Annotated in this window: 99 protein-coding genes, 2 pseudogenes and 1 riboswitch; of the genes and pseudogenes, 39 read left to right on the top strand and 62 right to left on the bottom strand. The window is 66.4% G+C overall.

Translation table 11 applies throughout. The features are described 5' to 3' along the window. Together A5678_RS07630 and A5678_RS07625 are read left to right on the top strand one after the other, a co-directional pair. On the top strand, positions 1-227 hold a 227-nt coding region (locus A5678_RS07630), incomplete at its 5' end, for a hypothetical protein (protein ID WP_231983601.1). Positions 228-284: 57 nt separating this feature from the next. After that, on the top strand, positions 285-1,430 hold the full coding sequence (locus tag A5678_RS07625; protein ID WP_156746802.1) for an Mrp/NBP35 family ATP-binding protein: 1,146 nt from the start codon (positions 285-287) through the stop codon (positions 1,428-1,430). 97 nt (positions 1,431-1,527) lie between these two features. Here A5678_RS07625 and tatB read toward each other — a convergent pair whose 3' ends face one another. The 4 genes from tatB to sigE form a co-directional block, all read right to left on the bottom strand. After that, positions 1,528-1,923, bottom strand: a complete 396-nt coding sequence (gene tatB / locus A5678_RS07620; RefSeq protein ID WP_068040463.1) for a Sec-independent protein translocase protein TatB — start codon at positions 1,921-1,923, stop codon at positions 1,528-1,530. Further along, positions 1,924-3,438, bottom strand: a complete 1,515-nt coding sequence (locus A5678_RS07615; protein WP_068040461.1) for a S1C family serine protease — start codon at positions 3,436-3,438, stop codon at positions 1,924-1,926. Between the two features lie 187 nt (positions 3,439-3,625). Next, complete coding sequence (rseA, locus tag A5678_RS07610) at positions 3,626-4,024, bottom strand: anti-sigma E factor RseA (RefSeq protein ID WP_068040459.1); 399 nt, start codon at positions 4,022-4,024, stop codon at positions 3,626-3,628. 125 nt (positions 4,025-4,149) lie between these two features. After that, positions 4,150-4,911, bottom strand: coding sequence for an RNA polymerase sigma factor SigE (gene sigE, locus A5678_RS07605; protein ID WP_068040457.1), 762 nt, complete (start codon positions 4,909-4,911; stop codon positions 4,150-4,152). Positions 4,912-5,114: 203 nt separating this feature from the next. On the opposite strand from sigE, the gene A5678_RS07600 reads away from it, so the two are divergent. The 6 genes from A5678_RS07600 to A5678_RS07575 all read left to right on the top strand — a co-directional run bounded on the left by A5678_RS07600 (position 5,115) and on the right by A5678_RS07575 (position 11,489). After that, complete coding sequence (locus tag A5678_RS07600; protein ID WP_068040455.1) at positions 5,115-5,783, top strand: O-methyltransferase; 669 nt, start codon at positions 5,115-5,117, stop codon at positions 5,781-5,783. 125 nt (positions 5,784-5,908) lie between these two features. Beyond that, on the top strand, positions 5,909-6,547 hold the full coding sequence (locus A5678_RS07595) for a TetR/AcrR family transcriptional regulator (RefSeq protein ID WP_068040453.1): 639 nt from the start codon (positions 5,909-5,911) through the stop codon (positions 6,545-6,547). Continuing rightward, positions 6,537-7,451 carry an ABC transporter ATP-binding protein gene (locus A5678_RS07590; RefSeq protein ID WP_068040451.1) on the top strand — a complete coding sequence of 305 codons (915 nt, stop codon included), beginning with the start codon at positions 6,537-6,539 and terminating at the stop codon, positions 7,449-7,451. The genes A5678_RS07595 and A5678_RS07590 overlap by 11 nt, the downstream gene beginning before the upstream one ends. After that, complete coding sequence (locus A5678_RS07585) at positions 7,448-9,091, top strand: ABC transporter permease (protein WP_156746801.1); 1,644 nt, start codon at positions 7,448-7,450, stop codon at positions 9,089-9,091. The genes A5678_RS07590 and A5678_RS07585 overlap by 4 nt, the downstream gene beginning before the upstream one ends. A gap of 7 nt (positions 9,092-9,098) precedes the next feature. Then, positions 9,099-9,773, top strand: a complete 675-nt coding sequence (locus tag A5678_RS07580; protein ID WP_068040448.1) for an isoprenylcysteine carboxylmethyltransferase family protein — start codon at positions 9,099-9,101, stop codon at positions 9,771-9,773. A gap of 30 nt (positions 9,774-9,803) precedes the next feature. After that, entirely contained in the window at positions 9,804-11,489 is a 1,686-nt protein-coding gene (locus A5678_RS07575) for a CocE/NonD family hydrolase (RefSeq protein ID WP_068040446.1), read from the top strand. A gap of 6 nt (positions 11,490-11,495) precedes the next feature. Here the strand turns inward: A5678_RS07575 and glgC are convergent, their stop codons facing one another. Continuing rightward, a complete protein-coding gene (gene glgC, locus A5678_RS07570; RefSeq protein ID WP_068040444.1) occupies positions 11,496-12,710 on the bottom strand; it encodes a glucose-1-phosphate adenylyltransferase in 1,215 nt (404 codons plus the stop codon). A gap of 160 nt (positions 12,711-12,870) precedes the next feature. On the opposite strand from glgC, the gene glgA reads away from it, so the two are divergent. After that, positions 12,871-14,034, top strand: coding sequence for a glycogen synthase (glgA, locus tag A5678_RS07565; protein WP_068040442.1), 1,164 nt, complete (start codon positions 12,871-12,873; stop codon positions 14,032-14,034). Positions 14,035-14,056: 22 nt separating this feature from the next. On the opposite strand, the gene A5678_RS07560 is transcribed toward glgA, so the two are convergent. The 7 genes from A5678_RS07560 to A5678_RS07530 all read right to left on the bottom strand — a co-directional run bounded on the left by A5678_RS07560 (position 14,057) and on the right by A5678_RS07530 (position 19,791). Then, positions 14,057-14,230, bottom strand: coding sequence for a DUF3117 domain-containing protein (locus A5678_RS07560; protein ID WP_003878471.1), 174 nt, complete (start codon positions 14,228-14,230; stop codon positions 14,057-14,059). A 203-nt stretch (positions 14,231-14,433) separates the two neighbouring features. Then, on the bottom strand, positions 14,434-15,012 hold the full coding sequence (locus A5678_RS07555) for a DNA-3-methyladenine glycosylase I (RefSeq protein WP_068040440.1): 579 nt from the start codon (positions 15,010-15,012) through the stop codon (positions 14,434-14,436). A 2-nt stretch (positions 15,013-15,014) separates the two neighbouring features. Further along, positions 15,015-15,362, bottom strand: a complete 348-nt coding sequence (locus tag A5678_RS07550; RefSeq protein WP_068040437.1) for a DivIVA domain-containing protein — start codon at positions 15,360-15,362, stop codon at positions 15,015-15,017. Positions 15,363-15,412: 50 nt separating this feature from the next. Beyond that, positions 15,413-16,417, bottom strand: coding sequence for a glucosyl-3-phosphoglycerate synthase (locus tag A5678_RS07545; protein WP_068040435.1), 1,005 nt, complete (start codon positions 16,415-16,417; stop codon positions 15,413-15,415). Continuing rightward, on the bottom strand, positions 16,414-17,244 hold the full coding sequence (folP, locus tag A5678_RS07540) for a dihydropteroate synthase (RefSeq protein WP_231983606.1): 831 nt from the start codon (positions 17,242-17,244) through the stop codon (positions 16,414-16,416). The genes A5678_RS07545 and folP overlap by 4 nt, the downstream gene beginning before the upstream one ends. Positions 17,245-17,373: 129 nt before the next feature. Further along, positions 17,374-19,158, bottom strand: a complete 1,785-nt coding sequence (fadD6, locus tag A5678_RS07535) for a long-chain-acyl-CoA synthetase FadD6 (protein WP_068040433.1) — start codon at positions 19,156-19,158, stop codon at positions 17,374-17,376. Positions 19,159-19,227: 69 nt separating this feature from the next. Continuing rightward, positions 19,228-19,791 (bottom strand): TIGR00730 family Rossman fold protein, encoded by a 564-nt coding sequence (locus A5678_RS07530; protein ID WP_068040431.1) that lies wholly within the window; start codon positions 19,789-19,791, stop codon positions 19,228-19,230. Between the two features lie 60 nt (positions 19,792-19,851). Between A5678_RS07530 and A5678_RS07525 the strand changes: the two genes are divergently transcribed. Next, positions 19,852-21,960: an AAA family ATPase gene (locus tag A5678_RS07525; RefSeq protein WP_068040429.1), complete on the top strand. Its 2,109-nt coding sequence runs from the start codon at positions 19,852-19,854 to the stop codon at positions 21,958-21,960. A gap of 5 nt (positions 21,961-21,965) precedes the next feature. Here the strand turns inward: A5678_RS07525 and A5678_RS07520 are convergent, their stop codons facing one another. Together A5678_RS07520 and dapE are read right to left on the bottom strand one after the other, a co-directional pair. Then, positions 21,966-25,160 carry an adenylate/guanylate cyclase domain-containing protein gene (locus A5678_RS07520; RefSeq protein WP_231983600.1) on the bottom strand — a complete coding sequence of 1,065 codons (3,195 nt, stop codon included), beginning with the start codon at positions 25,158-25,160 and terminating at the stop codon, positions 21,966-21,968. A gap of 329 nt (positions 25,161-25,489) precedes the next feature. Next, positions 25,490-26,554, bottom strand: a complete 1,065-nt coding sequence (dapE, locus tag A5678_RS07515) for a succinyl-diaminopimelate desuccinylase (protein WP_068040427.1) — start codon at positions 26,552-26,554, stop codon at positions 25,490-25,492. Between the two features lie 36 nt (positions 26,555-26,590). On the opposite strand from dapE, the gene dapD reads away from it, so the two are divergent. After that, entirely contained in the window at positions 26,591-27,544 is a 954-nt protein-coding gene (gene dapD / locus A5678_RS07510) for a 2,3,4,5-tetrahydropyridine-2,6-dicarboxylate N-succinyltransferase (RefSeq protein ID WP_156746805.1), read from the top strand. Positions 27,545-27,550: 6 nt separating this feature from the next. Here dapD and A5678_RS07505 read toward each other — a convergent pair whose 3' ends face one another. From A5678_RS07505 to A5678_RS07430, 18 genes are all read right to left on the bottom strand, one after another. After that, the gene (locus A5678_RS07505) at positions 27,551-28,882 is read right to left on the bottom strand and encodes an MFS transporter (RefSeq protein WP_082945433.1); all 1,332 of its coding nucleotides are present in this window, start codon (positions 28,880-28,882) and stop codon (positions 27,551-27,553) included. A gap of 120 nt (positions 28,883-29,002) precedes the next feature. Continuing rightward, a complete protein-coding gene (locus tag A5678_RS07500; protein WP_068040421.1) occupies positions 29,003-30,412 on the bottom strand; it encodes an acyl-CoA synthetase in 1,410 nt (469 codons plus the stop codon). A gap of 28 nt (positions 30,413-30,440) precedes the next feature. Further along, positions 30,441-31,349 (bottom strand): alpha/beta fold hydrolase, encoded by a 909-nt coding sequence (locus tag A5678_RS07495; protein WP_068040418.1) that lies wholly within the window; start codon positions 31,347-31,349, stop codon positions 30,441-30,443. A gap of 77 nt (positions 31,350-31,426) precedes the next feature. Continuing rightward, entirely contained in the window at positions 31,427-32,170 is a 744-nt protein-coding gene (locus A5678_RS07490) for an SDR family oxidoreductase (protein WP_068040416.1), read from the bottom strand. A gap of 477 nt (positions 32,171-32,647) precedes the next feature. Further along, positions 32,648-34,114, bottom strand: coding sequence for an MFS transporter (locus tag A5678_RS07485; RefSeq protein WP_231983599.1), 1,467 nt, complete (start codon positions 34,112-34,114; stop codon positions 32,648-32,650). A 36-nt stretch (positions 34,115-34,150) separates the two neighbouring features. Beyond that, entirely contained in the window at positions 34,151-34,366 is a 216-nt protein-coding gene (locus tag A5678_RS27785; protein ID WP_231983598.1) for a hypothetical protein, read from the bottom strand. Beyond that, entirely contained in the window at positions 34,351-34,593 is a 243-nt protein-coding gene (locus A5678_RS27780) for a RidA family protein (RefSeq protein ID WP_231983597.1), read from the bottom strand. Before A5678_RS27780 ends, A5678_RS27785 begins: the two co-directional genes overlap by 16 nt. Positions 34,594-34,644: 51 nt before the next feature. Beyond that, entirely contained in the window at positions 34,645-35,574 is a 930-nt protein-coding gene (locus tag A5678_RS07475) for an NADP-dependent oxidoreductase (RefSeq protein WP_231983596.1), read from the bottom strand. 60 nt (positions 35,575-35,634) lie between these two features. Further along, positions 35,635-37,137: an NAD(P)/FAD-dependent oxidoreductase gene (locus tag A5678_RS07470; RefSeq protein WP_068040411.1), complete on the bottom strand. Its 1,503-nt coding sequence runs from the start codon at positions 37,135-37,137 to the stop codon at positions 35,635-35,637. Further along, positions 37,134-37,649: a hypothetical protein gene (locus tag A5678_RS27775; protein WP_231983605.1), complete on the bottom strand. Its 516-nt coding sequence runs from the start codon at positions 37,647-37,649 to the stop codon at positions 37,134-37,136. The genes A5678_RS07470 and A5678_RS27775 overlap by 4 nt, the downstream gene beginning before the upstream one ends. 92 nt (positions 37,650-37,741) lie before the next feature. After that, complete coding sequence (locus A5678_RS26365) at positions 37,742-38,176, bottom strand: cupin domain-containing protein (protein ID WP_082945432.1); 435 nt, start codon at positions 38,174-38,176, stop codon at positions 37,742-37,744. Positions 38,177-38,410: 234 nt separating this feature from the next. After that, complete coding sequence (locus tag A5678_RS07465; protein WP_068040409.1) at positions 38,411-39,331, bottom strand: NADP-dependent oxidoreductase; 921 nt, start codon at positions 39,329-39,331, stop codon at positions 38,411-38,413. Positions 39,332-39,775: 444 nt separating this feature from the next. Further along, positions 39,776-40,972, bottom strand: a complete 1,197-nt coding sequence (locus A5678_RS07455; RefSeq protein WP_068040407.1) for a PPE family protein — start codon at positions 40,970-40,972, stop codon at positions 39,776-39,778. A gap of 24 nt (positions 40,973-40,996) precedes the next feature. Then, entirely contained in the window at positions 40,997-42,049 is a 1,053-nt protein-coding gene (locus A5678_RS07450; protein ID WP_068040405.1) for an alpha/beta hydrolase, read from the bottom strand. Positions 42,050-42,459: 410 nt separating this feature from the next. Further along, complete coding sequence (locus A5678_RS07445; protein ID WP_231983595.1) at positions 42,460-42,816, bottom strand: phosphoenolpyruvate carboxylase; 357 nt, start codon at positions 42,814-42,816, stop codon at positions 42,460-42,462. Between the two features lie 850 nt (positions 42,817-43,666). Further along, complete coding sequence (usfY, locus tag A5678_RS07440) at positions 43,667-43,978, bottom strand: protein UsfY (protein WP_197502067.1); 312 nt, start codon at positions 43,976-43,978, stop codon at positions 43,667-43,669. Between the two features lie 39 nt (positions 43,979-44,017). Continuing rightward, on the bottom strand, positions 44,018-44,383 hold the full coding sequence (locus A5678_RS07435; protein ID WP_068040400.1) for a phage holin family protein: 366 nt from the start codon (positions 44,381-44,383) through the stop codon (positions 44,018-44,020). Positions 44,384-44,733: 350 nt separating this feature from the next. Continuing rightward, positions 44,734-46,497 (bottom strand): sigma-54-dependent Fis family transcriptional regulator, encoded by a 1,764-nt coding sequence (locus tag A5678_RS07430; RefSeq protein WP_304528360.1) that lies wholly within the window; start codon positions 46,495-46,497, stop codon positions 44,734-44,736. A 367-nt stretch (positions 46,498-46,864) separates the two neighbouring features. Here A5678_RS07430 and A5678_RS26360 point away from each other — a divergent pair, with 367 nt between their 5' ends. From A5678_RS26360 to A5678_RS07385, 10 genes are all read left to right on the top strand, one after another. Beyond that, positions 46,865-47,080, top strand: a complete 216-nt coding sequence (locus A5678_RS26360; protein ID WP_082945429.1) for a hypothetical protein — start codon at positions 46,865-46,867, stop codon at positions 47,078-47,080. Positions 47,081-47,220: 140 nt separating this feature from the next. Beyond that, positions 47,221-50,016 carry a LuxR family transcriptional regulator gene (locus tag A5678_RS07425; RefSeq protein ID WP_068040397.1) on the top strand — a complete coding sequence of 932 codons (2,796 nt, stop codon included), beginning with the start codon at positions 47,221-47,223 and terminating at the stop codon, positions 50,014-50,016. 91 nt (positions 50,017-50,107) lie between these two features. Further along, on the top strand, positions 50,108-52,921 hold the full coding sequence (locus A5678_RS07420) for a LuxR family transcriptional regulator (RefSeq protein ID WP_068040395.1): 2,814 nt from the start codon (positions 50,108-50,110) through the stop codon (positions 52,919-52,921). Positions 52,922-54,736: 1,815 nt separating this feature from the next. After that, positions 54,737-57,013 (top strand): LuxR C-terminal-related transcriptional regulator, encoded by a 2,277-nt coding sequence (locus A5678_RS07415; RefSeq protein WP_068040394.1) that lies wholly within the window; start codon positions 54,737-54,739, stop codon positions 57,011-57,013. 202 nt (positions 57,014-57,215) lie between these two features. Beyond that, positions 57,216-58,454: a thiolase family protein gene (locus tag A5678_RS07410; protein WP_068040392.1), complete on the top strand. Its 1,239-nt coding sequence runs from the start codon at positions 57,216-57,218 to the stop codon at positions 58,452-58,454. A gap of 165 nt (positions 58,455-58,619) precedes the next feature. Further along, a complete protein-coding gene (gene mtr / locus A5678_RS07405) occupies positions 58,620-60,032 on the top strand; it encodes a mycothione reductase (RefSeq protein ID WP_068040389.1) in 1,413 nt (470 codons plus the stop codon). Positions 60,033-60,456: 424 nt separating this feature from the next. Next, entirely contained in the window at positions 60,457-61,449 is a 993-nt protein-coding gene (locus tag A5678_RS07400; protein WP_156746800.1) for an SIS domain-containing protein, read from the top strand. Then, positions 61,440-61,949, top strand: coding sequence for a YkgB family protein (locus A5678_RS07395; RefSeq protein WP_068040488.1), 510 nt, complete (start codon positions 61,440-61,442; stop codon positions 61,947-61,949). The genes A5678_RS07400 and A5678_RS07395 overlap by 10 nt, the downstream gene beginning before the upstream one ends. A gap of 146 nt (positions 61,950-62,095) precedes the next feature. Then, complete coding sequence (lpdA, locus tag A5678_RS07390; protein WP_068040385.1) at positions 62,096-63,505, top strand: dihydrolipoyl dehydrogenase; 1,410 nt, start codon at positions 62,096-62,098, stop codon at positions 63,503-63,505. A gap of 80 nt (positions 63,506-63,585) precedes the next feature. Then, complete coding sequence (locus A5678_RS07385) at positions 63,586-64,530, top strand: NAD(P)/FAD-dependent oxidoreductase (protein ID WP_068040383.1); 945 nt, start codon at positions 63,586-63,588, stop codon at positions 64,528-64,530. 63 nt (positions 64,531-64,593) lie between these two features. Here the strand turns inward: A5678_RS07385 and A5678_RS07380 are convergent, their stop codons facing one another. From A5678_RS07380 to A5678_RS07335, 10 genes are all read right to left on the bottom strand, one after another. Further along, positions 64,594-64,998 (bottom strand): putative quinol monooxygenase, encoded by a 405-nt coding sequence (locus tag A5678_RS07380; protein ID WP_068040381.1) that lies wholly within the window; start codon positions 64,996-64,998, stop codon positions 64,594-64,596. 118 nt (positions 64,999-65,116) lie between these two features. Beyond that, positions 65,117-65,545 (bottom strand): Rid family hydrolase, encoded by a 429-nt coding sequence (locus A5678_RS07375; protein WP_068040379.1) that lies wholly within the window; start codon positions 65,543-65,545, stop codon positions 65,117-65,119. Positions 65,546-65,805: 260 nt separating this feature from the next. Next, positions 65,806-66,483, bottom strand: a complete 678-nt coding sequence (locus A5678_RS07370; protein WP_231983594.1) for an RraA family protein — start codon at positions 66,481-66,483, stop codon at positions 65,806-65,808. Continuing rightward, positions 66,456-66,728: a DUF6510 family protein gene (locus tag A5678_RS07365; RefSeq protein WP_068040377.1), complete on the bottom strand. Its 273-nt coding sequence runs from the start codon at positions 66,726-66,728 to the stop codon at positions 66,456-66,458. The genes A5678_RS07370 and A5678_RS07365 overlap by 28 nt, the downstream gene beginning before the upstream one ends. Then, positions 66,725-67,486, bottom strand: a complete 762-nt coding sequence (locus tag A5678_RS07360) for a ferredoxin reductase (protein WP_068040375.1) — start codon at positions 67,484-67,486, stop codon at positions 66,725-66,727. Before A5678_RS07360 ends, A5678_RS07365 begins: the two co-directional genes overlap by 4 nt. Positions 67,487-67,494: 8 nt before the next feature. Beyond that, positions 67,495-68,094, bottom strand: a complete 600-nt coding sequence (locus tag A5678_RS07355) for a sulfite oxidase-like oxidoreductase (protein ID WP_068040373.1) — start codon at positions 68,092-68,094, stop codon at positions 67,495-67,497. A 113-nt stretch (positions 68,095-68,207) separates the two neighbouring features. Then, positions 68,208-69,575, bottom strand: a complete 1,368-nt coding sequence (locus A5678_RS07350; RefSeq protein WP_068040371.1) for an NAD(P)/FAD-dependent oxidoreductase — start codon at positions 69,573-69,575, stop codon at positions 68,208-68,210. Positions 69,576-69,902: 327 nt separating this feature from the next. Next, positions 69,903-71,318, bottom strand: a complete 1,416-nt coding sequence (locus A5678_RS07345; protein WP_068040370.1) for an NAD(P)H-quinone dehydrogenase — start codon at positions 71,316-71,318, stop codon at positions 69,903-69,905. A gap of 36 nt (positions 71,319-71,354) precedes the next feature. After that, positions 71,355-71,807 (bottom strand): DUF5709 domain-containing protein, encoded by a 453-nt coding sequence (locus A5678_RS07340; RefSeq protein ID WP_068040368.1) that lies wholly within the window; start codon positions 71,805-71,807, stop codon positions 71,355-71,357. Positions 71,808-71,915: 108 nt separating this feature from the next. Then, a complete protein-coding gene (locus A5678_RS07335) occupies positions 71,916-72,323 on the bottom strand; it encodes a four-helix bundle copper-binding protein (RefSeq protein WP_068040366.1) in 408 nt (135 codons plus the stop codon). A gap of 736 nt (positions 72,324-73,059) precedes the next feature. Between A5678_RS07335 and A5678_RS07325 the strand changes: the two genes are divergently transcribed. Both A5678_RS07325 and A5678_RS27485 read left to right on the top strand, forming a co-directional pair. Next, entirely contained in the window at positions 73,060-73,737 is a 678-nt protein-coding gene (locus A5678_RS07325; protein ID WP_068040362.1) for a sigma-70 family RNA polymerase sigma factor, read from the top strand. Between the two features lie 110 nt (positions 73,738-73,847). Then, positions 73,848-74,084: a hypothetical protein gene (locus tag A5678_RS27485; RefSeq protein ID WP_197502066.1), complete on the top strand. Its 237-nt coding sequence runs from the start codon at positions 73,848-73,850 to the stop codon at positions 74,082-74,084. Between the two features lie 77 nt (positions 74,085-74,161). Here the strand turns inward: A5678_RS27485 and tal are convergent, their stop codons facing one another. From tal to A5678_RS07300, 4 genes are all read right to left on the bottom strand, one after another. After that, entirely contained in the window at positions 74,162-75,250 is a 1,089-nt protein-coding gene (tal, locus tag A5678_RS07315; protein WP_068040358.1) for a transaldolase, read from the bottom strand. A gap of 156 nt (positions 75,251-75,406) precedes the next feature. Then, positions 75,407-75,964 (bottom strand): peptide-methionine (S)-S-oxide reductase MsrA, encoded by a 558-nt coding sequence (gene msrA / locus A5678_RS07310; protein ID WP_068040357.1) that lies wholly within the window; start codon positions 75,962-75,964, stop codon positions 75,407-75,409. Next, positions 75,961-76,449, bottom strand: a complete 489-nt coding sequence (gene msrB, locus A5678_RS07305) for a peptide-methionine (R)-S-oxide reductase MsrB (RefSeq protein ID WP_068040355.1) — start codon at positions 76,447-76,449, stop codon at positions 75,961-75,963. The genes msrA and msrB overlap by 4 nt, the downstream gene beginning before the upstream one ends. Positions 76,450-76,481: 32 nt before the next feature. Beyond that, the gene (locus tag A5678_RS07300; protein WP_068040483.1) at positions 76,482-77,252 is read right to left on the bottom strand and encodes an SDR family NAD(P)-dependent oxidoreductase; all 771 of its coding nucleotides are present in this window, start codon (positions 77,250-77,252) and stop codon (positions 76,482-76,484) included. A 475-nt stretch (positions 77,253-77,727) separates the two neighbouring features. Between A5678_RS07300 and A5678_RS07295 the strand changes: the two genes are divergently transcribed. From A5678_RS07295 to A5678_RS07290, 3 genes and pseudogenes are all read left to right on the top strand, one after another. Next, a complete protein-coding gene (locus A5678_RS07295) occupies positions 77,728-78,039 on the top strand; it encodes a putative quinol monooxygenase (RefSeq protein WP_068040353.1) in 312 nt (103 codons plus the stop codon). Between the two features lie 171 nt (positions 78,040-78,210). Further along, positions 78,211-78,390, top strand: a pseudogene (locus A5678_RS27770) (TetR family transcriptional regulator); the annotation flags it as partial. A 3-nt stretch (positions 78,391-78,393) separates the two neighbouring features. Next, positions 78,394-78,876 (top strand): TetR family transcriptional regulator C-terminal domain-containing protein, encoded by a 483-nt coding sequence (locus A5678_RS07290; RefSeq protein WP_231983602.1) that lies wholly within the window; start codon positions 78,394-78,396, stop codon positions 78,874-78,876. A gap of 10 nt (positions 78,877-78,886) precedes the next feature. Here A5678_RS07290 and A5678_RS07285 read toward each other — a convergent pair whose 3' ends face one another. The 4 genes from A5678_RS07285 to A5678_RS07270 all read right to left on the bottom strand — a co-directional run bounded on the left by A5678_RS07285 (position 78,887) and on the right by A5678_RS07270 (position 84,327). Continuing rightward, entirely contained in the window at positions 78,887-79,609 is a 723-nt protein-coding gene (locus A5678_RS07285) for a TetR/AcrR family transcriptional regulator (RefSeq protein WP_068040349.1), read from the bottom strand. Positions 79,610-79,696: 87 nt separating this feature from the next. Then, positions 79,697-80,356, bottom strand: coding sequence for a GNAT family N-acetyltransferase (locus tag A5678_RS07280; protein ID WP_231983593.1), 660 nt, complete (start codon positions 80,354-80,356; stop codon positions 79,697-79,699). 198 nt (positions 80,357-80,554) lie between these two features. Next, positions 80,555-82,861, bottom strand: a complete 2,307-nt coding sequence (locus A5678_RS07275; RefSeq protein ID WP_068040347.1) for a CaiB/BaiF CoA-transferase family protein — start codon at positions 82,859-82,861, stop codon at positions 80,555-80,557. Beyond that, positions 82,858-84,327 carry an aldehyde dehydrogenase family protein gene (locus A5678_RS07270; RefSeq protein ID WP_068040479.1) on the bottom strand — a complete coding sequence of 490 codons (1,470 nt, stop codon included), beginning with the start codon at positions 84,325-84,327 and terminating at the stop codon, positions 82,858-82,860. Before A5678_RS07270 ends, A5678_RS07275 begins: the two co-directional genes overlap by 4 nt. Before the next feature lie 226 nt (positions 84,328-84,553). Between A5678_RS07270 and A5678_RS07265 the strand changes: the two genes are divergently transcribed. The 9 genes and pseudogenes from A5678_RS07265 (at position 84,554) to A5678_RS07225 (ending at position 92,301) form a co-directional block, all read left to right on the top strand. Next, positions 84,554-85,711, top strand: a complete 1,158-nt coding sequence (locus A5678_RS07265; RefSeq protein ID WP_068040477.1) for a cytochrome P450 — start codon at positions 84,554-84,556, stop codon at positions 85,709-85,711. A gap of 4 nt (positions 85,712-85,715) precedes the next feature. Continuing rightward, on the top strand, positions 85,716-86,915 hold the full coding sequence (locus A5678_RS07260; RefSeq protein ID WP_068040345.1) for an acyl-CoA dehydrogenase family protein: 1,200 nt from the start codon (positions 85,716-85,718) through the stop codon (positions 86,913-86,915). 14 nt (positions 86,916-86,929) lie between these two features. Next, positions 86,930-87,475 carry a MaoC family dehydratase N-terminal domain-containing protein gene (locus A5678_RS07255; RefSeq protein WP_068040343.1) on the top strand — a complete coding sequence of 182 codons (546 nt, stop codon included), beginning with the start codon at positions 86,930-86,932 and terminating at the stop codon, positions 87,473-87,475. Continuing rightward, positions 87,475-87,873, top strand: a complete 399-nt coding sequence (locus A5678_RS07250) for a Zn-ribbon domain-containing OB-fold protein (RefSeq protein WP_068040341.1) — start codon at positions 87,475-87,477, stop codon at positions 87,871-87,873. The genes A5678_RS07255 and A5678_RS07250 overlap by 1 nt, the downstream gene beginning before the upstream one ends. Positions 87,874-87,882: 9 nt before the next feature. Further along, positions 87,883-89,003 (top strand): annotated as a pseudogene (locus A5678_RS07245) (acyl-CoA dehydrogenase family protein). Beyond that, the gene (locus A5678_RS07240; protein WP_068040339.1) at positions 89,000-89,455 is read left to right on the top strand and encodes a MaoC family dehydratase; all 456 of its coding nucleotides are present in this window, start codon (positions 89,000-89,002) and stop codon (positions 89,453-89,455) included. The pseudogene A5678_RS07245 and the gene A5678_RS07240 overlap by 4 nt, the downstream one beginning before the upstream one ends. Then, positions 89,452-90,621 (top strand): lipid-transfer protein, encoded by a 1,170-nt coding sequence (locus A5678_RS07235; RefSeq protein WP_068040338.1) that lies wholly within the window; start codon positions 89,452-89,454, stop codon positions 90,619-90,621. The genes A5678_RS07240 and A5678_RS07235 overlap by 4 nt, the downstream gene beginning before the upstream one ends. A gap of 10 nt (positions 90,622-90,631) precedes the next feature. Continuing rightward, positions 90,632-91,702 carry a zinc-binding dehydrogenase gene (locus A5678_RS07230; RefSeq protein ID WP_068040336.1) on the top strand — a complete coding sequence of 357 codons (1,071 nt, stop codon included), beginning with the start codon at positions 90,632-90,634 and terminating at the stop codon, positions 91,700-91,702. Continuing rightward, positions 91,699-92,301 carry a TetR/AcrR family transcriptional regulator gene (locus A5678_RS07225; RefSeq protein ID WP_068040334.1) on the top strand — a complete coding sequence of 201 codons (603 nt, stop codon included), beginning with the start codon at positions 91,699-91,701 and terminating at the stop codon, positions 92,299-92,301. The genes A5678_RS07230 and A5678_RS07225 overlap by 4 nt, the downstream gene beginning before the upstream one ends. Positions 92,302-92,381: 80 nt before the next feature. On the opposite strand, the gene A5678_RS07220 is transcribed toward A5678_RS07225, so the two are convergent. From A5678_RS07220 to pruA, 3 genes are read right to left on the bottom strand one after another with little or no spacing between them, the layout of a single operon-like run. Further along, a complete protein-coding gene (locus A5678_RS07220; RefSeq protein WP_068040332.1) occupies positions 92,382-93,128 on the bottom strand; it encodes an MBL fold metallo-hydrolase in 747 nt (248 codons plus the stop codon). A gap of 19 nt (positions 93,129-93,147) precedes the next feature. Then, positions 93,148-94,110 (bottom strand): proline dehydrogenase family protein, encoded by a 963-nt coding sequence (locus tag A5678_RS07215; RefSeq protein WP_068040329.1) that lies wholly within the window; start codon positions 94,108-94,110, stop codon positions 93,148-93,150. Continuing rightward, complete coding sequence (gene pruA, locus A5678_RS07210) at positions 94,110-95,741, bottom strand: L-glutamate gamma-semialdehyde dehydrogenase (protein ID WP_068040326.1); 1,632 nt, start codon at positions 95,739-95,741, stop codon at positions 94,110-94,112. Before pruA ends, A5678_RS07215 begins: the two co-directional genes overlap by 1 nt. Positions 95,742-95,822: 81 nt before the next feature. Between pruA and A5678_RS07205 the strand changes: the two genes are divergently transcribed. The 3 genes from A5678_RS07205 to fadD21 all read left to right on the top strand — a co-directional run bounded on the left by A5678_RS07205 (position 95,823) and on the right by fadD21 (position 99,560). After that, a complete protein-coding gene (locus A5678_RS07205) occupies positions 95,823-97,418 on the top strand; it encodes a CdaR family transcriptional regulator (protein ID WP_068040324.1) in 1,596 nt (531 codons plus the stop codon). Positions 97,419-97,465: 47 nt separating this feature from the next. Next, positions 97,466-97,608: riboswitch (cobalamin riboswitch) on the top strand. Beyond that, the gene (locus tag A5678_RS28300) at positions 97,579-97,710 is read left to right on the top strand and encodes a hypothetical protein (RefSeq protein ID WP_368664889.1); all 132 of its coding nucleotides are present in this window, start codon (positions 97,579-97,581) and stop codon (positions 97,708-97,710) included. Its footprint overlaps the riboswitch before it by 30 nt. A 122-nt stretch (positions 97,711-97,832) precedes the next feature. Further along, on the top strand, positions 97,833-99,560 hold the full coding sequence (fadD21, locus tag A5678_RS07200; protein ID WP_068040475.1) for a fatty-acid--AMP ligase FAAL21/FadD21: 1,728 nt from the start codon (positions 97,833-97,835) through the stop codon (positions 99,558-99,560). 26 nt (positions 99,561-99,586) lie between these two features. On the opposite strand, the gene A5678_RS07195 is transcribed toward fadD21, so the two are convergent. From A5678_RS07195 to fdxA, 7 genes are all read right to left on the bottom strand, one after another. After that, positions 99,587-99,904 (bottom strand): hypothetical protein, encoded by a 318-nt coding sequence (locus A5678_RS07195; RefSeq protein ID WP_068040322.1) that lies wholly within the window; start codon positions 99,902-99,904, stop codon positions 99,587-99,589. Then, complete coding sequence (sat, locus tag A5678_RS07190) at positions 99,901-101,166, bottom strand: sulfate adenylyltransferase (protein WP_068040320.1); 1,266 nt, start codon at positions 101,164-101,166, stop codon at positions 99,901-99,903. The genes A5678_RS07195 and sat overlap by 4 nt, the downstream gene beginning before the upstream one ends. 1 nt (position 101,167) lies before the next feature. Next, positions 101,168-101,860 carry an adenylyl-sulfate kinase gene (cysC, locus tag A5678_RS07185; RefSeq protein ID WP_068040318.1) on the bottom strand — a complete coding sequence of 231 codons (693 nt, stop codon included), beginning with the start codon at positions 101,858-101,860 and terminating at the stop codon, positions 101,168-101,170. Between the two features lie 218 nt (positions 101,861-102,078). After that, positions 102,079-102,279 carry an acyl carrier protein gene (locus tag A5678_RS27765; protein WP_255396900.1) on the bottom strand — a complete coding sequence of 67 codons (201 nt, stop codon included), beginning with the start codon at positions 102,277-102,279 and terminating at the stop codon, positions 102,079-102,081. 181 nt (positions 102,280-102,460) lie between these two features. Continuing rightward, the gene (locus A5678_RS07175) at positions 102,461-104,833 is read right to left on the bottom strand and encodes an APC family permease (protein WP_068040473.1); all 2,373 of its coding nucleotides are present in this window, start codon (positions 104,831-104,833) and stop codon (positions 102,461-102,463) included. A 205-nt stretch (positions 104,834-105,038) separates the two neighbouring features. After that, on the bottom strand, positions 105,039-106,124 hold the full coding sequence (gene dapC, locus A5678_RS07170) for a succinyldiaminopimelate transaminase (protein ID WP_068040472.1): 1,086 nt from the start codon (positions 106,122-106,124) through the stop codon (positions 105,039-105,041). A gap of 65 nt (positions 106,125-106,189) precedes the next feature. Beyond that, positions 106,190-106,516, bottom strand: coding sequence for a ferredoxin (gene fdxA, locus A5678_RS07165; protein WP_055398945.1), 327 nt, complete (start codon positions 106,514-106,516; stop codon positions 106,190-106,192). Positions 106,517-106,893: 377 nt separating this feature from the next. Here fdxA and A5678_RS07160 point away from each other — a divergent pair, with 377 nt between their 5' ends. Then, positions 106,894-107,238 (top strand): hemophore-related protein, encoded by a 345-nt coding sequence (locus A5678_RS07160; RefSeq protein ID WP_068040469.1) that lies wholly within the window; start codon positions 106,894-106,896, stop codon positions 107,236-107,238. Here A5678_RS07160 and A5678_RS07155 read toward each other — a convergent pair. Then, positions 107,232-107,978, bottom strand: a complete 747-nt coding sequence (locus A5678_RS07155) for a maleylpyruvate isomerase N-terminal domain-containing protein (RefSeq protein WP_082945428.1) — start codon at positions 107,976-107,978, stop codon at positions 107,232-107,234. The genes A5678_RS07160 and A5678_RS07155 overlap by 7 nt on opposite strands. A gap of 48 nt (positions 107,979-108,026) precedes the next feature. Continuing rightward, positions 108,027-110,460, bottom strand: a 2,434-nt coding sequence (locus A5678_RS07150) for a bifunctional FO biosynthesis protein CofGH (RefSeq protein WP_068040313.1), incomplete at its 5' end; no start/stop codon positions are given.

Raw genomic sequence — 110,460 nt, 5'->3', positions numbered from 1 at the left:
TCGGCAAGGTGCAGACGTTGCGGCCCGGGGCCGTGGCCATGTCCGATGCCGACGTCTACCGCGCGATGGTGGCCGCGCCGCCCGCCCCGCCGCAGGGGCCACCGCCGCCGCCGGACCCGCAGGCCGCACCACCCGCCGTCGCACCACCGCCCGCACCGGCACCCAAGCCGGCCGGTCCGCCGAACGCGGCGGTGCCGAAGCAGCCGGGCCCCACTGCCGGCGGCTGACCGGCCTAGCGGGTCGCCGCCAAACGGCCCCAGCACGCGCGCCTACACTCGGCGGTGATGTCTCGTCATGACACTGCCGACTTGAGCGCAGCAATCCGCACCGCACTGGGGAAGGTGATCGACCCCGAACTACGGCGCCCGATCACCGAACTGGGGATGGTCAAGAGCATTGACACCGAGCCCGACGGTGCCGTGCACGTGGCGATCTACCTGACCACCGCCGCCTGCCCGAAGAAGACGGAAATCACCGAGCGGGTCATCCAGGCGGTCTCCGACGTTCCGGGCACCGGGGCCGTGAAGGTCACCCTGGACGTGATGAACGACGAGCAGCGCACCGAACTGCGCAAGCAGTTGCGCGGCGATGTTCGCGAACCCGTCATCCCCTTCGCCCAGCCGAACTCGCTGACGCGGGTCTATGCGGTCGCGTCCGGGAAGGGCGGGGTCGGAAAATCCACCGTCACGGTCAACCTCGCCGCCGCGATGGCCGCGCGTGGACTGTCGGTCGGCGTGCTCGACGCCGACATCCACGGCCATTCCATCCCGCGGATGATGGGTACCACCGACCGGCCGACCCAGGTCGAGTCGATGATCCTGCCGCCCATCGCCCACGAGGTGAAGGTCATCTCGATCGCCCAATTCACCGAGGGCAACACACCGGTGGTGTGGCGGGGACCCATGCTGCACCGGGCGTTGCAGCAGTTTTTGGCCGACGTCTATTGGGGCGATCTGGATGTCCTGTTGCTGGATCTGCCGCCGGGCACCGGCGACATCGCCATCTCGGTGGCTCAGCTGATCCCCAGCGCCGAGCTCATGGTCGTGACGACGCCCCAGCTGGCCGCCGCCGAGGTCGCCGAGCGCGCGGGCAGCATCGCGATGCAGACCCGGCAGCGCATCGCCGGCGTCGTGGAGAACATGTCGGGCCTCACGCTGCCGGACGGCTCGACGATGCAGGTGTTCGGCGAGGGCGGCGGCCGTCAGGTGGCGGAACGCTTGTCCCGCGCGATCGGTGCCGAAGTGCCGCTGCTGGGCCAGATCCCCCTGGACCCCGCGTTGGTGGCCGCGGGCGATTCAGGCACCCCGATCGTGCTGAGCGCCCCCGACTCCCCGGCGGGCAAGGAACTGCGCAGCGTGGCCGACAACCTGTCATCGCGACGGCGTGGATTGGCCGGTGTGTCGCTCGGCCTGGATCCGACGCGGCGCTGATCCGATGGTGGCGACCCGCTTCGCCCGGCTTCCGCCGCGCTTGCGATCGCCACGCTGATCCGATGGTGGCGACCCGCTTCGCCCGGCTTCCGCCGCGCTAGGTCGCGTCGGCGTCGAAGGGCGTCGGTCCGGGAGCATGCGTCGGGCGCGGCGTCGACGGCTCGGGCGGAGTGGCCGCGGCCGTCTTGTTGACCGGCGTGTCGAAGTTCCCGGTGAGGAAGGAATCGTCGCCGTCGAGCAGGTGCTTGGTCAGCGCGGCGCGCGGCGTCATCCCCCGCAGCCGCTGCAATTCGCTCAGCGGGACGCGCAGATCGTCGAACTCGGGCCCGAGGTCTTCGCGCAGCTGAGTTGTCACCCCACTGAGGTAGTCCCGCGCCTGCCGCAGCGCGTTCGACGTCCAGCGGATAGCACCGGGAAGCCGCTCCGGGCCGAGGACCACCAGCCCGACCACGACGAGGACCAGGATGTGCTCCCAGCTCAGGCTCCCGAACATTTAGCTGCCGTCGGGATCGGGCTTGACGGTCAGGGTGACGTGCCGGCCGTCGCGGACCACCTCGATCGGGGAGTCCTGGCCGATGGTCAGCTGGCGCACCGCGACCACGAACTCGTCGGCGTCGGCGACCGTGCGGTTGCCGACCTTGACGATCACGTCGTTCTCCAGGATCCCGCCCTTTTGCGCCGGGCTTCCCGCCTTCACGTTGGCGACCTGCGCGCCGGAGGCGATGGCGTTGCTCACCGACCGGGTGCTGATCCCGAGCGTCGGGTGCACGATCTTGCCGTCCTTGATCAGCGTCTGGGCCACCATCTTCGCCTCGTCGATCGGGATGGCGAAGCCCAGCCCACTTGCGCTGTCGGACAAGGACTTACCCGCGGTGTTGATGCCGATCACCTGCGAATCCATGTCGATCAGCGGGCCGCCGGAGTTGCCGTGGTTGATCGACGCGTCGGTCTGCAGAGCGTCGATGACGGTGTCGGTGTCCGAGCCCTCGCCCGACAACGGCACGGGTCGGTGCAGCGCACTGATGATGCCGTGGGTCACGGTGCTGCGCAGCCCCAGCGGCGCACCCGCCGCAAGGACCTCGTCGCCGACGCGCACTTTGTCCGAGTCGCCGAACCGGGCGACGCTCAGGTTGTCGACGTTGTCGACCTTGAGCACGGCCAGGTCGGTCTTGGGGTCGCGCCCAACCAGGTTGGCGGGCACTTCCTTGCCGTCGTTGAACACCACGGTCGTCTTGAACTGGCTGGGGTTGTTGGCCGCCTCGGAGATCACGTGGTTGTTGGTGACGATGTAGCCGCGACCGTCGATCACCACGCCGGAGCCCTGCATGCCCTCCTGGTCGCTCTTGGACTCGATGGTCACCACCGCGTTGGCGGTCGCGGCGGCCACCTTGGCGAACCGGCCTGCGGGCCCTTCGCCGTTGCCGTTGGTGGAAAGCGTCACCTTCGAGGTGGTGAACGCCTCGGCGACCTCGGCCGTCTTGCGGCCGACTACCCCGCCGATCACGCCGATGAGCAGCGCGATGAGCAGCAAGACTAGCAGCGCCAGGTAGGACACCTTGCCGCCGAACAGCACGTCGCGCACACCGAGCTTGCCGCCGTAGCCCTGCGGCCCCCGCGGTCCCGACGGGGCGACCGCCGGAGTGCCCAGCGCCGCGGCCGCCGACGGGTCTCGCCAGGGATCGTCGAGCTCGTCCGGCTCGGCACCGTTTTTCTCGGCCGCCAGCGCACCGGCGTCGACGGGGTGGCGCTGCAGCGAGTCGGGACTCCCGACCGGCCGGCTGAACGCCTCCTGAAGGACCGGGTCGGCCGGTTCCTCGTGCGGCCGGAACTCGGCCTGGTCCCGATACTTCTGCGGACGGACACGGTCGGCCACGAAGGATCCGCGCAGCCCGTCGGGGCGGCTGAACAGTTGACGCGATGCGGGGTCGACCGGCGGACGCGAGATGGGGCGCGGCGCTAAGCGGTTGCCGCTGTTCTTGCCGCTGTCGTTGCCTTGATCGGAGGTCACGTTACCCCTTTGGATCCTCTTCTTGAGCGCTCGAGACAGGCCCTTCACCGGGCGATATAGCCGACACCGGCGTGGTCGTGTCCACCCTAGTATCCACGGTTCGGCGCCGGTGGCCCATGAGCGCACGGGCGGGGTGCGCAAAATTCGGCGGGATCAACCACGGGGAGTTCGGCGAGAAGGTGGCGAGCTACGGGCGCTTGCGCTGCTCACGGGCATCGCGATCAGCAAAACGGTCGGAGGTCCGGCTGGTCACGTCGTCGGGCGAATCGTAGGGAATCTCAGCGAGCATCCCGAGCAGCGTGCTGGGGATCCGGATCGGATGCGAGTCGCGCAACGCCGCTCGGGCCCGGCTCTGGTCGTCGACCTCGGCCGCGCATTCCGGGCACAGCGACAGGTGGTGTGCCGCCCGCAGGTGCGCGTTCATCCGCAGCTCACCGTCAACGAACGCCGCGATGGCTTCGACGGAGAGGTGCTCGGTGGAGCCGAACTGGCGCGGCGCGCCGACGGGCGCATCGCTCTGGGAGGCGAACTGTGCGGGAAGCCAGGAGAACGCGCGGCGGAAGAGGTGTCCTCCTCGATCGGCCATCACCGGGTCCTTTCGTAGCGCCTACCCCTCGAATGTAGCGCGAGGCGGTGCGCAATAGCGCATCTCAAGACCGCAAAACCGCTGGCTCACGTCGACACGGCTGTGTCGATTCGGGCGTTCACCCGCTACGCCGGCTCGGCGTGCAGTGCGTCCCCATGGGCACCGGGATGGGCGGCCAGGTAGTCGCGCAGTGCCTGACGTCCGCGGTGGATGCGGCTACGCACGGTGCCGAGCTTCACGCCCAGCGTCGCACCGATCTCCTCGTAGGACAGGCCCTCGATGTCACACAGCACGACCGCGGCGCGGAACTCCGGCGGCAGCGAATCCAGGGCCGCCTGCAGGTCCGGCCCGAGCCGTGAATCGTGGTAGATCTGCTCGGGATTGGGCTCGTCCGCGGGCACCCGCTCGTAGTCCTCGGGCAGCGCCTCCATCCGGATGCGGGCGCGGCGACGCACCATGTCGAGGAAGAGGTTGGTGGTGATGCGGTGCAACCAGCCTTCGAACGTTCCCGGCTGATAGTTCTGCACCGACCGGAAAACCCGGATGAACGTCTCCTGGGTGAGGTCCTCGGCGTCGTGCTGATTGCCGGAGAGGCGATAGGCCAGGCGGTACACCCGGTCGGCGTGCTGACGCACCAGCTCGTCCCACGAGGGCATCGTGGACTTGTCCCCGGTCGCATCGAAAACCGCCGTGCCCTGCAACCCGTCGGACGGCTCCACCCAGTCGTCCGCGGGGCAGTCCTGCGCGTGCGACATGCTGGTCGGGCCCAAAAGCGTCGTGATGATCAGATCCTCCGAATCCGTCCTGCCGAGAAGCGACAAGTCGTTACCCGCGGCAACACGTAGCCGCCGGTCCGTATTCCCGTGCCAACGCGCCGCGCGATCCATAGGGACACCGTCGGGTATCGGCGTATGTGCGATATATGAACAGTCTGAGTTGAGGCTGAGAAACCGGATCGTTACCAGCGCTGTGCAGGAGATATCCGCCGCGGCGTGAACTTAAACGCAGCGGCTTCGCCGGGCGTGTCGTAACGGTGCAGCTTAGGCGCGCCATGCCGGGGTGCGCACCGAAGTGGAATACGCTGCGGGGCATGGACGGCACCGACGCAGAAACCCCCGGCCTGGCGGCGCCCAGTCGAGCCGAATCCCTGTCTGCACACGCTGAGGGGTCGATCTCCGAAGACGCGCTGCTGGCGGCCGCCCGCGAGCGTGCCGTGGACATCGGTGCAGGGGCGGTAACGCCGGCTGTCGGTGCGCTGTTGAGCCTGCTGACCAAGCTCAGCGGCGGGAAGGCCGTCGCGGAAGTGGGTACCGGCGCGGGCGTCAGCGGGCTCTGGTTGCTGTCCGGCATGAGCGACGACGGTGTCTTGACGACAATCGACATCGAGCCCGAGTATCTGCGGCTCGCCAAGCAAGCCTTCTCCGAAGCCGGCATCGGGCCGTCGCGCACCCGGCTGATCAGCGGCCGAGCCCAAGATGTCCTCACCCGCCTCGCCGACGAGTCCTATGACCTGGTGTTCGTCGACGCGGACCCGGTTGACCAGCCGGATTACGTCGTGCAGGGCGTCCGGCTGCTGCGACCCGGCGGCGTCATCGTGGTGCACCGCGCCGCCCTTGGCGGCCGAGCCGGCGACCCGGCCGCCCGCGACGCGGAGGTGGTCGCGGTGCGGGAAGCGGCGCGTCTTATCGCAGAGGACGAGCGGCTCACCCCGGCCCTGGTGCCACTCGGCGACGGCATTTTGGCGGCGGTGCGCGACTAGCCTTGACGGTGGCGACCCGCCGCGCCCGACCACCCGCGCTAACGACCGCAACGAACCCACCTTTATGAATTCTTCACGCGATACCTCCTTGACTCGCGACTGAACGAGCGTTTAGCGTACTGAACATGCGTTCAGCCGACCTGACCGCGGCCGCCCGGATCCGGGATGCGGCCATCGAGCAGTTCGGCGAGCACGGATTCGGCGTGGGGTTGCGCGCGATCGCCGAGGCGGCGGGGGTGAGCGCCGCGCTGGTCATTCACCACTTCGGTTCCAAGGACGGCCTACGCAAGGCGTGTGACGACTACATCGCCGAAGAGATCCGCAGCAGCAAGTCCGAGGCACTTAAATCGAACGACCCTGCCACCTGGTTTGCGCAGCTGGCCGAGATCGAGTCGTACGCGCCGATGATGGCCTACCTGGTTCGCAGCATGCAGTCGGGCGGTGAGCTGGCAAACATGTTGTGGCGCAGGATGATCGACAACGCCGAAGAGTACCTGGATGAGGGCGTGCGGGCGGGCACCATAAAACCGAGTCGGAATCCCCGCGCCCGGGCGCGGTATCTGGGCATCACGGGCGGTGGCGGCTTCTTGCTCTATCTGCAGATGCACGAAACACCAACGGACATCCGCGCCGTCCTGCGCGACTACGCCGGCGAAATGGTGCTGCCCGCGCTGGAGATCTACACCGAAGGACTGATGGTCGACCGCACCATGTACGACGCATTCCTGGCCGCAGATGACGAAGGAGAAACCAATGCCGATTGACAATGTCGCGCCCATCGAAATCCGCCATCTGACAAAGAACTTCGGAACGGTGCGCGCGCTGGACGGCCTTGATCTCACCGTGCGCGAAGCCGAAGTGCACGGCTTCCTCGGCCCCAACGGCGCCGGGAAGTCGACGACCATCCGCATCCTGCTGGGTCTGGTCAAAGCGGACGGCGGCAGCTTGCGGCTACTGGGCGGCGACCCGTGGACGGACGCTGTCGCACTGCACCGCCAGATCGCCTACGTGCCAGGCGATGTCACGCTGTGGCCGACGCTGACCGGTGGCGAGACCATCGACCTGCTGGCCCGCATGCGCGGCGGCCTCGACCGCAAGCGTCGGGCCGAGCTGATCGAGCGCTTCGACCTCGATCCGCACAAGAAGGCGCGCACCTACTCGAAGGGCAACCGACAAAAAGTCTCGCTGATCTCCGCCTTCTCCTCACGCGCCCGCCTGTTGCTGTTGGATGAGCCGAGCAGCGGCCTGGACCCCTTGATGGAGAACGTCTTTCAGCAGTGCGTTGCCGAGGCGCGCGATCGCGGCGCGACGGTGTTGTTGTCCAGTCACATTCTGGCCGAGACCGAAGCGTTGTGCGAGAGGGTGACCATCATCCGGGCGGGCAAGACCGTCGAGAGCGGCTCGCTGGACTCGATGCGGCATCTGAGCCGCACCTCGATCAAGGCCGAATTGACCGGCGACCCCGGCGACCTCACTCGCATCAAGGGGGTGGAGGACGTCAGCGTCGAGGGCACCACCCTGCGCGCTCAGGTCGACGGCGAGAGCCTCGGGGAACTCATCCGGGCGCTCGGCGACGCCGGCGTGCGCAGCCTTGTCAGCCAGCCGCCGACGCTCGAGGAGCTCTTCCTGCGCCACTACGACACGGCGGACAAGGTGTCCGCATCATGACCACCGCCACCTTGGATCGGTCACACCGTCCGGCACACCCCGCGCCGCAACGCGGCTCGAACTTCGCCGGGACGCTGGGGATGCTGCGCCTCTACTTGCGCCGCGACCGAATTTCGCTGCCGCTGTGGGTGTTCCTGCTGTCGGTGCCGCTGGCAACGGTGTACGTCGGCAGCATCGAAAAAGTTTATCCCACCCAGTCCGCCCGGGCCGGATTCGCCGCTTCCATCATGGCGAGCCCCGCGCAGCGCGCGCTCTACGGGCAGGTCTACAACGACAGCCTTGGGGCCGTTGGCATTTGGAAGGCCGGGATGTTCCACCTGCTCATCGCGGTTGCCGTCATCCTGACCGTCATCCGGCACACCCGGGCCGACGAGGAGGCGGGCCGAACAGAGCTCGTGGACTCGACCGCCGTCGGTCGCTACGCCAGCCTCACCGCCGCACTGCTGTTGTCGTTCGGGGCCTCTATCGCGATCGGGGTGATCGGCGCGGCCGGACTGCTCACAACCGACGTCCCACCCGGGGGGTCGCTCGCTTTCAGCGCGGCGCTGGCCTCCTCCGGCCTGGTGTTCACCGCCGTCGCCGCGGTGACCGCGCAACTGTCGCCGAGCGCGCGGTTCGCCCGCGGCGCCGCGTTCGCGGTCCTGGCGGCCGCCTTCACGCTCCGCGCCGTCGGCGACGCCGGTTCCGGTGCGCTGTCGTGGCTCTCGCCGTTGGGGTGGTCGCTGCAGGTCCGGCCCTACGCGGGCGATCACTGGTCGATCTTGGCGCTGCATCTGGCGACGACCGCCATGCTCACCGCGGCGGCATACCGGCTGCTCGCCGGCCGTGATGTCGGCGCCGGGTTGTTCGCCGAACGCCCCGGTCCCGGGTCCGCCGCGCCCGCCTTGGGCAACGTGTTCGGGCTGGCGTGGCGGCTGGACCGTGGAGCGCTCCTGCTCTGGACCGTGGGGCTGTGCCTCTACGGCGTCCTGATGGGCAGCGTGGTTCACGGCATCGGCGATGAGCTCGGCGGCAGCAACGCCGCGCGGGACATCATCGTCCGGATGGGCGGCACCAGCGCTTTGGAGGAAGCCTTCATCGCCGTCGCGTTCACGATGATGGGGATGGCGGCCGCCGCATTCGCCGTCTCGCTGACGTTGCGCTTGCACCAGGAGGAAGCGGGCCAACGCGCCGAAGCGACGCTGGCCGGTGCGGTGTCGAGAACCCGCTGGCTGACGAGCCACCTGCTGGCGGCGTTGGCCGGATCCTCGGCGGCGATGCTGGTCAGCGGTTTTGCCGGCGGACTCGTCTACGGCGCCGCCGCCGGCGACCTCGGCGGCAAGGTGGCGGTCGTCGTGGCAAGCGCGGCCGTGCAACTGCCCGCAGTCTGGCTGTTGTCCGCGGTGACTATCGCCCTGTTCGGCCTGGCACCACGATTCACGCCCATAGCATGGGGCGTCCTGGTCGGATTCATCGCGTTGTACCTGATCGGCTCGTTGGCCGGTTTCTCGCAGTGGCTGCTCGACTTGGAACCGTTCGCCCACATTCCCCGGGTCGGCTCGGATTTCACCGCCACGCCACTGCTGTGGCTATTAGCCATCGACGCCGGACTCGTTATCCTCGGCGTCATGGGTTTCCGACGCCGCGATCTGCGTAATTAGGAGCGCTGTGAAAACCGGTATCCGCGTGACGGTGCGATCGATCTGGGGGATCCTCTCTTTCGGCTTGATCCTCTTCCTACCGGCCGGCACGTTCCGTTATTGGCAGGCATGGCTTTTCATCGGCGTGTTCATGACGGCTACGATCGTCCCCGTCGTCTACCTGGCGCGGAACAATCCCGCGGCCCTGCAGCGCCGGATGAATGCGGGCCCGCGGGCCGAACCCCGGGCGGCCCAAAAATTCATCATCACCGGCTCGTTTCTGGTCCTGCTCGCGGCGATGGTGCTCAGCGCGTTCGATCACCGGTTCGGCTGGTCGTCCGTGCCGGCGTGGCTGTCCGTGCTCGGTGACGTCCTGGTGGCGGTGGGACTCGGAATCGCCATGTTGGTGATAGTCCAAAACGGTTATGCCGCAGCCACTATCACAGTGGAGTCGGGCCAAACGCTGGTGTCCGACGGTCTGTATCGATACGTGCGCCACCCCATGTATGTCGGCAACGTGATCATGATGGTCGGCATGCCGTTGGCGCTCGGCTCCTATTGGGGACTGATCTTCGTCATTCCGGGCTGCATCCTGCTCGTCCTCCGCATCCTCGACGAGGAGGAGTTGCTCACCCAGGAGTTGACCGGATACCGCGAATACCGGCAACGGGTGCGCTATCGGTTGTTGCCGAACGTCTGGTAGCGGCCTAGCCGACGCGCCTAGGGTATTCGCGTGGCCCCCAATCGCGCGCCCGCCCGGGATCGCCCGTGGCGCCGCCCCGGCGCGCTTCGGTATGCGATGAGCCGGATACGCGGCGTCGTCAAGCCCCCTGTCACGGTGACCGATCCACCGGCCGAGCTTGATGTCGAACGCGATGTAGGCGTGCCCACCCGCGACGGAACGGTGTTGCGGGTCAACGTTTTCCGGCAACTGGATACCGGCGCCCGCCCGGTGATTCTCAGCATTCACCCCTATGGCAAGGACAATATGCCGAAGCGGCGCGGCAACAGGTGGACGTTCTCCGTGCAGTACCGGATCCTGCGCCAGCCGCGGCCGGTGCGCTTCTCGGCGCTGACCGGTTGGGAGGCGCCCGATCCGGCGTGGTGGACCGCGCAGGGCTTCGTCGTGGTGAATGCCGACTCGCGCGGCTGCGGTCGCTCAGATGGCACCGGACGCCTGTTGTCGCGTCAGGAGGCCGAGGACACCTACGACCTGGTGGAGTGGATCGCGGGGCAGCCATGGAGCGACGGACGGGTCGTCATGCTCGGGGTGTCGTACCTGGCCATCAGCCAGTACGCCGTTGCGGCGCTGCAACCGCCGGCACTGCGGGCGATCTGCCCGTGGGAGGGCTTCACGGACGCCTATCGCGACCTGACCTTCCCGGGCGGCGTCCGCGAGACGGGGTTCACCCGGATGTGGTCGCGGAATGTGCGCCGCGACACTCGGCAGACCTACGACCTGGAACGGATGCAGGACGCCCACCCGCTGCGCGACGAGTTCTGGCGCTCGCTGGTCCCGGACCTCTCCGCGATCAAAGTGCCCATGCTGGTGTGCGGCAGCTTCTCCGACAACAACCTGCACAGCCGCGGCTCCATCCGCGCGTTCACGCACGCCGGCTCCGGCCACGCCCGCCTCTACACCCACCGGGCCGGCAAGTGGGCGACCTTCTACTCCGAGCCCGCGCTGACCGAGCAGTTGAGGTTTTTCCGCGAAGTGCTGGACGGGTCGCCCGGTTCCCGCAGTGTCCGCCTCGAGGTCCGCGAAGACCGCGACACCGTCGCGGTAGTGCGCGAAGAGGCCGAATGGCCGCTGGCCCGGACTCGTTGGCGGCCTTTGTATCTGGGCGGGAACGGCGCGCTGACCGCCCAACGGCCGCCCGGGTCGGGCAGCGTCGCGTTCGAAAACCGTTCCAACGCAGTTGCATTCAGCTGGACGGTTTCCGCGGATGTCGAACTGACCGGCCCGATGGCGGCGCGGTTGTGGGTCGAACTGGAGGACTGCGACGACGCCAACCTGTTCGTCGGCGTGGAGAAGTGGCGCGATGGACGGTTCGTCGGGTTCGAGGGGTCGTACGGCTACGCCCGCGACCGGGTGAGCACCGGCTGGCAGCGAGTCTCGCTGCGCGCGCTGGATGCCGACCTCTCGCGGCCGTGGGAACCCGTCGCGTCGTGCACCGACCCGCTGCCCGTCGCCAAGCATGAGGTCGTCGAGGTCAAGGTGGCGCTGGGCCCGTCGGCGACGCTGTTCCGCGCCGGTGAGCAGCTGCGGCTGGTGGTGGCAGGGCGCTGGTTGTGCCCCAGGAACCCGCTCACCGGCCAGCTCCCGGCGGCCTACGCCGGCTCGCCCCGCGGCCGCGTCAAGCTGCACTGGGGCCCGCACTACGACGCGCACCTGCTGATCCCGGAGATCCCCCGGTAGTGCTTACTAGATCCAGACGCCCTTGCCCACCGCGACCACACCGCCGGCGCTGATCGCGAAGCGCTCCCGGTCCTTCTCCAGATCCACGCCGACCATCTCGCCGGGCCCGACGACGACGTTCTTGTCCAGGATGGCGTGGCGTACCACCGCGCCGCGGCCGACCCGGGCGCCGGGCATGATCACGCTGCCCTCCACGATGGCGCCGTCGTCGACCACGACGTTGGACGACAGCACCGAGTTCCGCACCGAAGCCGCCGAAATGATGCTGCCGGCGCCCACGACCGACTCCTGCGCCGAGCCGCCGTTGACGAACTTGGCCGGTGCCAGGTTCTCGGACTCGCCGCGAATCGGCCAGCGCTTGTTGTAGAGGTTGAACACCGGGTGCACCGAGACCAGGTCCATGTGCGCGTCGTAGAACGCGTCCAGCGTCCCCACGTCGCGCCAGTATCCCCGGTCGCGATCGGTCGCGCCCGGCACATCGTTGTCCTTGAAGTCGTAAACCGCGGCCATTCCGTCGTCCACCAAGCGCGGAATGATGTCACCGCCCATGTCATGATCCGAGTGGTCGTCGTCGGCGTCGGCGCGAATCGCATCGATGAGCACCTTGGTGGTGAAGATGTAGTTGCCCATCGACACAAACGTCGCCTCGGGGTCGTCCGGTGTGCCGGGTGGATCCAACGGCTTCTCGATGAAACCGCGGATGCGGCCGGAATCGTCGGCGTCGATGCACCCGAACGCGCTGGCCTCGCCGCGCGGCACCCGGATGCCGGCCACCGTTGCGCCGGCCCCGCTTTCGATGTGGAACTGGACCATCTGCTCGGGGTCCATCCGATATACGTGGTCGGCGCCGAAAACGACTATGTAGTCGGGGTCTTCGTCGTAGATCAGGTTGAGCGACTGGTAGATCGCGTCGGCGGAGCCGGTGTACCAGCGGGGGCCCAGGCGCTGCTGCGCGGGCACGGGGGTGATGTACTCGCCCGCCAGACCAGACAGCCGCCAGTTCTGCGAAATGTGACGGTCCAGTGAATGCGACTTGTACTGAGTGAGAACGCAGATCCGCAAGTAGCGCGCGTTGACGAGGTTGGACAGCACGAAGTCGATCAGCCGATATGCGCCGCCGAATGGAACCGCGGGCTTGGCCCGATCCGCGGTCAGCGGATATAGCCGCTTACCCTCACCGCCGGCCAGGACAATGCCCAGCACGTGTGGCGCTTCCCTCATGGTTCAAACCTATCGGCCCCCGCGAGGCGCTGCCAGGGGGACGGCGCTATTTCGAGTGTTCTGTGCGGCTGTCTGTCAAGGTATTTGGTCCCCCGAGCCGGTCACCGATTGCCCAGGCCCCGACTCGCGCACCTCGTTGCGACCGAACTACCGTGCGGGTATGCGGGTGGCGATGATGACTCGGGAATACCCACCAGAGGTCTACGGGGGAGCCGGTGTGCATGTCACGGAACTGGTCGCCCAGCTGCGCCGATTGTGCGCGGTCGATGTGCATTGCATGGGTGCGCCGCGGCCGAACGCCATCGTGCACCAGTCCGATCCGCGCTTGCGGAGCGCCAACCCGGCGCTGTCGACGTTGTCCGCGGACCTGATGATGGCCAACGCCGCGTCGGCGGCCACCGTCGTGCACTCGCATACCTGGTACGCCGGCATGGCCGGTCATCTGGCGGCGCTGCTCTATGACATCCCCCACGTCCTGACGGCGCATTCGCTCGAGCCGCTACGGCCGTGGAAGGCCGAACAGCTCGGCGGCGGCTACCAGGTGTCGACGTGGGTGGAGCGCACCGCGGTGCAGGCAGCGGACGCCGTCATCGCCGTCAGCTCCGCGATGCGCGAAGACATCCTGCGCGTCTACCCCGCCCTTGACCCCAGCGTCGTGCACGTCATCCGCAATGGGGTCGACACCGACGTCTGGCATCCGGCCGGGCCGACGCACGCCGGGTCGGTGCTGGCCGAACTCGGCGTCGACCCAGACCGCCCCACGGTGGCGTTCGTCGGCCGGATCACCCGGCAGAAGGGCGTCGCCCACCTGGTGGCGGCGGCGCACCAGTTCGACCCCGGGGTGCAGGTGGTGTTGTGCGCGGGTGCCCCCGACACCCCGGAAATCGCCGAGGAGATTCGGTCCGGGGTGGCGCGGCTGGCCCACGATCGGCAGGGCGTGTTCTGGATCAGAGAAATGCTGCCGATCGGCGAGATACGCGAAATACTATCGGCAGCAACGGTTTTCGTATGCCCCTCGGTGTACGAGCCGCTGGGCATCGTGAACCTGGAGGCGATGGCGTGCGCGACGGCCGTGGTGGCGTCCGATGTCGGCGGGATACCCGAGGTGGTCCTCGACGGGGTGACCGGTTCGCTCGCGCACTACGACGCCGGCGACCCGACCGGTTACCAGGCCAGGCTCGCCGAAACGGTCAACGCGCTCGTCGCCGACCCTGAAAAGGCGAAGCGTTACGGCGAGGCGGGACGTCAGCGCTGCATAGAGGAATTCTCTTGGGCCCGCGTCGCCGAGCAAACCCTGGACATCTACCGGAAGGTGTGTGCGTAGCCCCGCGGTCCGCCGGCGGGCCTTAGCTGGAGCTTGTGACACCCTTGAGTTCGTCACCGAGGGCGGCGGCTTCGTCGGGCGTCAGCTCAACGACCAGTCGACCGCCTCCCTCAAGTGGTACCCGCATCACGATGCCGCGCCCCTCCTTGGTTGCTTCCAGAGGACCGTCTCCGGTCCGGGGCTTCATCGCCGCCATCGAGTGCTCCCTCCAGGTTCGAGCTGGTCCGCCGTTGCGGACCTGGTCGGCGCCGAGCATGCCCCGCCAGCGATTTTCCAGCCATACCCGACATCGAACTGCCAAATCACCCCCCTATTGTTCCCTATCCAGGTCACGAGTTGTACAAAGACCCGGTTCTCCGGGCTTAGCGTGCGCTGAAGGCCGGTTGCCCGCACGCACTGTCAGCGCGGGGAAGGCACCCAACAACCCCGGATGTGGTCGTCGACCATGCCGGTCGCCTGCATCAGCGCATAGGCGGTGGTCGGCCCGACAAAGCGGAACCCGCGCCGCTTGAGCTCACGCGCCATGGCCTTGGATTCCGCGGTGGCCGAGGGAACTTCGGAGCCGTCCGCCGGCCTGGGGCGCGGTGGGGGCGCAAACGACCACAGCAGCTCCGAGAGGTCCGCCGAAGTTCCCAGCTCAGCGGCCGCGCGCGCGTTCGCGATGGTCGCGTCGATCTTGGCCCGGTTGCGCACGATGCCCGTGTCCGCCATCAACCGCTGCACGTCCGCATCGGTGTAGCCGGCGATCTGCTCGAAATCGAACCCGGCGAAGGCGCGCCGAAAGTTCTCCCGCTTGCGCAGGATGATCAGCCACGACAGCCCGCTCTGGAACGCCTCGAGGCTCATCCGCTCGAACAGCGCCACCCCGTCGTGCACCGGGCGGCCCCACTCCTGGTCGTGGTAGTCGCGGTACAACTCGCAATCGGGTCCGGGCCGAATGGCCGCCCAGCTACACCGAACCAGCCCGTCATCGCTCACATCTAGTCCTGACGATCCTCGCCGTCCTTGGGTTCCACGGGTTGGGAATCGTCCTCGGCCACCGCGGGCGCGGACACCGCGGCCAGCTGGCCGCGCAGCGCCTCCAGCTCGCGGGCGAGCCGGTCCAGTACCCAGTCCACCTCGCTGGTCTTGTATCCGCGCAGCGCCTGGGTGAACTTGACGGCGTCCACGTCGGCGCCGGTCACACCGTAGGCGGGCAACACCGTCGCGGTCGTCCCGCGCGGCAGGGGCGGCAGCTGTTCACCGCGACCGAACAGCAGACTCGCCGCGCCGAACAGCACGATCGCCACCAGCACCAACACCACCAGGTAAAGCAACACCAACGCCACGTCGTCGATACTGCCCTATGCCGCCGACCCCGCGACCAAGCAGCGCGGCTTCAGCGCGGCCTCAGGGCCTTCATCGGCGGACGGTCCTCCAGCGACACCGGAGACGTGTGCTGGGTGTAGCTCTGACCCTCGGGCCCCTCGGGCCCAACCGCGAAGAACTGCGTCAACCCGACCCCGGAATCGGGAACCCCGCAGCGCGAGAACAGTGTCGCGATGACCTGGCGGCTCATCGCGCCCAGCTCGGCCAGCGGCCGGTTGCGGTGCGCGCGCACACCCAAGTTGACCTGGGCGATGGCCCCCAACCCCAGCCGGTCGAAGGTGTCCAGCAGCAGGCCGATCTCCACGCCGTAGCCCGGCGCGAACGGCACCGACGTCAGCAGTTCGCGGGTCGCCGCGTACTCCCCGCCGAGCGGTTGCAGGATGCAGCCCAGCTCCGGCCGAAGCGCCGCGAGCAGCGGCCGGGCCACCAGCTCGGTGACCCGCCCACCGCCGGTGGCGCCCGCGGCGCCCCCGACGTCGCCGACCTGTAGCGGCCGCCGGTAGAAGCTCTTGACCAGGTGGACGCCGTCGCCCATGAGCAGCGGGCCGACCAGCCACGGCACGAACATCGGGTGCGGATTGATCAGGTCGGAGTCGACGAACACGACGATGTCACCGCTGGTGGCGGCCAGCGAGCGCCACAACGCCTCGCCTTTGCCAGGCCGGATCGGCACCTCCGGCAGCGCCTGCTCACGGCTGACGACCCGGGCGCCGGCGGCGACGGCGCGGATCTCCGTGTCGTCCGTCGAGCCGGAATCCAGCACGATCAGCTCGTCGACCAGCCCCCCGGAGTCTCGGACCAGCGGCGAGACGCTTTCGACCACGGATTGGATGGTTCCTTCTTCGTTGAGGGCCGGCAGCACCACCGAGATGGTCCGCCCCGCCTTCGCCGCCTCGAGCTCGGCGACGGTCCAGCCCGGGCGGTTCCAGCTGCGATTGGACAGCCACGTGTCGCCGGGCCGGGTGGCCGGCACCGCGTCGTCGGTGAGGTCGCCGACCAGGTCGGATGCCGTCATGTCAGTCCCCTCACCGTGCGCGCCGGCGGGCGTATTCCCTGGATGGAAGCCACCATCTCCAGCACCCGTCGGGTCGCGGCGACCTCGTGCACGCGGAACATACGGGCACCGGCAGCGGCCGCCAGCGCGGTGGCCGCCAACGTTCCCTCGAGCCGCTCGGTCAATTCCACCCCCAGAGTCTCCCCGACGAAGTCCTTGTTACTCAAAGCCATGAGCACAGGCCATCCGGTATTAACAAGATCGTCCAGGTGGCGCAACAGCAGCAGCCCATGGAAGGTGTTCTTGCCGAAGTCGTGGGCCGGGTCGATCAGCACCCGATCCCGGGCCACCCCGCAGGCGACCGCGCGCTCGGCGGCGGCGGTGACCTGGCGAATGACGTCGTCGACCACGCCGCGCGTGGTGGTTCCGTAGCTCACCCTGAACGGGCGCGTGCGGGGCAGCGCCCCGCCGGTGTGCGAGCACACCAGGCCCGCGCCGAATTCCGCGGCGACCTCGGCCAGGCCCGGGTCGATACCGCCCCAGGTGTCGTTGATCAGGTCCGCCCCGGCCGCGCAGGCCGCCTTGGCCACCTTGGAGCGCCAGGTGTCGACGCTGATGAGCTGGTCGGGATAGGCGCCGCGCAGCCATTCAATGAATGGAATCAACCGGGCGAGCTCGGTGTCCGCATCGACCTCGTGGCCCGGGCCCGCCTTGACCCCGCCGACGTCGATGACGTCGGCGCCCTCGGCGATGGCCCCGTGCGCGGCGGCCCGGGCGGCCTCATCGCTGAAAGTCGCACCCTTGTCGTAGAACGAGTCGGGGGTGCGGTTGACGATCGCCATGATCATTGGGCGATCGCCGGCGACCGGACGGCCGCACCAGGTTGATTGCACACGTCTATGGTGCCTGGTCACCGCGGCGCGCCCGGCCCGGGGATGGGCTGTGCGGCCGGGCGCACGGTCGTCGAGAACGGGGCGTCAGCCCTGCGGCCGCTTACCGTCGGCCACTTCGTCGGGGTATTCGTCGTAGTACGGCACGTACCCCTCGTCGCGGCCGGCCAGCACGTACAGCGGGTCCGTGATGTCAGACCCGTAGGCCTGCTCGCGGAGCTCCACCTTGCGGCTCTTGAACGTCGTGGTGTGCTCCAGCGACTTGACCACCCGCACGAACAGGGGCAACGCGTAGGCGGGCAGCTGGCCATACACGGCGCGGGCCAGCGACTTGCCGTGGAACTCCGTGCCGTCGCGCAGCTTGACCGCGGCCATGCCGGCGCGGCCGCCGGTGCGGGGAATCTCGACACCGAAAACGGTGCATTCCTCCACCGACTCGTCGGACGCCAACGCCGCCTCCACCTGCGTGGTGGCGACGTTCTCCCCCTTCCACCGGAACGTGTCGCCGAGGCGGTCGACGAACGCGGCGTGCCCCATGCCCTGCGGGCTCATCACGTCGCCGGAGTTGAACCACACGTCGCCCTCACGGAACGCGTTGCGCACCAACTTCTTTTCGCTTGACTCCTTGTCGGTGTAGCCGTCGAACGGCTGCAGCCGGTTGATCGGGCTGAGCAGCAGGCCGGGTTCCCCGGGCGGCACGCGGCGCACCCGCCCGTTGTCGTCGCGCAGCGGGGCTCCGGTGTCGGGGTCGTACTCCACGTAGGCCAGCGGCATCGGGAAGACGCCGGTGGTCCGGGGCACGTTGAAGACGTTGATGAACGCGGTGTTGCCCTCGCTGGAGGCGTAGAACTCGCAGACGCGGGGGATGTCGAACCGATTCGTGAACTCGTCCCAGATCTCCGGTCGCAGCCCGTTGCCGGCGATGACCCGCACCTGGTGCGTGCGGTCGGTGGACTTGCGTGGCTGGTTGAGCAGGTATCGGCAGATCTCACCGATGTAGATGAACGCCGTGGCCTCGGCGGCGATGACCTCGTCCCAGAACTTCGACGCCGAGAACGACTTGCCCAGCGCCAGCGTCGCCCCGGAGTTGATCACCGAGGACAACGCGACGGTCAGCGCGTTGTTGTGGTACAGCGGCAGGCAGCTGTACAGCGTGTCGGAGCTCTTCAGCCGCAGCCCGATGCCGCCGAACGCCGCAAGCGCCTTCAGCCACCGCAGGTGGGTCATCACGCTGGCCTTGGGGAATCCCGTTGTGCCCGAGGTGAAAATGTAGAACGCGGTGTCCCTGGCGTGCACGGCCGATGCCGACGCCGGGTTGGTGGCCGGGGCGCTGACCGCGAATCGCTCCAGGTCCTCCACCGTCATCGTCTCGGTGTCGCCCGAGCCGCCGCATTCGGCCACCGCGCTGACCAGGTCGGTCTCCGCGATCAACACCTTCGCCTTGAGCAGGCCCAGGCTGTGCGCCAGAACCTCGCCGCGCTGGTGGTAGTTCAGCATCCCGGCGACCGCGCCGCACTTGACCGCGGCCAGCATCGTCAGCACGGCGTTGGGCGAGTTGCGCAGCATGATCGCCACGACGTCGCCGTGGCCGACGCCGTGCGCGGCCAGCACCGCGGCGTACCGGTTGGCGGCGGCATTGGCGTCGCGGTAGGTCAGTTGCTGATCGCCGAACCGCAAGAAGATCCGGTCGCCGTAGCGGGCCGCCCGTTCCTGAAACACCGTGCCGATCGATTTCTTCGAACCCGGCTGGGTCAGCAGCCCGGTCATCGCCCCGCGCATGATCACCGGCATATCGGCCAGCAGACCCGGCGCCCGAGATGCGATATCGGTCAGTTTGACCGCCGTGCGCGCTCCGCCGTCGTGATCGGACAAGTCATTCCTCGATTCTGCGTAAGCAACTCGGCGGTCAGCCTAGTAGGGATCGCCTAGTTGCCGGCGGCCTCAGTCGGGCGCGCACGCCTCCACGGCCGCGCTCACCTTGTCGACCAGCAACAACCGGTCCATCGCCGGCTGAGAGATGTACCCGCTGTCGAGCAGTCCGCACAGCCAGAGCCACAGGCCCTCGTAATGCCCCAGCGGATCCAGCATGACGATGGGTTTGCCGTGCAGGCCGAGGTAGCCCGTGGTCCACGAGTCCAGCAACTCGTCGAGGGTGCCCACGCCGCCGGGGAGCACGATGAACGCGTCGGCACGCTCTTCCATCACGTGCTTCCGCTCGTACATGGTCTCGGTGACGATCAGCTCGTCGGCTTCGGCGTCGGCGATCTCGACGCGCATCAGAACCTGAGGGATGACGCCGACGGTCCGCCCGCCGCGGGCGCGCGCCGCGGTTGCCAGCGCGCCCATCGCCGAAACCCGGCCCCCGCCCCACACCAAGGTCCAGCCGCGCTCAGCGATCGCCTCGCCGAGTTCGGCAGCGACCGCGAGCAATTCGGGATGTTCCGGGCCGGACGCGCAGTACACACACACCGCCCAGTCGCCTGATGGCTGACGTTCCGGGCGCATACAACGAAAGGTAGACCAAGCTTGCTGCGGGCCGCACACCGCGCGCAATAAAATCCGGCGATGCCGATTCGATGGAACGTTCCGGAGCACGCGTCGGCCCTGGAGCGGCTGGACGCGGCGCTCGCGGATGGGCGGGGCGCCGTCGTGCTGGGGCCGGACGGCTGCGGCAAATCCACGCTGGCCCGCATGGCCGCCGAAGGCTTCGGCCACCGGCACCCCGGCACGCGCATCCGCTGGGTCACCGGCACCCCGACCGAACGCGCCGTGCCGTTCGGCGCGTTCAGCCACCTGGTGCGCATCGCCGACCTCGGCAAGCCGGCCGCGCTGTTGCGCGCCGCCAGGGCATCGCTGGACGGTGACGACCTGCTGCTGGTCGTCGACGACGCCCACGATTTGGACATCCTGTCGGCGACGCTGGTGTACCAGCTCGCGCTGGCGGGCGCGGCCAGGATGATCGTCACCGGCCGCGCCGAGCCTTCTCCCGACGCCATCGCGGCGCTGTGGGCCGACGGGTTGCTCCCCCGGATCGACATCGAACCGCCCGGCGGGATGACGACAGCGGCCCAGGTCGACGCGTTCCTCGGCGAGATGCCCGCCGCGGCCCGGTCGGTGCTGGACTACCTCGCCGTCGCGGAGCCACTGTCGCTCGCCGATCTTGGCGCCCTGACCGGCGCGGAAGCGGTTGGCGAGGCGACCGATTGCGGGGCGGTCGAGACGCGGGCGCGCGGCGGGGCCTCGGACGACCCGGTGGTGTACACGGCCCACCCGCTCTTTGCCGAGCGGGCGCGGGCCGCGCTCGGCCGCGACGGCGCGCGGCAACGACGCACCGAGCTGGTGCGGCTGCTGTCGAAGCATCCGTCGGACCACCTCAGCGACCGGCTCCGGTTGGCGTCGCTCGCCCTGGACAGCGACGCCCCGCAGCCGACGGCCGAGGTGGTCGTCGCCGCGCAGCAGGCCCTTCGCCTGGGCGACCTCGCCCTCGGTGAACGACTGGCCTCCTCGGCTCTGGAGCGCTCCGGCGGGTTGGCGGCACGGCTGGCGCTGGCACACGCTCTGGCGTGGCAGGGTCGCGGCCGCGAGGCCGACGCGGTGCTGGCCGGCCTGGACCCCGCCGCGTTGACCGAAGCCGCCCTGATGGACTGGACGCTGTTGCGCGCCGCCAACCAGTTCTGGATGCTCAGCGAGCCCGAGCGGGCGACCGCGTTCTTGCGCACCATCCGCAATCGCGTCTCGGATCCGGGCGCGCGCACCACGCTCGACGCGCTGAGCGCCACGTTCGCGATGAACGCCGGCAACGTCGGGCACGCCGTGAAGGTCGCGGGCGAGGTGCTGGCCGCTCCGGAAGCCGACGACCAGGCGGTGGCCTGGGCGGCCAGCGCGGCGGCGCTGTGCGCGGCGCGACAGGGGCGCTTCGACGCCGTCGAGCAGCTGGCCCAGCGCGCCCTGGCCGCGGAACATCCCGGATTGCTGCGCTTCACGATCGGACTGGGGCAGACCACCGCGTTGTTGATGGCGGCCCGGCTCGACGCGGCACGGGAACTCGCGCAGCAGTTCACGGATTTCGCCGAGTTGCAGCAGCCGGGCCGCGCGATCGGCGAGGTGCTGCTGGCCCACGTGCTGCTCGCCGACGGTGAATTCGCCCGAGCGGCGGCGCTACTCGGCCCGGCGGCCGCCACGTTGGAACGCACCGGCTATTCGTGGGGTCCGCTGTCGTTGACGCTGCTGGCGACCGCGCTGGCCCAGCAGGGCGATATCGCCGCCGCGGGAAAGACGTTGGGCAGGGCCGAATCCCGACACGGAACCAAGTCCGCGCTCTTTGCGCCGGAACTCGGCGTCGCGCGGGCATGGCGGCTGGCGGCGATGCGCGACAAGCACGGCGCGGTGGCCGCCGCCCGCGACGCCGCTCGGATGGCCGAGCGCGGCGGGCAGCGGGCCGTGGCGGTGCGCGTCTGGCACGAGGCCGTGCGGCTCGGTGACACCCGCGCGGTCGATCCGCTGTCCCGGATCTGCGGCGAGATCGACTGCGCCGCAGGGAAGCTCGCGCTGGCCCATGCGCAGGCGCTGACCGCCGGCGACGCGGCGGCGCTGCGAGCCGTGTCGGACGATCTGGCCGCGGTGGGGATGCGCGCGGCGGCCGCCGACGCCGCCGCGCAGGCGGGCCCCAACTGACTACGTCAGGTCATCGCCTCGGCGTGCGCAATGTGGCCTTCAAAGGCCAGCGCCACGGCCATGTCGCGGTAGCGGTTTCGGAGCTCGCGATAGGCGGCGTCATCGCCACGCGCTCGCGCCAGCAGCGCCCGCAAGCGCAGCAGCGGGAGTTCGTGCACGACAAACCCGGGCTCCGTCGGGATGGCGGCCAGCCGGTCGATCGCCGCCTGTGCCTCTTGCTGGTCGGCCTTGGCACCGCGGCGTAGCAGCGCTTCCACCAGCGTGGTGGTGGCGGGTCCGCACCATTGCATCTCGCCGCCGGTGAGTTCGACATCGAGGGCGGCGCGGCACAGCGCGACCGCCCTGTCGAGGTCTCCGGTGCGGGCGCTCTCCCTCGCGGTGGCGATGTCGACGATCGGCACGGCACTCAGGCTGTATCGGTCCTTGAGGGCCATGTCCTTGGCCTCCGCAAGCAGGCCGAAGCCAACCTCACGTTGCGAGGCGTCGAGCTGGACCAGGGTGATGCCGCGAGTGAGTCGTGCGCTGCCCAGCGCGAAATTGTCCCCTGAGCGCTCCGCGGCCTGCAACGCATCGGCCGTGTCCGTCAGCGCCGCTTCGTCGGCCACAAGCGTCTCGTGGAGGAAGCCGAGCACGTACTTGTACATGGTGACCAACGTGCGCGTCGTCGGCTCGAAGTTGCGGGCCAACTCGATCGACGAGTCGAACACGTCTCGCCACCCCGGCATTCCCAAATACATTCGGGCCGTGGCCCGATGGGTCAGCGCGACGGCCAGCGGTGATCCGATCAGCAGGTTGCCCATGACGGGATCGCCGTCGGCCAGCTCGATGACGCGCTCGGACAGCCGTAAGGCTTCGGCCATCTCGCCCGCCTCGTACTTGGCGACGATCGCCGCGCAGAGTAGCGCGACCGTTAATATCGGATCGCCGATTGACTCAAGCACTCGCGCGAGTTCCGTTGCCAGCCGTGATGATTCGCGATGATGGTTGTGATACATGTGCGCCAGCACCAGCCCCGCCATGCCGAAGACCAGTGACACCTGGTCGCCCGCGGCGGTGCACAGTTCACGCAGTTCCGGAAAACCGACATCGGCGATGCTGCCGCCGACCCGCCAGACGCTCCCGCACAGCAGGGTGCGCGGCGCGATCCGCATCGACATCCGGTCGGGGGCGTCGGCGGGCAGCCGATCGGCCACCTTGCGTGCCCGCTGCCAACTGACTCGCGCCGCGGCGATGTCACGGTTGGTCGACCACGTTCCGGCCCGCATGTGCCAGCCGAAAGCGGCGCGCAATTCGCCCGCCGCTTCCAGATGCTCGGCGATCAACGCCGCGTTCTCCTCGACCGATCCGGGGTCGTCGCTTTCGATCGCGGCCGCCAGTCGCCGGTGCAGCTCGGCGCGATCGGATTTCAGCTGTGACTCATAGGCCACCGCACGGATCAGCGGCTGGCAAAACGCGTACTCAGCGCGCGGGGTGAGACTTACCTGATCGATCAACTCAGCCGTGACCAGCTCGTCGAGATGGGGGTCGATGCCCATGTTGGACAGGACTCCCGGGCTGAACCGGGATCCGATGACCGCTGCGGCGCTCAATGTCTGCTTGGCCGGCGCATCAAGGCGGTCGATCCGGGCGGCGATGGTGGCCTGCAGGGTGGCCGGCACGCCGACCTCAGCGTCGTCCGCACGGCACACATACGCGCCGCGGGCGCCGCGCAGCACGCCGCGCTCGGCCAGATCACGGACCATCTCCTCGATGAAGAACGGGTTACCGGCGGCCTGCCCGGCGATCATCGCGGCTGGCGCGCCAACCGACGGATCCGAGCCCAGCAGCTCGGTGAGCAACGTCGTGGCTTCCGAATCACTCAGGGGTTCCAGGGAAATCGTCTGGGCACCGGCCGCCGCGGTCAACGCACTGCGGTACTCGGGACGGTAGGTGATCACCACCATCGAGCGGGTCTGCGGGATCAGCGTGATGAAGTCGGCCAGCATCGCCTCGCTCACCTCATCGATCCAGTGCGCGTCCTCGACGATGTAGACCGCCGGTTCCGCACGGGCCGACTGGGCGGCGGCGACCATCGCGGTCAAGCGGCGCCGCCTCGCGTCGGGGTCGATCTTCGGCGACGGTGTGTCAGGGTCAGCGATTCCGAGCAGCTCATCGAGCAAGACCAGGTCCTGCTCATCGGCGTCCGCAAGCCGGAGTCGCACCCGGGCCCGGGCCGCCGGGCCATCCAAATCGTCTACTCCCAGTGCCGCACGGAGCAGGCCGGAAACGGCATGGAACGGAATCCCGCTGGCGTGTGACTCGCAGAACGTCCAGAAGACCTCCACACCGCGGCCGGCAGCCAGGGCCTCGACTTCCCGCGCCACCCGGCTCTTGCCGATACCTGCTGGCCCCACCACACCGACGACGCCCCCGTAGCCATCGATCGAGCGGTCCAAGATGGCCGCGATGGCGGCTAGCTCCCAACTCCTGCCCACCAGGCTCGACAACACCCGCCCGACGAGACCATGCCGCGGTTCGATCATGAGCAGGCGACGTGCGGGCACCGGGGCGTCGACACCCTTGATATGCACCCACTCACGTTCGCCCAGCACCGCGCCGATTTGCTCGACCAGATGCGCGGTGGACTCGCTGAGCATCACCCCACCCGGCCGTGCGACCGACTCCATCCGCTGCGCCATGCCCACGTGCTCGCCGACGGCGGTGTAACCGAAAGGGCCCGAACCGATTTCACCTGCGATCACCTGACCGGAGTTGAGTCCGACACGTAACTGAAGCTCGACACCATCGCGCTCTCGGACGTTGGCGGCAAGCCGTTTGGCCTCCTCCTGAATGCTCAGGGCAGCCAGGCACGCTCGAACGGCGTGATCCTCCAGCGCCACCGGCGCACCAAACATCGCCATCACGCCGTCACCGGTGAATTTGTCGACGGTGCCGCCGTACCTCGTCACCACGGCCGCACAGCGATCGGCCAAGTCGGCCATCACCTCGCGCAGCCGCTCCGGGCCGACGGTCGCCGCGATGTTCAATGAATGAACAACATCCGCGAACAGCACCGTCACCTGCTTGTACTCGGCCGATCGGCGGATCTGCGTGACGGGTGCACCGCACTGGTTGCAAAAGTTGGACTTCGGCGGCAGCCGGGTGCCGCACGATCCGCACGACGTTCCGGCTGCTGTCAATGCACCCCCGACATTGTCCACACCAATATCGTGTCACTGCCGGTCCAGGGTGTCCGTCGTATGAGGAGGCCCTTCGTCACCAACTTTCGGGACCCTGGTACTTATCGGCCGCGTGGGATTTGTGCGCCAACCGTGACCCAATCACCTTGGCGCAGTGACGATCACCCTCCGCTGTGTGCAAAGTGATTGTGGCGGTTGCGATTCAGCCGACGCGCTGGAGGCGCGATCGTGCTGCAGGACCACTGCGCGCGCCTGAGCATCATCAACGCCGAACGTCACGCCAGCGTGATCGCCGGCGCCCAACGTCACGCTGGCGTGTCCCCCGCAAGCTTGCGGTGCCCCCAGCTCGACTAGCCGCCCAGATAGCCGCGCAGCATGGACACCGCGGCGGTGATGTTGGCGACCGGAACGCTCTCGTCGCGGGTGTGCGCGAGGTTGGGATCGCCGGGTCCGAAGTTGACCGCCGGTATGCCCAGCGCGGCGAAACGTGCGACGTCGGTCCAGCCGTACTTCGCCCGGACCTGGCCCCCGGCCGCCTCGACCAGGGCCTTGGCCGCCGGCTGGGACAGCCCGGGCAGCGCGCCCGCGGCCGCGTCGGTCTGCTCGATCTGCACGTCGAGCCCGTCGAACACCTCATGCACGTGCTCGAGCGCCGCGGCCACCGACCGGTCGGGGGCAAAGCGGAAGTTGACCGTGACCGCGGCCGCGTCGGGGATCACGTTGCCCGCCACGCCGCCGTCGATGCGCACCGCCGACAGGCCCTCGCGATATTCGCAACCGTCGATGTTCACGGCGCGGGCGGAGTATGCGGCCAGCCGATCCAGGACAGCGCCCAGTTTGTGAATCGCGTTGTCGCCCAACCACGGTCGCGCCGAATGGGCGCGCGTCCCGGTGGCCGAGATCACGACGCGCAGCGTGCCCTGGCAGCCGGCTTCGATGTAGCCGCCGGTGGGTTCGCCCAAGATGGCCACGTCGGCGGACAGCCAGTCCGGCAGCTCGCGCTCGATGCGGCCCAAACCGTTTGCCGCCGCATCGATTTCCTCGCAGTCATACATCACCAGCGTCAGGTCGTGAACCGGTTCGGCGACGGTCGCGGCCAGATGAAGGAAGACCGCGTCACCGGATTTCATGTCCGCGGCGCCGCAGCCGTACAGGTCGCCGTTCTCGCGGCGGCTGGGCAGGTTGCCGGCGACCGGGACGGTGTCCAGGTGCCCCGCCAGCAGCACCCGCGCCGGCCGCTGGCGGCGGGTGCGTGCCAGCACGGCGTTCCCGTTGCGGACGATCTCGAAGCCGGACGTCTGGGCCCGCAGCGCCGCCTCCACTTCGTCGGCCAGGCGCGCCTCGTCTCGCGATTCGCTGGGGATGTCGACCATCGCCGCGGTCAACTCGATCGGATCCCCGCGCAAGTCCAGCACGGGTCCCAGGTTATCCGCTGCCGAGCGGCAAGTAACCTGACCGCCGTGACTGGAGCTGTAGGCATCGGGCTGGCGACGCTGGCCGCCGACGGATCGATCCTCGACACATGGTTTCCGGCACCGGAACTGACCGAATCGGGCACCGGCGGCACGTCGCGGCTCGCCCTGTCGGACATTCCTCCCGAGCTGGTCGCATTGGTCGGCCGGGACGACGACCGCGGCACCGAGAGCATCGCGGTGCGCACGGTGATCGGCTCGCTCGACGACGTGGCCGCCGACGCCTACGACGCCTACCTGCGACTGCATCTGCTGTCGCATCGGTTGGTGGCGCCGCACGGGCTGAACGCCGGCGGCCTGTTCGGGGTATTGACCAATGTGGTGTGGACTAATCGCGGACCGTGCGCGATCGAAGGGTTCGAGGCGGTCCGCGCGCGGCTGCGCCGGCACGGTCCGGTGACCGTCTACGGCATCGACAAGTTCCCGCGGATGGCCGACTACGTCGTGCCCTCCGGGGTGCGCATCGCCGACGCGGACCGGGTGCGGCTGGGCGCCCACCTGGCGCCGGGCACCACGGTGATGCACGAAGGCTTCGTCAACTACAACGCCGGCACGCTGGGCGCGTCGATGGTCGAGGGCCGCATCTCAGCCGGTGTGGTGGTGGGCGACGGATCCGATGTCGGCGGCGGCGCCTCCATCATGGGCACCCTGTCCGGCGGCGGCACGGAAATCATTTCGATCGGCAAGCGGTGCCTGCTGGGCGCCAACGCGGGGCTGGGCATCTCGCTGGGCGACGACTGCGTCGTCGAAGCCGGCCTGTACGTGACCGCCGGCACCAAGGTCGCCACGCCCGACGGCCAGGTGCTCAAGGCCCTGGAGCTGTCCGGCGGCAACAACCTGCTGTTCCGCCGCAATTCGGTCAGCGGCGCCGTCGAGGTGGTGGCCCGCAGCGGTCAGGGCATCGCCCTCAACGAGGACCTGCACGCCAACTGAGCGCAGCTACACCTCGGCGGCGACCCTCTCGTCGGCCGGGGCGGCGCGCAGCGCCGTTCCCTTGGTCTCCGGCAGCAGATACACGGACGTGAAACTCGCCACGACCAGGGCGGCCATCATGAGCCCGATCGCCCAGCTGCCGTAGGTGGCCAGCAGCGTGCCCGCGACCAGGGGCGGCACGGCTGCGCCGAGAATGCCGGCCAGGTTCATCGCCACCGCCGCCCCGCTGTAGCGGTAGCGGGTGGCGAACAGTTCGGGAACGAACGCCGCGGTGGGCCCGTTGGCCACCGCCGCGGCCGCGAACATCCCGAGGACGGCGACCGCGTACAGCACCGGCTCGCGGGTGTCCAGCAGCGGAATCACCGCGAACGCCCACGGCAGGCATGCCGCGAGCCCGCACAACATCACCCGGCGCCGCCCGACTCGATCGGAGACCCACGCCGAGAAGGACACGCACGCCATGCTGGTGAGCCCGGCGAGGGCTCCGACGCCCCAGATGAAGCTCCGCGAATAACCGAGATGGTTGTGGGCGTACATGACCAGGAAGGTGTTGCCCAGGTAGACGAAGCCCATGCCGCCCAGGAAGATGCCCGCGACGAGCACGATCTCCCGCCGCTGGAAGCGCAACAGCTCCGCGAGCGGCGCCTTGGGCAGCTGGTCGCGGGCCTTCTCCTCCACGAACAGCGGGGTTTCCTCGATGTTCAGCCGCACATAGAGGGCGATACCGATCAGCCCGCTGCTGATCAGGAAGGGCACCCGCCATCCCCATTCCATGAATGCGGCACTTTTCTCACCCATGGTGAGGTTGACGGCGAGAAAGGTCAGGCTGGCCAGGATTCCGGCGGTGCCGCCGCCCAGCAGGGTGAACATGCCGTACCAGCCGCGTTTGCCGGATGGGGCGTACTCGGCGCTCAGCAAGACCGACCCGGCCCATTCGCCGCCGACCGCGAATCCTTGCAGCAACCGCAGGACGATGAGGATCAACGGGGCCGCGATGCCTATCGACGCCGTGCTGGGAACCAAGCCCACACTCACGGTCGACGCGCCCATGATCAGCAACGTGGCGACCAGCGTCTTCTTGCGGCCCAGCCGGTCCCCGAAGTATCCGAAGACGGCCGCGCCCAACGGGCGGGACAGGAACGCCGTCGCGAACGTGGCCATGGAGGCGATGGTGGCCAGCGTCGGGCCGAGTCGCGGGAAGAACACGGTGGGAAACACCAGCGCCGCCGCGGTCCCGTAGATCAGGAAGTCGTAGAACTCGATGGCCGAGCCCACGAGGCACGCGGCCGCTATCCGCCGCATGGGGGTGCTGGCAGCGGACCGATTCGGCTCACCCATGGTGGCCGCGCACTGTCCGGTTGCGTCGATACACCGTTACGACGGTAGGTGAAGCTTCACGGTCGCGCTCTTCGCTGAAGCTGGCAACTTGCTGCGTGTCCTGGCGCCGGGTTGACACGGTCAGCCGTCGGACAACAGCTGCTTTTTGAGCACCTTGCCCATCGCGTTGCGGGGCAGCGCGTTGACGAGGCGCACCTCGCGAGGCCGTTTGTGCACCGAAAGTTCTTGGGCGACGTGGTTGATCAGGTCGTCGGCTTTCAGGCCGGCCGCGCCGACGATGAACGCGACGATGCGCTGGCCCAGGTCCTGGTCGGGCATCCCGACGACCGCGGCCTCCTGTACCCCGGGATGCCCGAGCAGCGCCGTTTCGATTTCGCCGGCGCCGATCCGGTAGCCGCCGGACTTGATCAGATCGACCGACTCGCGACCCACTATGCGGTGCATGCCCTCGCCGTCGATGACCGCGACATCGCCGGTGCGGTACCAGCCGTCGGCGTCGAACGCCTCGGCGGTGGCCTCGGGCCGGTTCAGGTATCCGTCGAACATCATCGGGCCCCGAACCTCAAGCTTGCCAACGGTTTCCCCGTCGTGCGGCACCTCACCGCCGGTGTCGTCGAGGAGTCTGGTTTGCACCCCGGTGAGCGGTAGGCCCACCCATCCGGCGCGGCGCTCGCCGTCGGCGCGGGTCGAAAGGGTGATCAGCGATTCGGAGGCGCCGTACCGTTCGATGGGCTGGTGCCCGGTGAGTTCGGCCAGCCGGTCGAACACCGGCACCGGCAGCGGCGCGCTCCCGGAGACCAGCAGCCGCGCCGGGCGCAGCGCCCGGGCGGCGGCCTCGTCGGCCACCATCCGTGACCACACGGTCGGCACCCCGAAGTACAGCGTTCCCCCCGCGTGGGCGTAGCCCACCGGCGTCGGTTTTCCGGTGTGCACGAAGCGATTTCCCACCCGCAGCGACCCGAGCAATCCCAGCACCAGCCCGTGCACGTGAAACAGCGGCAGCCCGTGCACCAACACGTCGTCGGCCGTCCACTGCCAGGCCTCCGCCAGGGCATCGAGGTCGGCCGCGATCGCGCGCCGGCTCAGCACCACACCTTTGGGCAGGCCGGTGGTGCCGGAGGTGTAGATGATCATCGCGGTGGCGTCGGGCGACGGCTCGGGGTAGCGGTGCCAGGACCGGGCGTGTAGTCGCACCGGAATGTGCGGCAGTCCCTCCGGCTCGTCCGGGACGGGGCCGAGCCAGGCCTGCACTCCCGAATCGGTGAGCATGTGCCGGCGTTCGGCCGCACCCACATCGGCGGGCACCGGGACGAAGGGCACGCCGGCGATCAGGCACCCGGTCACCGCGAGCACCGTCGCCGCGGTGGGCGTCGCCAGGATTGCAACCCGGTCCGCGCCCGCGACCCGTTCGGCCACCGATGTGGCGGCGCCGACCAGGTCGCTGCGACTCAACACAGCCCCGTCGATGCGTACGGCGTCGGCGATGTCGGTGGCGGTGACCGCCGCGGGATTCAGGGACGCCAGCAGCACGTGAGCAGGCTACCCGGCGGCCACCGGGTCAGTCCCGCTCGTCCCAGATCTTCATCAGGGTGGACAGGATCTCCTCGCCGCGCCCCAGCCCGCCGAGGTGGCTCTCGCCGTGCAACACGAACAGCTCGGCGTCGGGAAGCAACGACACGACGTGCTCACCGTGGGCGAACGGGACGATGTGGTCGCTGTCGCCGTGCCACCAGCGCACCGGGACCTTGACCTCGTCGAGCCGGAATCCCCAGTCCTGGGTGAACAGGATGACGTCGTTGAACGGGGCCGCCAATTGCTTGCGGCTGCCGTTGAGCAGGTCGTCGAGGAACATCGCGCCGAACTCGGGCCGGGTGAGCAGGCGCCGGTCGCCTTCGGGCGATATCGCGGCGTACAGGTACAGCGCGGGATTGGCGACCGGACGGATCGCCCGGACCACCAGGCTCGCGCCGATCCGCAGCGGGTCACCGCCCAGCCGCAGCAGCGGCGCCACCCGCTTGCCCAGGTTCATCAGGCCGCTGGTGATCCCCTCCTCGCCGAGGAAGGGCGCGACGCCACCGAGCACGCCGGCCGCCACGACCCTTTCGTGCAGCACCGCGGCCGACGCCAGGGCGTAAGGGCCGCCCCCGGACAGGCCGATGACCGCCATGTCGTTGATGCCGAGCGTGTCCGCGATCGTCCGCAGGTCGTCGGCGAACGCCCGGATGTTCTCGTATCGATGCGGCGTCGACGAACCGATGCCGGGCCGGTCCAGGCCGATCAGGCGGATGTTGTGCTGCTCGGCGTAGACGCGGGCCTCGACCGGGATCTGCCGGCGAGCGCCGGGGGTGCCGTGCAACCAGAACATCGCGCGCCCCTGCGGGTCGCCGAACTCGGCGAAGCCGATCTGGCGGTCCTCGCCGACGGCGACGTTTCCTTCGAGCTTGGGGCGGGCGATCTCGATGACCATGTCAGCAGCCTCGCATGTGACGGGCCTTTTACCAAAGGCTCACTTGATTCCCGCCCAATTGCCTAGATGCGGTGGCTTTAGTGCGCGTTGATCCAGTCGGAGTATCGAGTAGCGAAGATGGTGGCATTCTTGTCGGGCGCGAGCGTGTGATCGTCGATCACCGCACCGAAATATGGCGCCCGGGCGTCAGTCACCACCCGACGTTGATCACCATGGGCGGCGAGACCCATGCGGACAAAGTCGTCCATCCCCATCGCTTCTGGCCCAGCGATCTCCGTTACTCCGTTGATCGGAGGCCCGACAGCCGCGTCGGCCACCGCGTTGGCGACATCGTCGGCCGCAATCGGACGGAACAATGCATGTGGCAATCTGACAATGTCTCCGTCTGTCGCGGAATCGGCTAAACCAAGGGCGAATTCGTAGAACGGAGTTGCCCGCACGATCGAATAAGGTCGGCCCGAATCTTTGATCAGGTTTTCCTGAGCTGCTTTCGCGGTGTTGTAGCCGCTATCTGGCATGATCTGCGCGCCCACTACGGACAGCGCAACATGGTGGTTAACTCCCGCTTCTTGTTCAGCAGAAAGAATATTCGTGGTCGCCGTCGTGAAAAAATGCATCACAGGCTCATCGTCGAACAAGGGTGAATCGGCGACGTCGACCACGACATCCGCACCGGCGACCGCGTTGGCGAGTCCTTCACCAGTGAGTGAATCGACACCTGATCGACGTGAGGCGGGGATCACGTCGTGTCCCTGCACGCTCAGCTTCGACACTACCTTCGAGCCGATCAGCCCCCGCCCGCCAACGACTACGATCTTCATGGTGAACCTTTCAGAAATGGGTTTGACATGTGACTTCGTCTGATTCAGCGGCACTCACGGTGGCTAGCTCGTTTCCGCCGACATTGCCTGGGCACACAGGGATTCCGACGTACGGTTCATCATCAAATGGGTTCACCCGGGAACATCTGGTCGAAGAGTTTGCATAATTCGGGGACACTGTCGACGTCCATCCCCAGTTCGTACCGTTCACAGAGTGCATCTAGGGCCTCGGTCGATACCTTGTCTACCCCCGTGATTCTCATGACGCTCCTGGTGGACCGCCGCTCTTCGTATCGGCGCCAGGCGTAAGGCCCTCGCCTGGGCGCCCAGAAACGGGGGTGACACTCCCGCCGGGTTCTGGTCGTTATGAGACTGCAGCCAGGCGGGGTGAGTTGTCATCACCCCACCTACCTATTCACCCGGGTGAGTGAGGCGCTGCGCGAACCGAAGCGTGGATTGGGTCGATCGGGTGAACGATTACTGCGGAGGTGATGGTTCGGTCGCGGCCGAGGGGCTGCTCGCCAGGGCGGGTTGCACACCGGGCCGGTCGCGGCATAGCGCCGCGATGTCGCAGGGCACAGGTTGACACGCAGGGAGATTGGTTATGAACAGCGCGGCGCATAACGCACCCAGGGCGAAGAGTGTCGCGCTCACCTCCAACGCGTGGGCGAATCCGATGGCGCTCGCCGCGCCAACGCTGATCAGGCCCAGGGACCCGATCGACATCAGCGCGGCCAAACGCGATACGGCGTTGTTGATTGCCGACGCCATGCCGCTGTATTCGGTCGGCACCGACGCCAGTGTCACCGACGTCAGCGGTGTGATCGTCGCGACCAGCCCGATGGCTAGCACGGTCATCCCGGGGACCAGGTCGGTGATCGCCTGGAAATTACTAGGTTTCGGCCGGATCAGCAGCAGCCCGACCCCCGCCAAAGCGGGACCGACAATCAGGAAGGCACGTGGTCCCACCCGCGCGGCAATGCGGCCGACATGGCGGGCGAAGAAGAACGACAGCGCCGGGATCGGCAGGGTGGCGAGTCCGGCCGCGGTGGCTGAGTATCCGCCGATTTCCTGGGTGTAGAGAGCGATGGCCAGCGATCCCAGCGTCAACCCGCCGTAGACGAACGCGGTGACGAGGTTGGCCGCAGCGAAGTTGCGAAAGGTGAACAGCGGCAACGGAAGCATCGGAGACCTGCTGCGGTGCTGCCAACTCACGAAGCCGGCCAGTGCGGCGATCCCGACCACCGCTGGTGTGAAGACCGTCGGGACTGTCCAGCCCTCGCGTTGTGATTCGATTAATGCATATACCGTCGCGGCCAGCCCTACCGACGATAAGCCCACCCCGGCGGTATCGACACGGGCGCCTTCGACGCGCCCCGACATCGGACACAGCCAGAATGTCAGTGCATAACCGACCGCCACGGGGATCGCTGACAACACGAAAATCCAACGCCAGCCCAAGAAATCGACGCACATTCCGCCCAGCAGGGGGCCCAACGCGAATGCGGTTCCCGTCCACCCGGTCCAGACGCCGATCGCCGCGGACTGGCGTGCCTTGCCGAACACCGTGTTGATCAGCGCCAGCGAACTCGGCACGAGGAAAGCCGCACCCAGCCCCTGGATGAGGCGTGCGGTGACCAGCATCGCCGGTGAGGTGGCAGCCGCCGCCAGAACCGAGCCCGCCCCGAACGCCAACAGCCCGAACCTCATCACCGGAACGCGTCCGAACAAATCCGAAATGGACCCGCCGGGCAGAATCGCGGCCGCCGTTGCCAACAGGTAGCCATCGATGATCCATTGCTGCAACGCCAGGCCACCGCCGAGGTCGTGCTCGATGGCCGGCAAAGCGAGGTTGATTACCGTGGAGTCGACGTACGCGACCATTGACACCATCACCGCAACCACCATCGCACGGCTGGTCGGTGCCGCGTAGCGCAGCGTCACTGCCGCCACCGTTCGGCGAGTGGCGATGACTGGGCGTCAGTCCCGTTGCGTGCGTAGGTCATCGGCTTGCTCACCACCGGTCGGAATGCACCATGTCGTCGAGCGGAATCCGTCGGGCAGGGCGGAAGGTCGTGCCGGCCACACCAGCCCGTCGATGATGCTGAACATGGCAGCGGGTACGTGGCGGATGATCTCTTTGCTTACCGCCAGGTAGGCGGACGCGTTGTCGCGGCTGGTTACCCATTGACGCATGCAGACATGTCGGTGAGCTTGGCGCCGGCCTTGCTGAGCGCCATTTCGACATTGGCCCAGCACTGCCGGGCTTCCTCGGTGAAGTTCTCGGTCAGAGTGCCGTCTTCGCGAACCCCGGGCGTTCCGGAGACGAAAATCTGCGTGCCCCCGCCAGTTACGGCGGCGGCGTCGGCATATTTGTCGATGTGATCGGCCACTCCGGTGCGGATCCGGGTAATGGTGGTCATTTCGAGACTCCTTGGTGGTGTGAGGTTTTTCGGTGTCTGATGGCAACTTCGTCAGGTGGCTGTCGTGATGACCACTCCGCCGGGCTGGTGGCCTGCGACAACTTGTGCGAGGGCGTAGGCGGCCTGATCCAGGCTGCAGGAACGCGGCGTCGGCATGCTCAGCCGATTCGAGACGAGTAGCGCGGCCAGGCGGTCGAGTTGAGCGCCGTCGGAACGGACGTAAACCGCGGTCACGCCGATGCCGCGGGTTGATGCGGGCGGGTCGGGAGTGATGGTGGCCAGCCGGCCGCCATCGGCAAGCGCGGTCATCGCCGCAGCGGCACCGCTGGGGGCCGCGTTAGCGACGGCGGTGATGAGGTCCTTCGCCAATCCCCTTGCCTGCTGTGGCCACATCCGATCGCGGTAGTCGAGTACTTCGCGCGCGCCATACCCCCGGACTCGGTCGGCGCTGCGCGGGCTGGCGGTAGCGAGCACGTCGACGCCACGCAGGGCAGCCAGCTGGACAATGAGCCCGCCGGTGATTCCACCCGCGCCATGAACGAGCAAAGTTTCTCCAGCGCGCAGGGTCAGCGCCTCGCCGACCACCTGCTCGGCGGTCAACGCCGGCACAGGAAAGATCGCTGCGGTCTCCCACGAAATCCCGTGCGGTTTGTGGGCGAGCGACGCGACGGGCGCGATCACAAACGGCGCCCAGGTGCCTTGGGCACGCAACGGCACAGGGTGACACAGGACCTCATCGCCCACACTGAATCCGTTCGGGTGAGCACCGACGGCCTTGATGACGCCGGCGGCCTCGACTCCAAGTGCCATCGGCGGGCTCGCGCCAATATCCCAACCACCGGTGCGGATGATTTCGTCCCAGTTGCCAACTCCGGCGCTGCGAACCTCGATGAGGACCTCGTCGGCCGCCAACGGCCGCGGTTCGTCCACTTCGATCGTCTCCACTTCGCCACCGAAAGCGCGGACCCCCGCTGCGAGCATGGTCACAGTGGGACGACCAGCCAGGCGCAAATCATTGTGGTTCCTCTCAAGGATCGCTGTCTAACCGGTCTGATAGACAAGGTGATTCGCTTGACCGCTGTTCTGTGCCTTCTGCCACCCGTTCTGCGGTACCGGGGCGAGTTCGGACTCTTGGTCGAGTAACAGATCCCAGACCTGATTGACCGTCGGATGTGGCGCGACAGCATGGCGCAGGAGACCGACTGGGACCTTCGCGACAATAGCCAGAGTGGCCGCTTGCACTAGTTCGGAGAACTCCGGGCCGACAAATGTCGCCCCGAGCAGCGTGTTCGTCTCGGCGTCAATGACCAACTTCGCCCATCCCTGGAAACCATCCCGGAAAAGGGCCAGGAATGACAGTGTGCCGGGGTAACAGGCAGTTCGCGTCCGCACCACGAATCCTTCTGCTAGAGCTTGACTTTCCGAGCGTCCCGCTCTGACGACTTGAGGCTCGGTGAAGATAACCTGCGCAAGGCTGCCCGCATCACGGGCAGCCAACTCGTTCTCCCCGAGTTCTCGCCCCGCGGCCCGCGCCGCGATGATGTCGGCCACGAGATGGCCATGGTAGGTGGAGATATGCGACAACCGAGCACGCCCGGTGGTATCGCCCAAGGCGTACAGCCAGTCGCCTGTGACGCCGACCGCCTGGAGATGGTCGTTAACAGCGACGAACCCGCCGCTTGGCAGGCCAAGGGTTTCCAGCCCGATGTCGTCGGTGTTGGTGCGCCGTCCGGCGGCCAGGACGACCTCGTCTACCTCGATGGTCTGGCCGCCGAAAGTTGCGGTGACGGGCCCGCCCGCCACGGGGCGGGCTACCGCCGACAACTCCGTGTCAAAGTGGATCATGACGCCTTTGCTTCGCAGTGACTGCGCGACCAGGTCGCGGGCTTCGGGTTCGCAGCCGGAAAGTAGAGCGTTCCCGCGTACCAGAAGTGTTACCGCCGAACCCAAACCGGTAAGGATGGTCGCGAACTCCACACCGACGGGGCCGCCACCCACCACCAGGGCGCGAGGTGGCACTTTCGTCATGGTCGTCAAGTCCCTATTGGTCCACGGGCGTGCTTGCGCCAACCCAGGTATCTCCGGCACGTTAGGGCGTGTCCCGGTGGCCACAACGACCGCGTGGCGTGCCTCCAAAACGGCTTGGGTGTTGTCGGCACAAGCCACCCGCACTGTCCGTTCGCCGTTCAACCGGCCGAACCCGTGAAACACTGCTACACCCGCCTGCCGCAGTGATGCTGTTCTGTCTTGGTCCGAGAGGTGCTCGATGATCGCGTCGCGTTTGGCGAAGACGGCCGCAATGTCCAGTCCTTCGTCCGAAACGACCTCTCGCACACCAGGAACGGCCTTTGCGAGATTGAACACCTCGATCGGACGAAGCAGTGTTTTGCTCGGGTTGCAGCCCCAGTAATGGCACTCCCCCGCGACCAGACGATCCTCGATGAGCGCTACCGCAAAGCCTGCCGACGCAAGCTTTCGCACGGCGGCCAGGCCGCCGACCCCGCCGCCGACGACGACAACGTCGAAGTCTTTGCCAGCCTTCATCTAGCGTCACTTCCGATGACCGCTACGGGCGGCGGCTGTGGTGGCCTGCGACGATCTCGAATGTCCGGACTGGAGGAGGTGCCAGGGGTGTGTGGTGCCGGCGGCGGTGTTGTGCCGAGTATCGCGTAGGCCGCGGCCGCGCTTGCTGCGGAGAAGACACTGTAGCTAAGCGGTGATTCAAATCCGAGGGATACAGCCATCGCGGTTCCAAATATTATGAGCACCAAGCAAGTCGCCATGCCGACGAGTTTTGGCTGCCAGCCGGCCAGGAGCAAGACCGCCAGGGTCGCTTCGGTGGCGGTGGCAGCCCAGACAATGACGGTCAATAACCATCCAGAAGCAAATGGAACAAGCTGGTGGACATAGCCGGCGAAAGCTCCGATGCTCCCCCAGCTGCCCTGCCCAAACGGCTTCCACCAACCGAATCGGTCGGCAACGGCGGACAGAAAGGCCGAAGCGAGCGACAATCGTAGGGCTATCCGGACAACCCGGCTCGAATCATGCTTGTGCATGAACTGCTCCAGCTGTGTCGTATCGCGGAGATGGATGATGTCGGCAAATCGTTGATGTCGAGCAACCCAAACCGGACCGCAAACGCGTCGGCTCATTTTTTCGCGTTGTCGGCCGTGGTTAGCGGGGCGTCTCCCGTATCGAGTAGGAAGACGGCGAGTAGCTCAGCGGGTTCCGTGGCGCTGGCATTTTCACTGATCGTGTGGTGCGCGCCGGGGGCTTCACTCCACGTGTCACCCGCGTGATAGACGCGTGCAGGCTCACCTTCGACTTGGCTGCGGATCGCTCCGGAAATCACGTAGGCCATGATGAATGCCGATTTCGCGTGGTGGTGAGCTCCGCTTTTTGCTCCGGGCGGATAGCTGACGGTCACTGCCTCAAGTGATTTGCCCGGAACATTGGTTAGGTGATTGAAAACCGGTCGGACAACCGGGTTTTGATCCGAACTCTCTGGCGCCGGCTCGGCATGGGCCGCGGGCGCGAGCATCACCGCAATAGTCAGTGCGGCGAGTGATATTTTCAGGGCCATTTGGCTGCCTTCCCTTCGGATGTCTTGGCGACCAGCTGATGTGATGCACGATTTGGGCTGACCCGCGCACGCCCGGCGACGGCTCGCGCCCTGTCACCGGCACCGGTAGCTGACCGCGACGGCGCTCGCCCGCCTAGCCCTGCTCTGCCCCAACAGGTTCGGCGGATCGGCATGCAGGTAAGTCACCTCCCAGTAGCACGCGTGCACGCCGCCCGATCACGGATGGTTCCTTTTTCAATCTTCCGCGACCCGCAGGATCGTCTTGCCAGGGATGCGCTTGCCGTTAGCGAATGCGGCGGCGGCTTGGGCCAGTGGCAGTACGGCACCCACCACCGGTTTGAGGCGCCCATCGCGTACTCGCACGGCGAGCTCGGCCAGCTGGGCGCGATCGGCTTCGACCAGGAAGAAAACTGCCCGCCCGTCGCGCGGCTGGGTCTTTGGCGGCTCGGCGATGGTGACGAGCGTTCCGCCAGCCCGCACCAGAGCAGCCGATCGGTCGAGGACCTCTCCGCCGATCACGTCAAACACCACGTCGACTTCGCCGGCGTCCTCTAGCTTTTCGGTCTCCAGGTCGACGAAGGTGTGGACACCGACCTCCCCCGCCCGGTCTCGGTCTGCGGTCCGGCCGGTACCGATGACGCGCGCACCGACGTCGCGAGCCAGCTGCACCGCTATCGACCCAACGCCACCCGCGGCGCCGTGGATCAGAACCGTTTGTCCGGGTACGAGGCGGCCGTGGTCGAACAGGCCCTGCCAGGCGGCTAATCCGGAGATCGGCAGCGCCGCCGCCACAGTATGGTCGATGTCCATCGGCAGCGGTGCGAGATTGCGGGCTTCCACAGCGATGTACTCGGCGAGCGACCCGTTGCGGGCCCAGTCGGCGAGCCCGAACACCCGCTGACCAACGCTTAAAAGCGTTGTACCGTACCCTAACTCAACCACGACGCCCGAAAGCTCGTGGCCGGGCACACTCGGCGTCCGGTCACGGCCTGCGCGGTCGATCCAGGTGTGTGGCCAGTCAAGCTCCCCGCGTGTGAAACCGGCGGCGTGTACCCGCACGACGACGTCGTTGTCGGCAGCCTGGGGATAAGGCAGGTCGGTCAGTGACAGGCCGGCGACACCGGCGTCCCGATCTGAAACAGTGATGGCTTGCATTACACGTCCTTCCTGATGTTGGTTGTTGTCGCCGGGTCTGCCGCGGACTGCGGTTGGACGCTGACGAGCTCAAGGCCTAGATCACGGACCCGGTCGAGGAGTCCGTAAAGCTGTGACTGGTCGCGGATTTCACCAGTGAATCTGGTTTCGGTCGGACCGGCCTCGAGGCTCATCCCTTCTAATGCGGACCCGAGCCGCTCGGTCAGGCGGCCCCGAATGCAGATCCGGTACATCGTCGGCTGCACTTAATCCTCCGCTCGCCAGCTGCTGATTCAGCGTTCACCGACGCGGGGTGAGTCGTCATCACCCGGCGAGCTAATTCACCCGGGTGAGTGCATACCCCGAGTGGGCCCAGCGACGGGAGGACTCTGGGTTCAGATCTTCGAGCGCTGCTGCCCTACTTAAGACGGCGAGGGTCAGCATTCCGCCGCAGCCGGCGCGGTGTCAGCGCCTGTCATCGCCATCCGGCGGCCGCGGCGTCACAGTCATGGTGATCGTGGGCCGCCGCTGAGGGGGAACGCCGCGGATCCCGCGTACGGCCGCACTCGCCAAGAGCATTTCGTTGAACGGGTTTTCCGCGCTCGTTGCCAGGACCGTCGGGGCGGCACCGGGAAGGGCGTTCGGCCACGCTACCGCGACCTGTCTGATCGGCGGGATGGCTTCGGTCCAACTCGGGGGCACCGACAGCGCGCCGATTGAAAAGGCCCGGCCCAGACCCGCTGACGCTCTGGGTTGCACACCACTGCCTGCGCCTGTTCCTGAACCCCCCGGGACCGCGCCCAAACGTTGGAGTATGGCATCCAGCTTGCTCGCACCATCTGGGTCGTAGTGCACCGCATATCCGAGGCCGGCATACGACCCGGCCATGCCAGTCGAAGTGATGGCGGTAGAAGCCGACGCAATGGTCGGGTTCACGGGGCTCAGTAAGCTCAACAATTGCATGAGCGATGGGAATGCGGCGGCCTCGGCCGGTAAAGGCAGCGCAAGTCCCTGAAGTGCATTCGGCACTGCGGAGAGCAGCTGCGAGCCTGTCGACACGATGGTCTGGGTGCCCATGCCGGCGGGCGTAGCGCTGGCCTGCGCGACTGCAGCAACCTGGGTGGCGACCCCGGCCGGATTTGTGGTGGGCGTGGGCGAGGTGTACGACGGTAACGCCGACGCGGCAGCCGACGCGCCCGCATACTCATACATTGCCCCGGCGTCCTGGGCCCACATTTCGCCGTAGACGGCCTCGGTGGCCGCAATTGCCGGGGTGTTTTGACCGAGGATGTTTGTCGCGATCAGCGACATCAGCTGCGCGCGATTGGCTGCGATCATCGCTGGTGGCACCGTCATCGCAAACGCGGCCTCATAGGCGGCTGCGGCGGCCGCGGCCTGAGTGGCGGCCTGCTCGCACAACACCGCAGTTGTTGTCAGCCACGAGGCGTAGGGCTCGGCGGCGGCCGTCATCGCCACATAGGCGGGACCGAGCCAAGCCGCGCCGGTCAGGTCGCAGATCACCCATCGATAGGAGGCCGCCGTGACGTGTAGGTCGGCAGCCAGCCCTTCCCAGGCCGCGGCGGCAGCCAGCATCGACCCGCAACCCGGCCCCGAATACATGCGACCGGAGTTGATTTCCGGCGGCAACGCCCCGAAATCCATCTTCGAAACCTCAGGGGCCCTTGGCTATCCGGTTGCTTCGCGGATGTAGTCACCGATTTGGCGCAGTGAACGGGTGGCTTCGGGAATCATCGGCGCGGCGAATTGGAACACGTGGATCTGGCCCGGCCATACCTGGACTTCGACGGGCACCCCGGCGGTGGCCAGTCGTTGAGCCGCCAGCTGCGCGTCGTGGAGCAATACCTCGCCACCGGACACATGGATCAACATGGGTGGTAGTCCGGGTTGGATGTGATCAAGCGGCTCGTAGACCGCGTCGGAATACCCGCTGGCACCGCGTTGTGCTGCGGCGCGGGTGATCAAGCCAAGTAAGGCGTCGAACGCTCTCGGTGGGAGCATCGCATCCGAGCTGATATCGGGGTTGGTCGCTCTGGGTTGTGTGGCCAATTGCAGCAGCGGTGACATCGCCACCAGCGCTGCCGGCTGCTCACCGCATGCGAGCAGGCGTTGCGCCAGCGCGAGCGCCAAGTAGCCCCCGGCAGAATCGCCGGCCAGCACGATCTGGTTGGGCTCGTAACCTTTTCGCCGCAACCACCGGTAGCCGTCGTAGCAGTCGTTGATCGCGTCGTTGATCGAATGTTTCGGAAGCTTACGGTAGTTGGGCACCAGCACGGGGCTGTCGGCGAAACTGGACAGCGTGCTCACCAGTCGGCCGTACGAGTGGGCACCGCAGGTGAGGAACGCCCCGCCATGCAGGTACAGCACGGCCCGGCGGGTGCCGTCGGCTGGCAGCACTCCGGCGGCACGGATAAGCTGCGCGGTGCAATGAGCCAGCCCGATGGCAACGCGCACCGCACCTGGTACCGGCGTAATGGCACGGGCGGCGAACTCGACGACGCCCCATGGCCACGGCGCCGAGGGCAGGTAGCTGCCCACGTTCAACGCGGGCCGGATCATCAGCCGGGCGCTCAGCCAGGCGATGCGCGCGCCCATGCTCGGACCGTCCTGGATGACATCCACGATGGCGTCCGCGCGGAACGGATACCGCTGACGTTTTCGTGCCCTGGGTGCTCGCAGACCGAGGTGTGCTGAGCCCGACGCGGTGGCGGGTGCGCTCATGTCAATACTTCCACGCCTCAGTCAGCAGAACTGGCGCCGGGCCAGACTCCGCGCTCATCGTGCCGGCTCCGGGTTGACGGCCGGCGCGCATGCCCGACATAAGCTCGCACTCTGGCGATCGGCGAATCTGGGTGATTCACTTGGCCTTTGGCGTGTGCCTCCGCATAACGGACACTGTTGGCCGGCGGCGGCCACCTGCTGGTCACGGCACCGCCAGACGGCCGCTCGTCCCTGCGCCAGCGCCTTGCGGTGTCGCCTACTCCCGTATGCGATCATCCCGGCCGCAACCGAGGATCCCGCACAAACGGCGGCGGTGATGCCGAAATCGATTAGCTGACCATTGATCAACATGAGGACCGCATAATCACCGGCCGCCACTGCCACAAACAGGGAGGCAATTCGTAATCGGGTCATGGTGCCAGTCCCTCGAGCCCGATCGAGCGGACAGCAAAGACACTGCGCAGGTACCCGGTGGGGCGCCCGCATGTGGTGCACGCCGGATGTGTGCCGCATCGGGACGCCACCTCGCGTTTGTCGCCGACGTAGGTCGCCATCGCCCATTGCACAGTAGCCAGGCAGGTTTCACAGAGCGTCTCGACGAGGTCGCCGTCTGGGGTTAGTCCCATCTCGTCACATCCGTCGACGGCGTGTATCTCGGCCACCGCGACTGCCGGCGCACCGCACGCAATGCCGGTCGACACGCCCTGGGCACTACAGATTGGCTGCAGTGCGTGAAGTTGATCTTCGATCGCCGGCACGGCCTCCATCACGGAACCTCCTTTCCGATGGGCCCACCGGCGGGCAGACGCGGCTACATCCCGGATTCGATGCGGCAGCCATGGTGTTCGCGCGGCGCTGGATGCGTATTCAGCAGGCGGTCGTTGAAATTGGCGACGCTTCATCTGGTTTCTCCGATTTTGTGGCGATGGTTTCTGCGGTGGCTAACGCAGCGAGGTTGTCCGCTGTCACCGCGACCCATTGCTTGCATATGGGGTTCCGAACGCAGATCGGGTACATGGTCGGGCTCCATTTGCCCTGCGCCCGCGATCTGTTAAGCCAGCATTCATTGAGGTGGGATGAGTGGTCATCACCCGACAAACTGATTCACCCGGGCGATTCGGCAGTTATTCCGGTTAACGCGAGCGGTGAGGCAGTACTCGATTTTGCGATTGCGGTAACGGCGATTAGGGAAGAAGAGCCCGGAAGCGGGCGTCGGGCGGGGGCGATTCACTCCATAGGGACTTGGCGACGCAGCGACCGCAGGACGCGGGGTATAGGTCAGTCACTTGACCACCCACCCACGTAGGGAACGGCTGCCTCCACATTTGCAGACCTGGCAGCCTAGTTGTCGAGGTGCGGCATCGTGCGAAGCGGGAGCCGCACGCCGACAACGGTCTTCGGCGGATCTCTGAGCCGCCGAGACTCGGCTGATTGTGTCACCAAGCCGCTCGTAGGGATCGAAAATGGTTGACATCATGGAGGATTCCCCGCAGGGACTATCGAAACAAACAGAAATGCGAAATATATTGGACTGCAACATAACACTAACGGGTGCTCAGACGGCGCGTTTTTTAACGCCGTGAACGTCACTGCCGAAGGAGTGCTCCGCCCTTGTGATCATCGTGCGCGCGGGCGCGCCTGACTACCAAGGTGCGCGGCGTCCCACCGCGCATCGATGCGGGTCACGCGGCGATCCTCCATGACCAGCCACAGCGCTCCGGCGACCGTGCCCAGGACGGCGATGAGCACGGTGGTAGAAAGCCATTCGTAATGTCGATAGGCGGCCGCTGCCGCCGTGCTGATCAGGCCGAACATCGCTACGATCAGCAGGACCAACCCGGGCCAGATGAAGTTGTCCTTCATCGCAATACCCGCGTGCGGTTGTGTGGTCCGGGAGTGGTCCGTCGGATCGTCATGCGTGTCGCCCATTGCGGCTCCTCTGTCGTCGGACGAGATATCAATATTTGGTCAGGCCGGGGTGAGCAACTCGGGCAGCGTAATCGCCCCAATCGTTGTCACGAGCCACACCACAACCGTCGTGGCCAGCCAGGATGCCGTGCCGTCAATAGCGAGCCCGTGCGTCAAGGCCGACGCCAGGATCAACGCGACGATTGTCAATGCCAGCCCGGTGCCCCCAAGGAGCAGCGACGCATACGGATGGGACAATTTCAAAATCCACACGGACAGGATCGCCTGCGTTACCGCAAACACCACTACGGCGACGATGAACCCCGGTGCTGACAACAAGACTGCGGGAACGATCCACCCCGCAAGCAGTATCCCGATTGCCCACGATGCCGGAAGCACCAATGCCCGCAGCAAGACTTGCCTCATGGCATTACGCGTAGGTCGGCGGGCTCTGGCTGGGTCGGGAATAACGATGACGACTGCCAACCCCACTGCCAGAAGGATGAATCGGGACCCACACCGGGACCGTGGTCAACTGTTGTTGCCATAGGGCACATCCTGGCGATAGCCGGGGTGAGGTGTCATCGTCCGGGTCGCCGATTCACCCGGGTGATCCTGCTGCACGGCTTCGGCTCCGACCCCACCGAATTCCAGCCTCCCGCTCAGCAGCCCAACGCCGACTGGGGTGCTGTGTGTGCACATTGTGGGAGCAAATGACGAGCGGCGCGCCGCGCTGATGATCATGGGCCAAGCTTGGACCGGCCAGCGTAGAGACCCTACGCGATGCCGTAGTCGTTTATCTTGCGGTAGATGGTCGCCCGCGACATTCCCAGGGCGCGAGCCGCCTCTTGCTTGTTGCCGCCGTTGTCTTGCAGGCTACGAACAATCGCGTCGCGCTCGAGGGCTTCCATTTGGGTCAGCTTCCGCCGCGTGATGGAACGGCACTCCGGTGGCAACTTGTCGGCGCTGATGATGCCCGATCGTTGGCGGGCAACGGTTTCGATCAGGACCCGCCGCAGCTGTGCGACGTTGCCCGGCCACGGCAGCCTGCTGAGTTGGCGCATAGCATCGGGCGCCAGCTGCACATCGGCGCCGCGGGTGATCTCGCGCAGCAACAGCGGTACCAATTCTTCGAGGTCGTCGATCCGGTGCCGCAGCGCCGGCACGGTGACGGTGTGGGTAAACAGTGGGAGCAGCTGCTTGATCGGCCCTGAGGGAGGCGCAGAACTCTTGGTCGCCGCGATCCAGCCCCGGCCTGCGCGCATGGCCAGCATCGAGGTGATCGATTCGAGTGTGTCGCTATCTATGGCATCCACATCGGCGATCACCACCACGAAGTCCTCATCGCCGGACTCAGCCGCCAGCTCGGCAACGAGACGCGTCGCGTTGGGAAACGTCTCGGAGCGCAGCACCCGAACGGATCGGCTCGGGTTCACGTGTTGCCCCGCCGCCTGGGCCAGCCGCGCCCGACCGGATCCCTTCTCTCCCTCGATCATCACCCAATGCCGGTCGCTGCAGCACTGCCGCACCTGTTGGCAGCAGCGCAACCATGCGCCGTCGCGGCCTGCCAGGCCAGGGATGTGAGTGTCCGCCGAACGGGCGTTTTTTCGGTGTTGCGAGCTTGTCTGGGACGAAAGATCAACGTGGAAAACAACATTGGTTCGGCCGCCGCGTATCGCGGAGCGGTCGGCGACAGTGATTTTGGCGATATGCCCGCTTGGCAGAACAGCCAGCGCCGTGCCCGAGAGTGTGGAGCTGAGTAGATCCGAGGCGTGTTCGAGCAGCACGGTCTGATCGTTGCCGTGCAGTGCGCGACGCAGATAGGGGTTGATCAACACCACGTCGCCACCGATCGCAACGACCCCGCTCGAAGACCGCCGCGCCTCCCGTAGGTACGCCTCCAAGAGCGCCGTCTCACCCTCATGAGCCACCGCCCGCATGCGATCCTCAATTTGACGACCGGCGCTGGTCGCCAACGCGAGCAACAGTGGATAGGATTCGTCGGCCGGACAACTCAGATTTACGGCGCCGATTACCCTGCGCGTGACGGGATCTCGGATCGGCGACCCTGCACAGGAGAAACCGGTGAACATAGCGACGTAGTGCTCGCCACCACGGATGAAGGCCGGCCGCCCAGTCTCTAGTGCGGTGCCAATCCCGTTGGTGCCCGCCACTTCTTCAGCCAAGCTATAACCCGGTACGAGGCTCACCGTGTCCAACGCGTTCAGGATGGACACCTCTGCGGCGGTCCGTTCAACCACCACCCCGTCCGTTGATGTCAGAATGACGCTGACAGCTTGCGCAGCCAGGTCATCGGTGACGCGCTGCAGCACCGGCGCGGCCGCGCGCGCCAACCGCGAGTCGGTATTGGGTTCACGCACATACGGGAGCTCGACCCTGTCGGGGTGTACGCGAAGGGCCTGCGACCGACGCCAAGAATCCAGGACACTGGGTTGCAGAATGCCTTCCTCACCGAGTGAGCGCACCGGGCCAAGCGTCTCCACGGACAGGAACTGTTCCCTGGCGGCCTTCGCCTCCAAGGTCCCCTCGCACACGAACCGTTCCCTGAGTCGGCGAACGTCGGTTTGGGTGTCGGCCCGCGAGCTCATCGATGCATGGACCTCGCTCCCCGACCGAGCGGCGCAGCCGCCCCCAAGTGCGCGCGTCTCAGATTGAGACGCGCAACCCTGCTCAGATTGAGACGCTCAGTATACGCCCGCAGCGGTTTCATTGGTCACGTCAGCTAATACACCGGACCGATCGGAAGGGTGAGTTGCGGCAGCAACGGCACACGGCGTCGAACGCAATGGCCGCTCGGCTGTCAACCGATCTGACTCGGCCATCCCGGCACGAGCCGCCCGGTGCAGCGCCACAGGTACAACACGATCCGGCGAAAGGGGTGGAGTAATGACTACCTATCAGCTAACCGATCGCCTACACGATGGCCGTACCGTCCGCGTCCGGGCAGATCAGATCGGGGCGACGGTGGCCTCATGGCTGGCCGAGTTGGGCGCCTGCAGTCCTTTAGCAGAATTGCTCGGCTGTGCGGTGCGCGATGGTGACTGGCCCGCCGCACACGGCATAGCCGACTACCTGTCGGTGGAAGTCCAGGGGGCAGCATGACGGTCGAAACCGAATCGCAGCGAATGGCGCTGACAAACCCGTCTACACTAACTACCAGCGCTAGCGCTGGCGAGAACTGTGGACGAGACGACGGGGAGGTCTTCCGCCCGCCTACTTCACGTCGGGCGGTGCCGGTTCGTATGAGCACTGCGAGGCCGTCGGGGCAGGTCCGCATACCGCCGATTCGGGGGCGGGCGGACGAGCTGAAGGTGGTCGACGCGCTGATGGCGGCGGTCGCTCAGGGGCGCGGGGGCGTACTGGTCATCGAGGGGCCGCCAGGCATCGGAAAGAGCCGCCTGTTGACCGAGGTCTTGGCACTCGCCGAAAAGTTCGGTGTTCGGGCGCTGTTCGGCGAGGCGTTCGAGTACCAGCAGACGGTGCCGTTTTTCTCGCTGTTCATGGCGACCCTGCGCGCGGATCCGCCGGTCGGTGACGCGGAGGCGCTGCGTCGCTTAGGCACGTCGGCAGATCTGCGCTACTGGGTGGTGCGCGATTTGCAAGCCGCCATACACGCGGCCGCATCCCGAAAACCCTTGGCGATCCTTCTCGAGGACATCCACTGGGCCGACAACGCCACCCTGGTGGCGTTGCGCTCGCTGGCCGCGACGCGACCCGAGCACCCGGTGCTGTGGGTGCTTACCGCGCGAACCGGCGCCGGCGGGCCCGCCGTTCGCGACACGCTGACCGCGCTGGAACGCGAGGATGCCACGTTCCTGCGGTTGACCGCCATGACACCTAGCGCGGTCGCCGACATAGTGGAAGACGCCGTGCGAGCCAATGCGGATGCGTCGCTTCTCAGTCTGGCCGACAAGGCGCACGGCAACCCGTTCCTGCTCACCGAGTTGTTGCGTGGACTGGACGAGGAGGACCGGCTCGACGTCAGCGGCGGCCGCGCGGTCGCCACCGGGGACACGTTGCCACGGCGGCTCAGCGACACGATGCAGCAACGGCTCGACCAGCTCTCCCCCGCTGCTGGCCAAGTCGTGCGGGTAGCCGCGGTGCTGCCTGACCGGTTCTCGGCCCGTCTGCTCGCCGCGATGCTGGAACGCCGACCGGCAGCCCTGGTACCGGCGGTGGCAGAGGCAGTCCGCGCGGACCTGCTCATCGAAGACGGTGAACAGATGAGGTTTCGTCACGATCTGCTGCGGGAGGCGACGCGACAGTCGTTGCCCCAGTCGCTGCGCCGAGCCATGGAACGGCAATCGGCGAATGTCATGCTGGACATGGGCGCGTCGCCCGAGGAGGTCGCAACCCAGCTCGCCCGCAGCGCCGAGGTGGGCGACCGGGCCGCGATCGCGGCGCTCCGCGATGCCGCACAGTCTCTGGCCTTCAGCGACCCGGGCGCTGCGTCGGATTTGAGCAAGCGCGCGTTGGAGCTCCAACTCGCCCATGACCCAGGGCGCGCGCCTCTCGTCACAGAAACGATCGTGCTGCTCAATCGGGCCACACGCTACGAGGAGGCGGAAAGGTTGGCCAGCACCACCCTGTCTGCCGCCCCGGCGCCCGAAGAAGAGGCCAAGATTCTTCTCCGGCTCCGGACGCCGATCACCGATACGACAACGCAACACATCGAAGACAACCGCCGCGCACTTCAGCTGCCCCGCATCAGCGACGTCACCCGGGCGCGGCATCAAGCGTGGCTGGCGTACAACCTGGCGATGTACGGCCTAGAAGGACACGACAGCGCGGCCGCCAGCGAGGCAGCGACCGCCGCCGCAGCAACCGGCGACCCCGAGGCGAGCATTCTGTCCGGAGTAGCACGTGCCTGCCTCGACTGCGCGAGTGGGTACGCGGGCCAGGCACTACATCGCGTCGAGGAACTGCAAGCCCTGACCCCCGTGGGCGATATGACCGCCCATAACCTCGCCGCATGCCACCTGGCAAACCTGCTCGCCGTCGTCGGACGATTGGAAGACGCGACGATCCTGGTCGCGAAGTGCAGAGAGAAATCCCAGCAGGAACGCGACGGCATGGCGCTTCACATCTGGGACCTGACGTCGGGGGTCGTGCAGGTGGCTGCGGGCCGGCTGTCGGCTGCGCGCGCCGTCACCGAGGGTCTGCCAACGCCGGAGCGAACGGGGTCGACCTTCGTCACCGCGATGCGCATGTTCACCCTGGCGGAGGTGGCGGCACGCACCGACGACCGAACCTCGATGGTCGAGATGTTGAACGAGGCGCGCGATGCCTACGCCGACGGTTCACCCGCCGTACGTCGCGGGGCCGCGGCCGTGCTGGGGCTGGCGGCGTGGCAGCGCGACGACATTCACGAAGCGGTGCGTTGGCTCGGCGGCGATATCTCGCTTCTGATGACGCCGGTGTTGCCGACGATCTTGGATCAGCTGACCTTGACCGCGCGGATAGCGTCGGCCGCGGGCGACGCCGGCCTGCGCGCGCGTCTCCTGGACGCCGCTGACATGCTCGAGCGCGAGCGGCCCGTGGTTCAGTTGTTCGCCACAGTCGCCCGACACATCCGCGGGATACTCGAGCGCGACATCGATGCGTTGGCGGCGGTGGCGAGCGCGCTGCGCTCCTCTTCGCGGCCGCTCCTTTACGCAGGCGCGGCCGAGGACGCCGGCGGCGAGCTGAGTCGCGCACGGCGTCCCCTTGAGGCGCTCGACCACCTCAACGCGGCTTTCGACACCTACATCGACTGCGAAGCGACGGCCGATGCCCGCCGGGTCGGCCGCGCACTGCGCCGATTGGGCGTGGAGCGCCGCATCGTCATGCACCCGCGGGCCAAAACGGGCTGGGACAGCCTCACCGATTCCGAGCTCAAGGTCGTCAACCTCATCGCACAGGGCGCGACCAACCGCTCCGTCGCCACGCAACTGCACCTCTCACCCCATACGGTGAAGACCCACGTGCACAATGCGTTCGCCAAGCTCGGGATCGCTTCCCGAGCCCAATTGACCCAGCTCATCCGCGGCGTTGAATGATCGACGGCAAATCTGCTGGAGGCCGTGCACGGCCTACAATGACGTGCACTGCAATGGCATTTCGGTAATTGAGCGCTAGACAGGACACCCGATGGGGCCTCCGACCGGCCTATTTGACGCCGGCGGCCAACGCCTGGTCACCCCGCCGATTCGAGGGCGGGCAGACGAGCTGAAAACGATCGGCGCACTGGTTAACGCGGTAGCCCAGGGCCGCGGGGGCGTATTGGTCATCGAAGGACCTCCCGGCATCGGGAAGAGTCGGTTGCTGACCGAGGTGTTAACCCTGGCCGAGAAGTGTGTGGTACGCACCTTGTTCGGGGAGGCGTTCGAGTACCAGCAGACGGTGCCGTTTTTTTCGTTGTTCATGGCCACTCTCAACGCTGATCCCCCGGTGGGAGACACCGAGGCGTTGCGCCAATTAGGCGGCTCGGCCGATCTGCGCTACTGGGTGGTCCACGATTTGGCCGACGCGATTCATGCCGCTGCCGCACAGAGCCCGCTGGCGATTCTCTTGGAGGACATTCACTGGGCCGATAACGGCACGCTGCTGGCGCTGAGGTCGCTGGCCACCGCGCGGCCAGATGCGGCGGTGTTGTGGGTATTGACTGCCCGCACCGGGGCCGGCGGCTCGGCGGTGCAAGAGACGTTGTCGGTGCTCCAACGCGCGAACGCCACAATTCTGCGACTGGGGGCCATGATGCCGGATGCGGTCGCCGACATGGTCCAAGACGTCGTGCGGGCGACCGCGGATGAGTCTCTCTTGAACCTGGCCGCCAAGGCTCACGGAAACCCTTTTTTGGTCAGCGAGCTTGTGCAGGGTCTGGACGAGGAAGACCGACTGAACGTCAGCGGCGGACGGGCGGTGGCCACCGGAGATGCGCTGCCGCGACGGCTGGGCGTGGGTATGCAGCAACGACTGGATCTCCTCTCCGATAGCGCTTCGGAGGTGGTGCGCGTGGCCGGAGTGCTGCCGGATCGGTTCTCGGCAGGCTTGCTGGCCGCGATGCTGGACCGGCCGCCGACCTCGTTGCTGTCGGCGCTGGAGGAGGCGGTCCGCGCGGATCTATTCGTCGAAGACGGTGAGCAGTTGAGGTTTCGGCACGACTTGCTGCGGGAGGCGACCCGACAGTCGTTGCCGCAGTCGTTGCGGCGGGCGATGGAGCGCCAGTCCGCGTCGGTCATGCTGAGTATCGGCGCGACCCCGGCCGAGGTGGCCACCCAGCTGGCACGCAGCGCCGAACCAGGCGACCGGGAGGCGATCGAGGCACTGCGCCAAGCCGCCCGATCGGTTGGCCGCGGCGACGCGAGCGCGGCCGCGGACCTGAGCAAGCGCGCGCTGGAGCTGTTGCCCGCCGACGACGCTCAGCACGGACCCCTGGTCGCCGAAACGGTGGAGTGGCTCAACCGGGCCGGCCGCCACGGCGAGGCCGAGCAATTGGCCGTCGCGGCACTCTCCGAGGCCGTCTCGCCCGAAGCCGAGGCCGAAATCCGCCTCCGACTCCGGGCGCACACCAAACACAGTGCCCAGCGGCGGGTGGAGGAGAATCGCCGAGCCCTCGAGTTGAGCGACATCAGCGAGGTCACCCGGGCACGGCACCTGGCGTGGCTGTCCTACAACCTTGTGTTGCAGGACAAAAGAGGGCAACAGCGCACGGCAGCCAACGAGGCCGCCGCCGCAGCAGCAGCCACAGGTGATCTCGAGGCCACGATCATGGCCGAGATCACCCTCGCTTTGCTCGACGTTGGTGACGGCCATAGGGTCCGCGCCCTCGGCCGTTTCGAACAACTTTGTTCGCTGGGCTACACGAATGATGCCGCCCTGGCACATCACTATGCCGCAATGTACTACGCAATTCTGCTGGCAGTGTTCGGCCGGTTGGACGACGCGGCGGACCGGGTCGCCGACGGCGCCCGGCAGGCCCGCCGCGAAGGCAACGCGATGGTCCTCAATATGTGGACTGTCATTGGCGGGATTTTCCACCTCGCTGCGGGCCGGTTGTCGGCCGCTCTCGACGCGGCTGACCCACTCCCGCCCCCAGAGCCGGCGGGCGTGAGCGAACCGGACCTGCTACGCATAGTGATTATGGCTTCGGTGGCGGTGCGCACGGATGATCGAAACATGTTGCAGCAGATGGCCAATGACGCACATTTTGCCTACTCTACCGGCTCACCAGCAATCCGTCGCGGAGCGGCGTATGTGCTCGCGCTGGCGGCGTGGCAACGCGACGACGTTCATGAGGCGGTGCGCTGGCTCGGCGGCGACATCGCCTTACTCGGAACACCACTGCAGGTCTATGCCTTAGATCGGCTGATCTTGAGCGCGCAAGTGGCATCAGCCGCGGCTGACGCCGGCTTGCGCGCACGGGTCTTGCAGGCAATCGAGATGCTTGAGAGTGAGCGGCCTGCGGTGCCGCTCTTCACCGCGGTCACCGGGTATGCCCGCGGGATACTCGAACGCGATGCCCAGGCATTAGTGGCTGCAGCGAAGTCGCTTCGTTCGTTGGCGCGGCCGCTTCTTTACGCAAGCGCTGCCGAGGACGCCGGCGCCGAGCTGAGTCGCGCACAGCGAAACGTCGAGGCACTCGACCAGCTGAACGCGGCATTCGACACCTACATTGAGTGCGGCGCGACCGCCGATGCCCGCCGGGTCGGCCGCACGTTGCGCCGCTTAGGCGTGGAACGGCGCATCGTTACGCACCCCCGGGCAAAAACCGGCTTTGACAGCCTCACCGACTCCGAACTGAAGGTCATCAACCTGATCGCCGGAGGCGCGACCAACCGCTCGGTCGCCACCGAGCTGCACCTGTCTCCCCACACGGTGAAAACCCACGTACACAACGCTTTTGCCAAGTTGGGCATTACTTCGCGCGCCCAGTTGGCGCAGATCATGCGCGGCTCCGATTGACGGACGTTGAATTCGGGGCGTTGTAGTCGACAGCTAGTCATCTAGTGAGCCGAGGGACGGTCGAGGCGTAGCCGTAGAACCGCCGGTGAGCGCAAAACCACTGCGAGCCACTGTAATTCAAAGCGTGTGACTGCAGATATGACCGCGAAGCCACTTCTGTAGCGGGATTCGGTCATGCCAATCGCCACGCGATGTTGGTTCTGACTCCCGGCCCGAGACCATCAGGCGGACAAGCGATCACGTTGTAAGCGAGCGGCCTTCTCGCAGTCGGATCGGGCGAGTTCCCCCGTTGACCGATGAGCAAGGACCATCTGATGTTCGGCCGTCCGTTTTGGAACACGCCTACGAAGCGGCCGCGGGCACGCTTCGCGACTGACATTGAGAACATCGCGACGGAGTTTCGTGTCTCAATCGCCAAGTCCGGTCCAGCTTCGCGATTATGCCGCCGAAGTCATGGCCGCGTTCAGCTCGATTCGTCGAATGCCTCGGAGGTGAGCGGCCCTGCCGCCTGAGACGGCCATCTAGAACCGTCTTCTGTGCAGTTTGTTTCAACGGGTTTGCGGCGTTGGCCTACTGCTAGACCTATCCGGCCCTAAACATCAACCCTTGGGCGATGGTTTTCCGCCGCCCACACGACGACCGTTGTGGTCGACAACAAATCACGTTCTCACCCAAGGCGACGGCTCAACTAGGCCACACACCGAACCGGTGAGCACACAAGTGAAAGAGCGAAGAATGTTGAATGCCGCGCTTGGAATGCTGGCGATGGTGCCAGTGGTGTTCGGTGTCGCCGGGTACACGATGGTGTCGCGATGACCGCCGGTCACACCGACTCGCTCGCCGAACCTGCAGCAGGACTGTACGTCTCGACACACAGGCGAGTTGAGTCGCGCAAGGCGGCCGTCGCAGTCGAGGAAATCATCGCCCATCGAAGCCGAGCGTCGTCGCCATTTGACCATTCGGCGGGCTGGGGCTGCGGTGAGCGCGTCTCAGCCCGCCGAATCCCATTCAACGGCTCGACGGCCCCCTGTGAGCCGGCCGATAACATCGCCGCCCTGGTTCGCTACGTGGATCTCCCAGCCGGGGGAACGCATGCGCCGCTCGGATTGACCAGTCCGCCAATTATCAAGGCGCCTAGGTATACACCGACCCGGCCCTAAAGATCACCCATTGGGCGATGGTGGCCGTGGTGCGCGCGCTGCCAACGTATTCATTGAGCTCTGAATCGCCGCAACCCCCGCCGATCAACCGCGAACGGCGCGAGCCGGCAACGACACAGAGGATTTAAGAGATCGACCGTGAGCACGACGTGGAAAATGTTGGTGATGCCGGTGGCGCTCGGCGCCGCTGGGTACGTGGTGGTGAACCGACGACCATGAGCAGGGGGAAGACGACGGCCGGCCCGCCCTCCGGACGTCCCACAGCGTCTCACTTTGAGACGCTCGATCACCTCATGATGAGACGCTCACCATCCGCCCACCGAGGTGTCATCAGTTGGAGGAGTCATCCCATCGAAGGGAAAAGAGGAGAAAAACGGTGAGCGGGCACATCGCGAGCGCGGGTCACGAAAGAATTCTTGAGCCGTTGGCGGCAGTCGGGTCGGCCAGCCGCAACGGGCACCGCCGGCGTGCGCCGGAGGTAATCGAACAGAACGGATCTGATTCAATAGGATCTCCGCGATTGCCGGGCAGAACGAGCCCGCCCGACCCTGCAGAGAACACCTGGGATGCCAAGCCGCCAGCGCCCACTCAAGAGGTGTCAACGCCGAGGCTTCCCGCCCGGCCGCTGGGTCCGGCGGATTTCCGGAGTTCGGACATGACCGGCTCAGCCGGACGCGGCGACGACCGCGCTGGAGAGGCCGCCGCGCGAGCAGTTCTGCTCGCCACCAAGCTGCACGTCCCGGCCATCGGGGTCCAGCTCGTTAAGCGGGCCGCCCTGCTGGACATGTTGTCCGCTGGCCGCGGCCGCAAGCTGACCCTGTTGAGTGCGCCGGTCGGCTGGGGGAAGACCACCGTGCTGGCGCAGTGGGCCCTGGCCGCGGACGAGGGTCAGCGGTTTGGCTGGCTGTCGCTTGATTCCTCCGACAACGACCCCGTGTGGTTTTGGATGTACGTGGTCGCCGCGCTGCAAGAGATCAGCCCCGGGGTGGGGATCCGCGCGGTCGAACTCCTCGCGATGGGCGCCGATCCGGCGCAGGTCGTACTGCCCACCCTCCTAAACGATCTGGACACGATCGCCAGCCCGATGGTGCTCATACTGGATGACTACCACCTGGTGACGAATCGGGCCGTTCATGAGCAGCTGGGATTCTTCATCAGCCGCTTGCCGGCGAATCTTCACTTGGTGTTGGCTACCCGGTCGGATCCTTTACTGCCGTTAGCGCGGCTGCGGGCCAGCGGGGACCTCACCGAAGTGCGAACCGACGATCTACGTTTCGGGCCCGCGGAGGCAGAGCATCTGCTCAACGACGTCCTCGGTTTGGACTTGGCGCACGCCGATATTCAGCTATTACACCGACGCACCGAGGGATGGGCTGCCGGCCTCTACCTTGCCGCGCTCTCGCTGGCCGGGCGTGCCGATACCCCCACGTTCATAAAGACGTTCGCGGGCGACAACCGTCATATCGTCGACTACTTGATGGCCGAGGTGCTCGACGGTCAGCCGCCGCACCTGCGCAGCTTTTTGCTACGCACGTCTGTCTTGGGACGACTCAGCGGTCCGCTGTGTGACGCGGTGCTCCAAACTTCTGACTCGGCCTCAGTCTTGGATGAGATCGAACGCGAAAACCTATTTCTGGTGCCATTGGACACATCTCGTCACTGGTACCGCTATCACCAGCTGTTCCGAGAGTTGCTGCGCACGGAGTTGCGTCGCAGCGAGCCCGGGCTCGTCGGCGATCTGCACCGACGAGCCGCAGCCTGGTTCGAGACCGAGGGCCTCATCGATGAGGCGGTGCGCCACCTGGTCGCCAGCGGTGACATCGAGCGCAGTGCTGATCTGATCGCCGCGGACTGGGTCGACGAAGTCAGCGGGGGCGGCGTGTCGACCGTATCCGGCTTACTTGATTTGCTTCCCGAGGAGACCGTTGCACGGGATCCGCGGCTGAGCGTGGCCCGCGCTTGGATCGCCCTAAGCGTTGGTCAACTCGATGACGCCGCCGAGTGGATCGATGCAGTCGAGACCGGCTCCGCGGTCGACACCGGCGATGGTGGCGCGATCGGCGCTCAACTCGCCGTGTTGCGCGCGCTTCACTCGTTCAAGACGGCTGAAGTCGCCGCGGCGCTCGAGACGGCTCGCGGGGCGATCACCCTCGAACTGGGCGGAGCGCCGCTGGGCCGATCAACCGCCTACTGCATCCACGGGTCAGCGCTGTACTTTTCGGGCAATACCCAGGAGGCGCAAGCCGCCTTCCAGCGGGCAGTAGAGCTGGCCGAGAAGGCGGGTGATCGTCGCGCCCGCATCTACGCATTGGGTCATCTGGCGCTGATTTCGGCCGAGCGTGGCCAGCTGTCGGACGCCGAGCGTCACATCCGCCGGGCCTCCGGCAGCTCACGGGACCTGGCGGATGCGGAACACCTCGTGGACGTCATGGTATCGGTTGCCACCGCCGAACTCCTCCGTCTCCGTGGTGACGCAGCCGCAGCGGTGGTCGCCGCCGACATGGCCGTCATGTCTGCCCGCCAAGGTGGAGCAATCCTCGAGGTGGCCAAGGCGCTTTCGGTCAGAGCGGAGATCTCGGAGCATCTAGGCGATCACCAGGCCGCGCAGGCCATCCGCGAAGAGGTCGGCGCCCTGGTGCGCGGTTGCGCGGACGCTGGCATCGCTTCGGAACTGTTCGCTTCGGCCGAGCGGCGCGTCGGCGTCGCGGCGACTTCGCGCGACGCGCGCGTCGCGGGCGGTGAGGAGCTGACCCCGAAAGAGCTTGAGGTTCTTCGCCTGCTCGCCACCCGGTTATCGCGGCGCGAGATTGGTGCGCGGCTGTACGTCTCGCTCAATACCGTGAAGACCCACCAGCGCGCCCTGTACCGCAAGCTCCGCGTTGAACACCGCAGCGCTGCGGTCAGCCGGGCGCGAGAACTCGGCCTGTTGTGATTCGCCTGCCGGCGCCGCGCCAGACGTCGACGGTCACGAATCGTCGCTAGTAAGCAAGCACGCCTCGAGCTAATCACCCGGGCGATAAGAAGGTTGGGGTGACGACGACTCACCCTACCCAGGGGCAGCCTCATAGAGGAGCTGATGCCGGCGGGCTAAGTGGGCTACATCGCCCCAGTTCTACGCATTGGAAAGGGCATCGATGACTGAGGCTTACGTCTTGGGTGGCGTACGAACCCCATTCACACGCTATGGCGGCACGCTGTCGGGTATTCGGGCCGATGACTTGTTGGGTATGACTATGAGGGGCGCGTGCGACCGTCTAGGCGTGCCACTCGATGCCGTGGAAGACATCCTGGCGGGTTGCGTCAATCCTGCCCACGAGGGCATGGGCGACGTCGCGCGGTGGGCTGCATTGGCTGCCGGATTCCCTGACACCGCGGCCGGAGCCACCGTGAATAGGTTCTGTGGCTCGTCATTAACCGCGGCGGTGAGCATCAGCCACGCGGTCAAGGCCGGCGACCTCGGCCTGGGTATTGCCTGTGGAGTCGAGTCGATGTCTCGATCGGGCTGGGCGCTGATGAAGGGCGACGCCGCGTTCAGTCCCCGAGGGCCTGTTTTCATGCTCGACACCATGTGGAGCGGGGCTGGAGGACCGCCGAACCCGGTGTTGCTGGCCCGCAATGCATACATCAGCATGATCGAGACCGCGCAAAATGTCGCCGACCGCTACTCACTGAACCGCGCGGAGATCGACGCCTTCGCACTGCGATCCCATCAACGCGCTAAGGCCGCCCGTGATCGAGGTCGGCTGGCCAAAGAGATTATGCCCGTGACGATCCCCGCGATGAGGAAGACACCTGCCCGGGTCGCTGAACACGATGAGTTCGTCCGCGATGACACGACCGCCGAGGCGCTGGAGGCTCTACCCGCCCAGCCCGGCACCACCCAGATGACGGCGGGCAATTCCTCGCCGCTAAGTGATGGTGCCAGCGCCGTAGTCATCGCTTCTGGGGACCGAGCAGCCGAACTAGGCATCGAACCGGTGGCCCGAGTGGTATCGAGCGCGGTCTATGGCATCGACCCGCTCATAATGGGCGTGGCCCCCGCATGGGCGATCCCGGCCGCGATCCGCCGGGCAGGGCTTGTCCCCGAGCAGATAGACGTGTGGGAGGTACACGAGGCGTTCAGCGCCCAGGCGCTCGGCGTCCTGCGGGAATTGCCAAACCAGCTGGACGGGTTCGTGGTGCCAGACGACAAGCTCACACCCAACGGTGGCGCGGTAGCGATCGGACATCCCTTCGGGGCCACGGGAACTCGCTACTTGCTGACACTGGCGACCGAACTGGGTGAAAGAGGTGCCCGTTATGGGGTGATCGGGGTGTGTATCGGCTCCGGGCAGGCCGTGGCAGTGGTGTTGGAAAACGTTGGCGCAAAATGAAACGCGGATGCGTGAACAGGTGCGCGTAACTGAGAAACAGGTCGGGGACCGGCACTACCCCCGCTCGTCCGACACCATCACGAGCCGACCGGACTGCGATGTCGATTGGCCGAACGGCGTCCGTGCCGCAACCGCGCAATCCAAGCAGGTCACGAGGTTTCGGCCATGGACCATTTCGACATAGCGATCATCGGCACCGGATCTGGCAACACCATCCTCGATGAGCGCTACGCTGACAGACGCATCGCGATCTGCGAGCAGGGTGTCTTCGGTGGTACCTGCATCAACGTCGGCTGCATCCCGACAAAGATGTTCGCCTATGCAGCCGATATTGCGCAATCCGCCAGAGAATCATCACTATTCGGTGTTGATACGCGCGTCGACGGTGTCCGTTGGAACGACATCGTGTCACGAATCTTCGGCCGCATCGACCCACTGGTGGTGAGCGGTGAGCAATACCGCCGTTCTTCGCCGAACGTTGAGTTGTTCAACAGCCACACTCGGTTCGGCCAGACCATGGAGAACGGGCGCTATCGGCTGCGCACGGATGACGGAGACGAATTCAGCGCCGACCAGGTCGTCATCGCCGCGGGCGCCCGTGCCACCGTGCCAGACGCGATCACCAGGTGCGGGGTGCAGTATCACACCAGCAACACCATCATGCGCATCGCGAAGTTGCCCGAGCACCTGGTGATCGTCGGAGGCGGTTTTATCGCCACTGAGTTCGCACATATCTTCTCGGAATTGGGATCTCGGGTCACGCTGGTCATCCGTGGCGGGACGCTGCTCAGACGGTGCGATGACACCCTGTGTGAACGCTTCACCGATATCGCCAGCAAGAATTGGCATATTCGGAGCCACTGTAACGTGGTCGGTGGCGTCGAAGACAACTCTGGAATCACCCTACATCTTGACGATGGTTCACGACTTCACGCGGACACTTTGCTGGTGTCGACCGGCCGCATCCCCAACGGCGACTTGCTCGACGCCGAATTGGTTGGGGTCAAGGTGGTCGACGGTCTGGTGAGCGTGGACGAATACCAACGTACGACCGCGCGCGGCATATATGCCTTGGGTGATGTGAGTTCGCCATACCAGCTCAAGCACGTTGCCAACCACGAGGCCCGCGTGGTCAAGCACAACCTGCTGGCCGATTCGGACGAGACCGATACGCTGATGCGAGCCGATCACCGTTACGTGCCGGCGGCGGTGTTCACCGATCCCCAGATCGCGATGGTCGGCCTAACTGAAAATGAGGCCCGCGCACAAGGTTACAACGTCAAGTCGAAGGTGCAAGATTACGCAGACGTCGCCTACGGATGGGCGTTGGAAGACAAGACTGGCTTCGCCAAGATCATCGTCGACGATGACACCGGTCTGATCCTCGGCACCCATATCATGGGGCACCAAGCCTCATTACTGATCCAACCCCTGATCCAAGCGATGCGGTTCGGCCTGACCGCCCAAGACATGGCACGCGGTCAGTACTGGATCCACCCGGCTCTATCCGAGCTGATCGAGAACGCGCTGCTGGCACTATGCGGCGAGCCGCCTTGGCCGCCTCCACTCCGACACTGACGACGTCCCGCTCATCGCGGAACATATCTCTTGCCGCCGGTGAGAGACGGAAGTTCTGTAAAGCAGCGACGCCGTTGACCGGAATTGACGCTGCCATCCCGTCGGCCACGCCGTGGTCCGTCTTCACCCGGGTGAATCGGTCTCGAGGGTGATGCCATCTCACCCGGCACGTCAGCAAGCTCGTTGTCGACCAAGCGTTGCGGATCTTGACGCGCAACGCCCGGCCTCCCAGCAAAGCTGCTGCGTCTCGCCGGTGGTGTCGCACGACACTGTGGCCGAACCAGAACCATGTCGAACGACTAAGAAGGGGCGCTAACCGGTGAACCCCAGAACCGCACTGCTACTTTGCAATAGGCGGTTACCGCGCCGTCGGCCCACCGGGCGGGCCGGTGTTCACGTCGACGCCAGAGCTCAGGCTCGATCATTGCTCGAGTTCGATCGGGCACCGGTCTCTTTGGGCTTGTACGCATTGCTCCGCGATCGACATCGCCGCGTCGTCTTCACCGGTATGGGCGCATCGCATATCGCAGCACTGCCGAGCTGGAGGCGGCTCGTTGCGGCCGGAAAGGCGGCGAGGTGGATCGACACGGAAAACCTTTTAAAGCGCCCGCAATGCGTCACTCCGGATTCGCTGCTGGTCGCCACGTCACGATCCGGCTCCAACAAGCACGTGTGCACTCTGGCCGATCAGCTCGGCCGGACGGTGAGACCAGCCGCGGTGATGGCGATCACCGATGACGGGGCCAGTCCCCTCGCCGCGGTCGCTGACTGTGAAGTTCTGCTGCGTAGCGGGGCTTCGGGGAGCCCGAAAGGATTTCTTAACGCCCTGACAGTCCATGACTATGTCGCCTCGATGATTCTCAACGAAGACAATGACGACGTCTCCAGCACCGCGCGCGCTGTCGCTAGCACGACGCTGCCGGCCAAGCTTCACAGGGTGGCCGCCGACGTTGCGGCGCAAGAGGAGCCGCGCTTGGCTTACGTCGGGAGCGGCGAGCACTCGGCGGCTGCTTTGTACGCAGCGTTGCTCACAAACGAAGCTACTGAGATCGTCGCCCAGGGGCACATCGTAGGCCAACATCAACGCGACCTCGTGCTACGGGCAAACGCGCAATTGACTGCCGTCTTTTTCGGTTCACACAGCCGTCCCGACGCGGCAATGCGCGGGCTGGCCGCGGACCTGATGGCGGCGGGATCGAACGTGGTTATCGTCGGTGGCGCTGATGTCCCGGGTTCAACCTATGTTCCTAGCCACACAGGCTATGTCGGCGCCGAAGTCGCTTGCAACGTGGTGGTCATCGAGCACTTCGTCGCGGCCTTGACCACTTGGATGAACACACGTAATGCGCATGCGGGACTGGGTCCTGGCGCATGGCCAAGTAAATGCAGCGGAAGGAGAAGGATCTCATGGCTGTAGGCGAGACAACGGAGGTTAGTGGGCGGACAAGTCGGGTGTCACGACTGGCCGGAGCCGCACCGCTCATTGCGCGCTATGGCCTGGTCATCGTCATAGCCTGGTTCGGCGCAATGAAATTCACCTACTACGAGTCACACGGCGTATCACCGTTCGTGGCCCACAGCCCATTTTTGGGCTGGGTTTATCACATCATGTCGATCAGCGCGTTCGGCCGAGTGCTGGGCTCGGCCGAGTTAGTGACCGCAGCGTTGCTGGCGTTGAGGCCGTGGTATCCGAAGGCCTCGGTGATCGGCGGTGTGTTGGCGACAACGTTTTTTCTTGGCACGCTGAGTTTCATGGTCAGCACGCCTGGGATTGGTGAACCTACCGCGGGTGGCTTTCCGGTCCTGTCAGCCAATGGCGAATTCCTCATGAAGGATATCGCGTTGGTGGGCTTGGCCCTATGGCTGTTGGCGGACTCCATCAGTGCAACTCAACACCGGCTCGCACCGTCCCCCTGAGTCTTTGGCCCGCCACGGCGCGACTCAACCACCGAGTCACGCCGAAAACGTCATTCACACCTTCGATGTGCTTCTCGACAGGGTGAGCTCGCCTGTGAAAGATGCACCGACACAGCCACTTTACTCATCGAGGAGGGCACGGAGCGATGAGCACACCGGTCCCCCACCATTACGACCTGGTGGTCGTGGGTGCCGGCTCGGGCGGATACGTCGCCGGCATCCGCGCGGCCCAACTCGGCATGAACGTCGCGATCATCGAAGAACGCTACTGGGGTGGAGTTTGCCTCAACACCGGGTGCGTTCCGTCAAAAGCCTTGCTGCGAAACGCCGAGATCGCCTCCATCCTCACCCATCAGGCAGACGAGTTCGGTATTCGTGGTGACATCCACCTCGACTACGCCCGTGCCGTGTCACGCAGCCGCGAAGTCGCCGAGGCCCGGGTGCGCGGCGTGCACTTCCTGATGCGCAAAAACAAGATCACCGAAATCGACGGCCGCGGCCGGTTCAGCAGCTCTCACACACTCGATGTACAGCTACGTGACGGCGGCACAACCAGCCTCCGCTTCGACAACGCCATCATCGCCACCGGTTCACGGGTGCGAATGCTGCCCGGGGTCACCCTCAGCGACAACATCGTGACCTACGAGCAGCAGATCGTCGACGCGACAACACCCGAGTCGATCATCATCATCGGCGCCGGTGGAATCGGCATGGAATTTGCCTACATCCTCAACAGCTATGGTGTTGACGTCAAAATTCTCGAATATGCCGACCGCGCACTCCCCAACGAAGACGTTGACGTCTCAAAAGAATTGACCCGCCAGTACCGACGGCGCGACATCCCCATCCACACCAACACCAGGGTGGACTCGGTGATTGACCACGGCGACCACATCACCGTCACCCACACTGATCACAAGGGCCATTCGACCTCAGTCGACGCCGCCCGCGCGTTCATCTGCATCGGATTTTGCCCCAACGTCGAAGATCTCGGCCTCGACGTGCTGGGCGTCCACCTCACGGCAGGTGGGGCGATCGACATCGACGACTACATGCGCACCTCGGTTCCCCACATCTTCGCGATTGGCGATGTCACCGCCAAAGTTCAACTCGCCCATGTCGCCTCAGCCCAAGGAGTCATCGCCGCCGAAACCGTCGCCGGCGCCCCGACCATGTCCTTGGACTACCGCATGATGCCGCGCGTGACGTTCTGCCAGCCCCAGGTCGCCAGCTTCGGCTACACCGAAGGCCAGGCCCGCGCCACGGGCCGCGACATACGGATAGCCACGTTCCCGATGCAGGCCAGCGCCAAAGCGCATGGCTTGGGCGAACGCGCCGGATTCATCAAACTCATTGCCGACGCTGCCCACGGGGAGCTGCTCGGAGCACATCTTGTCGGGGCAGAAGTCAGCGAGCTACTCCCCGAACTCACCGCCGCCCAACTCTGGGATTTGACCGCCACCGAGCTGGCCCGCAACGTGCACACCCACCCCACACTCGGCGAGGGACTGCAGGAATGCTTCCACGCCGTTTCCGGGCAAGCCATCAACTTATGACGCCGACAGCGAGCCCGCATCCCTCCCCCGCGCCGACCCGGCAACGTCGAACGGCGGCCCGCCCGGCACGGCACCGACTGATGCGGTCCGCGGGCTGGGTTCGTGATGTCATCATCGTCGGGTCTGGCCCGGCCGGCTACACCGCGGCGATTTACACGGCGCGAGCCGGACTGGACACCATCGTCGTGGAGGGCGAGGTGCCCGGCGGTGCACTGACCGCCGCCGGACCGGTCGACAACTACCCCGGCGCCACCCCGTTCGTGTACGGACCCGCGCTGGCGATTGCGATGCGCGACCAGGCACAGCGCTTCGGCGCCGAACTCCACCCGGGCGACGTCGAACGATTCGGTCTCGACGGCGACGTCAAGACGGTCGCGGTACGCGACGAACTACACCATGCCCGAGCGATAGTCCTCGCGATGGGGTCCATCAACCGGCCGCTCAATGTGCCCGGCGAGCGCGACTTCTCGGGCCGCGGCCTCAGCACCAGCGCCAAACTCGACGGTGCGCAGTTCACCGGTTGCGAGGTCGCCGTCATCGGCGGTGGCGACGCCGCTGCCGAAGAGGCGCTCTATCTTGCGTCGCGGGCCCGCCACGTGACCCTCGTCCACCACCGGCCCCGGTTACGGGCATCCGCCATCGCCGTCGCTCGGCTCCGCGCCCATCCCAACGTCACAATCCTGACGTCCACGGAAGTGCTAGCCGTCCAAGGCGAACACCACGTTACCGGGCTGCGCATGCGCAATACGCATAACCCTGGTGACTACGACATCGATGTCGCCGCGGTCTTCGTCGCTGTTGGACAGATGCCTCGCTCGGATCTATTGAAGGGGCTCATCGACCTCGACCCCAACGGATACGTCCAGACCCGCGACCATACGAAGCACACTTCAATCGAGGGCGTATTCGCCGCCGGCGATCTGATCGACCGACGCTACCGTCAAGCGATCACCGCCGCGGCAACCGGCTGCGCGGCGGCACTGGACGCCGAGCGCTGGATCACCAGCCGCAACTTCCCCAGCTAACACGGCGGACTCGGGTCGGAACCCCAGGGTTCGACAAGATGCTCCTGAACCGGCATCGGGCGCCTAGTCCGAGAGCGCCTGATAATACGTCAATTTTGGCTTACCGCCTTCGGCCAACTCGCTGAGAGCTTTGCAGAAGGTGACGAAATGCTCTGTAGCGAAGTGTGATTCGATAGATTCCTGGTCACGGAACCTTTCGTAGAGCATGAAGTGGCCAGACCGGTCACGGTCCTCGTGGAGCCGGAAGACAGAGATGCCCGGTTCAGCCAGCGAGTTAGGAACCAGGTCATCGAGAATGGCGCGTAGCAACTCATCTCGTTTGCCGGCTAACGCTGCCGCTTCGGCAACCAGCACAACCTCCTTGGCGTCATGCATTGTCATCACTCCTCTTTCCTGGCGTCCGAAGCCCATCGGTGCTGAGATGTCGGCGCACGGGACTTCAGCCGCGCTCCCCACGGTCACGTCCATCCGCAAGGCACCACACTGGCGGACGCACTCGTACGAGAAATCACGCCGCCGCTTGTCAATTCGGACACCATGTCGAGATAGCGCCTTTCGCCTCGAAGCGTTGTGGGGGATTTGGCGTCTACTCGCTGCCAGATCCGACGATGGCGACGACCTCGATCTCAACGCGCTGGTTGCGCAGGGCGAGCGCCTCAACGCCCACCGCGGTCCACAAGGGAAGACTTCCGCCGAACCGCTTGCCGAACTGGGCCACCATTACCGACATGTGCTCATCACCAATGGATTCATCGGCCGTGGGGACGTGGTAGGAGTGAATGCTCACGACGTCGCGCCAGCTGGCGCCCGCCACAATCAGGGTCTTTTCAACGTTGTCGCACGCCTTGATGATCTCGTCCTCCAACGATACTGCCGACAAGGTGAAGTCCGCGTCCCAGCCTCCTTGGCCGGAGATCTCGACACGATCGCCGATGCGCACCGCTTGGCTGTAGTGGTTGCGGGTCCGGGCGATCGCGCCGTATCCGGGGGTGTCGAAGAATTCGGCCTCGGCCATGCGGTTTCCTCTCATCGTTGGTTGTCAAGCCATGGTTGTTGCCCGTGAGGTGCCGTCCGAGATGCCTGATCGGTCCACGCGTTTGGGGTCACGGCTCAGATCAACAACCACCACTATCGGCGCGCGTGGGGTGAGAAGTCCTCATCCGGTTGTGCAATTCACCCGGGTGGACGCCGGCGAGCACGACCATGGCGCGCTCGACCCCAGCCAGCCTTTGCGGCCCGCGCCCCCACGGCACTGTAATGCCTCGGACCGGCCGCTCAATACTCATTGCCTCCCAGGCTGGTTGCAGTTTCGCGTCTGATGGTGGCGATCGCCGACGCGTCCTCGACCGCGACCTGGTTGGCGGCGCGCAGCACAGCGCGCACATCGCCGGCGGGGATGACCGCGGCGCCGGAGGCGTCGGCGAAGACGTAGTCGCCGGGACGGACCGCTACCCCCGCGACCACGACCGGGCGGTTCGCCTCGTAGGGCGTGACCGCGTCGCCGCCCCACCGCGTCGTTTCGCCTCGGCAATAGATAGCAAGGTTGAGGCGTTCGAGCTCGGCGAAGTCGCGCAGCCTCCCGTCCGCCAGAATGCCGGCGAGCCGATGGTTTTCGACCCGCGACAGCTTTGTCCCCCCGCCCAGTGACGCGTCGGTGTAGCCGTTGCTGGCCAGGACCAGCACCCGCCCGTCGGCGCCGCCCTCGATGGCGTCGTAGAACAACGTCTTGAAGTTGTAGCGCTCGGGCGGGAGGGCGGCCCGGCACGCCGGGAAGTAGGAGATGGTCAAGGCCGGGCCGAAGAGCCTGCGACCGGGGGTCGGGCTCACCAGGTCTAGAAGGTGACACCGGTGCCGGTGAAATCGCCCCATGGCGTCGACGATGTCGGCGGTGCGCACGCGACCCGCGAGTGCGGCGAGGGACTGCATCAGCCCGCCGGCATGGGGACGCGCCACGAATCGGCGCCGCGGAAGTCGAGCCACACGTCGGTGGGCGTCTGCACAAGCCGGGCCAGAACGTTCCCGCAGCAGCGGCAGCGCACCACGATGCCGGGCCCGCCGTGATAGACATGACTCTCGGCGAACGCCGTGGCGCGAGAACATTCCCGGCATGTCAACGTCACGGTGGTGACATCGAACCCCAGCACTTCGGTGAATGCTCCGGCGACCGCGTTGCCGTCGACGTGCGTTGGTTCGGTCATAACTCCTCGTTCCTGGCTTGGTAGCTCGGGCCGAATCGCTCGGTCCGGATGGCGGACGGCTGATGACCCTGCTCAATCAGCGTCGCGGTGACCGATTCCACAAATCCCGTTGGGCCGCAGACATAGACGTGGCCACCGTCGGCGGGCGCCCACTCCGTCGGCGCGAGGTCGGCTGCGCGGACCCGTCCCGGCGGCCGGCTGGTCTGCGGCGCGGCCACCCGGGTGTAGACAAGCGCAATCTGCAACCAGCCACATTCGCTCTCAAGCCGGCGCAGCTCTTGGGCGTAGTACACGTCGTCGGGACTACGAACCGAATAGACCAGACGAAACTCGGCGTTGCCCGCGGCCACCCGCTGTCGCAGCATCGCCATCAATGGGACGATTCCAGATCCGCCGCCCACGAGCAGCACCCGAGCATCCTCGTCAGGCCGCCAGACGAACCACCCGCCGATGGGCCCGCGAAGTTCGATCTCGTCGCCGGCGACAAGTCCGGTGAGGTAGGGCGAGACTTCCCCGTCGGGAATCTGCTGCACGGTGAGCTCGATGCGCTCACCGTCGGCCGGCCTGCTCAGTGAATAGCTGCGTTGCGCGCTATACCCGTCTTCAGCGGTCAACTTGAGATCGATGTGCTGGCCGGCCAAATGGCCGCCCCAGCCCGGCACAGTCAGCCCGATCGTTTGCGCGGACTGGGTCTCTGATTCGGAGTGCACCACCCGTGCGACCCGCCAGCGCAACTTCGGTTTCACCTGCGACTCCACAGCCGTCGTCAATCCCCGGCGTAGCGTTGTTCTCGCCACGGGTCACCAAAGTTGTGGTAACCCAACCGCTCCCAGAATCCAGGGATGTCACTGTCGCGCAGCTCGATGGATCTAACCCACTTCGCGGACTTCCAGAAATACAGGTGCGGAACCAGCAGCCGCGCCGGACCTCCATGTATCGCGCCAAGCGGTGCCCCCTGGTACGCGTACACGATCCAAGCCTTTCCGCCCAGGAGATCACTCAACGGGAGGTTGGTCGTGTACCCGCCGTAGGAACCGACCAGTGCGAATCCGGCAGTGGTGTCGATTGATTCGAAAAGTGTGTCCAGAGAAACACCTTCCCACTCGGTATCCAGCTTGGACCACGTGGTGACGCAGTGGATGTCCGCGCTGAGCCGCTCGCTCGGCAGGAGCTTTAGCTGGCCCCACGACCACGAGTGTTCGGCGCCGACCTCGTTGCGGATGGTGAATCGCCAGTCGTCGAGGTCGATGCGCGGAGTCGGTCCGGCCTGCAGGACAGGGAAGTCCGCGGTCAGATGCTGCCCCGGTGGCAGCTCACGGTTCGCCTCAGCGCGTCGCCCGCGAAAGCCTTTGTTGACGATACTCATTGGTACTCCGTTTAGTGGTGGTGATCATCCCAAACAACTCCGACGTCAGATGTGCTGTGAAATAGGATCCTTGGAATCAGGTGCCGCCCGAACAACGGTGTTGTCGTTGAATCTCACTCTCCCCCTGCTGCCTTCGCGAGCTCGACAACTTCGCTGCCGGCGAATTGGGCGTCGGCACCGGATACGAACCCCATTGACAACACGGTGCGGGGAAAGAAGACGTCGGTCAGATATGCGAGTGCGACCGCCCAGCGGTTGACGAGCCGGGGAAGCGCGTAGAGGTGGTAGGCGCGGGCGACAAGCTTCGCGGGATAGCCCGAAAGGCGGACGCCCAGTGGGTTGGCAACGGCGTAGCGTGGACCCAGGTCGACGACCATGCCCTTGTCGCTATGGCGGTAGTCCTTTCGCTCGCCGTAGCCGAGACTTGCGGCGACGTTGCGGGCCAACGCCTTACCTTGCCGAGTCGCGTGCTGGGCGGTGGGTGGGGCGATCTTGCCCGGCTGGGTAAGGTCCGGAACGGCGGCGGCGTCGCCGGCGGCAAAGACGTCGGGGTGGCCTGGTACCTGCAGATCGGTCTGCACCTTCAGGCGGCCCCGCTCGGTTTCCAAGCCCAGCGTAGCGATCAGCGGTGACGGCATCACGCCAGCCACCCACGCTACCGTGTAGGTGCCGATGCGCGAATCATCGGTGAGCACAACATGATCGGCATGGACCTGCTTCAGGGTCGTGCCCAACCGCACGTCGATTCCGCGAGAGCCCAGCGCACGCATCGCCGCGTCGCCGAGCTTCTGCCCCAGCTCGGGCATGACGCGGTCGGCCAAGTCCAGCAGCACGAACCGCACCGAAGCCCGATCGAACCCCATCTGTTTCGCCGCCGCGTCGGCGAGCGCACGCAGCTGCGCCGTCAGTTCAGAACCGGAATACGACGCACCGACAACGACAATCGTGCGCCGCGCGGCCGCGCGCGCCTCGTTTTCGTCGGCGCAAGCCAGTTCCAACTGCTCGATCACACGATCACGCAGATACAGCGCCTCGGCCGTCGACTTGAGCCCGTGTGCGTGTTTGGTCAAGCCGGGTGTATCGAACAGCCGGGTCACCGAGCCTGGTGTCAAGACCAGCCGATCCCACGACAGCTTCCGCACCCGGCCCTCAGGATCGGTGAACGAGAGCATATGCCGATCGAAGTCAACGCTGTCGACCCGGCCGCGCACGGCATATACGCCCTTGAGAGTTCCGGCCAGCGGAACACAGACAAACCGCGGGTCGACCAGTCCACCGGCCACGTCCGCGAGCAAGGGTGTGTACTGCAGGTAATCGACCGGCGAAACGATCGTCACCCTCACATCGGAGGCGCACGCCCTGTCTAACCGACGGACCAGTCGGAGCGCGCACTCGAAAGCGGCGAACCCACTGCCGACGATCACAACCGAGGTGGCGGGTTCCGCCTTCTCCGGTCGACGGCGAAGCGGGACCGCGTTCATATCTCTTCTCCTGTTTGGTATTCGGGTATCGACATCCGGTTGGGATTGAGCGAGACCGCGCCGTTGTAGACAGCTGTGCAGATTTCCCGTAAGAGCATCACCCGGCCCTGATCCATCTGTCACCACCCCTCAGCATGATTCACCCGGGTGATAAGGCTCGTGCTGCGACCGCTGCGTCGGGAGGGCGGGGCACAGAGTGCCGCAGGCGTCAGGGATATCGAAAACGCCGCCCAGCCGCGCATCGAATCATGCCTCGCACGCGGGGCGGGGCGGCCGAAGAGGCACAGCGACGAACCGGGCCAAAGGACTCATCGGATCGTTCGTGCGTCAGCTCAGATCATCACGGGCTATGAGCCGGCGGGCGGCTTCGGTGATCGAGCCGGACAGCGACGGATAGATGGCAATTGTCTGCGCCAAATCGTCCACGGTGATCCGGTTTTGAACAGCCATCGCGATCGGCAGTATCAATTCCGAAGCGATGGGCGCCACGACCACGCCGCCGATTACCACGCCGCTGTCCTGTCGGCAGAATAGCTTGACGAAGCCCTGACGCAGCTCCGACATTTTCGCCCGCGCATTGGTTTTCAACGGCAACATGATGATGCGGGCCTGGATCGGGCCGTTGTCGATCGCGATCTCCGAGACGCCGACCGTCGCGACCTCGGGGTGGGTGAACACCGTCGCCGCGACGGTGCGCAACCGGAGCGGACTCACGGCTTCGCCGAGCGCGTGATACATCGCGATCCGGCCCTGCATCGCGGCAACCGAGGCTAACGGTAGAACACCAGTGCAGTCCCCCGCGGCGTAAATGCCCGCGATCGGTGTCCGCGATACCCTGTCTACGGCAATGTAGTTGTCCGGCCCCGGTTCGATGCCGACGCGCTGTAGACCTAGCCCGGCGGTGTTGGGCACCGATCCGAGTGTCATCAACGCGTGACTGCCCTCCACGGTGCGGCCGTCAGTCATTGTCACCAGTACCCCGTCGTCGGTGCGCCTGACCGATTGTGCCCGGGCCATTTTGATCAGTTTGACGCCGCGCTGGGCGAACGATTCCTCGAGCACCTTCGCGGCGTCGGTGTCCTCGTACGGCAAAACGCGGTCGCGGCTGGCCACCAGTGTCACGGTCACACCCAATTCGGTGTAGGCGTTGGCGAATTCGGTGCCGGTCACCCCGCAACCCACCACGATGAGGTGGTCGGGAAGCGAGTCCAGGTCGTAGAGCTGGCGCCAGGTCAAGATGCGCTCGCCGTCGGGGGGTGCTGACGGCAGGATCCTGGGACTGGCGCCGGTGGCGATCAGCACCACATCGGCATCGCGGATCGTGGTGTGGCCGTCGCGGGCGGTCACCTTGACGCGGTGACGCGCGAGACCGGGAGCCGCGTCAACCAGCTCGCCGCGCCCCGCGAGCAACTCGACGCCCATGCTCCGCAGCTGGGTGGTGACGTCGGCCGATTGTTCGGTAGCGAGCATCTTGACCCGGTGATGGATTTCTGCCAAACAGATCTCGGCGCCGTCGGCGCGAATGTCGAAACCCAGGCGGGTTGCTCGTCGCAGTTCCGTACGCAGCCCTGTGGAAGCGATGAAGGTCTTCGATGGTACGCAGTCGCACAGCACCGCGGCGCCGCCGATCCCGTCGGAATCGACCACGGTGACGCGGGCTTCGGCGGGACCTCGTGCAGCCGCAACCAATGCCGCCTCGTACCCCGCCGGGCCGCCACCGAGGATCACAATGCGAGTCACCACAGCTCAGATTTCACCGGGAGGCGGGCCGACAGGTCATCAAAGACGCCATCCCCCACCATCGCTGGCGTCGTCGTCGAAGACGATATGCATGGCGGCTTCCTCGGCAGAGGCAGCGCCGCCGTCAATGCCGACGTCATGGGCGAGGTAATCCGTACCAGGATCCGTAGGGTCGACGTCGAAGGCGACGAGCCGACCTGCGCGCATGTCGCCGACCTGATCGTCGATGGGCTCGCCATCGCTATCGGCGCTGTCACCGATTCCGTCGCCGTCCCACTGATCGGTCACGTCGGGCACCTCACGGGCCAGCCGGCGCGCCAAACTTTCATGGGTCCGCGCTTCCCTCGTGGTGAGCCCCCAGGCCAGTAGTTCGCGTGGGCGTTCCGGGGGCGAGTAGCCCTCGTCGAGGTCGCTGCCCGTCTGCTCTGAGTCGAGGCTTTCTTCTGGTTCAAGCAGATGGGCCTGCACGTCGTCGAAGTCAGAAATCCCCATCAGCTTGGGCTCCGTCCCGTATCTCCAAGGTCACATTCGCAAAGCGACGTTCGGCAAAAGATTGACATCATGCAGCCTCGGACAGTCCACGCCCGCTCGGCGGTTGTCTCAACCGAGCGCCTCGACAAGCTCGCGGCAGGCGCGTTCACAGCGACGGCATACCTCGGCGCACACGCGGCAATGCTCGTGTTTCCGCGCGTGCCTGTCGCACTCGTCCGCGCTTGCCTTGCAGGCGGTGGCGCACGTTTCGAGCACCGTCCGAGTCAAGTTGGCGTCGTAGTCCGTGTGCCGGGACAGGACGCGGCCAGTTGTCGCGCAGACATCCGAGCAGTCAACGCAAGTACGGATGCATTTGGTCAAGTGATAGACATCCTCTTCACTGAGGCAGGCGTCCGCACACGCGGTGCAAACTTGGTCGCATTCGAAACAGGCGTCGATACACGCGACCAGCTTGGCTCTGTCGATCCGGCCCAGATCTCGCGGGTAGGTCTCCAGCATTCTCTCGGCGGCGCTCACATGTTCTCCTTGTTCAGGGCGATGGTTGTCTCTTCGGTGCTGGCCTTCCCGTCCAAGGCGCCACCGGGTGCGCCAGTCCCCTGCTGCGCTTCTTGAACAACAGACCACGCTGTGCGGGTAGACGTTACGAGCATGGCGCAGAGGGGGGGTGAACTGTCGTCGCCCACCTTCGTCATTCACCCGGGTGATAGTTGGACGCGGATCGCATCCCCCGCCACGCGCCGGGCGCTCCCATCGACGTCTTGCCCGATCAGAGTGCGGCGATCTGTGCGCCTGGACTTCAAAAGTTACGTCGATCACGGGGTCGAGGCGAAGCGCAGCTCTGCGCGCACCAATACACCATCAAGCCACGGCACGAACGGCCAACTTTATGTAGGTGGCGCGGGCGCTCATCCGGATGAATTACCTCTGCGGGTGATGACCACTCACCCCGCGGTGGTAAATGCTGGCACCAGATCGGCGAGCGGAGGTGCTGTGGAGGCGAGGAAAGACCGTACCGACGGTCAAGGCTGCGCCAGGCCGGGATCGGTCCGGCAAGGAACGCGCTCGAGCGGGGATGGCGCGAACACGACGTTGGTTGCTGAAATCCCCGACGTACGCGACGTAACCGGTTCCTCGCGACGTTCGGTCGACGAACGGGGCCGGACCCCCTTCTCGTACGGGCCTTGCCTGACTCGGGCAGGCGGTGGCCGGCCTCCGCGCGTGTCGATACCTCTTGCGATGGCAGGACCGTAGCGTGGCTCGGGTGCGCGCGGAGTGCGCCAAGACGCCAGACGTCCCGTTGAGCGTTCAATTTGAACGCGCCGTCATCCCGCTCTTTGAGCCGCTGTTCCGGCAAGCACTCCGGCTGACCTCCAATCGGGTGGATGCGGAGGACCTGGTGCAAGAAACGTTACTCAAGGCCTATGCCGGTCTGCATGCATTCGAACCAGGAACGAACCTCAAAGCATGGCTGCGGCGGATCATGATCAACACCCATATCAACGGCTATAGGAGGCAAAAGAGCCGTCCCGCACAACATCAGGCTGGTGAGATCACCGACCGGCAGTTGATGGCCGGTGCCCCACGCACCCCTGACGGGCTACGGTCGGCCGAAGATCAGGCGCTCGAACTGCTGCCCGATCCCGACCTCAGGGCGGCAATGATGGTCTTGCCCGAACAGTTTCGCATCGTGGTGTATTTTGCCGACATCGCGGGATACTCGTACAGGGAGATCGCCGCGATGACAGAAACCCGGCAGGGAACCGTCAGTTCGAGGCTTAACCGCGGCCGAAAACTATTGCGCGAATTCCTATTCGACGCATCGGTCGACCATGCACCCAGGACGATCGGCAAGACCTCGGTCGGAACAAATAAACAACGCGCAATTGTCAACGGCGCCGATTGCGGTCATCCGGCAGGCGCTGATCACTGACTTTCTCGGGCGGCGCCGACGGTGCCAGAAATACCGAATGGTGCAATACGCACCAGCCCGGGTGCTCGGGCACCGCTGTCGAGCTCACGCGCGGGAGATCAGGAGACGTCATGAAAAAGGGAAGAGCTCAGTGCGAGGGTACGGTCACCCCGTCGTCGTCATGGGGTATGGGCCTGAGGTTGCCGGCAGCGGAACATTTGGTGTTCTATGCCGGCGTCAGTGCGATGGCCGTGTTTGGAATCATGGAATGGCCCGTCGTCGCCGCTTTGCTGCTGGGCCACACGCTCGTCAACGCGCAGCACAACAAGGTGCTTCAGTCACTCGGCGAGGCGTTGGAAGAAGCGTAGCCGCTCCGCGCACCGCCCTCGGCCGCCGACCATCGGATCATCCATTAGATGGACGAGTGTTGAAGCGTTGCAGGTGTTCAGCGGTGAAGTGCTCGCGACCAAGACGCCGCAAACTTGGACACCCCGTTGTCTTCGAGCACTGTGAACACGTCGGGGAGATCAACACCGACCGCGGCCAACCGATCGAACACTTCCTGTGCGTGCCTCGTCATGCGAGTGACGGTTTCACCGGCGATCACGCCGTGGTCGGCCACCGCTTCCAGGGTCGGCTCGGGAATGGTGCTCACCGTGTTCGGTGCCACCAGTTCCGTAACGTACAGCGTGTCGGGGTATGCGGTGTTTTTTACTCCGGTGGACGCCCATAGCGGGCGTTGCACGCGAGCGCCGGCGACCCTCAGAGCGGCGTAGCGCGGGTCGGCTTCGAAGACCTGCTGGTAGCTCGCGTAGGCCAACCGCGCGTTGGCGATGCCCGCCTGTCCCCGTAGTCTGAGTGCCTCATCGGTGCCGATCTCCTCCAGTCGCTTGTCGACTTCGGTGTCCACCCGGGATACGAATAATGAAGCTACAGAGTGGATTTGGGACACATCAGCGCCTGCCTGGCCCGCGGCTTCGATCCCGGCCAGATACGCGTTCATCACCGCTCGATGCCGTTGGACGGAGAAGATCAGCGTGACGTTGACGGAGACACCTTTGGCCAGCGCAGCCGTGATCGCCGGCAGCCCGGCTGTGGTCGCCGGTATTTTGATGAACACGTTGGGACGGTCAACAACCTTTGCCAACTCGACGGCCTGCATGACTGTCGCATCGGTGTTGTGCGCCAGCGACGGGTCGACTTCAATGGACACTCTTCCGTCGACGCCCTCGGAAACCTCCCACTGCGGGCGCAGCACATCGCAGGCCGCCCGGACGTCGTCGGTGATCGCCGTGCGGACCGCGGTGTCGATATCGGCACCGCCGCCCGTCAGCTCGGCGATTTGGCCGTCGTAGGCGCGGCCGCGGGAGAGCGCGCGCTCGAAGGTGGACGGGTTGGTGGTCACGCCGACAACGCTTCTCGTGTCGATCAGCTGCTGCAGCTTGCCTGATTGCAGCAGGTCGCGCGACAGGTCATCAAGCCAGACCGATACCCCCGCCGCGGATAGTGCAGCCAGATTCGGGTTCTGAGTCATCCCCTGAACACTGCTCGCCGGTCGGTGGGTCGCGGTACAACTCGTCCCAGAGCACACACGGCGCTATAGAGCACCAACGGCGTGTAAACGCTCAACAACACCTGCCGTTCAGGCGGAGGGGTCAGGCCCTTGTCCTGAGTTATCGAGCCCACGACGTCATCTAGTGTGCTCGACATGTTCCTCCGTAGGTGTCGCCGCGCCGGCGCCATCAACACGGCTGGGTAACTTCCACTCGGGGCGGATGTAGTGGCACGTATAGCCGGACGGATAGCGCTGTAGGTAGTCCTGATGCTCGGCTTCGGCTTCCCAGAACTCGTCCGCTGGGATGACCTCGGTGACGACCGTGCCCGGCCAGAGGCCCGAAGCCTCGACGTCGGCGATGGTGTCCACCGCGATTTGCTTTTGCTCGTCGTCCAGGTAGAAGATTGCCGACCGGTAACTGGTTCCGACGTCGTTGCCTTGCCGGTTCTTGGTGGTCGGGTCGTGGATCTGGAAGAAGAATTCCAGCAGTGCCCGGTAATCGGTCTCGTCCGGGTCATAGGTGATTTCAACTGCCTCGGCGTGACCGGGGTGGTTGCGGTACGTGGGATGCGTGTTGCTGCCACCGGTGTAGCCGACCCGGGTCGACACCACACCGGGACGCCCACGGAACAGGTCCTCCATGCCCCAGAAGCACCCGCCGGCGAGAACGGCAATCTTGTCGTGGTCAGTCATGAATTCTCCCCGCCGACGCTTTGGTGGTGCTCCGACACGTCTTTGGTGAACAGGGTCAGATATTGCCCGTAACCCTGGGCTTCCAAGTCATCGCGGTGGATGAATCGCAGCGATGCGGAGTTGATGCAGTAACGCAAGCCGCCGGCTTCCGGGGGGCCGTCCGGGAATACGTGGCCCAGATGGCTGTCGGCGTGGGCGGAGCGCACCTCAACGCGATCCATGAAGTGGCTGCGGTCGCGCCTCTCAACGACGCTGTCGGCGTTGATGGGCTGGGTGAAGCTGGGCCAGCCACTTCCGCTGTCGAATTTGTTCAGCGAGGCGAAAAGCGGTTCGCCAGAAACAATGTCAACGTAGATGCCGGGTTCGTGGTTGTCGCAGTACTCGCCCGTGAACGGAACTTCCGTGCCGTTCTCCTGGGTGACGCGGTATTGCTCGGGGCTTAACGCGTCGACTGCGGCAGGGTTCTTGCTGTATTGGTGTGACACCTGATCTCCTTCGTTTCAAAGCCTTGATTGGATCAATTACGGCCGGCCATGACACCGCCGTCGACGTTGAGAATCGCGCCGGTGACCCAGCTGGCCGCATCGGACAGCAGATACGTCACGGCGTTGGCCACGTCGGCCGGGGTGCCGACTCGTCCCAGTGGATGAAGGGGCGCGAACGTGGCCAAAGTGGCGTCGATCTCGTCCTTCGGGATAAAACCCTCGTAGAGTGGCGTCTTGACGACGGCCGGGGCAACCGCGTTGACGCGGATCTTGTGCTCGGCGAGCTCGATAGCCAGGTTATGGGTCAGCGCATGCAGGCCGGCCTTCTGCATCGAGTACACCGACGAAGGGGTCGCTCCGATCGCCTGATGTGCCCACATGCTACCGATGTTGACGATCGAACCGCCGTCGCCGCGTGCGATCATGCCCTCGACCACGGTCTGCGTCAGAAAAAACAGGGCGTAGTTGAGCTCCATGTACGAGTCATAGGTCAGCGCTTCGAATTCGAGAAACGGCTTGGGCACAAAGAATCCAGCCGCGTTGACCAAGAGTGTCGCATCGCGGTGCTGCTCGGAGATCGCACGTTGAACGTCGGCGACCGCGCTGCGATCGGTCAACTCGGCCGTGATCCCCCAGGCTTGCCCACCCTGGTCAGTCAGTTCGGTCACGGTGTCATCCACACGGCCCTTTGACCGACCGACGATCACCGCGCTACCGCCGTGCCGCACGATATCGGCGGCGACCTGCCGCCCCATACCGGCGCTGCCTCCAATGATGATGGCCTTCTTGGAATCGAAGTGCATGGTGAGACCTTTCTGCTTCTCGTTCTCGGCGACCCTGCTGGACCCTTTGCCCGGCAAGAAGAGTTGCAGTCCGGGCGATTACACCCGGTGCCATGCGTATCGACCTCGAACTGGTATCAATCTGCTGCCCGACGGGGTGAGCTGTCATCACCCCAGCTTGGTTTCACCCGGGTGAGTTCGGTTACGGCGGCAAGGTCAGCTGCCGAAACCCAATGCATTGGCGTTCTTCGTTGTCGTTCGCGCCGCGATTGGCCCAAGAGCCGATTGGGAGTGGACCCGAAGTGGGTTACAATCCCCAGAACACACGAATAGAAGGTAGCGGTCGCGACTGTCGTTACCCCGCCGGCGGTTCTCATCTACGGCAACGGGTGTGGCAAATCGTCTGACGCGATTACGCGCGCACGAATGGCAATGCCTGCAGGGCACTAAGTTCCGCGATCGCGCACAGCCTTAGGCAACGGTAGGAGTGTCAACCATGTACGGCTCAGATGAGGAAGTGGTGCTGATCACCGAGGCCACGGCTTTGCCAGGGAAAGGAGACGACCTCCGGCGGGCGTTTACTGAATTAATCCCTCAGTCGCTGGCCGAGGGAGACGTTAGCACCTTCAGGCTCCACGAAGACCGTTATCGGCCGGGACATTTCACGCTTTACCAGCGGTTCCGCAATCAGCACGCGGTAGACCTTCACGTCCAAACCAATCACTTCGCGCTCAACGTGGACGCCTTGGCCCAGTTCGCTGAGGGCGGCAAGTCCCGGGTCACCTTCTACCATGTACTGAGTCGTTGAATCCGTCTTGATTGAACAGAAGGTGTGATTTGCCGAGGTTGCTCACCGCTGGGATGACCCGACCGGCGACCGCCGCTGCGGAGCGGTTCACCCCCGGGCACCGCGGCGTAACCCAATACAATGACAAAGACACAGCAAATCACCACTTCGACCTCATTGTGATAGTCGGACATGATTGATGACACCGCGGTCGGCCTGACCCCACGGGGTCGGGCGACATATGCACGTATCGTCGGAGCGGCCGCTGATCTGGCGTACAAACAGGGGCTACACAACACCGCCGCCAACGACGTCCGTAAGGCCGCCTCCGTGAGTGGGTCGCAGATGACCCACTACTTCAAGGACAGGCATGCCATGGTGCGCGGCATCATCGCTTGGCGCCGCAATGAAGTGGTCGCGTTCCATACTTCGGGCGAACTGGCCAGGTTGGACAGTTTCGAGGCGCTGCAAAAGTGGGCCGACCTCAACGTACAAAAGCAGATCGACGTGACCTGCGCGGGCGGGTGCACGTTCGGTTCTTTGGTCGCCGAATTAGTTCCATCCGTCAGCGATATCCGGGGAGACGTCAGCGCGGTCTACGACGAGTGGATCGCGCTGTTTCGCACCGCATTGACGTCCATGCGCAATCGCGGAGACGTGCGCCCCGACGCGGATCCGTCGCATCTCGCTCGGGTGCTGGTCTCCGCGCACCAAGGCGGATCGCTCGTCACCCAGACCACCCGATCCATCAATCCGCTGCGCGACGCGCTCAATGCCGCCGTCGATTACGTCCGTTCGTTTGCGACCCAACCTTCGACCGCCGCGAAACGGCGCCGCAGAGGAGAACGAGACGCCTAGCCTTCGCTGGTCATCGCGCCAGAGACTTCATCGGCATCGGCGTGTGAGCCGTGGCCGCGGCAGCCTGAGCGACTTTCACTGGGATTGGTGGCCGTCGGTCAGGCGGGCGAACGGCGAACTGGCGCAAGTAGTTCAATGCGAAGATCAGGGCGTCACGATTGGGCCAGGTCTTGCCGTATGCGCCGCTCATCAGGCCTCCACCCTCATGCGCGGTCACCAACACGTTAGCCAAAGCCGCGGGATCAGCGGACTCACGGAGCAACCCGCTCTTCTTCATTCGTGACAGACCACGGCGCAACAGCGCCGTCCATTGCCGGTAACCTTCCGCGAGCAGTTCGCGCGTCTGCTCATTGTGCTTGCCTAATTGGCCGGCCAGCATCCCATACGTCGGCAACGCCGGGTGGCGGCTCCGACGCCGGCTCAATACCAAGGTGAGCTCGACCCACTTCTCGAAATCCTCGAAGGTATCCAGATTCTTCAGCGCTGCCTGCCGATGAAAGTCCAGCAGCACCTCAGTTTGCCGAGCGATTACGGCTCGAATCAGCGCGTCCTTGTCGGCAAAATAGTGCGCCAACTGTGAGCCACTGACCGAGGCGGCTTGCCGTAGCCGATCCTGACTTACCGCGGAAACCCCCTCGGTCACGAACAACTCCGCGGCACAGCTGATGATGCGATCGCGCGTTGCCCGCCCGCGGCTTGTCGCTGGCAGTCGGTCGGCATCCTGGGGGGCCATGCCATCAGATTACGGGCTGATTGGCGATCTGGGGTCCACGCCCCACTACGGCTCGGGGGGCACGTGAGGGGCCGCACAGTGTGATGTTCAGGGCTGTTGCGACCCCGGCGCCGGCGCGCAGGCCGGCTCCGGCAAGTCCAAATCAGCTTTGCTCAGACGGTAGACCTCAAGGGTCAGGTTGTAATACTTGTCGGTCTCACCGACCCATTCCATCCCCACTCGCCGCGCCGTAGCCACCCCGCGACGATTGCCTGGCCGCACGACGGCGAATACCTCACTGACACCGACGTTTGTGAATGCTTGATGGGCGACCGCATGACCGGCTTCCGCACCGTAGCCGTGGCCCCACCTGGCGGGTGCAACCTGCCATCCGATCTCGAGATCGGTGCGGCCGGGCGGCAGTGGGAGTAGCGCCACTCCGCCGATTAGGTCGCCAGAGTGTCTATCGGTAATCGCCCATCGGCCGAGGGGGAGGCCGGTCGCATCGCTTTCGGCGATCCATGTGCCTAGGAGTTGGCGCATGGTGGCGCTGTCGCTGATCACTGGCAGCGCCGGACACAGCCAACGCGAAACGTCCGGCACGCTGTATATCCCGTAGGCGTCGATGTCGTCGTCGAGTTCCCATGGGCGCAATAGGAGCCGAGTGGTCAGGATGCGTCTCGTGTCAGGGTCCCATTCGACGTGGCGATGCTCATGCATTTGAAACTCCTGGGCTTTGTTGTACGCATACTGGGGAAAGTCACCCAATCCTAGCAATTTGCGGAAAAGTACGATCGGCGGCCTCAGGCCAGTTGGGACCACCCCACATGCGTGACATGATGAAGTAGCCCAAGCGGAAAGCAACAGGGCCGCGTGCTTCCTTTGTCGGGATCGAGGGCAACTGGCTGGCGACGTTGACACCTTGTCAGCGGGCCCGCATATGCCACGAACGAGTCGCGTTCGCACTCAGGCGTTGAGCGGCCGCTCCCCGATGATCCGGTCGGCCCGCAGGCTCGCGACCTCGTCCGCGGACAGGCCCAGTCCGGCCAGGATGTCGTCGTTGTGCTGGCCCAGCGTCGGCGGGGCGGAGCGGTGGTGGCGGGGCGGTCCGGCCGCGATGCGAAACGGCCAGCCGGGGTAGCGGTGCGGGCCGGTGACCGGATGGACGAGCTCCTCGTAGTAGCCCCGCGCGTCGAGCTGGGCCCCGATCAGGTCGCCGTCGTACACCTGCTCGCCGGTGATCACGTGCTCCGCCGGGATGCCTTGTGCACGTAGGGCTTCCACGATGTTTGCGGCGGTCTGGGTGCGGGTCCACGCGGCGACCATCTCGTCGAAAACGTCATGGTCGACGAGCCCGTCGTCGGGCAGCGACAGCGCCACCCACACGCCGTCGGCGCTGGTCGGATACACGCCCTGCAGGCAGCCGCGCCGCCTGTTGCCCTCCCGGGGGCGCACGATGCCGGTCATCGAGTACTCGATCACCGGTTCGGCGGTCACACAGGCGGCAACCTGGATTTGGGCGACCTCGATCAGCTGGCCCTCACGGGTGCGGCTTCGATGTTCGAGCGCGGCCAGCAGCGCAACCGCCGCGTGCACGCCGACGATGGGATCGGCGGGCCCCTGCGGGTTGCACGGCGGACCGTCCGGATGTCCGGTCACCGCCGACATTCCCGAGGTCTGCTCGAAATTAAGCGCCCACCCGACGTAGTCGCGCCACGAACCCTGCAGGCCATAACCCGGCATCCGCACGGCAATCACGTTGGGGTTCAAGGCAACCAGCCCGCCGTGGTCCAGGCCGAACTGCTCGACCACCCGGGGCGAGAAGTTCTCCACGACCACGTCGGCCTCCGCGGCCAGCCGTCGGGCGATGTCGAGGCCCCGTTCGGAGGTCAGGTCGAGGGTGAGGTCGCGCTTGTTCAGGTTTGTGCCCTGCCAGATGGGGCTGCGTTCGTACCAGTCGTCGCCCTCGTAGGCGAAGGCGCCGGAGTAGCGGTGCCCGTCCGGCCGCTGGATCGACTCGACCTTGACGATGTCGGCGCCGAACGCGCCCAGGTAGCAGGTCAGGTAGGCCCCCGCCCAGAACGTGGTCAGGTCGAGGACGCGCAAGCCCGAAAAGGGCAGCGGCCCTTCGGTCGTGTTGAGCGGTCGGGCGGCGGTGGCCCACGGCTCGGGGCGCGCGCCCAGGTGCGGCGCCGGGCGGGGTTGCGGCACCGGGGTTTTGGAGAAGCGGAACGCCGGCCCGGGCCGCTGGAACCACCAGCCGGGCCCGCCGGATTGTACGAAGAAGCCGCGCTCCGCGTACTGGGGACAGGCCGACACGGTCGCCCCGTCATTGACCGGGGCGGCCGGAATACGCAGGGCCTGGGCGAGTTCCACGATCTCGGCAACGGTCTGCGCGGCGAGCAACGGCTCCGCCTTGCCGAAGAATTCGTCGCGGTCCGGGCCGCCCATCATGATCGCGATCTGCTGCTCGCCGTACTCGGGCAGGCCGAGCATCGCGCACACGTCCAGCCAGTGCTGGCCGGTCAGGCAGTTGATGCCCACCCAGCCGTCGGCGGCCCGAACGACGCCCAACATGGGCGCCGAGCGCAGGTTCGCCGGCAGACCAAGGCTTTTCATGCGCTGGGCCATCAGCATCGGATAGGGCAGCGTCGAGAGCAGCGCCTCCAGCTGGGAGACGGCGACTTCTCTGACCCGGCCGGCGGGCGGCTGCCGCAACGCGGTCAGCGCGGCCAGCGCGCCGTAAGCGCCCGCGACATACTCGGGGATGCGGGCGCCGACCTGCACCGGTGGGCGGTCGGGATCCCGGGCGCTGATCCAGGCCGACGCCGCCTGCACGGTCAAGGACGTGGCCGGCCGGTGACGCCACGGTCCGCACTGGCCGAACGCGGAGATGCGCAGCAACACCAGGTTTGGGTTCAGCCGGCTCAACGTGTCCGGGCCCAGCCCCCAGCGTTCCAACATTCCCGGCCCGAAATCCTCGATGAGCAGGTGCGCTCGGGCGATGAGCTCGCGGGTGGCGGCCAGGTCGTTCGGCTGGGCCACATCCATTGTGGCGCCGCGCTTTCCGGCATTGAGGTACTCGAACAAGCCGCAGCGCTCCGGGTCTGAGATTCCGCCCGGGAACGGGCCCCAGCGGCGCAACGGATCTCCGGTCGGCGGCTCGATCTTGGTGACATCGGCGCCGAGGTCAACCAAAAGCTTTGCGGCGTAGGGACCTGAGATCTCGCTGGCGAGTTCGACGACGTGGAGCCCGGCGAGGGGTCCCGTCATGCCGGGATCCCGATGGCCTTCACCTCCATGTACTGGTGCAGTCCGCTGATTCCGCCACTCTCCCGGCCGAACCCGCTCAGCTTGAAGCCACCGAACGGCGCATCGCCCGGCCCGATGCCGTTGACCGCGACCTGACCGGTGCGCATCCGCCGGGCGACCGCGACGGCCCGGTCCACGTCGGCGCCCCATACTGCACCGGAAAGCCCGTAGCACGAGTTGTTCGCGATCGCGACGGCGTCGTCGTCGTCGCGGTAGCGCAGCACCGACAGCACGGGCCCGAACACTTCCTCCTGTGCGATCGTCGAATCCGGTTGCACGCCAGTGAGGATCGTCGGTTCGAAGTAGAAGCCGGCATCCAGGCCGGCCGGGCGGCCGCCGCCGGTCGCCAGCTTCGCGCCGTCGCTGACCGCCCCGTCAACGTGCGCCTGCACGCGCTCGCGCTGCGCCGCGCTGATGAGCGGACCCATTTCCACCGTCGGGTCCGTGGGGTCGCCGACCTTGACGTCGCCGGCGAGCGCGACGAGCCGGTCGACGACGTCGTCGTGCAACGAATCGGGAAGCAGGAGCCGGCTGTGCAGGATGCACGCCTGTCCGGCGTGCAACGAGCAGCAATCGAACAGCATCTGCCGCAGCATCTCGTCGGTCACCTGCGTGTCGTCGAGGACGATGCTCGCGGATTTCCCGCCGCACTCCAGCAACAGCCGCGTCATGGCGTCGCCCGCGGCCCGCATGACCTCACAACCGACGGCGGAGCTGCCGGTGAAGCTGATCATGTCGATGCGCGGATCCGTCGTGAGCAGTTTGGCCGCCTCGAGCCCCGAGGGTGTGACCACATTGACCACCCCAGGCGGAATGTCGGTCTCCTCGTCGATGATGCGCGCCAGGGCAAGACCGGCGAGCGGTGTCAGCGGCGAGGGCTTGAGCACGACGCTGTTGCCCGCGGCCAGCGCGTTGTTCACCTTCATCACGTTGAGACAGTGCGGGAAGTTCCACGGCGTCAGGATCGACACGACACCGAGCGGCTCGCGGCGCAGCAACGTCGTCCCGGCGCCGATGCCAGTGACCGGCTCGTCGACCAACTTCGTCGCGAGCTGGGCCGCATGCATGGACATGTAGCCGGCGCCGTCGATTTGCATCATCCGCTCATTGGTGACGCAACCCCATTCGATCTGTGACAGCGCGAAGATCTCGTCGGCGTGCTTGAGCAGGGCCTCACCGAGCTGATTGAGGCAGCCGGCCCGCTCGTCCGGACCCATGCGGCCCCACGGCCCGCTGTCGAACACCCGGCGTGCCGCGTCGATGGCCGCGCCGACCTGGGCGACGCTCGCGTCGGGCGCCGTGCCGATGGACTGCTCGGTGGCCGGGTTGAAGTCGTCGTAGCGACCGTCTTCCGGCTCGACCCATCTCCCATCGATGTAGAGCCGGTAGGTGTCGACAAGAGATCCCGGAGTTTGTAGCTCGGCCATGCGTTTCCTCACCCGAACGTCGGTCATCTAACCACTTGGTGTACACCCATGGCCCGACGTCGTCAATCACCAATCGCGCGAATTACACGCTATTTTGCGGCTTCGCGGAGGTATTGACAGGGATGGGCGGCGCGGAGTAGACACAAGGCCGCAAGACACATTGCTCCAATGTGTCGGATCGCCTGTCAGGGAGGCCGCCGTGCGGACCGCTTTTCCCGCTTCTCTGTTGCACTCCCCCGACTTCTATGCGGGCGATCCGTACCCGGCGTACCGCGAGCTGCGCGCGACGGCGCCGGTGTGCTGGAATGACGTGACCCACTTCTGGGCACTGCTGAAGTACGAGGACATCCGGTTCGTGTCCACCAACCCGGCCACGTTCACCTCTACCCGGGGCATCACCATTCCCGACCCGCAGCTGGGGAACGCGGTGCAGGAGGGCAACCTCATCTTCACCGACCCGCCGCGGCACCGGCAGTTGCGCAAGCTGATCAACTCCGGGTTCACCCGGCGGCGGGTGGCCGTCCTGGAGCCCAAGATCCGCGAGATCGTGCGGGGGATCCTCGACGGCATCGAGCCGGATTCCGTGCACGAGTTCGCCGATGAGATCGCCGCTCCGCTGCCCACCCGGATGATCGCCGAGCTCATCGGCGCGCCGGCCGATGACTGGGAGCAGTTCCGGGTGTGGTCGGACGCGGCCACCGGAACGGCCGACCCGGAGATCGAACTCGACCCGTTGGTCGCCATGGGGCAGCTGTATGAGTACTTCCAGAAGCTGATCGCCGCCAGGCGCGTGGACGCGCGCGACGACCTGTTGTCGGTGCTGGCCGGCGCGGAGATCGACGGTGTCCGGCTGACCGACGAAGACCTGCTGAATTTCGCCTACCTGCTACTGGTGGCCGGCAACGAAACCACCCGCAACCTGATCGCGCTGGGCACGCTGGCGCTGATCGCCCACCCCGACCAATGCCGCCTGCTGGTCGACGATCCGGCACTGATCCCCGGCGCCGTCGAGGAAATGCTGCGGTGGACCAGCCCCGTGGTGCACATGGCGCGCACCGCGACGACCGACGTGCAGATCCGCGGCCAGCGGATCGCCGAGTGGGACGTGGTGGTGATGCTCTACGGCTCCGCCAACCGGGACGAGGAGATCTTCGGTGCCGACTCCGAGGAGTTCAAGGTGACCCGGCACCCCAACCCGCACATCGCGTTCGGGTGTGGCGAACATTCCTGCGTCGGTGCGCAATTGGCGCGGCTGGAGGCCTGCGTGATGTTCGACGAGCTGCTGCGCCGCTTCCCCAGGCTCGAGCTGGTGGGCGGGGTCGACCGGATGCGGGCCACCATGGTGCCCGGGGTCAAGCGGATGCCGGTACGGCTGGGGGCCTGAACCGATGGATTTGGAGTACTCGCCTGAGCAGGAGCGCCTGCGCGCCGAGATCCGCGCCGCGCTGGAACAGGTCATGACGCCCGAACGCAGCCTCGCTCTCAGCACACGCATGGAGGGCGGCCCCGAAGTGCGCGAATGTATACGCGCCCTGGCCGCGGCCGACCTGCTCGGCGTCGGGTGGCCCAAAGAGTATGGCGGACGCGGGTTCTCGGCGATCGAGCAGTTCATCTTCTCCGAGGAGGCGCAGCGGGTCAACGCCCCGATCCCGCTGGTGACGCTCAACACCGTCGGGCCAACCCTTATGCAGTGCGGCTCCGAGGAACAGAAGCAGCAGTTCCTGCCCGCCATACTCGACGGCAGCGTCGAATTCGCGATCGGCTACTCCGAGCCGGGAGCCGGAAGCGACCTGGCCTCCCTGCGCACCACCGCGGTCCGCAACGGCGACGAATACGTGATCAATGGCCAGAAGATGTTCACCAGCGGCGCCGCCTACGCCGACTACATCTGGCTGGCCGCCCGCACCGATCCGAACGCCAAGAAACACAAGGGCATTTCCATCCTGATCGTGCCCACCTCGTCGCCCGGGTTCTCCTGGCAGCCGCTGCACACGATGTCCGGCATCTCCACCTTCTACACGTTCTACGACAACGTGCGGGTCCCGGCCAGCGCGCTGGTGGGTGGGGAGAACCAGGGCTGGCAGCTGATCACCACCCAGTTGAACTTCGAGCGGGCGGCCCTCGGCAACCTCGGCGCGCTCGAGCCGCTGTTCGACAAGACCCTCGAGTGGGCCGCCACCACCGAACTTGATAGCGGTCGCGTCATCGACCAGCCGTGGGTGCAACTCGCGCTGGCCCGGGTCGAGGCCCAGGTCGCCGCCTACAAACTGGTCAACCTTCGCGTCAACGCCGCGATGACCAAAGGTGTGGGAAGCATGGGCCTCCAAATGGGAGAGGCGTCGGCCGCCAAGGTGTTCGGCACCGAGCTGACCCAGCAGGTCGCCCGACAGTTGCTAGAAGTGCTCGACCACAACGGGGTACGCCGGGGCACCGATGCACCGCTGCGCGGCGCGCTGGAAACCGCATACCGATGGGCGGTCATCAATACGTTCGGTGGCGGCGCCAACGAGATTCAGCGTGACATCATCGCCATGGCCGGATTAGGCATGCCGCGGGCTCCCCGCGACCTTCGCGCCACCGCAACATAGGAGGACAGCCGTCAGTGACCGACTCAGAAACCGTCAGCGCCAAGGTCAAGGCCCTCGTCGGCCGGCCGACCGGCGGCACCGGAAAGCCCTCGCTGGCCCCGGATCCGGTCAACCAGCCGATGATCCGGCACTGGGCCTACGCAATGGCCGATATGAACCCGGTCTACCTGGACCCCGAGTTCGCCGAGAAGTCGCGGTTCGGCGGCATCGTGTCGCCGCCGGTGATGCTGCAGACCTGGACGATGCCATCGCCGATCCTGGAGGGCATCGGCGAGCGGGGTGGCGCGCCCATCGAAATCAAAAGCAACCCAACGGCATTTCTCGACGAGGCCGGGTACACCAGCACGGTGGCGACCAACTCGGAGTTCGAGATCGAGCGCTATCCGCGACTGGGCGACGTCATCAGCGCGACGACGGTGTACGAATCGGTTTCCGAGGAGAAGAAGACAGCGCTGGGCACCGGGTTCTTCCTGACCTGGCTGACGACCTACACTGACCAGAACGGCGAGGTCCTGGGCAGGCAGCGATTCCGGGTGTTGCGATTCAGGCCGGAGCGCTGATGGCGACCCGACTGGCGCCGGCCATTACCCCGGACACCGAGTTCTTCTGGAATGGATTGCGGGACAACAAACTCCTGATCCAACGCTGCGGCGGATGCGGGCAGCTGCGCCACCCGCCGCGCCCGATGTGCCCGCACTGCCGTTCCCTGGACTGGGGCACCGTCGAGTCGTCCGGCCGCGGCACGGTCTACAGCTACGTGATGCCGCACGAGCCGAAGTTTCCGTTCTTCGAGTATCCCTACGTCGTCGTGCTGGTGGAGCTCGAGGAGGGCGTGCGGCTGGTATCCAACCTGACCGGCATCGACCCGGCCGACGTCACAACCGGGATGCGGGTCGAGGTGTACTACCAGAGCTTCGAGAACGACCTGGTGTTGCATCAGTTCCGGCCGGCCACCTAGGCGGGGACCATGGACTTCACCTTCACCGAAGAGCAGGAGACCATCTCCAAGCTCGCCCGCGACCTCCTCGAGCGGCGGGCCACACCGGAGCGGCTGACCGAGTTGGAAGCCGGCGACACTCGCTTCGACGACGCACTGTGGAAAGAGCTGGCGGCCGTCGATCTGCTGGGCACCGCGCTGCCGGAGTCGGTGGGCGGAAACGGCGGCGGCTTCGTCGAGCTCGGGGTGCTGCTGGCCGAGGTGGGCTGGGCGGTGGCTCCGGTGCCGGCCTACGCGACGCTGGCGCTGGGGGCCGACTCCATCGCAAGTCACGGCAATCCCGAACAGCAGCAACGCTTCCTGCCGGGCGTCGTCGCCGGAACCGCATTCTGACCGCGGGACTGGCCGAGCCGGGCCGCTCCGATGCCACGGCCCCCGCCACCACCGCGCGGCGCGACGGCGGCAACTGGCGCCTCGACGGCGCCAAGGAGCTGGTTCCAGCCGCCCAGTTCGCCGACACGGTACTGATCCCGGCGTCGATGGACGACGGCGGGGTCGGCCTGTTCCTGTTGGCGGCCGACGCCCACGGCGTCGACATCCGGCCGGTGCCGACCACTAACCGCGAACCGCATGCGGACGTATACCTGGATGGCGCAACGGTTTCGGACGCCGACCTGATCCCCGGGACAGACCTGATCGAGTCGCTGCACACCCGGGCGCTGGTCGGGCTGTGCGGGATTCAGCTCGGCGTCGCTGAGCGTGCCCTGCGGATCGCGGCCGAGTACACCACGGGCCGCGAACAATTCGGCCGGCCCATCGGCAGCTTTCAGGCCGTGCAGCAGCGGATGGCCGACGCGTTCATCGACGTCGAGGCGATCCGCTGGACCACGTGGCATGCGGCGTGGCTGATCGCACACGGGCGGCCATTGAAAGAGGCCCGTCGCGCCGCCCGCATCGCGAAGTTCTGGGCCGCCGAGGCCGGCGCCCGGGTCGCCGCCACCGCCCAGCACGTCCATGGCGGCATCGGGATCGACGTCACCTATCCCTTGCACCGCTATTTCCTGTGGGCCAAGCACAACGAGCTCACGCTCGGCCCGGCCACCGCGCAGCTGGCCCACCTCGGCGCAACATATTCGGAAGGACGCCCATGACGACCATCGCGAGCCGCACCACCACCCTGCGCTGGGCCGACATCTCCGTCGGGGACGAGGTCACGCCACTCGAAATCCCGATCACCACAACGATGATCGTCGCTGGTGCGATCGCCACCCGCGACTTCATGCCCGTACACCACGACCGCGACTACGCCAACAAGCAGGGCTCGCCGAACCTGTTCATGAACATCCTGACCACCAACGGCTATTGTGTGCGGTTCCTCACCGACTGGGCCGGGCCGGAAGCGATGGTCAAGAAGCTGTCGATCCGCCTTGGCGTGCCTTGCTTTCCGGATGATCCGCTACGGTTCGCCGGCAGCGTCACCGGGAAGAGCGAAGGCACCGGAGGTGAGAACTTCGTCGAGGTGACGTTCAAGGGCTCCAACAGCCTGGGCGATCACGTCTCGGGTACCGCGATCCTCAGCCTGCTCGACGAGGCGGCCGCGTGAGCGGCTCGCTGCCCGGCGCCGCGGCCATCGTCGGGATCGGGCAGACCGAGTTCTCCAAGGAATCCGGCCGCAGCGAACTGCAATTGGCGTGCGAAGCGGTGAGCGCCGCGCTCGACGACGCGGGGCTTGCACCCGGCGACGTCGACGGCATGGTCACCTTCACGATGGACTCCAGCGACGAGATCGAGATCGCGCGCAACGTGGGGATCGGCGATCTGAGTTTTTTCTCCCGGGTGCACCACGGCGGCGGTGCCGCCGCCGGCACCGTCGTGCACGCCGCGATGGCCGTCGCGACGGGCGTTGCCGACGTGGTGGTGTGCTGGCGCGCCTTCAACGAACGCTCCGGCATGCGGTTCGGCGGCAGCGGGCGCACCGACCTGGGGACCCCGCTGTTCATGGCGCACTACGCGCCGTTCGGCTTGCTCACCCCCGCGGCGTGGGTCGCGATGCACGCCCAGCGCTACATGTCCACTTACGGCGTCACCAACGAGGACTTCGGCCGCATCGCCGTCGTGGACCGCGCGCACGCGGCCCGCAATCCCGATGCCTGGTTCTACCAGCGCCCGATCACGCTGGAGGACCACCAGAATTCGCGCTGGATCGTCGAACCGGTGCTGCGCCTGCTGGATTGCTGCCAGGAGAGCGACGGCGGGGTCGCGCTCGTGGTCACCAGCGCCGAACGTGCGCGCGACCTGCGGCAGCCGCCGGCGATCATCACCGCGGCCGCCCAGGGCGCGGCCGCCGACGGCGAGATGATGACGAGCTACTACCGCGACGACATCACCGGCCTCCCCGAGATGGGCGTTGTCGCCAACAGGCTGTGGCGCGACTCTGGGCTCAAGCCGCAAGACATCCAGACCGCTTTCATCTACGACCATTTCACGCCGTTCGTGTTCACCCAGCTCGAGGAGCTCGGGTTCTGCGGGCGAGGCGAGGCGAAGGACTTCGCCACGGTCGAGCGGCTGTCGCTGGGCGGGGAGTTCCCGATCAACACCAACGGCGGCCTGCTCGGCGAGGCCTACATCCACGGCATGAACGGCATTACCGAGGGGGTGCGCCAGGTGCGCGGCACGTCGTACAACCAGGTCGACAACGTCGAACACGTCTTGGTCACCTCGGGCACCGGGGTACCTACGAGCGGGCTGATTCTCGCGCCCGCCAACTGAGGGGATCACCATGCCGAAGCTCGCGCTGTTGACCGCCCACGGCGGGCCGATCGAGCTGGCCGACTTTCCGTTGTCGACACCGGCGCCCGGGACGGCGGCGCTCAAGTTGCGGATGGCCGGCATCTGCGGGTCCGATTTGCACATCTTCCGCGGCGAATTGCCGTTGCCGTGCCCGTTTGCCATGGGCCACGAAATGGTGGGCGAGATCGCCGAACTCGGCGAGGGCCTGACCGCCGACGCGACCGGCAAGCCGCTGGCCGTCGGTGATCGGGTGGTGACACCGTATTTCTGGTTCTGCGGTCAATGCCACGCGTGCGCGCGGGGCCGTTCTTATGCGTGCCAGAACCTGATGGCCGGCGAATACCGGACGCACGATCAGGAGCCGCACTTCGTCGCCGCCTACGGGGAGTACTACTACACGAGCCGGCGCCAGCCGCTTTACAAGGTGCCCGAGGACCTCGCCGACGCGGCTGTCGCCCCGCTGAATTGTGCTCTAGCGCAAGTACTTTTCGCGCTGCGGGACGTGCGGCTGGGTGACACGGTCGTCATCCAGGGCGCGGGTGGGCTGGGCATCAACGCGGCGGCGGTGGCTCGCACGGCGGGGGCCGCGGAGGTCATCGTCATCGACAAGATCGCCGAACGGCTGGACGTCGCCGCCGATTACGGCGCGACCCACTGCATCGACGCGAGCACGATCTCGACCGCAGAGGTCACCGAGCAGGTCCGCCAGCGCACCGGCGGCATCGGCGCCGACTGGGTGCTCGAAGTCGTCGGTGTGCCGGGCGTCATTCCGGACGGGATCGCGTTCCTCAACAACGGCGGCACGCTCCTCGAGGTGGGCAATGTCGGCGTGGGGCGGACGTTCGAGCTGGATCCGAGCGTGCTGGTCTACGGCAACAAATCCGTGCGTGGCGTCATGTTCTACGATCCCGTGACGCTGGCGATCGGCTTGACCTTCTTGCAGCACACCAGATTTCCGTTCGAGCGCCTGATGCCTGAGCCGTTCCACCTGGCCGACGTCAACGCTGCCTTCGCGTCGGCCGATGCCGGGCTGGTGCCCAGGGGCGCGTTGGTGCCATGACGACTCAAACGGCCCAGGCCACCGACACCCGCGAGCTGATCGTCGAGTCCGCGTTCAGCTGTTTCGGCGAACAAGGTTTGGATAAGGCGACAATCGTCGACATCGCCAAGCAAGCCGGGGTGTCCCGCAGCACCATCTACGAGTACTTCAGCGACAAGGCCGCCATCATCGAGGCGTGCGCCGAACACGCTTCCGAGCGGTTCTATCGCGAGATGTCCAGAGCCATGGACCGGGGTGGCTCGCTCGAGGAAAAGCTTAGCCAGGCCGCCGTTTTCGTGACCCAAGCCCGACGGTCCATCGCGTCGGAGAAGTACTTCGACGAGGACGCCGTCAGCCTGTTGCTGACCAAGGACGCGGCCGTGCTGCTGCGCGAATGCGTCGACTTCTTCGCACCCTACCTGTCCGCCGCCCGCCTGACCGGCGAAGTGCGCAAGGACCTCGACGTCGAGGCCGCCGCGGAATGGTTCGCGCGCATCCTCTTCTCGCTCTTCAGCACGCCGTCCTCGATCCGCGCCATGGACGATCCCGAGGTGACGGCCGAGTTCGTGCGCGCGCATGTGGTGCGCGGTTTCGCGGGCGAGCGCGCTCGGCGGCGTTGAGTGTGCGTCCAGGGCGGGGATTATCGGCGTGTCGCCGCCCGGTGTGCACACTCAACGCCGTGAGCGCACGCTGTTGGACATCAACGCCGCTGTTCGGGCCACACGGTGCCGGCACCGTGAACCGGCCATCCATGGCCGGGCAACAAATGCGCAACCGGTAGCTCTTCCAACCTCTTTCGCGTGGCGGCGGCGCTCGCCGCGTCGACGATCTCCGGTGTGTGCCAAACCTTGCCGCGAACGGTCAGCACGGCGTCGCCGGACAGCAGCGTCCGAGTCGTCGGGTTCCACAGCGCGATGCTGTCGTCGGTGTGTCCACCCGCGTTGATCACGGTCCAATCCGCCGCACCGGGCAGCGGCTGGCCGTCGGCAAGGCCGCCGCGAGGGGGTGGCCCCGTCCAGCGCATGCCGGCCGGCGTGCCGTATCCCGCCACCCGGGCACCGCCGAGCAGCCCCGTCACAGCGATTCGGTCGAGCGGCTGGTCGATCAGGGTGGGCCAGATGCGTGCGGCGCGGGCCGGAGTCGGCGTGCGCGGTTTTGCTCCGTCGAGATAGCCGAGTGTGAGGGCGGGCAACCAGATCGGTGCGGGATAGCGTGCGGTCAGTTCCGCCGCCCCGGCGACGTGATCGCTGTGTCCATGGGTGGCAACCACGGCATGCACGGTGCCGCCCGGGTGACCCAGGACGGCCGCGAGATCGTTGGCGACCCGCGGCAATCCGGCGTCGACGACCACCGCACCGTCGTCGCGGTGCAGGACGTAACAATTGAAGACCCAGCGCGATACCCGCGTGATGCCGAGATCGGGCATCTCCTCGATGACCAGGCTCATGGCCGAGAGGCTACGCCGCTCAGTGCCCCCGCTGGGCCAGCGCGCGCAAAAAGAAGGTCAGGTTCGCGGGCCGCTCGGCCAGCCGGCGCATGAAATAGCCGTACCACTGGGTGCCGAACGGCACGTAGACGCGCACGTGGTTGCCGGACTCGGCCAGCCGCCGCTGTTCGACCTCGCGGATGCCGTACAGCATCTGAAACTCGAAATCGTCTGCGTCCCGGTTCGATTCGCGCGCCAGCGCGGGTACCGCATCGATGATCGCCGGGTCATGGGAGGCCACCATCGGGTAGCCCGAGCCGGCCATCAACACCCTTAGGCAGCGCAGATAGGAATCGGTCACCGCGTCGGGATCTCGGTGGGCCACCGTGGCCGGTTCGTCGTAGGCGCCCTTGCACAACCGGATCCGCGCCCCGGCCGCCGCGAACTCCTCGCAGTCGCCGAGCGTGCGCCCCAGGTAGGCCTGCAAAGCCACGCCCAGCCAAGAGAAGTCGAGCCGGAGGTCCCGCACGATCGCCAGCGTCGAGTCCGTCGTCGTGTGGTCTTCGGCGTCCACCGTCACCCACACGCCGGCCCGCTGCGCCGCTTCGCAAATCGCCCACGCGTTTTCCCGGGCGATCTTCTCACCGTCGCGATCCAGCGACTGCCCCAGCGCGGACAGCTTCAGCGACACCTCGAGCGCCCGGACGGCGGCGTGGTCGCCGAACCGGGCCAGGCGGTCGATCAGGTCCAGGTACACGCGCACCGCCGCGCCGGCGTCGTCGGCGTCGGTGACGTCTTCGCCCAGATAGTCGAGGCTGACATAGCGACCCGAAGGGCGAAGGGACGCAACGCTGTCCAGCGCGCTGTCGATCGTCTCGCCGGGCACGAACCGGTGCACCACCCTGCGGGTGACCGGCAGCACTTCGGCGGCGCGGCGCAACCCTGGTCGCCGGCTGGCGGCCATGATCGCCGGCCGAATGGTGCTGGCGAACACCCCGCCCATCACTCGGCCGCCATGTGCGGATAGGTGTGCTGGGTCGCCGGCACGAACGTCTCCTTGATGGTCCGGGCCGACGTCCAGCGCAACAGGTTCAGCACCGACCCGGCCTTGTCGTTGGTGCCCGAGCCGCGCGAACCCCCGAAGGGCTGACGACCGACGACCGCGCCGGTCGGCTTGTCGTTCACGTAGAAATTCCCCGCGGCGAACCGCAGGCGGTCCTGAGCGGTCAGCACGGCCTCGCGATCGTCGGCGATGACCGCGCCGGTCAGCGCGTATCGCGACCCGGTGTCGATCACGTCCAGGATCCGTTCGTAGTCGTCATCGGGGTACACGTGCACCGACAACAGCGGACCGAAATACTCGGTGGCGAACGCTTCGTCGGTCGGGTCGTCGGAGAGCAGCACCGTGGGGCGCACGAAATAGCCGGTGCTGTCGTCGTACTCGCCGCCCACGGCGATGGTGACGTGGGCCGCGCTCTTCGCCCGCTCGAGGGCGTCGACGTTCTTGACGAACGCGCGCCGGTCAATCAGCGCGCCGCCGTAGTTGGTCAGGTCGGTGACGTCGCCGTAGCGCAACGCGGCGGTCTGGCCCAGGAAGTCGTCGCCCATCCGCCGCCACACCGAGTGCGGGATGAATGCCCGCGATGCCGCCGAGCATTTCTGTCCCTGGTAGTCGAACGCGCCACGAATCAGCGCGGTGCGCAGCACATCCGGCCGTGCCGAAGGGTGCGCCACCACAAAGTCCTTGCCACCGGTCTCGCCTACCAGCCGCGGATAGCTGTGATAGTGACCGATGTTGGTGCCGACCTGGTACCACAGCCGCTGGAAAGTGGCCGTCGAGCCGGTGAAGTGGATACCGGCCAGCCGCCGATCGGCCAGCGCCACATCCGAAACCGCGAAGCCGTCGCCGGCGACAAGGTTGATCACGCCGGGCGGCAATCCCGCGGACTCGAGCAGCTGCATCGTCAGATAGGCCGACAGCGTCTGGGTGATCGACGGCTTCCACACCACGGTGTTGCCCATCAGCGCGGGCGCGGTCGGCAGGTTGCCGGCTATCGAGGTGAAGTTGAACGGCGTGATCGCATAGACGAATCCGTCCAGCGGGCGGTAATCGCTGCGATTCCACTCCCCCGGCCCGCTGATCGGCTGTTGCGCCAGGAGCTGGCGCGCGAACGCCACGTTGAACCGCCAGAAGTCGATCTGCTCGCAGGGCGAGTCGATCTCGGCCTGGTAGACGGACTTGGATTGGCCCAGCATCGTCGCGGCGGCGATCTTCTCCCGCCACGGCCCGGCCAGCAGGTCGGCGGCCCGCAAGAACACGGCCGCGCGCTCGTCGAACGGCATGGCCGCCCAGGCCGCTTTTGCCCTCATCGCGGCGTCGATCGCCGCCGCCGCATCCGCGTGGACGGCGTTGGTCAGGGTGCCCAGCTTGGCCGCGTGCCGATGCGGCTGGACGACGTCGATGCGTTCACCGTCGCCCATCCGGTGCGCACCGCCGATGACGTGCGGGAGGTCCATGGGGTGATCGGCCAGCGCGGCCAGCTCGGCGCGCAGCCGGCCACGTTCCGGGGAGTGCGGCGCATAGTCGTGGACCGGCTCGTTGGCCGGCAGCGGCACCTGGGTTATCGCGTCCATGCTGCCAGGATCCTCGTCATGGAGGCCGCGGGAGTTAGCCGATCGAATAAGATCAGACGCGATGGGTAGTACGATCGGACAATGGCCGGTGTGGGGCTGGGCCAGCTGTTGCTCGCGCTGGACGCGACCCTGGTCCGCCTGGTGGAAGCGCCGCGGGGCCTCGACCTTCCGGTGGGCTCGGCGGCGCTGATCGACAGCGACGATGTGCGGCTCGGGCTGGCGGCGGCCGCGGGCTCGGCCGATGTGTTCTTCCTGCTGGGCGTGCCCGACGACGAGGCGCTGCGGTGGATGGCCAAGCAGACCCGCGAGCGCGTTCCGGTGGCGATCTTCGCCAAGGAGCCGTCGCCCGCGCTGGTGAGCGCGGCGGTCGGCGCGGGATCCGCGGTGGTCGCGGTCGAACCGCGGGCCCGCTGGGAGCGGCTCTACCAGCTGGTCAACCACGTGCTGGAGCATCACGGGGACCGCGCCGATGCGACCGAGGACTCGGGCACCGACCTGTTCGGCTTGGCACAGTCGCTGGCCGACCGCATCCACGGCATGGTCAGCATCGAAAACGCCCAATCGCACGTGCTGGCCTATTCGGCCTCCAACGACGAAGCCGACGAGCTGCGCCGCCTGTCCATCCTCGGCCGGGCCGGGCCGCCCGAACATCTCGAATGGATCGGCCAGTGGGGCATTTTCGATGCGCTGCGGGCGAGCGACGGGGTGGTACGGGTGGCAGAGCGTCCGGAGTTGGGCCTGCGTCCGCGCCTGGCGGTCGGGATTCACCAGGCCGAGCTCGACGCGCGGCGACCGCCGGTGTTCGCCGGCACCATCTGGGTGCAGCAGGGCACACAACCGCTGGCCGCCGACGCCGAGGAGATGTTGCGTGGCGCGGCCGTACTGGCCGGGCGCATCATGGCGCGGCTGGCGGCCCGTCCGTCCACGCACGCGCGGCGGGTGCAACAGCTGCTTGGCCTCATCGACGGCGAGCCCGACGTGGCCGCCGTCGCACGCCAACTGGGCCTCGCCGTCGACGCCGACGCGGCGCTGGTCGGCTGGGACACCTTGGACACCGCGGGAGACAGCGCGTCCCGTCCGGCGCGACTGACCGATGTAATGGCGCTGAGCGCCACCGCTTTTCGGCGGGACGCCCAGCTCGCCTCCCGCGGATCGCGCATCTATGTGCTGCTGCCCCAGACCCAAAACCGCTCGGTCACCTCGTGGGTGCGCGGCACCATCGCGGCGATGCGCACCGAACTCGGGGTGCAGCTGCGGGCCGCCGTCGCCGCCCCCGTCGCCGGCCTCACCGGACTCGCCGCGGCCCGCAGCGAGCTGGACCGCGTGCTGGACAGCGCTGCGCGCCATCCTATTTCGATCGGGCAAGTGACGTCGCTGGCCGAGGCGCGCACCACTGTCCTGCTCGACGAGATCCTCGATTTGGTTGGACGCGAGGAGCGATCGGTCGATCCGCGGATCGTCGACCTGCGCTCCCGGGAGCCGGTGCTGGCCGAAACCCTGCGGGTCTATCTGGACAGCTTCGGCGACGTCGCCGCCGCCGCGCTGTCGCTACACGTTCACCCCAACACGGTTCGCTACCGCATCCGGCGCATCGAGAAGTTGTTGTCGACGTCGTTGGCCGATCCCGAGGTGCGGCTGCTCTTTTCGCTCAGCCTGCGGGTCTTGGAGAGCCGGTGACACCGTCGACGGCGCGAGCTTCGGGTGATTTGCTGGCTTTTGGACACAACGGATGTAACAATGCCAGCCGTAAGGTGATGACGATGCAGGAAGCCGGTGCGAATCCGGCGCGGTCCCGCCACTGTCATCGGGGACAGCTTCGGCCAGGGGCGCGGAAGGCCTGGGATTCGCCGGAACCGCACCGGCGCGGTCCGCCACCAGACCGTCGGGATTGACCCGCGTCGCCGATGACGCGTTCGACGGGGGCACGCGCGCGCCGATGCTGCCCAGCTCATGGGAGCCCGAGCCCTGATCGGACTGCGCTGCAGCACCTTTCGTGCGGTCGCGCCGGACCGCCCCGAAATCCGCAACCGGCCGGAGCCGAAAATGAACGACCGCGATGCGGAACCGCCGCCAGGCGGTAACCTAACGGCCATGCCGAACGCGTCCGTGGTCTCGCTGCTGCGGGAACGCGCGGGCCTGCAGCCCGACGATGTGGCTTTCCGGTACACCGACTACGAGCACGATTGGGCCGGCGTCACCGAGGCGTTGACGTGGGCGCAGCTCTACCAGCGCACCCTGAACGTCGCGCACGAGGTCAAGCGGCATGGCGCCGTCGGCGACCGGGCCGTCATCCTCGCTCCCCAGGGCCTGGCCTACATCGCGGCATTCCTGGGGGCGATGCAGGCCGGGCTCATCGCGGTGCCGCTGTCGGTGCCGGCGGCCGGCTCACACGACGAACGGGTGAGCGCCGTCCTTGCCGACACCACGCCCACCGTCGTCCTGACCACGTCCGCGGTCGCCGGAACCGTCACCGAACACCTCCGGCAGCCGGGCCCGGCCGTCATCGAGGTCGACACCCTGGATTTGGACGACGCGAGCGCGCCGAGCATCCGGATCAGCGGTGCCCCCGACACGGCGTACCTGCAGTACACGTCGGGCTCGACCCGGCTGCCGGCCGGGGTGATGATCTCGCACCAGAATCTTCAGGTGAACTTCCAGCAGCTGATGCTCGACTTGTTCCCGGACTCGAATGGCATGGCGCCACCCGACACCACTATCGTGTCCTGGTTGCCCTTCTACCACGACATGGGCTTGATGCAAGGCGTCGTCATACCGATCCTGAGCGGTTACCGATGCGAGCTCACCAGCCCAGTCGCTTTCCTGCAGCGTCCGGCGAGGTGGATCCAAGCGCTGGCGAAACCCAGCCCCTGCTTCTCGGCGGGACCGAACTTCGCCTTGGAGCTCGCCCTCCGGAAGACAACCGACGCCGACATGGCCGGACTCGACCTTGGCAACGTGCTGGGCATCGTCAGCGGCGCCGAACGCATCCACCCCGCCACTCTGGATCGGTTCTGCAATCGATTCGCCCCGTACAACTTTCGCGATCACATGATGCGCCCGTCCTACGGTCTGGCGGAGGCGACCGTATATGTCGCCACCCGCAATGTGAGAGGTGCACCAGCAGTCGTTCACTTCGAACCCGAGAAGCTGTCGGAGGGCAGCGCAGAACGCTGCTCAGCTGGGTCCGGCGCACCGCTGCTCAGCTACGGCATGCCGAAGTCGCCGGCCGTCCGGATCGTGGACCCCGACACCGGCAGGGAATGCCAACCGGGAACGGTCGGCGAGATCTGGGTCCACGGTGAGAATGTCGCGGGTGGCTACTGGCAGAAGCCGGAGGAGACCGAGGGCACCTTCGGCGGTATTCTGGCCGACCCGTCGCCGGGCACGCCCGAAGGGCCATGGCTACGCACGGGCGACCTCGGCTTCGTCTCCGAGGGCGAGCTGTTCATCGTGGGCCGGATAAAGGATCTGTTGATCGTCTACGGGCGCAACCACTATCCCGAGGACATCGAGTCGACGGTCCAGGGGATCACCGGCGGCCGGGTTGCGGCGATCTCCGTCCCAGTAGACGAGACCGAAAAGCTGGTGACCATCGTCGAATTGAAGAAGCGCGACGATTCCGACGAGGAGGCGCTACACCGGCTCGCCGCCGTCAAAAACGATGTCACCGCAGCGATTTCGAGCGCGCACGGCCTCAATGTCGCCGATCTCGTCTTGGTGTCACCCGGGTCGATTCCCACCACGACGAGCGGCAAGATCCGACGGGCCGCCTGCGTCGAGCAGTACCGCCGCCAGCAGTTCACCCGGCTGGACGCCTGAGCGCGCGGCGGCCTCGCCACTTCCGGCTAGGGTTGCACTTCGGCGAGGAAGCGGTCCACCACGTCAGGACCGGTGGAGCGCAACGCGATGGACAGCTCCAACAGCCTGTCCTTGGCCTTCTTGGGGAGCAACTCGATGGATTTTGTGGTGGCGGAGTCGTATTTTGCCCCCGGGAAGCGTTGCAGCACAATGTCTTTCTGCGCCTCGGTGGTGTAGATCTCCAGGAGCTTCATACCGGCGAAGGCATCCTTCGCCGAGTCGGCCATTCCGGCGTTCGCCAGCGCCTCGAGCCGTTCCTCGTTGATCCACACGTTGACCTTGATCTTCTTCTCGCCACCGGTCATGAGGTGGCTTCCTCCAACTGGTTCAGCGTAAACACCGGCAGCCTGTCCTTCAGGTAGTCCTCGGTGACGAACGGTGAGCCCTGGCCGTATTTGGCCGCGGACTCCAAGACCACCTCGAACACCTCGTGGCGCATGACCTGCTGGGTAGGCTTCACCTCGTCGGTGAGGATGCTCCTGATCAGGCTGCCGCTGAAGCTTTGCGCCTGGGAGTCGTGACCGCACAGCGCGGAGTTGGTCACCTCCCGGCATTCGGGGCAGTACCAGTTCTCCCGCAGGAACACCGGTTTGATGCCCAGCTCCGACCGGTATTGCTGAAGCAGGTTCTGCGAGTCGTACGGATGGTAGAAGTCGCCGACGCCGGCGTGGTCGCGCCCGAACATATGGTGCGTGCAGCCGAGATTGGTCCGCAGGATCGCGTGGAAGATCGCCTCGCGGGGCCCCGCGTACCGCATGTCCCAGAGCGTGAAGGTCACCTTGTGGACGTCCTCGCGGAAGTAGCCGCTCTTCCTCAGCTCGTCCTGCGCCAGCAGGATCGCCTCGTCGATGTAGTCCCCCACCCGCTTCTGCCCGATGATGGCGTTGACGAGCACGCCGGTGTTGAGGTTATCGACGGGCATGTCTTCGTTGGCCGCCAACCACGCCTGCTTCATCAGCGCCTCGTGGCCGGTGTGCGGGACGTTGCGGGTCTGGTGTGCGACGACGTGCTTCCAATCCTTCTCTGCGAGCGCGTCGTGGTGCTGCCTCGGCGTGAGCCAGAAGCTTTTGAAGGGCTCGTTGAACACCGGTTCGTTGATGAGCGTGACGTCGCCGGCGACGAACCGGTTCGCGTACGCGAGCGTCTTCTTCACGCCCGGGTGCCTGGGATCGGATGTGCCGTAGGTCTTCTCGGCGAAGCGCTGCAGGTCGTACTCGTAGATCTCGGTGACGTCGAGGATCGCGATCGGTGCGTCGAGGTACTCCAGTACGACGCTGCCGCCCTCGTTTACCCCCAGCTCCTCGATGTCGTCGGAGGACAGGTCGAACACGATCGGGACGCTCCACAGCGTTCCGTCCGGGAGCCGCAATTTGTCCAGGGTTCCGTCCACCTCTTGCCGGCCCATGAAACCGGACAGCGGGGTGAAGAATCCGTAGGACAGGCTGATCACTTCGTGCGCGGTCGCCTTCGAAATGGGCACGCGGGGCAAGCCTTTGATCTGTCCGGCGGCGCCGTCCGTGGATACTCTTTCCACGATCGGTTTCCCGTTGTGACCGTGATAGTTCATCTCATGACCTCGCTTCGCGGTGTGTGTCGAACCCCCGTGCGGCACGGGCGGGAATGACGCCCTCCTTCTCGAGGTGAGCGACCACCTCCTCGGCCAGCGTGTCCGCATCCTTCGTGCCGCCCTCGAGCCGCAGTTCCGGGTTCAGCGGGGCCTCGTACGGATCGTCGATTCCGGTGAAGCCCCTGATCTCGCCGGCCCGCGCCTTCTTGTACAACCCTTTCGGATCACGCTGCTCGCAAACCTCGATCGGCGTGTCGATGAAGATCTCCAGGAAATCGCCGTCGGCGAGGGTGGCGCGAACCGCGTCGCGGTCATGCCGGTACGGGCTGATGAAGGCCGTCAGGGTGATGACCCCGGCATCGCAGAACAACTTCGCGACCGCCCCGAGGCGCCGGATGTTCTCCTCACGGTCCTCGGCGGAAAACCCCAGGCCGAACCGCTTCGCGAACTCGACACCGTGCCGCTCTTCGAGGAGAGTCGGGCCGGCGTTGAGCCCGTGGCGAACGTTGTCGCCGTCCAGCAGGTAGCTCCGCACGCCGCGCTCGTGCAGCTTCTGCTCGACGATGTTCGCGATCGTGCTTTTGCCGCTGGCGCTCAGCCCGGTGAACCAGATGACGCAGCCCTTGTGGCCGTTGAGCCGTTCGCGCGCCTCGCGAGAGATCTGGTGGTCGTGCCAGGTGATGTTGTTGGACATCCTCAGCTCCTCGTCGGGATTGCACGCGTCACCTCCTACGCGGCCCGTGGTCCTCTCAACCGGCGCTCCGGCGCGCTCATTCCTGACAACCCCCGTGCGCGGCATCGCCTGCGAGTAAAACCGGACTTCAGCAAGTCTACAAGCCAAGATGGTCAGTTTAGGACGGTTTTCGGGGTCGGGGTGCGGCACTCGCCTTTCCGGGGTAGGCATCCGCTTCATCAGGACGCTGACGCAGCCGCTTCCGAAGCGGCCAGCTCGTCGCACAGATGCTCCGCCAGATCACGAACCGTGGTGATCTTGGTGGGGCTGATGCGCACACCCGTTTCGGTCTCGATGCGGGTTCGCAGCTCGAGATTACCGAGCGAATCCAATCCATAGTCTGACAACGGACGATCGGGATCGATTGTGCGCCGCAGCAATAGGCTGAGCTGACCGGACGGCAGCCGCCGAATCGCGGTGGGCCATTCCTCGCGGGGCAGCGCCCTCAGCTCGGCCAGGAATTTGCCCGTGTCCGGGTGCCGGACGAAACATCTTGTTTTCCAAGCGGATCGGGCCAACCGAGTGTGCCCGCGCGGGGGATGATCCCCGATCGGCCGGACGTTACGCTTCGCCGGTTTCGCCGGATTCGCCGGATTCGCCGGAGTCGACGGCCTTTGCGGGGTCCTCGATCACGTGATACGTCGGATCGATCATCGAGATGGGCCGGTTGCCGGTCTGGCGGGCCTTTCCGGTGATCCGCAATAGCTGGCCGGGCTGAATGTCCGCGCCTCCGTGTCCGGGACGGAAGGTGACCGTCATCTCCCCGCTGTTGTCCCCGACGACCACCTGCCGGAAGGTGCGCCCGCGGTCGGTGACGTCCTCGACTTGGTTGACCCGACCCTCGACGGTGGCTCGTTGCCCCGAGATCAGGCCGGCCACCAGGATGACCGAGGCCGGCCGCTCGGGGTGCTCGTAGGCGTCCACCTTCTCGTCCTCACCCTTGGACACCCACGCCTCGAGCTTGTCGATCTCCTGCGCGATCCGCTGCTCGAAGGTGTCGGGGTAGGCCTCCTTGATGCGCGATTCCACGTCGTAGGGCACGATCGTCGCCGCCGCATCGGGGATCAGGCTCACCGCGCGGGAGATCTTGTCCGCGGTGCGGTCATGCAGCAGCCTGCCCAGCAGCCGCGCGAACGTTCGCCGGGGCAGCAACACCGTCACGTTGGTGTGCGGTTGTTCTTCGCGCGCCTTGGCGACCAGCAGCTGCGCGGCGCGGCTGATCCGCCGGTCCGGGCAGTCCACCACCCGCAGCGGGGTGTCGAGATCGAAGTGATCCCAGCGCTTCCGCAGTTGGGCGGCGTGGGCCGGGTCGACCATGAAGTGCACCGCGGTCAGCTCGTCGGCTCGTAATCCCCTGCCGTAGCGCAACGCTTCGATCACCGCCAGGTCGACGGAGTCGACGAGGACGAACACCCGGTGCCGCGCATACTTCACCAACTCTGGACGGTCGGTGCGGAACATCTCGAGAATGGCTGCCTCGGCGCGGTATTCGCGGTTGAGCCGCATCAGCATGAACACCAGCAGTGGGAAGACGACGACCACCAGCCACGCGCCCTCGGTGAATTTCGCCACCGCGAAGATGCCCACCACGATCGTCGACAGGATCGCCGCGGACAGGTTGATCGCCAGGCGGTGCCGCCATCCCGGTTCCCGGTGCGTCAGATGGTGTTTGGTCATCCCGTAGCCGGCCATCGAGAAGCCGGTGAAGACGCCGATCGCATAGAACGGGACCAGCGCGCTGACCGACCCGCCGGTCACCACCAGCAACAGCACCGACAGCGCCGTCAGGGTGATGATGCCGTTCGAAAAGACCAGCCGGTGACCGCGTTTGGTGAGTTGGCGCGGCAGGAAGCGGTCCTCGGCGACGAAGCTGGCCAGCGCCGGGAATCCGTTGAAACTGGTGTTCGCACCGGTGAACAAGATGGCGGCGGTCGCGGCCTGAACCAGGATGTAGAAGACGTCGCCGATCACGCCGTTGCCGAAGACGGCACGGCCGATCTGCGACAGCACCGAGGGGTATTCGGTGAGATACGGCGTGGCGTGGGTGACGTGCGCCAGGTAGGCGACGCCGGCCAGCAGGAGGCCGAGGATGGTGGCCATGGCGGTGAGCACGCGGCGCGCGTTGCGGCCCTGCGGCTTTCGAAAGTAATCCACCGTGTTGGAGATGGCCTCGACCCCCGTCAGCGACGAGCCTCCGTTGGCGAACGCCCGCAGCAAGACCAAAATTGTCGCGCCCAGCACCAACCCGTTGCCCTGGTGAACCGGTACCGTTCCGGCCAGGTGCGCGGGGTCGTAAATCGGCAGGTTCCCTGCGAATGCGCGGATCACGCCGACCACGATCGTCAGGCCGACCATGACGATGAAGGAATAGGTGGCAACGGCGAAGGGCAGTCCTGCTTCCTTCAGCCCGCGCAAGTTCGCGTAGCAGATCGCAACGACGACACCGACGGTGAGTTCGAGGCTGTACGGGCCGAGCGCGGGAACCGCCGACACCACCGCAACCGTCCCGGCCGCCGATTGCACCGCAACGGTGACGACGTAGTCGATCAGCAGCGCCGCGGCGGCGATTTGCGCGACCCGGGGCCCGAAGTTGTCCCGGGCGACGATGTAGGAGCCGCCCGCCCGCGTGTAGGCCATCACCACTTGCCGGTACGAGGCGGCCACCAGCACCAGGATGAGCAGGATGACACCGGTGATGGGAAGCAACAGCAGGAAGGCGGCCAGCCCTGCATGCGGCAGCAGTTCGATCAGGATCTGCTCGGGACCATAGGCGACGGACGACACCGCATCCGGCGAAAGCGCGCCCAGGGCAACCGAATTCGACAGCTTCTCGGAGGCGATGTCCTCAGTGATCAGCGGCTTTCCCAGGAACACCCGCTTGACGATGTCCCCGACCGAAAGGGGGATGCGCAGCTTGTCGGCCGAAGTCGTCACGACCACCGTCCTTACCCGAGGTTGAGCGGGCAAAACACCTTCGATGCATTGTGCACGCCGGCGGCCGCCATTTGTGGCGGCTGGTCGGTTTCGGCTAGGCGAGCCGCCTCCTCCTCGCGCCGCGAGGCGGCGCGCATCGTCACCGGGCTAGGCCAGATGGCCCGCCTCCTCCTCGCGCCGCGAGGCGGCGCGCATCGTCACCGGGCTAGGCGAGCCGCCGCACGGCGGCCGCGATCCGCTCGTCGGTCGCCGTCAACGCGACGCGCACGTGCTGCGCGCCGCGCGGGCCGTAGAAATGGCCGGGCGCCACCAGGATGCCGCGGTCGGCCAGCCAGGTGACGCTGTCCGCGCACGGCTCGCCGCGGGTCGCCCACAGATACAGGCCCGCCTCGGAATGGTCCACGGCAAATCCGGCCGAGCGCAGCGCCGGCAACAACGCTTCCCGCCGCCGTTCGTACCGTTCCCGCTGCGCTCGCTCGTGGACATCGTCGTCCAGGGCGGCGACCATGGCCGCCTGCACGGGCGTCGGCACCATCATCCCGGCGTGTTTGCGCACCGCCAGCAGCTCGGCCACCAGGTCCGGATCCCCGGCGACGAATCCGGCCCGGTAACCGGCCAGCGACGAGCTCTTCGACAGCGAGTGGATCGCGAGCAGCCCGCGGTGGTCGCCGTCGCAGACCGACGGATGCAGGATCGACAGCGGTTGGGTCTCCCAGCCCAGGCCCAGGTAACACTCGTCGGACGCCACCAAACTGCCCCGCTCGCGCGCCCAACCGACCACTTTGCGCAGGTGGTCTACGCCCAACACGCGCCCGGTCGGGTTGCTCGGCGAGTTGAGGTAGATCAGCGCCGGCGATTGCGGGCCCAACTGGGTCAACGAATCCGCCCGCAGCACCGTCGTTCCGGCCAGCCGCGCCCCGACGTCATAGGTCGGGTACGCCAGCTCTGGCACCACGATCAGGTCCGCGGACCCCAGCCCCAGCAGCGTCGGCAACCAGGCGATGAGCTCCTTGCTGCCGATCACCGGCAGCACGGCGGCCTCGGTCAGCCCGGTCACGCCGAAGCGGCGGGCCAGCGCGGCGACCGCCGCTTCACGCAATTGCGGGGTGCCGGCGGTGGCGGGATATCCGGACGAGGAACCGGCGGCGGCCAGCGCGTCGGATATCACCGGCGCCACCGGGTCGACGGGGGTGCCGACGGACAGGTCGACGATCCCGTCGGGATGGGAACCGGCCAGCGCTTTCGCGTCGGCCAGCGTGTCCCAGGGGAACTCCGGCAGGGACGCGGACACCCGCCCGCGTGGGGCGCGCTGCCTCACGCCGGGCCTATCCAGGGGCCAATCCAGCACCGGGCCGCTCAGTCGCCCTCGCCCTGGGGCGGCAGGTCCTTGACGACCTGGGGGTCGTTCTCGGTCATGCCGACCTTGGCGGCGCCGCCCGGCGACCCCAGCTCGGTGAAGAAGTCGGCGTTGATCTGCGTGTACTGGCTCCATTGCTCGGGCACGTCGTCTTCGTAGTAGATCGCTTCGACGGGGCAGACGGGCTCGCACGCTCCGCAGTCGACGCACTCGTCGGGATGGATGTACAGCATCCGTGCGCCCTCGTAGATGCAGTCGACCGGGCACTCCTCGATACATGCCTTGTCTTTGATGTCGACACAGGGCTCGGCGATCGTGTAGGTCACAGACGTTTCCTCCATGTACTACTTCGGTGGGCTGCTCTTCGGCTCGCGCCCTGTGCTTCCGGCCGCTCCAGGACAAAGCTTTCGGTTACTGATACTAGACGTTGCACATACACGTCAACCACTTGGCACGCCCGTTAAATTGACGATTTAAGACTGTCAGTCTCGAACGCCGCGGGCGGGGCCCTTTTCGCCGAGGGCGAACACGCTGTGCAGCGCGCTGACCTGCGAAAAGTCGCACTTCTGCGGTGCTCCGCGATATGCATTGCGTTGGAAGCATGCTCGCGACGCCTGGTAACCTCGACCGCAGGCGACAGCCGCTGGGCAAGTGTCGTCGCCGTGATAGCGGTGCATTAACTGGGGAAGGGTGTCCACACATGGTGAGGCTGTCGTTGACCAAATTGACCGTTGCGCTCGGGGGCGCGGCCGTGGCGTTGACCGCCGGGGCCGGAATCGCGTCCGCAAACCCGACGGACGCAATCATCAACACCACGTGCAACTACGGGCAGGTGATTGCGGCGCTCAACGCCACGGATCCCGCCGCCGCCACGAAGTTGAACAGCTCGCCGGTGGCGCAGTCCTACATCCGCAACTTCTTGGCCGCGCCGCCGCCCAAGCGGCAGGAGATGGCCCAGCAGATCCAGGCCATGCCGTCGGCGCAGAAGTACTACGACGACATCAACCAGGTCGCGGTCACCTGCAACAACTTCCACGCGGATCAGTAACCGCTGAGCAGGCCGCGCACGCGGCCCAGGGTTTCCGGTCCGACGCGGCTGCATATTCGCGATGGGTCTGCGGGCTTACGCCCCCAGAGCAGTAGCACGCGCGCGGCAGGGTCGGTCTCCAGGGTGGCTTGGCCCTCGGGTTCGCTGAGTCCGATGGCGGTGCGGTCCGCTTCAGCGCTGATCACGACGTCGTCGGTGCCGGCGGCCCGCAGCCTGGCCTCGATGCGCTCGCCGGGCCGCAATTGCTTGGCGCCCTTGGCCAGCAACGGCTTTCCGACCGCGATGACGCTGTGGGTGGTCATCCAGGGCTCGGCCAGCCGCGCCTGGGCCGCCACGTCATCGCCGCTGATGTCCCAGCCGTGCAGCACCAGCTCTTCGCGCATGTGTTCGGCGAACCAGGGCACCTTCATGGTGCGGCCCGTCCACGCGACGTCGGTGTCCTGGGACACCCCGTCGGCCGCTTCCGCGATCCGGTTGAGGGTGGCCATCCGGTCGAACAGCGCGTCCCACAGGTCGGCGTCGTTCAGAGCGCGCAGGGGCCCTTCGCGTTCCTCGAAGCCGCGCGTGCCGACGGGTTCGCCTTCCAGGTGAGCGGCCAGCACCCGGGCGATCTCCTCGGCGTTTCCGGCCTGATGGACGACGATGTCGCGCACCGTCCAGGCCTCGCACCAGGTGCCCGCGTCGGGCCGCCGCCGCTGCACCGCGGCCACGAACGGCCGCCACTGAAGGGAACCGGTCATCGTCGATCTGTCGGTTCACGGCGCGGGTATACCCGCCGCCCCCGGCTGTTAAGCGGCCCGCGGGGCGTACGTGGTGGTGCGTTGCCGCGCCGGGCGCCCGATCCCCTCGGCGATCGCGGTCAGCTCCTCGACGCTCTTGGCCGACCCGTGCTCCGAACCGGCCATCCGCGAGATGGTCTCCTCCATCAGCGTGCCGCCCAGGTCGTTGGCGCCGCCGTTGAGCATTACCTGTGTGCGCTCGACCCCGAGCTTGACCCAGCTGGTCTGAATCTGGGATATGCGGCCGTGCAGCATGATTCGCGCCAGGGCGTGTACGGCGCGGTTGTCGCGGTGGGTGGGCCCGGGCCGGGCCGCGCCCGCCAGGTACAACGGCGAACTCTGATGCACGAACGGCAACGGGACGAACTCGGTGAATCCGCCGGTGCGGTCCTGGATCCGGCGCAGCACGTTGAGGTGACCCACCCAGTGCCGCGGGCTGTCGACGTGCCCGTACATCATCGTCGACGACGACCGCAGCCCCACCTCGTGTGCGGTGGTCACGATGTCGATCCATTCCGACGTCGGCAGCTTGCCCTTGGTCAGCACCCAGCGCACTTCGTCGTCCAGGATCTCGGCCGCCGTGCCCGGGATGGTGTCCAGCCCGGCCTCGCGCAAACTGATCAGCCACTCGCGGACGCTCAGCCCGCTCTTGGTCACGCCGTTGGCGATCTCCATCGGCGAGAAGGCATGCACGTGCATGGACGGCACCCGCGCCTTGACGGCGCGGACCAGGTCGGCGTAGCCGGTGACCGGCAACTCCGGGTCGATCCCGCCCTGCATGCACACCTCGGTGGCCCCTTCGACGTGCGCCTCCCACGCGCGGTCGGCCACCTCTTCCGTGGACAACGAATACGCGTCGGCGTCGCCCTTGCGCTGCGCGAACGCGCAGAACCGGCACCCGGTGTAGCAGATGTTGGTGAAGTTGATGTTGCGGTTCACGACGAATGTCACGTCGTCGCCCACCGTGTCGCGGCGTAGCGAATTCGCCAGGGCGGCAACGGCTTCGAGTGCCGGTCCGTCGGCGGTCGCCAGCGCCAGGTATTCGCTGTCGGCGCAACCGGCGGGATCGCGCTCCGCGGCTCGCAGCGCGGCAAGCACATCGGTGTCTAGGCGTTCTGGCGCTTTCGCGCCTTGCGCGGCCAGCTCGTGCACCTGCGCGCGGATCGATTCCCAGTCGCCGAAGGCGCTGTCCAGATCGCTGCGGGCTTCAGTGGCGCGGCCCTCGGTGTCGATCGCGGCGTTGAGGTCGACCCGCCCGGCGGACGCGATGTCGTCGGGCTCCTGCCAGGGCAGCCCCACCGGATTGACGTCGCGAGCCAGGCCGGTCGCCGGGTCGGCCAGCGCCGTCACGTGTCCACGCACCCGCGGATCGATCCAGGCCGCCCCGGCTTGCACGTACTTGGGCTGGGCGGTAAGTCGCTGCACCAGTTCGTATCCGGCCTCGGCGGTGATGTCGGCCAACTCGTCGAGAGCGGGCCACGGCCGCTCGGGGTTGACGTGATCGGGTGTCAGCGGTGACACGCCGCCCCAGTCGTCGACCCCGGCGCCGACCAGCGCCAGGCACTCGTCGCGGGACACCAGGTTCGGCGGCGCCTGGATGCGCATGCCGGGACCGAGCACCAGCCGCGCGACCGCCACCGTCGCCAGGTAGTCGTCGATCCCCACGTCGGGGACGGCGGCCATGGCGGTGTGTTCCTTGGCCCGGAAGTTCTGCACAATCACCTCTTGGACGTGCCCGAACTCCTTGTGCGACTTGCGAATCGCGTGCAAGGTTTCGGCACGTTCGGTCAGCGTCTCGCCGATGCCGACCAGCAGGCCGGTGGTGAACGGAATGGACAACCGGCCCGCATCGGTGAGGGTGCGCAGCCGCACCGCGGGGTCTTTGTCCGGGCTGCCGTAGTGGGCAAGCCCTTTCGTCTCGAACAGTCGTCGCGACGTCGTCTCGAGCATCATGCCCATCGACGGCGCCACCGGCTTGAGCCGGGCCATCTCCGACCAACTCATCACGCCGGGGTTCAGGTGCGGCAGCAGCCCGGTCTCTTCGAGCACCCGGATCGCCATGGCCCGCACGTAGGACAGCGTGGAGTCGTAGCCGCGTTCGCCGAGCCACTGCCCCGCCTCCGGCCAGCGATCCTCGGGCCGGTCACCGAGGGTGAAAAGAGCTTCCTTGCAACCTAATTCGGCTCCGCGACGGGCGATGTCGAGGATCTCGTCGGGCTCGAGATACATGCCCGCGCCCTGTGCGCGCAGCTTGCCCGGCACGGTGACGAAGGTGCAGTAATGGCAGGTGTCGCGGCACAGGTGGGTGACCGGGATGAAGACCTTGCGCGAATAGGTGACGGGCAACCCGCCGCCGGGGCCGCGCCTGCCGGCCGAAGCCAAGCCCGCGTCGCGTACCCGCGCCGCGCTGGCGCACAGGTCCGCGAGGTCCTCACCGCGCGCG

The organism is Mycobacterium sp. E2733 (assembly GCF_001667585.1).
Classification (GTDB): domain Bacteria; phylum Actinomycetota; class Actinomycetes; order Mycobacteriales; family Mycobacteriaceae; genus Mycobacterium.
The sequence above is the reverse complement of the archived record's forward strand: the minus strand, read 5'-3'. Positions and strand labels throughout refer to the sequence as shown.

Excerpts from the sequence above, each read along its gene's own strand:
- A5678_RS07625 (WP_156746802.1), top strand. The coding sequence starts at position 285 with ATGTCTCGTCATGACACTGCCGACTTGAGCGCAGCAATCCGCACCGCA.
- tatB (WP_068040463.1), bottom strand. The coding sequence starts at position 1,923 with ATGTTCGGGAGCCTGAGCTGGGAGCACATCCTGGTCCTCGTCGTGGTC.
- rseA (WP_068040459.1), bottom strand. The coding sequence starts at position 4,024 with ATGGCCGATCGAGGAGGACACCTCTTCCGCCGCGCGTTCTCCTGGCTT.
- sigE (WP_068040457.1), bottom strand. The coding sequence starts at position 4,911 with ATGGATCGCGCGGCGCGTTGGCACGGGAATACGGACCGGCGGCTACGT.
- A5678_RS07600 (WP_068040455.1), top strand. The coding sequence starts at position 5,115 with ATGGACGGCACCGACGCAGAAACCCCCGGCCTGGCGGCGCCCAGTCGA.
- A5678_RS07595 (WP_068040453.1), top strand. The coding sequence starts at position 5,909 with ATGCGTTCAGCCGACCTGACCGCGGCCGCCCGGATCCGGGATGCGGCC.
- A5678_RS07590 (WP_068040451.1), top strand. The coding sequence starts at position 6,537 with ATGCCGATTGACAATGTCGCGCCCATCGAAATCCGCCATCTGACAAAG.
- A5678_RS07585 (WP_156746801.1), top strand. The coding sequence starts at position 7,448 with ATGACCACCGCCACCTTGGATCGGTCACACCGTCCGGCACACCCCGCG.
- glgC (WP_068040444.1), bottom strand. The coding sequence starts at position 12,710 with ATGAGGGAAGCGCCACACGTGCTGGGCATTGTCCTGGCCGGCGGTGAG.
- glgA (WP_068040442.1), top strand. The coding sequence starts at position 12,871 with ATGCGGGTGGCGATGATGACTCGGGAATACCCACCAGAGGTCTACGGG.
- A5678_RS07560 (WP_003878471.1), bottom strand. The coding sequence starts at position 14,230 with ATGGCGGCGATGAAGCCCCGGACCGGAGACGGTCCTCTGGAAGCAACC.
- A5678_RS07545 (WP_068040435.1), bottom strand. The coding sequence starts at position 16,417 with ATGACGGCATCCGACCTGGTCGGCGACCTCACCGACGACGCGGTGCCG.
- folP (WP_231983606.1), bottom strand. The coding sequence starts at position 17,244 with ATGATCATGGCGATCGTCAACCGCACCCCCGACTCGTTCTACGACAAG.
- A5678_RS07530 (WP_068040431.1), bottom strand. The coding sequence starts at position 19,791 with ATGCGCCCGGAACGTCAGCCATCAGGCGACTGGGCGGTGTGTGTGTAC.
- A5678_RS07525 (WP_068040429.1), top strand. The coding sequence starts at position 19,852 with ATGCCGATTCGATGGAACGTTCCGGAGCACGCGTCGGCCCTGGAGCGG.
- A5678_RS07505 (WP_082945433.1), bottom strand. The coding sequence starts at position 28,882 with ATGGGTGAGCCGAATCGGTCCGCTGCCAGCACCCCCATGCGGCGGATA.
- A5678_RS07495 (WP_068040418.1), bottom strand. The coding sequence starts at position 31,349 with ATGGTCATCGAGATCGCCCGCCCCAAGCTCGAAGGAAACGTCGCCGTC.
- A5678_RS07490 (WP_068040416.1), bottom strand. The coding sequence starts at position 32,170 with ATGAAGATCGTAGTCGTTGGCGGGCGGGGGCTGATCGGCTCGAAGGTA.
- A5678_RS27785 (WP_231983598.1), bottom strand. The coding sequence starts at position 34,366 with ATGCGTCAATGGGTAACCAGCCGCGACAACGCGTCCGCCTACCTGGCG.
- A5678_RS27780 (WP_231983597.1), bottom strand. The coding sequence starts at position 34,593 with ATGACCACCATTACCCGGATCCGCACCGGAGTGGCCGATCACATCGAC.
- A5678_RS07475 (WP_231983596.1), bottom strand. The coding sequence starts at position 35,574 with ATGCTCGCAGCGGGGGTCCGCGCTTTCGGTGGCGAAGTGGAGACGATC.
- A5678_RS07470 (WP_068040411.1), bottom strand. The coding sequence starts at position 37,137 with ATGAAGGCTGGCAAAGACTTCGACGTTGTCGTCGTCGGCGGCGGGGTC.
- A5678_RS27775 (WP_231983605.1), bottom strand. The coding sequence starts at position 37,649 with ATGCACAAGCATGATTCGAGCCGGGTTGTCCGGATAGCCCTACGATTG.
- A5678_RS26365 (WP_082945432.1), bottom strand. The coding sequence starts at position 38,176 with ATGGCCCTGAAAATATCACTCGCCGCACTGACTATTGCGGTGATGCTC.
- A5678_RS07465 (WP_068040409.1), bottom strand. The coding sequence starts at position 39,331 with ATGCAAGCCATCACTGTTTCAGATCGGGACGCCGGTGTCGCCGGCCTG.
- A5678_RS07455 (WP_068040407.1), bottom strand. The coding sequence starts at position 40,972 with ATGGATTTCGGGGCGTTGCCGCCGGAAATCAACTCCGGTCGCATGTAT.
- A5678_RS07450 (WP_068040405.1), bottom strand. The coding sequence starts at position 42,049 with ATGAGCGCACCCGCCACCGCGTCGGGCTCAGCACACCTCGGTCTGCGA.
- A5678_RS07445 (WP_231983595.1), bottom strand. The coding sequence starts at position 42,816 with ATGGAGGCCGTGCCGGCGATCGAAGATCAACTTCACGCACTGCAGCCA.
- usfY (WP_197502067.1), bottom strand. The coding sequence starts at position 43,978 with ATGGGCGACACGCATGACGATCCGACGGACCACTCCCGGACCACACAA.
- A5678_RS07435 (WP_068040400.1), bottom strand. The coding sequence starts at position 44,383 with ATGAGGCAAGTCTTGCTGCGGGCATTGGTGCTTCCGGCATCGTGGGCA.
- A5678_RS26360 (WP_082945429.1), top strand. The coding sequence starts at position 46,865 with ATGACTACCTATCAGCTAACCGATCGCCTACACGATGGCCGTACCGTC.
- A5678_RS07425 (WP_068040397.1), top strand. The coding sequence starts at position 47,221 with ATGAGCACTGCGAGGCCGTCGGGGCAGGTCCGCATACCGCCGATTCGG.
- A5678_RS07420 (WP_068040395.1), top strand. The coding sequence starts at position 50,108 with ATGGGGCCTCCGACCGGCCTATTTGACGCCGGCGGCCAACGCCTGGTC.
- A5678_RS07415 (WP_068040394.1), top strand. The coding sequence starts at position 54,737 with ATGACCGGCTCAGCCGGACGCGGCGACGACCGCGCTGGAGAGGCCGCC.
- A5678_RS07410 (WP_068040392.1), top strand. The coding sequence starts at position 57,216 with ATGACTGAGGCTTACGTCTTGGGTGGCGTACGAACCCCATTCACACGC.
- mtr (WP_068040389.1), top strand. The coding sequence starts at position 58,620 with ATGGACCATTTCGACATAGCGATCATCGGCACCGGATCTGGCAACACC.
- A5678_RS07395 (WP_068040488.1), top strand. The coding sequence starts at position 61,440 with ATGGCTGTAGGCGAGACAACGGAGGTTAGTGGGCGGACAAGTCGGGTG.
- lpdA (WP_068040385.1), top strand. The coding sequence starts at position 62,096 with ATGAGCACACCGGTCCCCCACCATTACGACCTGGTGGTCGTGGGTGCC.
- A5678_RS07385 (WP_068040383.1), top strand. The coding sequence starts at position 63,586 with ATGCGGTCCGCGGGCTGGGTTCGTGATGTCATCATCGTCGGGTCTGGC.
- A5678_RS07380 (WP_068040381.1), bottom strand. The coding sequence starts at position 64,998 with ATGGACGTGACCGTGGGGAGCGCGGCTGAAGTCCCGTGCGCCGACATC.
- A5678_RS07375 (WP_068040379.1), bottom strand. The coding sequence starts at position 65,545 with ATGGCCGAGGCCGAATTCTTCGACACCCCCGGATACGGCGCGATCGCC.
- A5678_RS07365 (WP_068040377.1), bottom strand. The coding sequence starts at position 66,728 with ATGACCGAACCAACGCACGTCGACGGCAACGCGGTCGCCGGAGCATTC.
- A5678_RS07355 (WP_068040373.1), bottom strand. The coding sequence starts at position 68,094 with ATGAGTATCGTCAACAAAGGCTTTCGCGGGCGACGCGCTGAGGCGAAC.
- A5678_RS07350 (WP_068040371.1), bottom strand. The coding sequence starts at position 69,575 with ATGAACGCGGTCCCGCTTCGCCGTCGACCGGAGAAGGCGGAACCCGCC.
- A5678_RS07340 (WP_068040368.1), bottom strand. The coding sequence starts at position 71,807 with ATGGGGATTTCTGACTTCGACGACGTGCAGGCCCATCTGCTTGAACCA.
- A5678_RS27485 (WP_197502066.1), top strand. The coding sequence starts at position 73,848 with ATGAAAAAGGGAAGAGCTCAGTGCGAGGGTACGGTCACCCCGTCGTCG.
- tal (WP_068040358.1), bottom strand. The coding sequence starts at position 75,250 with ATGACTCAGAACCCGAATCTGGCTGCACTATCCGCGGCGGGGGTATCG.
- msrA (WP_068040357.1), bottom strand. The coding sequence starts at position 75,964 with ATGACTGACCACGACAAGATTGCCGTTCTCGCCGGCGGGTGCTTCTGG.
- A5678_RS07300 (WP_068040483.1), bottom strand. The coding sequence starts at position 77,252 with ATGCACTTCGATTCCAAGAAGGCCATCATCATTGGAGGCAGCGCCGGT.
- A5678_RS07295 (WP_068040353.1), top strand. The coding sequence starts at position 77,728 with ATGTACGGCTCAGATGAGGAAGTGGTGCTGATCACCGAGGCCACGGCT.
- A5678_RS07290 (WP_231983602.1), top strand. The coding sequence starts at position 78,394 with ATGGTGCGCGGCATCATCGCTTGGCGCCGCAATGAAGTGGTCGCGTTC.
- A5678_RS07285 (WP_068040349.1), bottom strand. The coding sequence starts at position 79,609 with ATGGCCCCCCAGGATGCCGACCGACTGCCAGCGACAAGCCGCGGGCGG.
- A5678_RS07275 (WP_068040347.1), bottom strand. The coding sequence starts at position 82,861 with ATGACGGGACCCCTCGCCGGGCTCCACGTCGTCGAACTCGCCAGCGAG.
- A5678_RS07270 (WP_068040479.1), bottom strand. The coding sequence starts at position 84,327 with ATGGCCGAGCTACAAACTCCGGGATCTCTTGTCGACACCTACCGGCTC.
- A5678_RS07260 (WP_068040345.1), top strand. The coding sequence starts at position 85,716 with ATGGATTTGGAGTACTCGCCTGAGCAGGAGCGCCTGCGCGCCGAGATC.
- A5678_RS07250 (WP_068040341.1), top strand. The coding sequence starts at position 87,475 with ATGGCGACCCGACTGGCGCCGGCCATTACCCCGGACACCGAGTTCTTC.
- A5678_RS07240 (WP_068040339.1), top strand. The coding sequence starts at position 89,000 with ATGACGACCATCGCGAGCCGCACCACCACCCTGCGCTGGGCCGACATC.
- A5678_RS07230 (WP_068040336.1), top strand. The coding sequence starts at position 90,632 with ATGCCGAAGCTCGCGCTGTTGACCGCCCACGGCGGGCCGATCGAGCTG.
- A5678_RS07225 (WP_068040334.1), top strand. The coding sequence starts at position 91,699 with ATGACGACTCAAACGGCCCAGGCCACCGACACCCGCGAGCTGATCGTC.
- A5678_RS07220 (WP_068040332.1), bottom strand. The coding sequence starts at position 93,128 with ATGAGCCTGGTCATCGAGGAGATGCCCGATCTCGGCATCACGCGGGTA.
- A5678_RS07215 (WP_068040329.1), bottom strand. The coding sequence starts at position 94,110 with ATGGGCGGGGTGTTCGCCAGCACCATTCGGCCGGCGATCATGGCCGCC.
- pruA (WP_068040326.1), bottom strand. The coding sequence starts at position 95,741 with ATGGACGCGATAACCCAGGTGCCGCTGCCGGCCAACGAGCCGGTCCAC.
- A5678_RS07205 (WP_068040324.1), top strand. The coding sequence starts at position 95,823 with ATGGCCGGTGTGGGGCTGGGCCAGCTGTTGCTCGCGCTGGACGCGACC.
- fadD21 (WP_068040475.1), top strand. The coding sequence starts at position 97,833 with ATGCCGAACGCGTCCGTGGTCTCGCTGCTGCGGGAACGCGCGGGCCTG.
- A5678_RS07195 (WP_068040322.1), bottom strand. The coding sequence starts at position 99,904 with ATGACCGGTGGCGAGAAGAAGATCAAGGTCAACGTGTGGATCAACGAG.
- sat (WP_068040320.1), bottom strand. The coding sequence starts at position 101,166 with ATGAACTATCACGGTCACAACGGGAAACCGATCGTGGAAAGAGTATCC.
- cysC (WP_068040318.1), bottom strand. The coding sequence starts at position 101,860 with ATGTCCAACAACATCACCTGGCACGACCACCAGATCTCTCGCGAGGCG.
- A5678_RS07155 (WP_082945428.1), bottom strand. The coding sequence starts at position 107,978 with ATGACCGGTTCCCTTCAGTGGCGGCCGTTCGTGGCCGCGGTGCAGCGG.